General features: G+C 60.2%; 110 protein-coding genes and 1 pseudogene (2 of these 111 only partly in view). 60 read left to right on the top strand and 51 right to left on the bottom strand.

Features of this window, described 5'->3' with window-relative positions:
* The 10 genes from ccoO to KIO74_RS28105 form a co-directional block, all read right to left on the bottom strand.
* Window positions 1–554: the 5' portion of a cytochrome-c oxidase, cbb3-type subunit II gene (gene ccoO, locus KIO74_RS28150; protein WP_213338580.1), read on the bottom strand. 178 nt of this gene lie to the left of the window's left edge; 554 of the gene's 732 nt are visible here — the first part of the coding sequence; it begins with the start codon at window positions 552–554; the stop codon falls past the left edge of the window.
* A gap of 4 nt (window positions 555–558) precedes the next feature.
* On the bottom strand, window positions 559–2,208 hold the full coding sequence (gene ccoN, locus KIO74_RS28145) for a cytochrome-c oxidase, cbb3-type subunit I (RefSeq protein WP_213338577.1): 1,650 nt from the start codon (window positions 2,206–2,208) through the stop codon (window positions 559–561).
* Window positions 2,209–2,230: 22 nt separating this feature from the next.
* Entirely contained in the window at window positions 2,231–2,677 is a 447-nt protein-coding gene (locus KIO74_RS28140; protein WP_213338575.1) for an RrF2 family transcriptional regulator, read from the bottom strand.
* Window positions 2,668–3,195 carry a DUF4149 domain-containing protein gene (locus KIO74_RS28135; RefSeq protein ID WP_213338574.1) on the bottom strand — a complete coding sequence of 176 codons (528 nt, stop codon included), beginning with the start codon at window positions 3,193–3,195 and terminating at the stop codon, window positions 2,668–2,670. Before KIO74_RS28135 ends, KIO74_RS28140 begins: the two co-directional genes overlap by 10 nt.
* A gap of 365 nt (window positions 3,196–3,560) precedes the next feature.
* On the bottom strand, window positions 3,561–4,274 hold the full coding sequence (locus tag KIO74_RS28130; RefSeq protein WP_213338572.1) for a carboxymuconolactone decarboxylase family protein: 714 nt from the start codon (window positions 4,272–4,274) through the stop codon (window positions 3,561–3,563).
* 4 nt (window positions 4,275–4,278) lie between these two features.
* The gene (locus KIO74_RS28125) at window positions 4,279–5,124 is read right to left on the bottom strand and encodes an ABC transporter permease (protein ID WP_213338570.1); all 846 of its coding nucleotides are present in this window, start codon (window positions 5,122–5,124) and stop codon (window positions 4,279–4,281) included.
* Window positions 5,121–5,906, bottom strand: a complete 786-nt coding sequence (locus tag KIO74_RS28120; protein ID WP_213338568.1) for an ABC transporter ATP-binding protein — start codon at window positions 5,904–5,906, stop codon at window positions 5,121–5,123. Before KIO74_RS28120 ends, KIO74_RS28125 begins: the two co-directional genes overlap by 4 nt.
* Window positions 5,906–6,976, bottom strand: coding sequence for an ABC transporter substrate-binding protein (locus KIO74_RS28115; RefSeq protein ID WP_213338566.1), 1,071 nt, complete (start codon window positions 6,974–6,976; stop codon window positions 5,906–5,908). The genes KIO74_RS28120 and KIO74_RS28115 overlap by 1 nt, the downstream gene beginning before the upstream one ends.
* Before the next feature lie 62 nt (window positions 6,977–7,038).
* Window positions 7,039–7,500: a heme-binding protein gene (locus KIO74_RS28110; protein WP_213338564.1), complete on the bottom strand. Its 462-nt coding sequence runs from the start codon at window positions 7,498–7,500 to the stop codon at window positions 7,039–7,041.
* A gap of 9 nt (window positions 7,501–7,509) precedes the next feature.
* Window positions 7,510–8,256, bottom strand: a complete 747-nt coding sequence (locus KIO74_RS28105; protein ID WP_213338563.1) for an SDR family NAD(P)-dependent oxidoreductase — start codon at window positions 8,254–8,256, stop codon at window positions 7,510–7,512.
* A gap of 134 nt (window positions 8,257–8,390) precedes the next feature.
* On the opposite strand from KIO74_RS28105, the gene KIO74_RS28100 reads away from it, so the two are divergent.
* On the top strand, window positions 8,391–10,004 hold the full coding sequence (locus tag KIO74_RS28100; RefSeq protein WP_291978343.1) for a GMC family oxidoreductase: 1,614 nt from the start codon (window positions 8,391–8,393) through the stop codon (window positions 10,002–10,004).
* A gap of 32 nt (window positions 10,005–10,036) precedes the next feature.
* On the opposite strand, the gene KIO74_RS28095 is transcribed toward KIO74_RS28100, so the two are convergent.
* Window positions 10,037–10,744, bottom strand: coding sequence for a carboxymuconolactone decarboxylase family protein (locus tag KIO74_RS28095; RefSeq protein WP_213338559.1), 708 nt, complete (start codon window positions 10,742–10,744; stop codon window positions 10,037–10,039).
* A 41-nt stretch (window positions 10,745–10,785) separates the two neighbouring features.
* Here KIO74_RS28095 and KIO74_RS28090 point away from each other — a divergent pair, with 41 nt between their 5' ends.
* The 4 genes from KIO74_RS28090 to KIO74_RS28075 all read left to right on the top strand — a co-directional run bounded on the left by KIO74_RS28090 (window position 10,786) and on the right by KIO74_RS28075 (window position 16,409).
* Complete coding sequence (locus tag KIO74_RS28090) at window positions 10,786–11,550, top strand: SDR family NAD(P)-dependent oxidoreductase (protein WP_213338557.1); 765 nt, start codon at window positions 10,786–10,788, stop codon at window positions 11,548–11,550.
* 93 nt (window positions 11,551–11,643) lie between these two features.
* Window positions 11,644–12,450: a GntR family transcriptional regulator gene (locus KIO74_RS28085; protein ID WP_213338555.1), complete on the top strand. Its 807-nt coding sequence runs from the start codon at window positions 11,644–11,646 to the stop codon at window positions 12,448–12,450.
* Window positions 12,451–12,684: 234 nt separating this feature from the next.
* Window positions 12,685–14,421 (top strand): ABC transporter ATP-binding protein, encoded by a 1,737-nt coding sequence (locus KIO74_RS28080; RefSeq protein WP_213338554.1) that lies wholly within the window; start codon window positions 12,685–12,687, stop codon window positions 14,419–14,421.
* 239 nt (window positions 14,422–14,660) lie between these two features.
* The gene (locus KIO74_RS28075) at window positions 14,661–16,409 is read left to right on the top strand and encodes a cation:proton antiporter domain-containing protein (protein WP_213338551.1); all 1,749 of its coding nucleotides are present in this window, start codon (window positions 14,661–14,663) and stop codon (window positions 16,407–16,409) included.
* 95 nt (window positions 16,410–16,504) lie between these two features.
* Here the strand turns inward: KIO74_RS28075 and KIO74_RS28070 are convergent, their stop codons facing one another.
* Both KIO74_RS28070 and KIO74_RS28065 read right to left on the bottom strand, forming a co-directional pair.
* Window positions 16,505–17,113 carry an NAD(P)-dependent oxidoreductase gene (locus KIO74_RS28070; RefSeq protein ID WP_213338546.1) on the bottom strand — a complete coding sequence of 203 codons (609 nt, stop codon included), beginning with the start codon at window positions 17,111–17,113 and terminating at the stop codon, window positions 16,505–16,507.
* 34 nt (window positions 17,114–17,147) lie between these two features.
* Window positions 17,148–17,831, bottom strand: a complete 684-nt coding sequence (locus KIO74_RS28065; RefSeq protein WP_249731510.1) for a DsbA family protein — start codon at window positions 17,829–17,831, stop codon at window positions 17,148–17,150.
* Between the two features lie 200 nt (window positions 17,832–18,031).
* Between KIO74_RS28065 and KIO74_RS28060 the strand changes: the two genes are divergently transcribed.
* Together KIO74_RS28060 and blaOXA are read left to right on the top strand one after the other, a co-directional pair.
* Entirely contained in the window at window positions 18,032–18,406 is a 375-nt protein-coding gene (locus KIO74_RS28060) for a winged helix-turn-helix transcriptional regulator (RefSeq protein WP_213339314.1), read from the top strand.
* A gap of 124 nt (window positions 18,407–18,530) precedes the next feature.
* Complete coding sequence (blaOXA, locus tag KIO74_RS28055; protein WP_213338545.1) at window positions 18,531–19,391, top strand: class D beta-lactamase; 861 nt, start codon at window positions 18,531–18,533, stop codon at window positions 19,389–19,391.
* A 79-nt stretch (window positions 19,392–19,470) separates the two neighbouring features.
* On the opposite strand, the gene KIO74_RS28050 is transcribed toward blaOXA, so the two are convergent.
* Genes KIO74_RS28050 through pcaD form a run of 5 tightly spaced genes read right to left on the bottom strand, consistent with a single transcriptional unit; the run spans window position 19,471 to window position 23,142 of the window.
* Window positions 19,471–20,508 carry a 3-carboxy-cis,cis-muconate cycloisomerase gene (locus KIO74_RS28050; RefSeq protein WP_213338544.1) on the bottom strand — a complete coding sequence of 346 codons (1,038 nt, stop codon included), beginning with the start codon at window positions 20,506–20,508 and terminating at the stop codon, window positions 19,471–19,473.
* A 46-nt stretch (window positions 20,509–20,554) separates the two neighbouring features.
* Window positions 20,555–21,175 (bottom strand): protocatechuate 3,4-dioxygenase subunit alpha, encoded by a 621-nt coding sequence (pcaG, locus tag KIO74_RS28045; RefSeq protein ID WP_213338543.1) that lies wholly within the window; start codon window positions 21,173–21,175, stop codon window positions 20,555–20,557.
* Entirely contained in the window at window positions 21,175–21,924 is a 750-nt protein-coding gene (pcaH, locus tag KIO74_RS28040) for a protocatechuate 3,4-dioxygenase subunit beta (RefSeq protein ID WP_291978344.1), read from the bottom strand. The genes pcaG and pcaH overlap by 1 nt, the downstream gene beginning before the upstream one ends.
* A complete protein-coding gene (gene pcaC / locus KIO74_RS28035; RefSeq protein ID WP_213338540.1) occupies window positions 21,921–22,355 on the bottom strand; it encodes a 4-carboxymuconolactone decarboxylase in 435 nt (144 codons plus the stop codon). Before pcaC ends, pcaH begins: the two co-directional genes overlap by 4 nt.
* Complete coding sequence (gene pcaD, locus KIO74_RS28030; protein WP_213338536.1) at window positions 22,348–23,142, bottom strand: 3-oxoadipate enol-lactonase; 795 nt, start codon at window positions 23,140–23,142, stop codon at window positions 22,348–22,350. The genes pcaC and pcaD overlap by 8 nt, the downstream gene beginning before the upstream one ends.
* A 160-nt stretch (window positions 23,143–23,302) precedes the next feature.
* Between pcaD and pcaQ the strand changes: the two genes are divergently transcribed.
* Entirely contained in the window at window positions 23,303–24,217 is a 915-nt protein-coding gene (gene pcaQ, locus KIO74_RS28025) for a pca operon transcription factor PcaQ (RefSeq protein ID WP_213339313.1), read from the top strand.
* Here the strand turns inward: pcaQ and KIO74_RS28020 are convergent.
* Entirely contained in the window at window positions 24,214–25,071 is an 858-nt protein-coding gene (locus KIO74_RS28020) for a helix-turn-helix domain-containing protein (RefSeq protein WP_213338535.1), read from the bottom strand. The genes pcaQ and KIO74_RS28020 overlap by 4 nt on opposite strands.
* Before the next feature lie 86 nt (window positions 25,072–25,157).
* Between KIO74_RS28020 and pobA the strand changes: the two genes are divergently transcribed.
* Window positions 25,158–26,318, top strand: a complete 1,161-nt coding sequence (pobA, locus tag KIO74_RS28015; RefSeq protein WP_213338534.1) for a 4-hydroxybenzoate 3-monooxygenase — start codon at window positions 25,158–25,160, stop codon at window positions 26,316–26,318.
* Window positions 26,319–26,349: 31 nt separating this feature from the next.
* Here the strand turns inward: pobA and KIO74_RS28010 are convergent, their stop codons facing one another.
* The 6 genes from KIO74_RS28010 to KIO74_RS27985 form a co-directional block, all read right to left on the bottom strand.
* Window positions 26,350–27,060: an ABC transporter ATP-binding protein gene (locus KIO74_RS28010; RefSeq protein WP_213338533.1), complete on the bottom strand. Its 711-nt coding sequence runs from the start codon at window positions 27,058–27,060 to the stop codon at window positions 26,350–26,352.
* Window positions 27,041–27,802, bottom strand: a complete 762-nt coding sequence (locus KIO74_RS28005; protein ID WP_213338532.1) for an ABC transporter ATP-binding protein — start codon at window positions 27,800–27,802, stop codon at window positions 27,041–27,043. The genes KIO74_RS28010 and KIO74_RS28005 overlap by 20 nt, the downstream gene beginning before the upstream one ends.
* Window positions 27,799–28,809 (bottom strand): branched-chain amino acid ABC transporter permease, encoded by a 1,011-nt coding sequence (locus KIO74_RS28000; RefSeq protein WP_213338530.1) that lies wholly within the window; start codon window positions 28,807–28,809, stop codon window positions 27,799–27,801. The genes KIO74_RS28005 and KIO74_RS28000 overlap by 4 nt, the downstream gene beginning before the upstream one ends.
* Window positions 28,806–29,669: a branched-chain amino acid ABC transporter permease gene (locus KIO74_RS27995; RefSeq protein WP_213338528.1), complete on the bottom strand. Its 864-nt coding sequence runs from the start codon at window positions 29,667–29,669 to the stop codon at window positions 28,806–28,808. Before KIO74_RS27995 ends, KIO74_RS28000 begins: the two co-directional genes overlap by 4 nt.
* 47 nt (window positions 29,670–29,716) lie before the next feature.
* On the bottom strand, window positions 29,717–30,883 hold the full coding sequence (locus KIO74_RS27990) for an ABC transporter substrate-binding protein (RefSeq protein WP_213338526.1): 1,167 nt from the start codon (window positions 30,881–30,883) through the stop codon (window positions 29,717–29,719).
* Window positions 30,884–31,151: 268 nt separating this feature from the next.
* Entirely contained in the window at window positions 31,152–31,844 is a 693-nt protein-coding gene (locus KIO74_RS27985; RefSeq protein WP_502762130.1) for a GntR family transcriptional regulator, read from the bottom strand.
* Window positions 31,845–32,405: 561 nt separating this feature from the next.
* Here KIO74_RS27985 and aroQ (KIO74_RS27980) point away from each other — a divergent pair.
* Window positions 32,406–32,849 (top strand): type II 3-dehydroquinate dehydratase, encoded by a 444-nt coding sequence (aroQ, locus tag KIO74_RS27980; protein WP_213338522.1) that lies wholly within the window; start codon window positions 32,406–32,408, stop codon window positions 32,847–32,849.
* Window positions 32,850–32,911: 62 nt separating this feature from the next.
* Here aroQ (KIO74_RS27980) and KIO74_RS27975 read toward each other — a convergent pair whose 3' ends face one another.
* On the bottom strand, window positions 32,912–33,586 hold the full coding sequence (locus KIO74_RS27975) for a TetR/AcrR family transcriptional regulator (RefSeq protein ID WP_213338520.1): 675 nt from the start codon (window positions 33,584–33,586) through the stop codon (window positions 32,912–32,914).
* Window positions 33,587–33,790: 204 nt separating this feature from the next.
* On the opposite strand from KIO74_RS27975, the gene KIO74_RS27970 reads away from it, so the two are divergent.
* From KIO74_RS27970 to KIO74_RS27935, 8 genes are all read left to right on the top strand, one after another.
* Complete coding sequence (locus tag KIO74_RS27970) at window positions 33,791–34,459, top strand: amino acid ABC transporter permease (RefSeq protein WP_213338519.1); 669 nt, start codon at window positions 33,791–33,793, stop codon at window positions 34,457–34,459.
* 10 nt (window positions 34,460–34,469) lie between these two features.
* Window positions 34,470–35,111 (top strand): amino acid ABC transporter permease, encoded by a 642-nt coding sequence (locus KIO74_RS27965; protein ID WP_213338517.1) that lies wholly within the window; start codon window positions 34,470–34,472, stop codon window positions 35,109–35,111.
* A gap of 59 nt (window positions 35,112–35,170) precedes the next feature.
* A complete protein-coding gene (locus KIO74_RS27960) occupies window positions 35,171–36,013 on the top strand; it encodes a transporter substrate-binding domain-containing protein (protein WP_249731509.1) in 843 nt (280 codons plus the stop codon).
* Between the two features lie 67 nt (window positions 36,014–36,080).
* The gene (locus tag KIO74_RS27955; RefSeq protein ID WP_213339309.1) at window positions 36,081–36,812 is read left to right on the top strand and encodes an amino acid ABC transporter ATP-binding protein; all 732 of its coding nucleotides are present in this window, start codon (window positions 36,081–36,083) and stop codon (window positions 36,810–36,812) included.
* Window positions 36,813–36,839: 27 nt separating this feature from the next.
* Complete coding sequence (gene aroQ, locus KIO74_RS27950) at window positions 36,840–37,289, top strand: type II 3-dehydroquinate dehydratase (RefSeq protein WP_213338516.1); 450 nt, start codon at window positions 36,840–36,842, stop codon at window positions 37,287–37,289.
* Between the two features lie 28 nt (window positions 37,290–37,317).
* Window positions 37,318–38,352: a Gfo/Idh/MocA family protein gene (locus KIO74_RS27945; RefSeq protein WP_213338515.1), complete on the top strand. Its 1,035-nt coding sequence runs from the start codon at window positions 37,318–37,320 to the stop codon at window positions 38,350–38,352.
* 18 nt (window positions 38,353–38,370) lie between these two features.
* Window positions 38,371–39,219, top strand: a complete 849-nt coding sequence (locus KIO74_RS27940; protein WP_213338513.1) for a shikimate dehydrogenase family protein — start codon at window positions 38,371–38,373, stop codon at window positions 39,217–39,219.
* On the top strand, window positions 39,216–41,123 hold the full coding sequence (locus KIO74_RS27935) for a bifunctional sugar phosphate isomerase/epimerase/4-hydroxyphenylpyruvate dioxygenase family protein (RefSeq protein WP_213338511.1): 1,908 nt from the start codon (window positions 39,216–39,218) through the stop codon (window positions 41,121–41,123). The genes KIO74_RS27940 and KIO74_RS27935 overlap by 4 nt, the downstream gene beginning before the upstream one ends.
* Before the next feature lie 42 nt (window positions 41,124–41,165).
* On the opposite strand, the gene KIO74_RS27930 is transcribed toward KIO74_RS27935, so the two are convergent.
* Window positions 41,166–42,176 carry a zinc-binding alcohol dehydrogenase family protein gene (locus KIO74_RS27930; protein ID WP_213338510.1) on the bottom strand — a complete coding sequence of 337 codons (1,011 nt, stop codon included), beginning with the start codon at window positions 42,174–42,176 and terminating at the stop codon, window positions 41,166–41,168.
* Between the two features lie 217 nt (window positions 42,177–42,393).
* Between KIO74_RS27930 and KIO74_RS27925 the strand changes: the two genes are divergently transcribed.
* The 3 genes from KIO74_RS27925 (at window position 42,394) to KIO74_RS27915 (ending at window position 46,369) form a co-directional block, all read left to right on the top strand.
* Window positions 42,394–43,275 (top strand): GntR family transcriptional regulator, encoded by an 882-nt coding sequence (locus KIO74_RS27925; RefSeq protein WP_213338509.1) that lies wholly within the window; start codon window positions 42,394–42,396, stop codon window positions 43,273–43,275.
* Between the two features lie 290 nt (window positions 43,276–43,565).
* On the top strand, window positions 43,566–44,579 hold the full coding sequence (locus tag KIO74_RS27920; RefSeq protein WP_213338508.1) for an ABC transporter substrate-binding protein: 1,014 nt from the start codon (window positions 43,566–43,568) through the stop codon (window positions 44,577–44,579).
* 149 nt (window positions 44,580–44,728) lie between these two features.
* Window positions 44,729–46,369: an ABC transporter permease gene (locus tag KIO74_RS27915; RefSeq protein ID WP_213338507.1), complete on the top strand. Its 1,641-nt coding sequence runs from the start codon at window positions 44,729–44,731 to the stop codon at window positions 46,367–46,369.
* 389 nt (window positions 46,370–46,758) lie between these two features.
* On the opposite strand, the gene KIO74_RS27910 is transcribed toward KIO74_RS27915, so the two are convergent.
* Window positions 46,759–48,339, bottom strand: a complete 1,581-nt coding sequence (locus tag KIO74_RS27910; protein ID WP_213338505.1) for an ABC transporter permease — start codon at window positions 48,337–48,339, stop codon at window positions 46,759–46,761.
* On the opposite strand from KIO74_RS27910, the gene KIO74_RS27905 reads away from it, so the two are divergent.
* Entirely contained in the window at window positions 48,338–48,493 is a 156-nt protein-coding gene (locus tag KIO74_RS27905; protein WP_213338503.1) for a hypothetical protein, read from the top strand. The two genes, KIO74_RS27910 and KIO74_RS27905, sit on opposite strands and share 2 nt — an antisense overlap.
* Window positions 48,494–48,552: 59 nt before the next feature.
* On the opposite strand, the gene KIO74_RS27900 is transcribed toward KIO74_RS27905, so the two are convergent.
* The 5 genes from KIO74_RS27900 to KIO74_RS27880 form a co-directional block, all read right to left on the bottom strand.
* Window positions 48,553–49,710 carry an ABC transporter ATP-binding protein gene (locus tag KIO74_RS27900; RefSeq protein ID WP_213338501.1) on the bottom strand — a complete coding sequence of 386 codons (1,158 nt, stop codon included), beginning with the start codon at window positions 49,708–49,710 and terminating at the stop codon, window positions 48,553–48,555.
* 10 nt (window positions 49,711–49,720) lie between these two features.
* Entirely contained in the window at window positions 49,721–50,740 is a 1,020-nt protein-coding gene (locus KIO74_RS27895; protein WP_213338499.1) for an ABC transporter substrate-binding protein, read from the bottom strand.
* Window positions 50,741–50,780: 40 nt separating this feature from the next.
* Entirely contained in the window at window positions 50,781–52,118 is a 1,338-nt protein-coding gene (locus KIO74_RS27890; protein ID WP_249731507.1) for an LLM class flavin-dependent oxidoreductase, read from the bottom strand.
* Window positions 52,119–52,451: 333 nt separating this feature from the next.
* Window positions 52,452–53,129 carry a DUF2848 domain-containing protein gene (locus tag KIO74_RS27885; RefSeq protein ID WP_213338495.1) on the bottom strand — a complete coding sequence of 226 codons (678 nt, stop codon included), beginning with the start codon at window positions 53,127–53,129 and terminating at the stop codon, window positions 52,452–52,454.
* Window positions 53,130–53,150: 21 nt separating this feature from the next.
* Window positions 53,151–53,693: a MarR family winged helix-turn-helix transcriptional regulator gene (locus KIO74_RS27880; RefSeq protein WP_249731506.1), complete on the bottom strand. Its 543-nt coding sequence runs from the start codon at window positions 53,691–53,693 to the stop codon at window positions 53,151–53,153.
* Window positions 53,694–53,877: 184 nt separating this feature from the next.
* Here KIO74_RS27880 and KIO74_RS27875 point away from each other — a divergent pair, with 184 nt between their 5' ends.
* The 4 genes from KIO74_RS27875 to yghX all read left to right on the top strand — a co-directional run bounded on the left by KIO74_RS27875 (window position 53,878) and on the right by yghX (window position 57,320).
* Window positions 53,878–54,447 carry a flavin reductase family protein gene (locus KIO74_RS27875; RefSeq protein WP_213338493.1) on the top strand — a complete coding sequence of 190 codons (570 nt, stop codon included), beginning with the start codon at window positions 53,878–53,880 and terminating at the stop codon, window positions 54,445–54,447.
* 27 nt (window positions 54,448–54,474) lie between these two features.
* Entirely contained in the window at window positions 54,475–55,956 is a 1,482-nt protein-coding gene (locus tag KIO74_RS27870) for a 4-hydroxyphenylacetate 3-hydroxylase family protein (RefSeq protein ID WP_213338491.1), read from the top strand.
* Window positions 55,957–56,004: 48 nt separating this feature from the next.
* Window positions 56,005–56,172: an ABC transporter substrate-binding protein gene (locus KIO74_RS32730; protein WP_213339304.1), complete on the top strand. Its 168-nt coding sequence runs from the start codon at window positions 56,005–56,007 to the stop codon at window positions 56,170–56,172.
* 218 nt (window positions 56,173–56,390) lie between these two features.
* A complete protein-coding gene (gene yghX, locus KIO74_RS27860; RefSeq protein WP_249731505.1) occupies window positions 56,391–57,320 on the top strand; it encodes a YghX family hydrolase in 930 nt (309 codons plus the stop codon).
* A gap of 191 nt (window positions 57,321–57,511) precedes the next feature.
* On the opposite strand, the gene KIO74_RS27855 is transcribed toward yghX, so the two are convergent.
* From KIO74_RS27855 to KIO74_RS27835, 5 genes are all read right to left on the bottom strand, one after another.
* Window positions 57,512–59,680 (bottom strand): cation:dicarboxylate symporter family transporter, encoded by a 2,169-nt coding sequence (locus tag KIO74_RS27855; RefSeq protein ID WP_213338489.1) that lies wholly within the window; start codon window positions 59,678–59,680, stop codon window positions 57,512–57,514.
* Between the two features lie 365 nt (window positions 59,681–60,045).
* On the bottom strand, window positions 60,046–60,885 hold the full coding sequence (locus tag KIO74_RS27850; protein ID WP_249731504.1) for an efflux RND transporter periplasmic adaptor subunit: 840 nt from the start codon (window positions 60,883–60,885) through the stop codon (window positions 60,046–60,048).
* A 29-nt stretch (window positions 60,886–60,914) separates the two neighbouring features.
* Window positions 60,915–61,154, bottom strand: coding sequence for a DUF1656 domain-containing protein (locus KIO74_RS27845; protein ID WP_249731503.1), 240 nt, complete (start codon window positions 61,152–61,154; stop codon window positions 60,915–60,917).
* Between the two features lie 3 nt (window positions 61,155–61,157).
* Window positions 61,158–63,293 carry an FUSC family protein gene (locus tag KIO74_RS27840; protein WP_291978345.1) on the bottom strand — a complete coding sequence of 712 codons (2,136 nt, stop codon included), beginning with the start codon at window positions 63,291–63,293 and terminating at the stop codon, window positions 61,158–61,160.
* Between the two features lie 326 nt (window positions 63,294–63,619).
* Window positions 63,620–64,234 carry a TetR/AcrR family transcriptional regulator gene (locus KIO74_RS27835; protein ID WP_213338487.1) on the bottom strand — a complete coding sequence of 205 codons (615 nt, stop codon included), beginning with the start codon at window positions 64,232–64,234 and terminating at the stop codon, window positions 63,620–63,622.
* 88 nt (window positions 64,235–64,322) lie between these two features.
* On the opposite strand from KIO74_RS27835, the gene KIO74_RS27830 reads away from it, so the two are divergent.
* Complete coding sequence (locus tag KIO74_RS27830; protein WP_213338486.1) at window positions 64,323–65,096, top strand: SDR family NAD(P)-dependent oxidoreductase; 774 nt, start codon at window positions 64,323–64,325, stop codon at window positions 65,094–65,096.
* Between the two features lie 184 nt (window positions 65,097–65,280).
* Here the strand turns inward: KIO74_RS27830 and KIO74_RS27825 are convergent, their stop codons facing one another.
* From KIO74_RS27825 to KIO74_RS27805, 5 genes are all read right to left on the bottom strand, one after another.
* Window positions 65,281–66,285, bottom strand: coding sequence for a TerC family protein (locus KIO74_RS27825; protein ID WP_213338485.1), 1,005 nt, complete (start codon window positions 66,283–66,285; stop codon window positions 65,281–65,283).
* Between the two features lie 302 nt (window positions 66,286–66,587).
* Window positions 66,588–68,231, bottom strand: a complete 1,644-nt coding sequence (locus tag KIO74_RS27820) for a GMC family oxidoreductase (protein WP_249731502.1) — start codon at window positions 68,229–68,231, stop codon at window positions 66,588–66,590.
* Window positions 68,232–68,248: 17 nt separating this feature from the next.
* Window positions 68,249–69,085: a carbohydrate ABC transporter permease gene (locus KIO74_RS27815; RefSeq protein WP_213338482.1), complete on the bottom strand. Its 837-nt coding sequence runs from the start codon at window positions 69,083–69,085 to the stop codon at window positions 68,249–68,251.
* Window positions 69,085–69,954 carry a carbohydrate ABC transporter permease gene (locus KIO74_RS27810; RefSeq protein WP_213338480.1) on the bottom strand — a complete coding sequence of 290 codons (870 nt, stop codon included), beginning with the start codon at window positions 69,952–69,954 and terminating at the stop codon, window positions 69,085–69,087. Before KIO74_RS27810 ends, KIO74_RS27815 begins: the two co-directional genes overlap by 1 nt.
* A gap of 53 nt (window positions 69,955–70,007) precedes the next feature.
* Window positions 70,008–71,444, bottom strand: a complete 1,437-nt coding sequence (locus KIO74_RS27805) for an NAD-dependent succinate-semialdehyde dehydrogenase (protein WP_213338477.1) — start codon at window positions 71,442–71,444, stop codon at window positions 70,008–70,010.
* Between the two features lie 94 nt (window positions 71,445–71,538).
* On the opposite strand from KIO74_RS27805, the gene KIO74_RS27800 reads away from it, so the two are divergent.
* Window positions 71,539–72,930 carry an FAD-dependent oxidoreductase gene (locus KIO74_RS27800; RefSeq protein WP_213338475.1) on the top strand — a complete coding sequence of 464 codons (1,392 nt, stop codon included), beginning with the start codon at window positions 71,539–71,541 and terminating at the stop codon, window positions 72,928–72,930.
* A 30-nt stretch (window positions 72,931–72,960) separates the two neighbouring features.
* Here KIO74_RS27800 and KIO74_RS32570 read toward each other — a convergent pair whose 3' ends face one another.
* Entirely contained in the window at window positions 72,961–73,638 is a 678-nt protein-coding gene (locus KIO74_RS32570) for a GntR family transcriptional regulator (protein ID WP_213338473.1), read from the bottom strand.
* 198 nt (window positions 73,639–73,836) lie between these two features.
* On the opposite strand from KIO74_RS32570, the gene KIO74_RS27790 reads away from it, so the two are divergent.
* A complete protein-coding gene (locus tag KIO74_RS27790) occupies window positions 73,837–75,243 on the top strand; it encodes an extracellular solute-binding protein (protein WP_213338471.1) in 1,407 nt (468 codons plus the stop codon).
* 483 nt (window positions 75,244–75,726) lie between these two features.
* On the opposite strand, the gene KIO74_RS27785 is transcribed toward KIO74_RS27790, so the two are convergent.
* A complete protein-coding gene (locus tag KIO74_RS27785; RefSeq protein WP_213338470.1) occupies window positions 75,727–76,719 on the bottom strand; it encodes a LysR family transcriptional regulator in 993 nt (330 codons plus the stop codon).
* Between the two features lie 140 nt (window positions 76,720–76,859).
* Between KIO74_RS27785 and KIO74_RS27780 the strand changes: the two genes are divergently transcribed.
* The 8 genes from KIO74_RS27780 to KIO74_RS27745 all read left to right on the top strand — a co-directional run bounded on the left by KIO74_RS27780 (window position 76,860) and on the right by KIO74_RS27745 (window position 85,790).
* The gene (locus KIO74_RS27780; RefSeq protein ID WP_213338468.1) at window positions 76,860–78,449 is read left to right on the top strand and encodes an ABC transporter substrate-binding protein; all 1,590 of its coding nucleotides are present in this window, start codon (window positions 76,860–76,862) and stop codon (window positions 78,447–78,449) included.
* 41 nt (window positions 78,450–78,490) lie between these two features.
* Entirely contained in the window at window positions 78,491–79,213 is a 723-nt protein-coding gene (locus KIO74_RS27775) for a maleate cis-trans isomerase family protein (protein ID WP_249731501.1), read from the top strand.
* A 147-nt stretch (window positions 79,214–79,360) separates the two neighbouring features.
* Complete coding sequence (locus tag KIO74_RS27770; protein WP_349629241.1) at window positions 79,361–80,242, top strand: ABC transporter permease; 882 nt, start codon at window positions 79,361–79,363, stop codon at window positions 80,240–80,242.
* Window positions 80,243–80,247: 5 nt separating this feature from the next.
* Window positions 80,248–81,198: an ABC transporter permease gene (locus KIO74_RS27765; protein ID WP_213338467.1), complete on the top strand. Its 951-nt coding sequence runs from the start codon at window positions 80,248–80,250 to the stop codon at window positions 81,196–81,198.
* 77 nt (window positions 81,199–81,275) lie between these two features.
* Window positions 81,276–82,754, top strand: a complete 1,479-nt coding sequence (locus KIO74_RS27760; RefSeq protein ID WP_213338466.1) for an aldehyde dehydrogenase family protein — start codon at window positions 81,276–81,278, stop codon at window positions 82,752–82,754.
* A gap of 39 nt (window positions 82,755–82,793) precedes the next feature.
* On the top strand, window positions 82,794–83,804 hold the full coding sequence (locus KIO74_RS27755) for a dipeptidase (RefSeq protein WP_213338462.1): 1,011 nt from the start codon (window positions 82,794–82,796) through the stop codon (window positions 83,802–83,804).
* 64 nt (window positions 83,805–83,868) lie between these two features.
* Window positions 83,869–85,491: a phytoene desaturase family protein gene (locus KIO74_RS32565; RefSeq protein ID WP_213338461.1), complete on the top strand. Its 1,623-nt coding sequence runs from the start codon at window positions 83,869–83,871 to the stop codon at window positions 85,489–85,491.
* Between the two features lie 2 nt (window positions 85,492–85,493).
* A complete protein-coding gene (locus tag KIO74_RS27745; protein WP_213338460.1) occupies window positions 85,494–85,790 on the top strand; it encodes a muconolactone Delta-isomerase in 297 nt (98 codons plus the stop codon).
* 180 nt (window positions 85,791–85,970) lie between these two features.
* Here the strand turns inward: KIO74_RS27745 and KIO74_RS27740 are convergent, their stop codons facing one another.
* Window positions 85,971–86,171, bottom strand: a complete 201-nt coding sequence (locus KIO74_RS27740; RefSeq protein ID WP_213338458.1) for a hypothetical protein — start codon at window positions 86,169–86,171, stop codon at window positions 85,971–85,973.
* Between the two features lie 86 nt (window positions 86,172–86,257).
* On the opposite strand from KIO74_RS27740, the gene KIO74_RS27735 reads away from it, so the two are divergent.
* Window positions 86,258–87,016, top strand: coding sequence for a carbonic anhydrase family protein (locus KIO74_RS27735; RefSeq protein WP_349629240.1), 759 nt, complete (start codon window positions 86,258–86,260; stop codon window positions 87,014–87,016).
* Window positions 87,017–87,397: 381 nt separating this feature from the next.
* Here the strand turns inward: KIO74_RS27735 and KIO74_RS27730 are convergent, their stop codons facing one another.
* Both KIO74_RS27730 and KIO74_RS27725 read right to left on the bottom strand, forming a co-directional pair.
* The gene (locus KIO74_RS27730) at window positions 87,398–88,189 is read right to left on the bottom strand and encodes an SDR family oxidoreductase (protein ID WP_213338452.1); all 792 of its coding nucleotides are present in this window, start codon (window positions 88,187–88,189) and stop codon (window positions 87,398–87,400) included.
* A gap of 19 nt (window positions 88,190–88,208) precedes the next feature.
* Window positions 88,209–88,952 carry a GntR family transcriptional regulator gene (locus KIO74_RS27725; protein WP_213338451.1) on the bottom strand — a complete coding sequence of 248 codons (744 nt, stop codon included), beginning with the start codon at window positions 88,950–88,952 and terminating at the stop codon, window positions 88,209–88,211.
* A gap of 176 nt (window positions 88,953–89,128) precedes the next feature.
* Between KIO74_RS27725 and KIO74_RS27720 the strand changes: the two genes are divergently transcribed.
* From KIO74_RS27720 to KIO74_RS27680, 9 genes are all read left to right on the top strand, one after another.
* Window positions 89,129–90,070 carry a 3-hydroxyacyl-CoA dehydrogenase gene (locus KIO74_RS27720; protein ID WP_249731622.1) on the top strand — a complete coding sequence of 314 codons (942 nt, stop codon included), beginning with the start codon at window positions 89,129–89,131 and terminating at the stop codon, window positions 90,068–90,070.
* A gap of 14 nt (window positions 90,071–90,084) precedes the next feature.
* Window positions 90,085–91,017 carry a 3,5-dioxohexanoate:acetyl-CoA acetone transferase gene (gene kce, locus KIO74_RS27715; RefSeq protein WP_213338450.1) on the top strand — a complete coding sequence of 311 codons (933 nt, stop codon included), beginning with the start codon at window positions 90,085–90,087 and terminating at the stop codon, window positions 91,015–91,017.
* Window positions 91,018–91,097: 80 nt separating this feature from the next.
* The gene (locus KIO74_RS27710; protein WP_213338449.1) at window positions 91,098–92,354 is read left to right on the top strand and encodes an ABC transporter substrate-binding protein; all 1,257 of its coding nucleotides are present in this window, start codon (window positions 91,098–91,100) and stop codon (window positions 92,352–92,354) included.
* Window positions 92,351–93,232 (top strand): branched-chain amino acid ABC transporter permease, encoded by an 882-nt coding sequence (locus KIO74_RS27705; protein ID WP_213338448.1) that lies wholly within the window; start codon window positions 92,351–92,353, stop codon window positions 93,230–93,232. Before KIO74_RS27710 ends, KIO74_RS27705 begins: the two co-directional genes overlap by 4 nt.
* A 1-nt stretch (window position 93,233) precedes the next feature.
* Window positions 93,234–94,244 carry a branched-chain amino acid ABC transporter permease gene (locus tag KIO74_RS27700; protein WP_213338447.1) on the top strand — a complete coding sequence of 337 codons (1,011 nt, stop codon included), beginning with the start codon at window positions 93,234–93,236 and terminating at the stop codon, window positions 94,242–94,244.
* Window positions 94,241–95,026 (top strand): ABC transporter ATP-binding protein, encoded by a 786-nt coding sequence (locus KIO74_RS27695; RefSeq protein WP_291978346.1) that lies wholly within the window; start codon window positions 94,241–94,243, stop codon window positions 95,024–95,026. The genes KIO74_RS27700 and KIO74_RS27695 overlap by 4 nt, the downstream gene beginning before the upstream one ends.
* Window positions 95,013–95,720 (top strand): ABC transporter ATP-binding protein, encoded by a 708-nt coding sequence (locus KIO74_RS27690; RefSeq protein WP_213338444.1) that lies wholly within the window; start codon window positions 95,013–95,015, stop codon window positions 95,718–95,720. The genes KIO74_RS27695 and KIO74_RS27690 overlap by 14 nt, the downstream gene beginning before the upstream one ends.
* A gap of 25 nt (window positions 95,721–95,745) precedes the next feature.
* Window positions 95,746–96,504, top strand: a complete 759-nt coding sequence (locus tag KIO74_RS27685; protein WP_213338442.1) for an SDR family NAD(P)-dependent oxidoreductase — start codon at window positions 95,746–95,748, stop codon at window positions 96,502–96,504.
* A gap of 9 nt (window positions 96,505–96,513) precedes the next feature.
* Window positions 96,514–97,314, top strand: coding sequence for an alpha/beta fold hydrolase (locus tag KIO74_RS27680; protein WP_213338440.1), 801 nt, complete (start codon window positions 96,514–96,516; stop codon window positions 97,312–97,314).
* A 15-nt stretch (window positions 97,315–97,329) separates the two neighbouring features.
* Here the strand turns inward: KIO74_RS27680 and KIO74_RS27675 are convergent, their stop codons facing one another.
* Window positions 97,330–98,073 carry an SDR family NAD(P)-dependent oxidoreductase gene (locus KIO74_RS27675; RefSeq protein WP_213338438.1) on the bottom strand — a complete coding sequence of 248 codons (744 nt, stop codon included), beginning with the start codon at window positions 98,071–98,073 and terminating at the stop codon, window positions 97,330–97,332.
* Window positions 98,074–98,178: 105 nt separating this feature from the next.
* Between KIO74_RS27675 and KIO74_RS32725 the strand changes: the two are divergent.
* The 7 genes and pseudogenes from KIO74_RS32725 to map all read left to right on the top strand — a co-directional run.
* Window positions 98,179–98,307: pseudogene (locus KIO74_RS32725) on the top strand (helix-turn-helix domain-containing protein); the annotation flags it as partial.
* 150 nt (window positions 98,308–98,457) lie between these two features.
* Window positions 98,458–99,111 carry a LysR family substrate-binding domain-containing protein gene (locus tag KIO74_RS27670; RefSeq protein ID WP_249731499.1) on the top strand — a complete coding sequence of 218 codons (654 nt, stop codon included), beginning with the start codon at window positions 98,458–98,460 and terminating at the stop codon, window positions 99,109–99,111.
* Between the two features lie 137 nt (window positions 99,112–99,248).
* Window positions 99,249–100,451 carry an acyl-CoA dehydrogenase family protein gene (locus KIO74_RS27665; protein ID WP_213338434.1) on the top strand — a complete coding sequence of 401 codons (1,203 nt, stop codon included), beginning with the start codon at window positions 99,249–99,251 and terminating at the stop codon, window positions 100,449–100,451.
* Between the two features lie 2 nt (window positions 100,452–100,453).
* On the top strand, window positions 100,454–101,200 hold the full coding sequence (locus KIO74_RS27660; protein ID WP_213338430.1) for an SDR family NAD(P)-dependent oxidoreductase: 747 nt from the start codon (window positions 100,454–100,456) through the stop codon (window positions 101,198–101,200).
* Between the two features lie 6 nt (window positions 101,201–101,206).
* Complete coding sequence (locus tag KIO74_RS27655) at window positions 101,207–101,971, top strand: glucose 1-dehydrogenase (protein WP_213338429.1); 765 nt, start codon at window positions 101,207–101,209, stop codon at window positions 101,969–101,971.
* A gap of 170 nt (window positions 101,972–102,141) precedes the next feature.
* Window positions 102,142–102,354, top strand: coding sequence for a ParD-like family protein (locus KIO74_RS27650; RefSeq protein WP_213338427.1), 213 nt, complete (start codon window positions 102,142–102,144; stop codon window positions 102,352–102,354).
* Window positions 102,351–103,121, top strand: coding sequence for a type I methionyl aminopeptidase (gene map, locus KIO74_RS27645; RefSeq protein WP_213338426.1), 771 nt, complete (start codon window positions 102,351–102,353; stop codon window positions 103,119–103,121). Before KIO74_RS27650 ends, map begins: the two co-directional genes overlap by 4 nt.
* A gap of 156 nt (window positions 103,122–103,277) precedes the next feature.
* Here map and KIO74_RS27640 read toward each other — a convergent pair whose 3' ends face one another.
* Window positions 103,278–104,210, bottom strand: coding sequence for a LysR family transcriptional regulator (locus tag KIO74_RS27640; protein ID WP_213338423.1), 933 nt, complete (start codon window positions 104,208–104,210; stop codon window positions 103,278–103,280).
* Window positions 104,211–104,410: 200 nt separating this feature from the next.
* On the opposite strand from KIO74_RS27640, the gene KIO74_RS27635 reads away from it, so the two are divergent.
* Genes KIO74_RS27635 through pepT form a run of 6 tightly spaced genes read left to right on the top strand, consistent with a single transcriptional unit; the run spans window position 104,411 to window position 112,059 of the window.
* On the top strand, window positions 104,411–106,003 hold the full coding sequence (locus tag KIO74_RS27635; protein ID WP_213338421.1) for an ABC transporter substrate-binding protein: 1,593 nt from the start codon (window positions 104,411–104,413) through the stop codon (window positions 106,001–106,003).
* Between the two features lie 3 nt (window positions 106,004–106,006).
* Window positions 106,007–106,984 (top strand): ABC transporter permease, encoded by a 978-nt coding sequence (locus KIO74_RS27630; protein WP_213338419.1) that lies wholly within the window; start codon window positions 106,007–106,009, stop codon window positions 106,982–106,984.
* A gap of 14 nt (window positions 106,985–106,998) precedes the next feature.
* On the top strand, window positions 106,999–107,874 hold the full coding sequence (locus KIO74_RS27625) for an ABC transporter permease (protein ID WP_213338417.1): 876 nt from the start codon (window positions 106,999–107,001) through the stop codon (window positions 107,872–107,874).
* Window positions 107,871–109,526, top strand: coding sequence for a dipeptide ABC transporter ATP-binding protein (locus KIO74_RS27620; protein WP_213338416.1), 1,656 nt, complete (start codon window positions 107,871–107,873; stop codon window positions 109,524–109,526). Before KIO74_RS27625 ends, KIO74_RS27620 begins: the two co-directional genes overlap by 4 nt.
* Before the next feature lie 42 nt (window positions 109,527–109,568).
* Window positions 109,569–110,804 (top strand): CapA family protein, encoded by a 1,236-nt coding sequence (locus KIO74_RS27615; RefSeq protein WP_213338415.1) that lies wholly within the window; start codon window positions 109,569–109,571, stop codon window positions 110,802–110,804.
* Window positions 110,805–110,844: 40 nt separating this feature from the next.
* Window positions 110,845–112,059, top strand: coding sequence for a peptidase T (gene pepT / locus KIO74_RS27610; RefSeq protein WP_213338414.1), 1,215 nt, complete (start codon window positions 110,845–110,847; stop codon window positions 112,057–112,059).
* Window positions 112,060–112,081: 22 nt separating this feature from the next.
* Here the strand turns inward: pepT and KIO74_RS27605 are convergent, their stop codons facing one another.
* Window positions 112,082–112,706, bottom strand: the 3' portion of a protein-coding gene (locus KIO74_RS27605; protein WP_213338412.1) for an aspartate/glutamate racemase family protein. 89 nt of this gene lie beyond the right edge of the window; 625 of the gene's 714 nt are visible here — the last part of the coding sequence; its start codon lies off the right edge, out of view — the gene reads right to left on this strand; it ends in the stop codon at window positions 112,082–112,084.

Raw genomic sequence — 112,706 nt, 5'->3', positions numbered from 1 at the left:
TTGGCCTGGCCATAGGCGTCGGCAGGCGCATTGGCGATCATTTCGTCCGTATAGGGAACCCCGACGGTGCGCTGCGCGGCCAGGTGCAGGCCAAGATCGTCCGTCTTGAGCGCGTTGCGTTGCAGCCATGCGTAGCGCGGCATGACGGATTCCGGCACGACGTCACGCGGATTGATCAGATGCGCCACATGCCAGGCATCGGAATACTTGCCGCCGACACGCGCCAGATCAGGGCCAGTACGTTTGGACCCCCACAGCATGGGGTGGTCATACTGAGATTCCACCGCCAGCGAGAACGGCCCATAACGCTCCACTTCATCGCGTAGCGTGCGGATCATCTGGGAGTGGCAGGCGTAGCAGCCCTCCCGGATGTAGATGTTACGCCCGGCGACTTCCAGGGGTGTGTAGACCCGCATGTCCGGCGCCTTCTCGACAGTCTCGTGGATGGTGAAGAGAGGCGCGATCTCGACGAAGCCGCCGATCGCCGACACGCCAACGATTGCCAGGACGAAACCGATGGCGCTGCGCTCCAGTTTTCGATGAAAGTTCGGCATCGTCTTACTCCCCCGGAACGATCGCGACGGCAGCAGGCATGTCGGCGGCGCCTTGCACCGCCGGTTCTGCGCGTCGCGACATGCGGATCGTCATCCAGATATTGTAGGAAGCGACGACGGCCCCGGCGAAGAAGAGCAGTCCGCCGACGGTTCGCGCAATGTAGTAGGGATGCATCGCGACCAGACTATCGATGAAGGAATAGGCCAGCGTGCCGCTGTCGTTATACGTGCGCCACATCAGCCCCTGGATGATGCCGGAGTTCCACATCGCGAAGACGTAGATGATGGTGCCTGTCAGGGCGAGCCAGAAGTGCACTTCGACCAAGGCCGGAGAATACATCCGCTCCTGTTTCCACATCCAGGGAACAAGCGCGTAGAGCGAGCCGAAGGTGATCATCGCCACCCAGCCGAGCGCGCCGGCGTGGACGTGGCCGACGGTCCAATCCGTATAGTGCGACAGCGAATTCACGGCGCGGATCGCCATGAACGAGCCCTCGAAAGTCGAGAGGCCGTAAAAGACGGCCGCGACCATCATGAAGCGCAGCGTTGCGTCATCGCGCACCTTGTGCCAGGCGCCGTTCAGAGTCGCGAGCGCGTTGCCCGCGGAAGCCCAGGAGGGCACCAGCAGCACCACGGAGAAGGTCATGCCAAGTGTCTGCACCCACTGCGGCAGCGCCGTATAGTGCAGATGGTGCGACCCAGCCCACATATACATGAAGGTGATACCCCAGAAGCTGATGATCGACAGCCTGTAGGAGAAGATCGGGCGTCCGGCGCGCTTCGGCAGATAGTAATACATCATGCCAAGGAAGCCCGCCGTCAGAAAGAAGGCGACCGCATTATGCCCATACCACCATTGCGTCATCGCATCCTGTACGCCGGAGAACAGCGAATAGCTCTTGGCATGCCCCAACGATACCGGCACCGCGAGATTGTTGACGATATGGAGGATCGCCACGACCAGAATAAAGGCCATGTAATACCAGTTCGCCACATAAATATGCGGCTCCTTGCGGCGCTGCAGCGTACGGATGTAGATCAGGAAATACACGACCCAGACAATGACGAGCCAAAGGTCTGCATACCATTCAGGCTCCGCATACTCCTTTGATTGCGTCAGCCCCATGAAGTACCCGCTGGCGGCGAGCACGCAGAATAGGTTGTAGCCGATCAGCACGAACCAGGGGCTGAACTGATCAGGCAAACGCGCCCGCGTGGTGCGCTGGAGAACGTGGAATGACGTCGCGATCAGGGCGTTGCCGCCAAAGCCGAAGATGACGCCCGAGGTATGGACGGGCCGGATACGACCGAAACTGGCCCATGCCGCATCAAAGGTCAGATCGGGCCAGGCGAGAAGGGCCGCCACCCAAACCCCGAAGAACATGCCGACAACGGCCCAGACCATCGCCAGAACGATGCCGACTTTGGTCGGCTCATCATAGTAGTGCGACAGGCGCTCTTCCGAAGGCTCCGGGTCGAGATACCGGCTAGCCACGAGGGCGATGATCCCGAGACTGAACGCCAGCACGACGAAGCCGTGCGTTCCAAGGAGATCGTTGCGCCCGACGACGGCCATGGCGAGCCCGCAAACGGCGAGCAGCCCCGACACCACAAGGGCGAGCCTTCGCTCCGAAACCGTTAGTCCTGAGACCATTTATTTGCCCCTTCCCCCAGGTTCAGGCGATTGCTTCGTTGATACCAAGCAACGGCTGCAGAACGGCCCTGTTGCGAACGACGTCGGCGAGTGTGTACTTGTCGAGAACAGCGAGATAGGCGGCGAGCGCCTCAGCGAATACGCCCTTGAGTCTGCAGGCCGGAGAGATCGCACATGACCCGCCCGCGCCCTGCATGCATTCGACGAGGGAGAAATCCTCCTCGGTCGAACGCACCAGGGCGCCGATGTTGATCTCTGTGGGCGCCACGGCAATGCGAATGCCGCCAGAGCGCCCGCGTATCGTCTCGATGAATCCGAGATTGCGAAGAGTGAGCGCGACCTTGAGAAGGTGGTTGCGCGAGAGGCCATACGCCATCGCGATGTCGTTGACCGTGCAAACACCGTCAGGCCGCAGAGCAGCATAGACCAGCATTCTAATCGCATAGTCCGTGTGAAACGTCATCCGCATCGCTGGATCTTCCTCGAACCGGCGAGCGTCCATAACGCCTCTATTGAAAGCCCAAGTAATAAAAGAAATTTTAATGCCTCGGCGCCGATGTAGAGGATGTGATGACTTGTGCCTGACACCGTCATGCCAGCGATGATCTGGCTGACGCGCGCGTCGAGAACTGGCAGCAGCCACAAGGCCTGCACGAGCAGCAGCAGCGCCAGCAGGGCGACGACGCCAAGCCGTACCCTGCGCGATCGCAGCGTGAAGAGCGTTGTGACAAAAAGTATGGCGCAAAAGACCCACTCAGTTTTCGAGAGCAGCGCAAAGGTGACACGACCGACATCGAGCGCCACCGGCAAATCGAGCGATGGCGCTTGAAACTTCACGGGTGTCGCCAGGAACGATACGCCGAACAGCACCCCCAACCAGAGCATGGCGACAAAGACAAATGGAATGTCTCCAAAACTTTGCCGAGCGCCTTGATCGTGATCAAAGCGCGGCAAAATTGGCCGTGGGTCGCTCGCCACTAGCATCATTCGTCCTCACCGAGGGCCACGTCGCCCGTAAAGAGGTATTATAGATTCCACTTTTTTATTCTCAAGAAGCCCCTTTGCTTAAACCGCAGCCATCTCCTGTAAAATGAGCGCATATCGCTGCGACCATTCGAAGCGGGCGTGTCTCAGCGTGTTTCCGCCGACACCCGACCCGGCCTCAGAAGCGCCGTACCTTCAAGACAAGCGCGAAGACCGAGCTGATCCACTTACGATAAATCATCCCTGTAAGGCTTGATGACGAACAGGCGCGTATGGCCGTCCGAGCGCTCAATACGGTGATCGAGCGCCTCTCGTTTCATCCGTGCTGCGGCACGCAGGAGCGATGAATACAACTTCGGGGTGATTCGCTATCCGCGTTCGGGATGTCCGCCCTGGCGCGGGGTTTCCGCCCAGGCTCGGTAGCGCGGCGACGGTGTCACCTCGCCGCGTGCCATCAGGTCGACCCATACGTCGCAAGCATCAAGGAAATGATTCACGCCCACGGGCCACATGATGAGACTCATGGCCTCGACGAGCGCATCCTCGGAAACGCCCCGGCAATAGATTGCCCGGATATGGGCGGCGAGGCCCCATTTATGCCCGAGCGCGGCGTGCATTCCCGCCATGGCGAGGTGGCTGAGCCCGGCCGGCAGAAGGCTTTCATCGACCAAGGCCTCGAAATCCGCGAGATAAGCGCCCTCGCCCGCGAGCTCCGGGAAGGAAGACGCCCAGCTCCGGTCCATGAACGCGAAAGCCTCCGCGCCGAGCGCGAAGGCAGCAAGCCGTGTCAACAAACGCGCCTGATCGTGCGTGCCGCCCTCTTTGAAAAAGAGTTCGACATGGTGGGTTCCGATCGCCTCCTTCGCCGCGATGAGGATGGCGAGCCAGACCACCTCACGCTCGAAGCCCGTGAGGTGCCTGTCGGTCTGCGTCAGCGCCTTGTACATGCCGAAATAGGCATCTTGCAGATCCGGCGCGGCGACCGCCATCGCCCCGTGGTGTGGCAGAAGGAATCCGCGCCCCCGCCGCAGCGTCTCGATGCGCTCCCTCAGCTCGGCCGGCACCTCATTGTCTCGCGACATCGCCTCAGCTCCGCCAGCGAAGGAGCCACCCTTCCGTCACCTTCAAGAGCCCGTTGATGATGGCGCCCACCACGGCCAGAATGATGATGCCGGCGAAAACGGAATTCGTGTCGAACAGGCCTGTCGCCTGGGCGATGATGAAGCCTATGCCGCGGTTGGCCGACATGAACTCGCCGATCACGGTGCCAACCAGCGCGTAGGGGACGGAAACCTTGAGCCCGGTGATGACCCAGGCAGTCGCGGAGGGAATGATGACCGTGCGCATCACGCCCCATTGGGAGGCGCCCATGATCTGCGTGGCGTGGATGTAGATAGGGTTGACCTCGCGTACGCCGGAGAACGTATTGAGGAAGACAACGAAGAACACGATCGACGCCGACACGGCGATCTTTGATTCGATGCCGATGCCGAACCAGATGATGAAAAGAGGTGCCAGCGCGAGCTTCGGGATACTGTAGAGCGCGGTTATATAGGGGTCGAGCACCTCGGCGAGGAAAGCGAACTTGCCGAAGATCAGTCCGAGCGCGAAGCCGATCGCCGAGCCGATCAGAAAGCCGATGGCCGTCGCATAGAGCGTGATCGAAAGATGGCGAACGAGTTCGCCGTTCAGGAGCCATGTGTAAAGTTTGCCGAAGACAGCGCTTGGCGATGACACGAAGAAGGGATCGATCAGGCGGCCCGATGCCCACTGCCAGAATGCGAGGAAAAGGACGCCGAAAGCCAGCTGGCACACGTAGACCAGAACCTTGCGCCGTACGAGCCCGGCCTCGAAGTCCCGCACCGCTTTCGACGGAGCGCCCGTCCCAACCGCGGCCCCTTCATCGATCTGCATGGCGCGTCCTCCGCTCACAGGTCCTCTCCCTTGGCGATTTCCGGCGAGAGCTCGCGCCAGAGGTTATCATAGGCCGCCTCGAACTCGGGCAGGAAACGAACCTTGAAGACATCTCGCGGATAGGGAATGTCGATCTTCTCGATATACTTGATGCGCCCTGGCCGGCCGGAGAACACGACAACGCGCGAGGCGAGCGCGATCGCCTCGGCGAGATCATGGGTGACGAAGACGATCGTCTTCTTCTGCTCCTGCCAGATGCGCAGGAGCTGTTGCTGCATCACGAGCTTGAGCTGGGCATCGAGGGCGCCGAATGGCTCGTCCATCAGCAGCGTATCGGGGCCATAGGCCAGCATCTGGGCGAGCGCGACACGCTTGCGCATGCCGCCGGAGAGCTCCTTCGGAAAGGCCTTTCCGAAACCCTTGAGGTCGACGAGCGCCAGCATCTCCTCGACGCGCTTCTGCCGCTCGGCCGTCGGCATACCGCGATATTCGAGCGGCAGGCCGACGTTGCGCTCCACGGTGCGCCAGGGGAGCACACTGTCGGCCTGGGTGAGATAGCCGACACGCCGGTTGATCGCGGTGACGTTTCGCCCCTCATGCACGATCGTGCCAGAGGTCATCGGGATGATCCCGGCGATCATGTTGAGCAATGTGGACTTGCCGCAACCGGACGGACCGACGAAGGCGACGAATTCGCCTTCGTCGACCGTCAGCGATACATGGTCCAGTGCAACGACCTCGCGGCCTCGCCCGACATAGCGCTTGTCTACCCGCTCGATGCTGATGGCTGCCGCAGTCATTACAGCCCCTTCATCGCTGCGTCCGCTATTGAGGGATCGCTGACGGTTTCGAAGGTGAGAGTTGTCGGGAGCGCGGGAGCGCCCATCTGCTGGTTGACGATATTGATGAAGGCGATGTTTTTCTCGAGCAACGCGCGCTTCGGCGTCGGATCCTCGAAGTAAATCGCGCCATTGTTGGCAAAGGCCAGGTTGAACGTCTCCGGCTCCAGCCCCTCGAACCAGTCCTTCGCCCAGGCCTTGAACTTTTCAGGCTCGTTCCTGATGGAGCGCAGAGCCAAGGCGATACCGCGCGTATAGCGCTCCAGCGCATCACGCTTGCCGGCAATCGTCGCCTCGCCAGCGGACGCGACGATATACTGTACTTCCTTCATCTCCGCGGGCGGGTTGAGCGCCATCTGGAAAAGGTAGCCGCAATCCTGCTTCTGAACCGCCATGTCGGCGGTTGGCGACGAGAGGCAGAAGCCCTCGATCACACCCTGCTGCAAGGCGGCCAGTATCGCGGGCCCGCCACCCTGGATCGGCACCAGCTGGAAGTCCTTGTTCGCATCGAGCCCGACCGTCGAGGCAAGGTAGCGGAACAGCGCGTCCGGCGCCGCGCCCGGCCCGGTCGTGCCCAGCTTGAGTCCCTTCAGTGCTTCGACCTTCTTGTCCTGCGGTGACTTCTCGTCAACACCTCGCTTCGCCAGAATGTCCTTTTTCAGGAGAACATGGCTCGCATAACGGTTGACCGTCGCGATGAATGTACGGATCTGCAGGTTCTGCGTACGGGCGCGCAGGACCTCACCGGGATCCCCCAGCACGATATCCACGCCACCTCCCTGCAGCGCGGCGACATTGGTGCCGCGGTTGGACGCATTGGAATTGACCTTCACGCGGGCTTCCGTGAAGAATCCAGCCGCTGTTGCATAATCTTCAGCAGCCCAAAGCCAAGATTTCGATGTGGACCGGAGTGTTGTCAGCTCAGGCATGGACGCCTGCGCATAGACGTTTTTCGGCAGAAAACTCGCTGCTGCAATGCCGCCAGCGGCCACCATGATCGATCGACGGGAGAAGTCTGCCTTGTTTGCCATGATTACGATCCCCTATGCATTATGAGTTTTATGGCGTTATTTCTAGAAACTGAATATTTCTATCAAGATTCGATCATCCGCCGCACAGCTTCCATGATCAGCGCATGGTCATCCTCATGGGGCAGCCCCGACACGGCAAGTGCACCCACAAGCTGCGTGCCGGCGAAAAGCGGGACACCACCGCCCATGTCGATAACAGCCTTTGGATCTGCCCATGCGACATCCGCAAGCCTACGTCCCGTCGCCCGCAGGTGGTGGAACCACCAGAGCGAGCTATGTCCACAATTGAATACGGTATTGATCTTGAGATCGAGGAAACGTTCGTTGTCGAGACCCGTACCGTCTTTGGCGAGCATCAGGACGGTACGACGTCCCAACACGATTTTCGCGGATAACGGAGCCGGCGCACGCGCCAGCAAATTCCCGCCGAGCTCATGCAGCGTATCCGCGTCAAGCGGAAGCCTCGCCAACAGACGCTCGTCAGCCTCGATCCCGACCTTGGCGGCCACATGGTCCATGGTCATATCGCTCCCTCACGCCGCGAGCACGATGCCGCCCGTGACATTCAAAATTGTACCGGTCATGTAGGCTGAATAGGGCCCGCAGAGAAAGCGGACAGGCCCCGCAACGTCCTCGGCCGTTCCAACGCGCCGTAGAGGGATAGCTTGCGGATCAGGCTTGGAGAAACTGGCCGTCATGTCTGTCGCGATCACGCCAGGCGCCACGGCATTGCAGAGTATTCCATGCGGACCGCCGTTACGGGCAACATGACGAGTCATAGCCGCGACCGCGCCCTTCGACGCGGAATACTCCGTGCCGACAATGACACCGCCCTGATAATAGGCCATCGAACTCACCAGCACGATCCGTCCATAGCCGCACGCAATCATATGCGGCCAGCAGGCGGCGATACAGGCCTGGGTACCGTTTACGTTCACATCGATGACGCGGTCCCACTGCTCCCAGTCGCCAGCCACCGTGCCGGGCGGACAGATCCCCGCGTTGCAGACAAGGATATCGAGACGTTGCTTGGCCGCCACGATCTCGTTAGCAAGGGCGACACAGGCATTCCGATCGGAAACATCAAGCTTGCGCGCATGCGCCAGGCCGCCCGCCTCGGCAATCGCAGCCACGGTTTGCTCACAGGACAACAAGTCCGCGGCATAAACAGTCGCCCCGTCCTGCGCGAGAGCCTGACAGACCGCAGCCCCGATACCACGCGCACCGCCTGTGACAAGCGCGACCTGCCCTGAAAGCGGCCGCCCCGCTGAATGCTGCATCAACGCTCTCCCCCGCGATGAACGCAGGCCGTTTCGCCCTCACATCCCCGCGGCCATTACAAGTTGTTATTCCCGTCAACCTCTGTTATTCTTGTTATAAACAAAGTACAAGTAATTTGTCAAATGGGGCTTCCGTGGGATTCGACTTCATCATTGTCGGCGCCGGCTCGGCCGGCTGCGTCCTCGCCAATCGCCTGTCCGCCGATCCCCACCATCGTGTGCTTCTCCTGGAAGCTGGCGGATCCGACTGGAATCCGCTTTTCCGCGTTCCGCTGATGACCGGCGTTTTGCTCCGCAGCCGCTACGCCAACTGGTTCTACCGCACGGAGCCGGAACCCCATCTCAACGACCGACAACTGTTCTGGCCGCGCGGGCGGGTCCTCGGCGGTTCATCAGCCATCAACGGAATGGTCTACACCCGCGGCACGCGGCTGGACTATGACGGCTGGGCCCAGATGGGCTTGCCGGAATGGTCGTTCGACAAGGTCTTGCCCGCTTTCATGCGCGGCGAGAGTTACCAGCCTGGCGCCAATGCCTTCCATGGCGGAGCCGGGCCGCTGCCCATCTCCCGGCCGAATACCCCCAACCCTCTGTTTGACGCCTTTGTGGCGGCCGGACAGCAAGCCGGCTATCCGTTCAATCTGGATTTCAACGGCGAAACGCAGGAAGGCTTCGGCCGTTACGATTTCACCACGAAGAATGGAGAGCGTTGGAGCGCGGCGCGCGCCTTTCTTGGCCCCGCGCGTCAACGTCCCAATCTCGTCATCCGGACGGATGCGCGCCTTCTGAAGGTTATCGTAGAAAACGGGCGCGCGACCGGGGTCGAGATCCTGACGGGGCGTGAGCGGCAATCGATCCGCGCTGAGCGGGATATCATTCTATCCTGCGGAACGGTGAATTCTCCTGCCGCCCTGATGCATTCCGGTATCGGCGATGCGGATCTGCTTCGCCGCCACGGAATTCCCGTCGTGCGGGATCTCAAAGGCGTGGGCAAGAACCTCCAGGACCATCTTCTGGCCAGGGTGGAGCATGCATGCCTGGAGCCGGTCACGCTGTATAGCACGTTGCGCGGCGATCGCGCGGCGCTTGCCCTCCTTAGGGCGATCTTTCTCAAAAGCGGGCCTGCGGCCTCCTTCCCGCTTGAAGGCGGCGCGTTCTTCAAGTCGGACCCCGCCCTCGACGAGCCGGACCTGCAATCGCATTTCCTCCCCGGTCTTTCGACCGCAGCCCTTAGATTGCCGTTCCTGGCAAAGGCCAGCGGTCGCTACGACGGCCACGGCTTTTTCGCCAATGTCTATCAGTTGCGCCCCCATAGCCGTGGCGAAATCACGATCGGCAGCGCCGATCCGCTCGCCGCGCCGCGCATCAGGCCCAACTACCTCTCCGACCCGGCGGATCTTCATGTCTTGCGTGAGGGCGTGAAGGCCCTCCGTCGCGTCTTCGCTCAGCCGGCTTTTGATCGCTTCCGGGGGCCAGAACTCGCTCCAGGTCCCGATGTCGTCACGGACGCTGACATCGAGCACTGGTTGCGGGGCGTCGCCGACACCGTGTTTCACCCGGTCGGCAGTTGCCGGATGGGCACGGACGATCTGGCCGTTGTTGACCAGCATCTCAAGGTGCATGGCATTCCTGGCCTGCGCGTGGTCGACGCCTCCATCATGCCGCGCATGCCTTCTTCCAACACACATGCGCCGACGATGATGATCGCCGAGCGCGCGAGCGATTTCATCCTCGGAGAGGCGTCGTGAGCAGCACAACGCACGCACGCCGCACCATGTTTTCAGCGCGGCGCGCGGTTGGCTTCGTCGAATCCACCTTGCCCCGACATTTCAGCCCACTCACGAAACGTCGAAGACGCCGGCACCTTCCCCTCGACGATGAGTTCCTGCCAGACGCGGGCGGCTTCGACGAAATGCGGGACACTGCCGGGGAACATGGTCAGCGAGACGGCTTCCGCGAGGTCGAGTTCCGGAACCGCGTCCTCGTAGGCGGCGACGATCTGCAGGGCGACCGCGTCCCAACCCGCCTTGCAGACAAAGACAGCCGCCGCGGCCATATGGACGAGACGCATCGGAACGCTGGCTGCCGCGGAGCGCAGCGCTCGCAAGTAGATCGCCCGCGGATCGCAGGCGGGCAGATGGGTAAGCCAGTTCTTTTCGACAAAGCGGTAGGATTCGAAGCCGAGGGCGAGCGCGGTCACCGTCAGGATGACCTCCACCTCCCCATCGGTGCCGCCAGCTGCCTTGAACTTGGCGATGTGGTGGGTGGCGATCGCCTCATCGGTGGCGATCAGGATCGCGAGCCAGACGAATTCGCGATCGTGATGGCTCAAGACCCGGTCGTCGAGCGCCATGGCGGTATAGGCGGCGTCATAAGCGTCAAGCAACGCCGGCGCGGTAATCGCCATCAGTCCGTGGTGCGGCAGCAGATAGCCGCGCTTCGCACGAATGCCGGACAGGAGCGCTGTCAAATCGAGAGGCGTAGTCATCGGGGACGTCTCCTCGAATCATCATGCAAAAGGTGTCGAATATGACAAGTATTACAAGTTTGGCTGACCGTCGCCTGCTTGTCACCGGTGCTGGCTCAGGCATCGGGCTAGCCTTCCTCCGGTTGGCGCTCGCGGATGGCGCGCGCTGTGTCGCGCTGGTGCGCGATGCCACCGAGGGCGATGCCCTGCGACGCCAGGATGGTCTCGCGGATCTCCCGATGGAGCATATCATCGCTGCCGATCTGACCGAATTCGAGCGCTCCAGCGGATGGGTACAGCTTGCGGTCAACCTTCTTGGCGGCCTTGATGGCCTCGTGTCCTGCGCCGGCATCTTCGATCATCGGCCGGGGCTTGAGACCGGGCTGGCAGACTGGCAGCGCGTGCTCGACATCAATCTCACGGCCGGTTTTACCCTGGCCCGGGACTGCGCGCTTGCGATGGCTTCCGGTGCGCCCAGCGCGATAACCTTCGTATCGAGCCAGATCGGGATGATCGGGCATCCACGCGCCGCCGCCTACGCGGCCTCGAAGGCCGGCCTGAATGGCCTGACCAAGGCCCTCGCGCTCGAACTGGCGCCGCGCGGCGTGCGCGTGAACGCGGTTGCACCCGGCCCCATCACGACACCGATGACGGCGGTGGCGAGAGCCGACACTGCACGCGCCCAGAAACTCGTGAGCAGCATCCCGCTCGGGCGTTTCGGAGAAGCAACCGAGGTGGCGGAGACATTGCGCTTTCTCACCTCCGCGGGCGCCTCCTTCATCACCGGGCAAATATTGTGTGTGGATGGGGGTGTGACGGCTGCTTGAGCGCTATTGCAAAGCAGCTTGATCTCCCGATCGGGTTGCGTAAAGGCTCGCGGTAGGAAAGAGGCGCATCATCGTGGGGGACGAGGAGAAGCGATGACGACCGGCATCACCAGGCGGCCGAAAGACTTGAGGCAGGAGATTGCGGCCCCTCTGCACCATCAGGTCTATGTTGTGCTGCGTCAACAGATTGTCGACGGCGACTACCCGGCGGGCAAAGCTTTGCCTTCCGAGCACAAACTGGAGGATCTGTTCAACGTCTCACGCATTACCGTGAGACGTGCCCTGGATCGCTTGGCGGCGGAAGGCCTGATCGTACGCCGCCATGGAAAGGGCAATTTCGCCCAGCCGGTCATCACGCCGCCGCCTATCGATACCAGCCTGAGGGGCATGCTTGAGAACCTGCTCGCTATGGGGCTCAAGACCCGTGTCGATCTGGTCGAGTTCGACTATATACCGGCATCGCCGGAGATCGCAGCAAGGCTCGAGCTGGAACCAGGCGCCGTCGTACAGCGCGTCGTACGCGTCAGGCGCCATGAGGACACGCCCTTCTCATTTCTCACGACCCACGTGCCCGAGGCTGTGGGACGCAGCTACAGCCAGGGCGAGCTGCTTGAACGACCTTTGCTGAGCCTGTTCGAGAAGGCGGGCATCAAAGTCGCGCGCGCGGACCAGACCATCACGGCGAAGCTTGCCGACACGCGGGTGGCGCCATTGCTCGACGTCGATATCGGAGCGGCCTTGCTCAGCATCCGCCGCCTCGTGCGCGACCAGAAGGGAAAGCCGGTCGAGTTTCTTGAGGCTCTTTATCGGCCCGATATCTATGAATATCAGATGTCGATGACACGTAAGGGCAAGAAATCGGAATTCCTCTGGTCCGACGGTTTGCCCGCCGGCCAGTGAGGCGCCTCTGAAGTTTCCGGTCGCGTCGAGCCGTACATGCTGGTAACCGCCCTGTTCGCCCGGGGTCGTCGGCCGATCGGCGGCTCTTTTGGGCGTATTTCATGAAGCATTCAACAACGCGCCCGCCTGCCGGGATTGTTGAGGTCGATTCTGAGGCTATCACCTTTTTTCATCGGGCCTTTCCCGGTCAACGGGGATAAGGTGCGGCGCCGATTCACTGCCTGACGACCGCGCATGCTCCGAAATTTCTTCTCATATTATAAACCACACAAGGGTTTGTTCGCCCTCGACTTCTCCTGCGCGGTCGCGTCCGGGCTGCTTGAGCTCGGCTTTCCTCTGGCTGTGAAGATCTTCGTGGATAGCCTTCTGCCCAGCGGCGACTGGATGCTGATCATGCTCGCGTCGGCAGGACTCCTCGCGGTTTACCTCGTCAATACCGGTTTGATGGCCGTGGTCGTCTATTTCGGCCACATGCTGGGCATCAACATCGAAACGGAGATGCGCCGGCGCAGCTTCGATCATCTCCAGAAACTATCCTTCGGCTTTTTCGACAATCAGAAGACGGGCCATATCGTCGGCCGGCTCACCAAGGATCTGGAGGAAATCGGTGAAATCGCCCATCACGGTCCGGAGGACCTCTTCATCGCGGTGATGACGCTCATCGGCGCGTTCGTCCTGATGTTCATGGTCAATCCCCAGCTCGCGCTGATCACGGCAGCCATCGTGCCGCTGATCGTCTGGGTAACAACGCGATACGGCGGCCGCATGAGCCGCAACTGGCGGCAACTCTACGAGCGTGTCGGCAGTTTCAATGCCCGCATCGAGGACAATGTCGGCGGTATCCGCGTCGTCCAGGCTTTTGCCAATGAGGACCACGAGCGCAGGCTGTTCGCCTCCGACAACCAGAACTATCGTCGCACCAAGCTGGCCGCCTATCGTCTCATGGCGGTCACCACGTCACTCAGCTATTTCAGCATGCGGCTGACGCAGATGGTCGTCATGATCGCCGGCAGCTATTTCGTGCTCAAGGGTGAATTGACTAATGGTGGTTTCGTTGGCTTTCTGTTGCTCGTCGGGGTGTTCTTCCGGCCCATCGAGAAGATCAACTCGGTCATCGAGACGTACCCCAAGGGCATTGCCGGCTTCCGTCGCTACATGGAATTTCTCGCTGTGGAGCCGGATATCGCGGACAGGCCAGACGCCAAGGCCGTCTCCGGCCTCAAGGGGCATATCCGCTATACCAACGTCGCTTTTGGCTACACCCCGGACAGGCCCGTGTTGCGGGGGATCAACCTGGAAGTTCGCCCCGGTGAAATGGTCGCCTTCGTTGGCCCTTCGGGAGCCGGCAAGACGACCATCTGTTCACTCCTGCCGCGTTTCTACGAAATCGACAGTGGCGAGATCAGCATCGATGCCATCGACATCAGATCCATGACGCTTGCATCCTTGCGTGGACAGATCGGCATCGTGCAGCAGGACGTCTTCCTCTTCGCCGGCACCATTCGCGAGAACATCGCCTACGGCCGCCTCGACGCCAGTGATGCGGAGATAGAGGAAGCCGCGCGCCGCAGCCGGCTCGACCAGGTTATTGCCCGCCTGCCGAATGGCTATGACACCATCATCGGCGAGCGCGGCGTCAAACTGTCCGGCGGCCAGAAGCAGCGTCTGGCCATCGCGCGCGTGTTTCTCAAGGATCCACCGATCCTCATTCTGGACGAGGCGACATCCGCTCTCGACACGGAAACGGAGCGGGCCATTCAGCGCTCCCTGACCGATCTGTCCAAGGGGCGCACGACGTTGGTCGTTGCCCATCGCCTCGCCACCATCCAGCATGCGGACCGTATTATCGTCGTTGATGACCACGGCATCGTCGAGCAGGGCCGTCATGACGAGCTGGTCAAGGCGGGCGGGGCCTACCAGCGGCTTCACGAGGCCCAGTACGGCGCGCTTTTCAAGCGTGCCGGCGAATGATGCGGCCGAAGGGAACACATGGGATGCGCCCGTTTGAACGGATATTCAGGCGGCGTGCTTTTTTCGTGTGTTGCCGTGGTGGCATCCATGTATAAAACAGCGACTTCGAGAGTGATCGCGCCTCGGCCGCCCTTTCGCGGGTGACAGTCCGCCTGGATGTGTGACTGTCGTCCTCGTTGGTCAGCCGTTGCCGAGAGATCCAGGACTGCTGGTCAGGATTAAGTCTGGAGGGTTTGTTCATGCCGCATGAGACCACGCTCATCGCGACTGTTGCAGTGGGTTTCGTGCTGGCCTTCATCTTTGGCTTCCTGGCCGATCGCTTCCGATTGCCCCCCCTGGTCGGCTATCTCGTCGCCGGCATCTTCATTGGGCCCTTCACGCCCGGCTTTGTTGCGGACGCAGGCCTCTCCGGCCAATTGGCCGAAATGGGCGTGATTCTGCTGATGTTCGGCGTGGGCCTTCACTTCTCGATTTCTGATCTGATGGCGGTCAAATGGATCGCCATCCCCGGAGCTGTCGGCCAGATCGTCCTCGCGACACTGATAGGTGTGGGCGTCGGCGAACTCTGGGGGTGGAGCCTTGGCGGCAGCCTGGTGTTCGGCCTTTCTCTTTCGGTCGCAAGTACCGTGGTGCTGCTGAAGGCACTCGAAGAGCGCAACATGCTGCCGACAGCCAACGGCCGCATTGCCGTGGGCTGGCTTATCGTCGAAGATCTCGCGATGGTAGTCGCGCTCGTCCTGCTGCCAGCCTTCGCGGAAACGCTGGGCGGCCACGCGGCCGGTGGCCATGGCGCGGAGGCCGCGGCGGATACCAGCCTGGCCATGGCGTTGGGCCTTACCCTCCTGAAAGTGGCAGGCTTCGTCGTGCTTGCCATCGCACTCGGACCGCGGGTGGTTCCCTGGATTCTCGGGCAGGTTGCTCGCACGGGTTCGCGGGAGCTGTTCACGCTTTCGGTACTCGCGGTGGCGCTCGGTATCGCTTACGGCTCGGCCGCCATATTCGGCGTCTCATTCGCGCTTGGCGCCTTCTTCGCGGGCGTGGTGCTGTCCGAATCCCGCTTCAGCCATCGTGCCGCCCATGAGTCCCTGCCCTTGCAGGACGCCTTCGCCGTGCTGTTCTTCGTCTCGGTGGGGATGCTCTTCGACCCGTCGATCCTCATCCGCGAACCACTGGCGGTGCTCGTCGTACTGGCGATCATCATGGTCGGCAAGTCGCTCGCAGCCATGCTGATCGTTCTCGTGCTCGGCTACCCCCTGGCGACGGCGGTGACCGTTGCCGCGAGCCTCGCGCAAATCGGCGAGTTCTCGTTCATCCTCGGTGGCCTCGGCGTCGCTCTCGGCCTTCTCCCGAAAGAGGGCAGCGACCTCATCCTCGCGGGTGCTCTGCTGTCCATCACGTTGAACCCGCTCGCCTTTGTCGTCGCGCCGAGGCTGATCAGCCGGCTCGGTGTCTGGAAGGCGCTCGCCACCCACGGCGAGCATCGCTACAACGCGTTGGAAGCCGATATCGAGGCGGCTCAGGCGCGCGCCCATGAAAGGGAGCACGCGCACGCTCTCGAGGTGCAGCAAGTGGTGCAGCGCTTCCCGATCTTCGCGGATATCGATCCCGAACAGCGCCAGGAATTCCTGCTTCTGTTTCGGCCGCAAAGCGCCAACCCCGGCGAGCGCATCATCCAGAAAGGCGACAAGCCGGACGGGATGTATTTCATCTCATCCGGCAAGGCTGTGGTTGATACCGATGCCGGCGACATAACCCTTGGTCCAGGAGACTTTTTCGGTGAGATGGCGCTCCTTTCCGGCAGCCGCCGCACAGCAGACGTGACCGCGCTCGACTACTGCGAACTCCTGACGATGAGCCGGCGCGACTTTCTGCAGTTTGTCGCCCGAAATCCAAGCCTGCGCAGGCGTTTCAGCGAAACAGCCACTCACCGCAGCGAGGTGAACCGGCGCAACCTGATCTCCGAACCACCGGCTGCTCCATCGCGCTGATACTGCCGGGAGCTTGCCAGCTCAGAGCTCGCTTCCGCGCCGCGGCTATGCGGGGCGCTCAATCATCCGAACGCCCCGTCACCGTACCGATCCGGTCAATAGCCGACGGTAAAACGCTGGCGGATATGGGCCGGATTCTCCAGTTCATCGACAAGGGCGATGGCGTAGTCCTCGAAGGAGATGCTGCTTCCCTTGTCATTTGTCAGCAGTTCGTCCTTGCCGAGGCGGAACTGGCCTGTACGCTCTCCGGGAACAAAGAGTGCGGACGGTGACAGGAACGTCCAGTCGAGATCGTCAATCCCCCGCAATTTCTTTAGAAAGTCGCCCCCCTTGGTGGCTTCGGCCTTGTAGGCCGGGGGAAAGTCAGGCGTGGTCACCAGGGCCACGCCGGGTGCGACCTCTAGGCTGCCGGCCCCGCCGACGATCAGATAGCGCCTGACGCCCGAAGCACGGACGGCCTCGATCAGGAGATCAGGGTCGCTAGCGAGGAAATGGACGGAGCTGATGACCGCATCATGCTCCTTCAGGAGATCCGCCAGGCCCTTGCCATCGAACACGTCTCCCTTCTTAGGCGCGACATTTTGCTCCGCGGGGATTTTCTCCGGATGGCGGGCAATGGCGGTCACACTGTGCCCCCGGCGCGTGAGTTCCGCGAGAATGCGCGAGCCGGCGTTACCGCTAGCGCCTATAAGAGCGACTTTCATCGTCTTCGTTCCTTTCGGTTGTGAACAGTTGGTGTCAGACAAGGTCGAGCTGGCGAAGCAAGGTCTCGCGATCGCCATAAAGAAGCTGGTTCGGAATGAGACGATCGCCGTGGTTGGTGGACAGAACCACTGTCGGCACGCCACGTGCGCCATGGGCCGTCATGAGGCGCCGGCCAGTAGCGACCTCGTTACGTGCTGCTGCGAGAACATCCGCATCATCAGCCAGAAGTCTGGTCGCGGCCGAGGACAGCCCGATCCCGTCGAGCACCGTGGCGACCTCCCGGCGAATGGAGGTATCGCGCCCATCGACATAGCGCGCATGCTGAATGGCCTTGCAGGCCGCGAAAAGCTGTTCGGGGACCTCCAGGCCGACAGCGACAAGCGCGAGCGTAGCGGCTGCAGAATCGAAGGCTGTGCCGGGTCGCAGCACCTGCTCGCGATAGAGTTGCGAAAACGGCTGTCCTGTCAGGGCGGCGATCCGCCGATCATTCTCCCAGGCATAGGCCGCAAAGCTCGCATCCATGACACGGGCCGCCTCGCCGGCGAAAAGGCCGGTTGGTAAGAAGGTGATCCTGGCCTTCGCCCGCAGAGCTTCTAGGGCCGGCATCGCGCCATAGCACCATCCACACAGCGGATCATAAAGATAGGTCAGCTCTTTCGGCGGCACTGCGGATAGGGGACCCGTTCCGCCGATCAGCCTTTCAACGCCATAGTTCATTATCAGACCAAGTTCGGATATAAGACTTAGTTGCGAATATCGAGCGCTAACATAGGCGGTTCGGGATTCGTGACAAGAAGTCATCGGAATGACCCTTGGTCAGCGTCATCTTACTGTCCGCATCGCTCGGGCCATCCGACGCGCCGGCTGCAGGGATCGGAAACAAAGAGGAATGTCGCGTGGTTGTTAGGCCGGCCGAAATGGGTTTGGACGCTGTGGACGGTGAGTTTTCATTCTCGCCGTGCCCTATCCGGGATGTACTGGACCGCATAGGTGACCAGTGGAGCCTTCTCGTCTTGGAGGCGTTGGAACCGGGAACACTGCGGTTCAACGCGCTGAAACGTCGGATCGGCGATATCTCGCAGCACATGCTCGCGCGAACCTTGAAGCGGCTTGAACAGGACGGGTTCGTGTCGCGGACGCTCTATCCGGTCATACCGCCGCGGGTGGACTACGCCCTCACACCACTGGGTCACTCGCTGCTCATTCCGTTGCGCAGTCTGATCTCCTGGGCGGACAACAACCACGATGCCGTTTGCGCGGCGCGGCGCGTCTATCGCGAGACGATTGTCTGAAAGGCGGCCTGTTGAAAGGGCGGAGAACACGTGCCGGATGGATTTCGTTAACGAGTAGGTCTGAATCCGCCGCCATGCTGGGACCGCTGCCCCAAAGGCCGCTTGTCGCAGGAAATGGTGATCGATGACTGTTCAAACGACTGAAGTCCGCCCTAGGAATTGCTGGCGCCGCTGCATAGTGGCCGGTTTCCTCGTTGTCCTGACGAGTATTTCGGCGGGTAGCTTGGCCGGAACATCTCCGGTGCAAGCCGCAACGCTTTGCACGGTCATTGCGGACGCTGCGACGGGCCAATTGGTGCTTAGAGAAGGAACTTGTGAAACACGCGTCACACCAGCCTCCACTTTCAAGCTCCCCATCAGTCTGATGGGTTTCGATGCTGGATTTCTCAAGGATGAGCACAACCCGTCCCTTCCTTTCAAGAAGGGATATGCCGCCTGGATCCCGGCCTGGAAGCAGGATACGGATCCATCGAGCTGGATGAAGAATTCTGTCGTCTGGTATTCGCGGCTGGTTACCGAAGCGCTGGGCGAGCAACGCTTTCGCGACTATGTCCATCGCTTCGACTATGGCAACCAGGATGTATCCGGCGATCCCGGCAAGAATGACGGGTTGACCAACGCCTGGCTAAGCTCGTCCCTGAAGATATCCCCACTCGAGCAAATCGCGTTTCTAAGAAAGCTTGTGCGCCGCGAGTTGCCGGTGAGCCCGCATGCCTATGTCATGACGAGCAAGATCACCGCGTTGCAGGACGTGGATGGCTGGAGCGTTCACGGCAAGACGGGAGCGGGCCCGGTGCGCAGGGCTGACGGCTCCCGTGAGCCCGACCAGAGCTATGGATGGTTTGTTGGCTGGATGGTCAAGGAAGGCCGGACGCTCGTCTTTGCGCGTCTCGTTCACGACGAAAAGCGTGAGGCGATCAGCCCCGGGATCCGGACGCGTGAAATCTTCCTTCGCGAGCTGCCTTCAGTCGTTGCCCGGTTCTAAGAGCTCGGGCGGGCAGCTGTCGGTCGGCGATATCGTGCGGATCAAAACACGGAGCAGCGATTGGCGAGCGCGCCGACGGTCAGCCAGCGCTGTCAATAACAAGCTGATCCAACAGAGAAATGAGATGGTGCAGGCCAGCGCCTGTCGCGATCGCGATCGCCGGCAGGGTCATCCATTCAAGCGTCCAGGCGGCCCCGGATCTTTCATTCTCATGGATCAGCGCCTGATGAAGAAGTCCGGTCTGGCCGGCGTTGTAACGCGCGAGCGTCACGAGTATCTCGGCCGATATCGGGTTCGATTTATGCGCCATTGCCGATGATCCGCCGCCCCCCGAGAGCCGGACAGCGGACATTTCATTCTGGGTCATCAAAGCGACATCAGCGCCGATCTTGCCCAAAGAACCGCTGATCAGCGATAGCAGCGAACCCAGCTTGGCGATCCGATCGCGCGCGGCGTGCCACGGAGAGGCATTGGCGAGGCTGAGGCGATGTGAGAGGTCGCGGGCTATCGCATCACCAAGCCCCGCGAAGCTCGAACGATCACCAATCGGCCCTCCGAGCTGAATGACCAGGCATGAGACGCGAGCCTCAGCCAACGCCACGAGGTGACGCCCCAGGGGGTCGCTCCAGGTTTTCAGTTTTTCATGCCACGTGAACGGCAGGGCCTGTTGCATGCGCGTGTGAGCCATCAGCGGCTCCGCGCCATGGAGGCGGCTGATGGCGGCAAGCTTATCCAGTATGATCGACAGGCGCGCTTCAAGGACTGGCAAAACCTCCGCGAACTGGAGAATCAGTGCGGTGTCGATGACGTCCTGGCTTGTGGCGCCCTTGTGCAGGGCGTTCTGGAACCGTGAGGGTAGGCCGGCGCGGATCTGCTTGATCAATGCAGGGACGACGACGCCATCACGGGCTACACCTTTCGCCAGATCGTCCCAATCCGGTTGGAAAGCCGATATCGCAGCCGCGACGGCCTCGGCTGCCTCCGACGGAATGAGCCCCGCATCCGCCTCCGCTCCGGCCAGCGCATTTTCGAAACGCAGCATCGCGCGAAGCTGCGCCTCATCAGACAGCAGCCCCTCAATTTCACGATCGCCGACAAGCGAGGCAAGAATTGGCATGGATTATATCGTATCCGCGTTTCTATTCCCGTCCCGACGAATTCCATCACATATCGAAAAATACAGTTTCCTTGTCGCCTTGCAGATGGATGTCGAGCACGTATCGCGGCAAGTCGCCGTCCTCTTTGCGAGCGATCAACGTCGCCCGCCGCCTCGCATCCGGTATGCGGCCTAGGATGAAATCCTTGGCATTGGCCGCCTCTTCATCAGCGAAGTAAAGCCTGGTTTGCAGGCCGATATTAATACCCCGCGCCACGATCCACAGCGCGATATGCGGCGCCATAGGCGCTCCGTCGGGACCAGGAACCGGCCCGGGTTTGATCGTCTCGAACAGGAAGCCGCCTTCGCTGTCGGTCGCCCGCCGGCCCCATCCCGTGAAGGCAGGTCGCGAATTCGAGGTTCGCCCCATCGGCACGATGTAGGAACCGTCCGAGTCAGCCTGCCAGATCTCGATCACCGCGTCGCTGACGGCTGCGCCGGCGCCGTCGATGACCCGCCCGGATACGACAATCCGCTCACCGCGCGTATCGGCCGACACCATCGTCGCTCCGGGGTCTGCGTCATAGACACCCTTGATTTCCGCAAAGTTGGGCGTCAGGCCAATATGAACATAAGGTCCCGCCGTCTGTGACGGCGTTTCCTTCAAGGTTGGGACGGGATGCAGCATCAGTTCCCCTCCAACTTGTTCTCGAACATAGTGGAGCGCCTGCCGCGCAGAACGATGTCGAAGCGATAGGCCAACGCGTCCATCGGCGTTGTGTTGTGGCGATCGAGCTTCGCAATCAGCTGCTCAATTCCCGCCTTGTCCGGCACGCTCCTAACGATCGGGCACTGCCAGATCATCGGATCACCCTCAAAATACATCTGTGTGATCAGCCGTTGAGCGAACGCATTTCCGAATATCGAGAAGTGAATGTGAGCCGGCCTCCAGTCATTCGCGCCGTTGGGCCACGGATAGGCGCCCGGTTTGACAGTACGAAAGGAATAGAAGCCGTTTTCATCCGTTATCGCGCGTCCGCAGCCACCGAAATTCGGATCAAGCGCGGCGGGATAGCCTTCACGCTTGTGGCGATAGCGGCCTCCGGCGTTGGCCTGCCAGAACTCGACCAGAGTGCCGACGACTGGGCGGGCATTCTCGTCGAGCACTTGACCATACACGATGAGCCGCTGGCCGATCGCTTCACCGCCGTCCTGACTGTAGTTGCGGATAAGGTCGTTATCGAGCGGCCCCAGAGACGTTTCGCCGAACGTCGGCCCCGTCAGCTCGGAAGCTGTCGTTGGAAGGGACAGGAGCGCGTGGCGTGGTGCGCGGAAAGTCGTGCTCTTGTAACCCGGCGTATTGGCGTGCGGCTGCCACGCGCGATCTCGCGCATAGAGCGCGCCTCCATCATCGCCCGGCAGTATGATACCGTTCACCTGTCCCCTCCCCGTCCCTCGGCCAATTCCCCGTTGGCCCATTTTTCCTTTGCCAATTCTCCCTTGGCCAATTCTCCTTTGGCGATCTTGAACGCGCGGTTCGCGGCCGGGACGCCAGCGTAGACGGCCACATGCAGAAGCGCCTCCTTGATATCCTCGGGCGTGGCCCCTGTGTTCGCGGTGGCGCGTATATGCATCGCGAGTTCCTCATCATGCCCGAGGGCGGCCAGCAAGGCTACCGTCAGCATGGACCGTTCACGCTTGCTCAGCCCCGGCCGGGACCAGACCGTTCCCCACGCCCCCTCGGTGATGAAACTCTGAAAATCCTCGTCGAAAGGCGTCTTGTGGGCCGTGGCCCCATCGACATGAACATCGCCGAGAACCGATCGGCGCGTCGCCATGCCTTGCTCGAACCGGGACGTGTCAGCCATGGTGGGCCTCATTGAGGAAGGTGCTGATGTGCTCCGCCAGAACGCGCGGCTGCTCGATCGCGGGTATATGGCCGGCGTTCTCAATGACGGAAAAGCGTGCGCCGGGAATGAGCGCGGCCGTGTCACGCACGAGTTCAGCCGGGGTCGAGACATCGTCCGCGCCAACCAGCATCAATGTCGGAACAGCGATCGACCCGACCTGCTCACGCAGGTCAGTATCACGGAGCGTGGCGCATGTTCCCGCGTAGCCCGCCGCCGGCGTCCGGAGGAACATGTTGCGCCAGCCCGCGATCTCGACAGGCCGCTCCTGACGATATCTCTCCGTGAACCAGCGCATCATCACGGCATCACCGAGTGCCTGCATGCCGCCGCTTCGCACCAGCGTTATCCGCTCGTTCCACATGGCTTCCGCGCCGATCCTGGCCGCGGTGTCGCATAAAACGACACCCGTGATCCGATACGGGTGCCGCAGGGCCATGCCCTGGGCGATGAGGCCGCCGACCGAGACCCCGGCCAGCGTAAATCGCTCGACCCCAAGATGGTCAAGCAGTCCGGAGAGATCACCGATATGGTCGTCGAGCGAATAGTCCCTCTCGGGTGCGTCGCTCAGTCCGTGCCCACGCTTGTCGTAGACAATTATCCGGTAGCGATCTTGCAGCCGAGCCGTGACCGCCTCCCAGATACGCGCGTCGGTGCCCAGCGAATTCACCAGAACCAGAACCGGTGCCTTCCGACGCCCGTAGTCTCCATAGTGCACCAGAATGTCGTTGATCTGTGCAAACGCCATGCTCGCCTCTTTGGAGCGATTTAAGATGCGGAGGGGGCGCGAGTAAAATGATTACTTCACGCGCCTCTATAACCTATGGCTTATGGGACGAGGTCTGCGATCGACGCAGCCATCGATCTCCGCCACGATCCATAACCAGAGGTCGAAGATGTCTCGTCCCATGATCGATCCGCGCATCAAGCTTCGCCACATCTCGTGCTTTATGGAGGTGGCGCGCCTCGGCAGCGTCGTCAAAGCGGCCGACGCGCTTAACATCAGCCAGCCCGCAGTCTCAAAGACCATCCAGGAATTGGAGGATCTTGTCGGCGCGACGCTTTTTGATCGCAGCCGACGCATGCTCGCACTGACGCCCCTGGGTGAGGTTTTCTATCGCTACGCCGGGACGAGTCTGGCTGCGTTGCGCCATGGCATCGAGGCGGCGCGGCAAACCAGCGCCGTCACAACCGTCAAAATCGGTGCCCTGCCCACGGTCTCCGCGCGCATCCTTCCGGCGGCCGTCGAAGCGTTCTCATCCCAAGGCCCTGGCGCGCGCGCCCGTATTATAACCGGGCCCAACGGCCATCTCCTGTCTCTCCTGCGGACTGGCGACGTCGATCTTGTCATCGGCAGGATGGCTGAACCGGACGCAATGCTCGGATTTGCCTTCGAGCATCTCTATTCCGAACGGGTCGTCATGGTCGTCAGGCCTGGCCATCCCTTGCTTCTTGAGCGCGAATTCGACCTCGCCATGATCGAGAACTACCAGACCCTCATGCCGACACCTGACTCGGTGATCCGACCCTTCGTAGACCGTATGCTGATGGCCAACGGCATCGCCGATCTCAAGGCCAATGTCGAAACGGTCTCCAACGCCTTCGGCCGCGCCTATACGCGGCAGACCGACGCCATATGGATTATCTCCGAAGGCGTGGTCGCCAATGACATGGCAGAGCGGCTGCTCGTCGCCCTGCCTGTCGATACCATGGAAACCACAGGCCCCGTGGGGCTCACCACCCGCACCGATACAACTCTCTCGCTCTCGGCCATGGCGCTCATGGGGGCTGTGCGTGACGCCGCATCGAAGCTGCGCGACTAAAGCGAGGTTCTTGCGGTCTTGCGGTACTGGCTCGGCGCGACGCCCAGCATACGCGTCAGGAACCGCGTGAAGTAAGCGGGGTCATCGTAGCCCAGTTCAGCGCCGATCTGCTTGATCGTCAGCGATGAGAACAGCAACTGCCGCCGCGCCTCCAGCGCGATACGCCGCTCGATGATCTGCAGCGCGGAAATGCCGAGCACCTGGCGGCTGATGCGGTTGAGATGGGGCTGGCTGATCCCCAACGCCTCCGCATAGTCGCCGATGACACGCGTGGACCTGTAACGCCTGTCGACTAGGGCACGGAAGGCAGTCGCATGCCGCGCCGCCTGGTTGAACCGTGGGTCGGCGTGATCATCGATCCTGCCTGCACGGGCCAAGGCGACGAGCAGCAGCGTAATCAGGGCCGGCATGGCCACGCCATGGCCGATCTCCCGCCGGTCCGCCTCGGTGATCAGATCGGCAATCGCCGCGTGGACGTCATCCATGCCGAACCCGCTGAGAACGCGCGGCTGCGCGCTGATTTCGCCGACGTCTCGTCCAGCATTCTGGACATCCCTTTCCATCAGCGTCAGCACGACACCCACGACATCGCGACTGAATACATAGCCGTGCACTGTCAGCGCTGGTACGACCACGATCGCCGGGCCGGCAAGGTCGTATGTCGCGCCGTCGATCGTCGCCCGCACCCTTCCGCTGGTCACCTCGAGGATCTGGAAGAACTGCTCATGACGATGCGGGGCGATCCGGAAATCATGCCGACTGCTGCGCGAGACTATTGTCTCCCAATGGAGCCATTCATGCTCCCTGTCCGGGACCGCCTCGCCGAAAAGCGCATAGATCGGAATTGTTTCCATGGTCGGATAGTCCAACAGTTTGCGTGCTCCGTCCATTGGCTTCCCGTGGCTTTGCGCGCAGCATTCCTAAAAACGGGGAGGAGCGGATGCGCACGCAAGTCGCTATTGTCGGCGCAGGGCCGGCGGGCTTGATGCTCGGCCGGTTGCTGGAACTTGCCGGCATCGACAGCATTATTCTGGAGCGCAAGAGCGCCGACTATGTCCTTGGCCGAATCCGCGCCGGCGTCCTGGAGCAGGACACTGTCGCGCTGATGGAGCGCGCGCGAGCCGGATCGCGCCTTCACCGCGAAGGGCTTGTTCATCAAGGCATAGAACTCTGCTTCGATGGCGATCGCCACCGCATCGATTTCTCCCGGCTGATCGGCCGTCACGTGGTGGTCTACGGTCAGACCGAAGTCACACGCGACCTCATGGAGGCGCGAGAGGCGCCCACGATCTATGGCGCTGAAGACGTCGCCTTGCACGACTTTGATGCGGTTCGGCCTTGGATCACTTATCGCGTGGATGGTGAGGCCCGCCGTCTCGATTGCGATTTCATCTGCGGCTGCGACGGATACCATGGGGTTTCGCGGCAAAGCATACCAGCGGGTTCGCTCACCAGCTTTCAGCGTGAATATCCGTTCGGATGGCTCGGTATTCTTGTCGACAAGCCACCGGTCGCCCACGAGCTCATCTATGCCCATCACGAACGCGGGTTTGCCCTGTGCTCGCAAAGGTCGCCGACGCGCAGCCGCTACTACATCCAAGTACCGGCAAGCGAACATGCGGAAGCATGGTCTGACGACCAGTTCTGGGAAGAATTGCGGGCCCGCCTGCCCGCGGACATCGCGGCGGCCGTCGAGACCGGCAGCTCCATCGAGAAATCCGTAGCGCCGCTGCGAAGCTTCGTCGCCGAGCCCTTGCAGTTTGGCAGGCTGTTCCTTGCTGGCGACGCTGCCCACATCGTTCCACCCACGGGTGCGAAAGGTCTCAACCTCGCCATGCGCGATGTGGCGTCGCTGGCCGATGCCCTTATCGAATTCTATGCCGGGAAATCATCCAAAGGCATCGAGAGCTATTCGTCCGATGTCCTCCACCATATCTGGCGCGCCGAGCGCTTCAGTTGGTGGATGACAAGCCTGCTGCACACTTTCCCCGAGACTGGACGATTTGGGCGCCGCATTCAGCGCGCGGACTTTGACTATCTCACGCAATCGACCGCCGCGCAGATGAGCCTTGCCGAGAACTATACGGGGTTCCCCGCTTGATCCTCCGCCCTCCTGTCCCGCGCAACGGCCTTCAAGGCCCGACGCCGAGGAGACGCTCCACGAGCCCCGGCTCGGTGGCGAGCGTCCCGGGCGCTCCTTGCCAGACGATACGGCCACGTTCGAGAATAATGACGTCGTCGGCGAAATCGAGCGCCGCCTTGATCCTCTGCTCGACCAGCAGGATTGTCATTGTCCTGGTCGCAGCCAGTGCTGTCAGGGCCGCCATGAGCTCATCACAGATGATGGGCGCCAGCCCTTCCAATGGCTCATCCAGGAGCAGCACTGCTGGCTTCCCGAGGATGGTTCGCGCCGTCGCCAGCATCTGCTGCTCGCCTCCGCTTAGTTGCGAGCCCAAATTGTTCCGCCGCTCCTTAAGGCGGGGAAACATCGCGTAACTTTCCTCTATTGCGGATTTGGGACGTCGTTTGAGGCCGACCTGCAGATTCTCTTCAACCGTCAGGGACGGGAAGATCGACCGGTTCTGCGGCACATAACCGAGACCGCCGATCGCCCGTGCCGCGCCATCCAATGACGTCAGATCGAGCGTATCTATCATGACACGTCCGGCATAGCGCTTTGTCTGCCCTGCGATCGAGGCGAAAAGCGTCGTCTTGCCGACCCCATTGCGACCAAGGACAGCCAAACGTCCTCCCGCGGGAACGTGGAAGGTCACGTTTTCCAGGATGCGCGTCGGCCCGTAACCCGCGCTCAGGCCCTCGACGTCAAGCGACGCTGCGGTCATCAGCATAGCTCCCGAGGTAAGCCTGGCGCACGGCGGCATCGCTGGCCACAGCTTCCGGCGTGCCATCGAAGATGACGCCGCCCGCCGCCATCACGATCACCTTGCGGGCGAAGCGAAAGACAAAATCCATGTCGTGGTCGATCATCAGGACCGCGAGGTCAGCGGGCAGTTGCGCAAGCGCCCGCTCGATCAGGACGATATCCGCGCTGGGAACGCCCGCCGCCGGCTCGTCGAGCAGCAGCACCTTGGGCCGCAACGCCATGACGAGCGCAACTTCAAGCAGCCGCTGCTGCCCATAGGCAATCGCCCCGACCGGAACCCGCGCTATCCCGTTCAAGTTGAAGAGCACCAGGATCTCCTCGGCTTCGCGAACGACATCCGGCATGGTGCGGAAATCGGTGAACAGACGCCCCGATCGTCCAAGTCGCTGGAGCAGGGCGAGCGCCACATGCTCCTCGGGTGTCATCTCCGAGAAGAGGCGCGTCACCTGAAAGCTGCGGACGAGGCCCCCTTTGACACGCCGGGTCGGCGACCAGCGCGTCACGTCCTCGCCATCCAGGAGGACACTCCCGGCGTCGGGGCGGACATGTCCCGTCACAAGGTTGACGAAAGTTGTCTTGCCCGCGCCGTTTGGACCTATCAACGCGACCCGGTCGCCTTTCTCAAGGGTGATCGACACGTCACGCGTGACAGTCAGCCCCCCGAAGCGTTTGCTGAGCTGGCGCACCTTGAGAAGGCTCATCCCTCACCTCCGCGCGCCCGCTTCCAGAGCGCCTCCAATGCGCCCGTCAATCCTTTGGGTTCGAAAAGCACGACAGCGATCAGCATCGCCCCGACGATGGTCAGCCAATGGAAAGGGTTGATCGCCGAAACGAGGTGTTCGAACCAGATGAATACGAACGTACCGAGCAAGGCTCCAAACAGCTTCCCAACGCCGCCAAGGACCAGCATGACAAGGGCCTCGGCGGAGAGCGTGAAGGAGAGGCTGTCCAAGCCCACGACCTTCGTGGCAATGGCCGACAAGGCCCCACCCAACCCGGCGACCGCACCGGCGATCGCGTAGAGCTTGACGAGTGTTCCATAGACCGGCGCTCCCATCGCGCTGACGCGGATCGGATCCTGCTTGATGCCCCGGCACAGCATCCCGAAGGGCGAACGCACGATCACGCGCAGCACGACAAACGCCACCAAGAGGATCGCGACCGCGAGGATGAAAGCGGTTCGTCCCCACAGATCGAACCGGAAAAGGCCGAATACTGGCGCCGGAACGATGCCGGAAAGACCGTCGCTCCCGCCCGTCCACGCCGACAGCTTGTTGGCCGCCTCATGGGCCAGCTGGACGATGGCGATCGAAAGAACCAGCTGGCCAAGGCCACGGCCGCGCAGAATGACAAGGCTCGACACCGTACCGGCCAGCGCTCCCGCAACGGCGCCGATGCCGAGCATGGCGAAGGGGTCTGTCAATCCGAATTTGGAGGCCAGAATGCCAGCCGCATAGGCGCCCGCCCCGAATAAAGCCGCGTGCCCAAGAGTGGCGATGCCAGCGAAACCCGTGACGAGATCCAACGATAGCGCCAGCAGCATGATCGCGATCATACGCGTGAACAACGCAAGACTGCCGGGAAAGAAAAAGTAGAGAAAGGCAGCAGCGGCGACGATAAACAGTACCGCCACCGCATCGACGGCCGCACTGCGGCGCGCCCGCGCGGGACCGGCGACGCTCCGCGCCTTAAGGACAGCGTCCGTCATCCCGCGCGCCCCAGCAAGCCGTGGGGAAAGAGGCAGACAATCGCGATGACGGCGAGATAAAAGAAAAACTCTCCAAACTCCGGCATCAGATAGCGTCCTGTCGTTTCCACAGCCCCCAGCAGCAGGCAGGCCAGCAAGGCTCCGGGAATCGAGCCCGCGCCGCCCACGGACACCACGACAAGAAACGTCACCATGTAGCGCAAGGCATAGTGGGGCTCGATGGGCAGCAATTGAGCCCCGACAACGCCGCCGAGGGCGGCGAGACCCACCGCTGCCGCGAAGCTGACCGCGTAAACGATTTTCGTACGCACCCCGAGCGCCCCTGCCATCGCCGCATTGTCAACGGAAGCGCGCAGTTTCACGCCAAATGCCGTCCGCTCGATCAGAACCCACAGCGCGCCGGCGACGATAAGTCCCGTCGCCACGGCGAAGAGCTTGTGCGCCGCGATCGACCGGAAGCCGATATCGACAGGCCCTTCCAACGCCGCCGGCAGAGGTATCGTCTTGAGCGAAGGTCCCATCACATAGTTGGCGACACCAATGATCACGAAGGTGACGCCGATGGTCATGAGTACCTGGGTGAGTTCAGGCGCACCATAAATGCGGCGATAGAGCCATCGCTCCAGGGGAACGGCGGCCAGCACCGTGCCGGCCACCGCGACAACGATGGCGACGCCATAGGGCACGCCGAGCTGATGGGTCGCGAAGGCCGCTAAATAGCCTCCCATCATCGCGAAAGCGCCATGGGCGAGATTAACGACCTTCATCAACCCCATCGTCACACTGAGACCGATGGAAATGACAAAGAGCACCATACCATAGGCGAAGGCATCAACCGCGATGGAGAGAATTGTTTGCATCGCACCTCAGCTTCCACATATGGACGACGCCTATCAGGCTTCGCTGGTCATGGCGCCTTCCAGCCGGGATCCCCCTGCTTTTCGAAAGTCCGGATTTCCTTATTGATGTATTTACCGTTGTCTTCGGCGACTTCGCGAAGATAGATGTTCTGTGTGATATGACGGTTTTGCGGATTGATCGTCACCGGCCCGCGAGGGCTCGTCCAAGACAGACCCTTCACGGCCTCGACCGCAGCCTTGGCGTCCTGCTTGCCGCCGGTCGCCTCGATCATCTTCGAGATGACATACATACCATCGTAGGCGCCCACGGCGGGGAAGCTCAGGTTTGCCGGATCGCCAATGGCCTTCGAGGCCGCCTCGACGAAGGCTTTATTCTCCTGCGAATCGTGGCTCACCGCATAGTGAAACGTCGTCAAGGTTCCCAAGGCGCTGTCACGCAGCGCAGGCAGATCCGACTCCTGCGTGAGATCCCCCGGCGCCAGCAAGGTGACGCCCGCTTTCCTGAGCCCATTCTCGGCGAAGGACTTCATGAAACCGAGGGTCGCAGGCCCGGAAGGCAGAAAGGCGAAGACGGCCTCCGCCCCCGAATCCTTGATGCGCTGCATGATCGGGCTAAAGTCATTGGTGTTCATCGGCATGCGCACCGAGGCCACGATCTCGCCGCCCGCATCCTTGAAGCCTTTGACAAAGGCCGATTCCGCGTCCACGCCGGGGCCGTAGTCAGTCACCACCGTGATAGCCTTCTTGATGCCGCGCTCACGCGCGACGCTCGCCATCGGCGTTGACGTCTGCCACGTCGTGAAGGACGTACGCACCACATAGGGGCTGGCGTTCATGATCGCCGAGGTGGCCGCATTGAACACGACCATAGGCACATTGCCTTCGACCAGGATCGGAGCTGCGGCCATGGCATCGGGCGTGTAATAGTAACCCGCGAGATATTGCACGCCCTCGCCAACAATGAGATCGCGCGTCACGGCGGCGGACTTGGCCGGATCCGCGGCGGGCAGATCACGGTAGACGATCTCGATGGTATTGTTGCCGATCTTGTTCCCATGGAGCGCGAGCCAGGCATCAATCCCCGCCTGGAAGTTGCGCCCCTGCAGTGCTGCCGGCCCCGAGAAAGGGCCAACCACCCCAATCTTGATGGTATCGGCGACGGCCACGCCACTGCTCATGGCGAGCGCCAGCGTAAGTAAGGCCAGCTTTTTCATCTCAGTCCTCCCCAAAGCTGTCAGAAGCATACCCTCAATCGGACAGCGTTGGGACACCGCTTGGTGCGATTGCCCCGCCTGACATTTTGCAAATCCCCTTGCCGGGAGGAAATGAAAAAGTGGCGATGATCTATAGCTTGGGAGTTATATCTTATCGCGCGATCAGCTGAGGCACGTCGCCCCCAAAAGCGCGCGCGAACCGACCCGCCTGCCAATGGAGCATCGCCATTCACCCGCCTCTGGCGCCGGGACAAGCCGGACATGAGACTCAGGTGATCAATCTGTTCTGAAAAGCGAAATCCAGGCAGCCTTGCACATGCCTTTCGAACACGCGCTGCGCCTCCTCGATGTTACGACTGAGCGCGCAGGTGAGCAGCGCCTTGTGTTCCTCTGTCGCGATGGCGCCGCGAAAGATCACGAAAACCATCTGATAGCGCAGATATCGATCGTATATGCAGGAGTGAATGTCGAGAAGCGCCCTTGAACCGCAAGCCGACACCAGCGCCTGGTGGAACTCCCAATCGTAGCGCTTCCATTGCTCGGTCCCGGATGCGTCACCGGCCAGAAGAGCGGCCTCCATGCGAGCGAGCTTGTGATGAGCGGCAACCACCCTGCCCTCCCATTCCATGTCCCCCGCTTGAAACGACCGCGCCAGTGCATGCTTCTCGATAAGAAGCCGCAATGCTGCAATCTCCTTGAGATCCTCCGCTGAACATGGAGCGACCTGAAAGCCCCGCTGCCCCTCCGCGACGACCAGCCCCTCCGGGGTCAGCCGGCTCAAAATCTCCCGTAAAGTGCTGATCCCGACACCATAGGCGGGTCGCAATTTTTCAAGCGTCAAGCGCTGCGCGGGTTTCAGGCGTCCAAAGACGATATCAGCGCGAATACGGGCATAGGCCTGCTCGCCGGCCGAAGCGACCGCGCCATCCTCGCCCGACATGTCCGATACCATTTCAGCCATGGCTTTGGTCCATCACTCCCGCTCAAGGCGTACCGGTGGCCCCGTGCAAGCCAAGTCCATTTATCATATGCTAATATAAAAAATAACTGACGATTCTACTTATATCTGTTGATATGCGCGAGCCCCCAACCTATGGTCAACGAAGAAACCCACAGCGACTAGTCACACTGCGGCGCGTCTACGCAGTGTCGCGCCTGTCTTGGTTCATCTGATTGACTATTTGGGTGCTCTGTAGAGGGCTGGCGTTTTCGAGCGATGTGGATGCCACTTCGCGTGAAGACGATCTGCCAGCACAATACCTGGAGCATTTCCGGCGAACCGGCGTGCATTGGACATGCTCGGAACCGCCGGAATTGCAGTATAGGGAGGAGGCATTTACGCGCCGATCTTAACCGCCAGCTCAACAATACACAGAAGTTGCGTGCGGAAACGTCCACGCTTGAGCTGCGATTAGCGAAAGTATTCCTCACCCGGCGACACGACCGCGTTAAGAATGGAAGCCCCTGAAGATCGGTCGCCTGTGGTGCCCCACAGACCACACACCATTTGCCGAAGCACGTCATGAACAATGTCGTCTATGTCCTCAATGGACCGAACCTCAACCTGCTGGGCGAACGGGAGCCTGCGATCTATGGCACAGCGACGCTCGCGAATATCCGCGAACGCTGCGAAAAAGCCGCCGCGAAACTCGGCCTTCAGATCGATTTCCGTCAAACCAATTTCGAAGGCGAACTTGTCGAGAGCGTCCAGGAAGCACGCGGAAAAGCTTGTGGGATTGTGATAAATCCCGCTGCTTATACATTCACGTCGATTGCATTGCTCGACGCCCTCAAGACATTTGATAAGCCAAAAATCGAAATACACCTATCAAACATTCATACCCGCGAAAGCATTTACCACAACTCACTCATTTCGCGCACCGCGACTGGTGTCATCATTGGTCTCGGCGCGGCTGGCTACGAACTTGCTCTACAGGCAGTCGCCGGCCTGGTGTCGCGGGGTTAGGCGGCTCTTGGTAAAAGGCCGTGGCCGTGGCGCCTCAGGCTCCTCCGCCTACAGGGCGACAATCACCGGCAGAGCATACGAAGGACTGTGTCGACCGCGCTGTTCCGTCGACGCGCGCGCGCGGCAGGATCCGCCATGTCATGGCCGAAGACTTCCTGGATTGTCGCGCGGTTTGACACATTATAAAAGCTGAGTGCGCTTATGGTCAGGTGAATATCAATAGGATCAAGTCCTTCGCGGAATATGCCACTTGCCAATCCGCGATTGTATATTTCGCGGATCATTTCGATTGCGGACATGTTGAGATCACAGATCTTGGATGAGTTCTTCAGATGCCGGGCATGATGAATATTTTCCACCATGACAAGGCGAACAAAATCCGGATTGTCGGCATGATAGTCGAACGTAAAGCCCGCGAGAGTCGCTATGGCCTCCAGCGGAGGCAAGGCGGCGAGGTCGAGGCTGCGCTCGAATCTGCGAATACGATCGTAGGCCTCCTCGAGCACGGCCTGGTAGAGCCCCTCTTTGTCGCCGAAATAGTAATAGATCATCCTCTTGCTGGTGACAGTCTTGGCTGCGATTTCATCGACACGCGCGCCGCTCAGCCCGTATTCCACGAACTCCTCGCGAGCAACGGCCAGGATACCCTGCCTGACTCCCTCGGGATCCTGCGTCCAGCTCGCGGACTTCTTACCACCCTTGATCCGCGATGGCCGGGACGGAGCAACGCTATTCATGACAACCCTTTCATACCATCATTCAGTCGAAGCGCCCCTCGATTGAACGAGGCGGTTAATTTCACTTGACCAATTGAACCAGATCGTACAATTAATGTCCATGGTCCTGGGAGTGACGCCAAGGCAACTGGACCGCGATAAACGGCGCGACGGTCACGGATTGGATCGACCCAGAAAAAGAAGGTCGGCAACGAGGGGAGATGAATGAACTATCAGCTCGATTTCACCCCCGTCATCGATGGCCTGCCCAACCTGTTGATCGCATGCCTTGGAACGCTTTGGCTGGCTTTCGGGGGAATGGTGCTCGCCATCATCATCGGCATCGGCGGTGTTGTTCTGCGAGACTCACATATCAAGGCCTTCCGCTGGCTGGTGATTTCCTTCGTTGAACTGATCCGCAACACACCATTTCTGGTGCAAATCTACTTTATCTATTTCGCTCTACCTTTGACTGGGCTGCGCCTTGATCCGACCCCCACAGCGATCATCGCCCTTGGAATTAACGGCGGCGCTTATGCAATCGAGATAATCCGGGGCGGCGTGCAGTCCATCAGCCGAGGGCAGATCGAGGCCGGACTGGCGCTCGGCCTGCACAAAGCGCAGGTCTTCAGGCTGATCGTTTTGAAGCCGGCTCTACGGGCGATTTTTCCATCGCTCACCAGCCAGTTCATACTTCTCACTCTCACAACAAGTATTGCATCCGCCATATCGGCCTACGAGCTCACGTCGGTCGCCCAGCAGATCGAGTCCAACAGCTTTCGGAGTTTCGAGGTCTATGGAGTTGTCACTATCTGCTACCTCATCATGTCGTGGTTGTTGATGCGAATGTTCGGCATGATCTCCGCGCACTATTTCAGTTATCCGGTCAAGTGAGAGATTTCGGATGGGGCCGAGCGAATTCATCTTCCTCCTGGTAGGGCTGAAATGGACAGCGCTGCTGTCAGCGGTTGGCTTCGCGGGCGGCGGCGTGACCGGGCTGGGGGTCGCCTTGGCACGAACTTCCGGCCTGCCCTGGCTGGAGCGCGCGACGGCTGGATACATCGCTGTCTTCCAGGGCACGCCTCTTTTGATGCAGCTCTTCGTCGTCTACTACGGCCTCGCTCTCATCGGGTTAAAGCTCGATGCCTGGGTTGCTGTCGCGATTGGCTTCACTCTGCACGCCAGCGCCTATCTCGGCGAGATCTGGCGCGGCTCCATCGACGCCGTGCCCAAGGGCCAGACAGAGGCGGCGAAGGCGCTGAGCCTCAATTACGTGTCGCGCATGAAGGATGTGATCGTGCCGCAGGCTCTTCGTATCTCGCTGCCCGCCACGATCGGCTTTCTGGTTCAGCTGATCAAAGGAACATCTCTGGCCTCGATTGTCGGCTTCCTGGAGCTGACGCGAGCTGGAAACATCATATCCAATCAAATATTCCAGCCAATACTTGTATTCGGCACCGTTGGAATACTTTATTTTCTAATGTGCTGGCCGCTGTCGCTCGCTGGCGCGCGGCTCGAGCGGCAGTTGGCGCTCGCCACGCGTTGAACGCGCCGACAGCATCACGTGAATGGCAAAAAGCCAGGTCAAGAGAGGGAGAAACGGTCATGACAGAGATCAGGAAGTACAGGCTGAATCGCCGCGATGTATTGCTGAGCGGAGCGCTCGCACTGGCGGCACCGGCGTTGATCACGCGTCCCGCCTGGGCCATCACCCCCGAGGACATCAAGAAGCGCGGCAAGCTGATCGTCGGCATACAGGGCGACAATCCACCGTGGGGGTTCGTCAACAGCGCCGGCAAGCAGGAAGGCCTTGATGCCGACATCGCCGAGCTTTTCGGGAAGGAGCTCGGCGTCCAGGTCGAGTTCGTCCCCCTGGAGGTGAACAATCGTATACCCGCGCTCACCACGGGCCGGGTCGATGTCCTCTTCGCGACGATGGCCATGCTGCCAGAGCGAGCCAAGGCGGTGCAGTTCTCGAAGCCTTATGTCGCCAACACCATTGTCCTCGTCGGACCCAAGTCGGCTCAGATCAAGACCAATGCCGACATGGGTAATTTCACCATTGGCGTGGCCAAGGGCGCCGCGCAGGACACCCAGGTCACCAAGAATGCCCCCGCCAACACCGTCATCAGACGCTATGACGGCGACGCGCCCTCGATCCAGGCCCTGGTTTCAGGTCAGGTGCAGGCGCTTGGCGGCAACATCTTCTATCTCCAGCGCATCGAGCAGGCACGGCCCGGCGAGTTCGAAAACAAACTCGAGTTCCAAAACCTCTATAACGGCGCTTGCACGCGGCTTGGTGAGAAGGAGATCAACACCGCCCTCAATACATTCATCGACAAGATCAAAGCCAATGGTGAACTCCAGAAGGTCTATGACAAGTGGATGAAAGTTCCTGTCCACAAGTTCCCGGACAGCCTCGAGGGTATCCCGTTCACCGCCAGCTGAGGCATGATTTTTCATGGCAGCCTTGATGAGTTCCGCGCCAAGCACACCGGTGGATCGGCATGAGACCATGATCAGCATGATCGCGGTCGAAAAGTGGTACGGCTCCTTTCAGGCGTTGCGTGACATCAACCTGACGGTCGGCCAGGGCGAGAGAATCGTCCTGTGTGGACCGTCAGGCTCGGGTAAATCGACTTTGATCCGCTGCATCAATCGCCTGGAAGCCTACCAGAAGGGTGAGATCCGCGTAGGCGGCATCGTTCTGACGGATGTAGCCAAGACGACTGATGCCGTCCGGCGAGAAGTCGGCATGGTATTTCAGCACTTCAATCTGTTCCCACACTTGACCGTCATGCAAAACTGCATGCTCGCGCCCATGCGATCTCTTGGCGTCGGGAGGGAGCAGGCTCAATCGACCGCGCGACAGCTTCTTGGGCGCGTCAAAATTCTGGAACAGGCGGAGAAATATCCGGCACAGCTCTCTGGCGGGCAACAGCAGCGCGTCGCGATTGCCCGCGCGCTTTGCATGAGGCCGAAGGTGATGCTGTTCGACGAGCCGACATCGGCGCTCGATCCGGAGATGGTCAAGGAGGTCCTCGACACGATGATTGGTCTTGCGGAGGAAGGCATGACGATGATCTGCGTCACCCATGAGATGGGCTTTGCCCGGCAAGTCGCTGATCGCGTCATCTTCATGTCCGAAGGAGCAATCGTCGAGGAAGCGCCACCCGCTGAATTCTTTACGGCACCACATCATGCGCGCACGCGGAAGTTTCTCGGTGAAATTCTCAACATGCATTGAGACTCATTAAAGTGATGGGAGCCTGCCATGAGCCGTCTCGTCTATGTGATTAACGGCCCTAATCTTAATCTTCTCGGAAAACGGCAACCTCACATCTATGGTCATGAGACGCTGGCCGATGTGGAGGTCGCGTGCCGGACATTGAGCGAGCAATTGAACCTCCGGCTTAGCTTCCACCAGTCCAATCGTGAATATGAAATCATCGAACGGATCCATGAAGCCCGCGAGGAGGCAACCGGCATTGTTATTAATCCGGGAGCGTTCACACATACCTCGGTCGCGATCCTTGATGCCCTGAATGCTTTTGATGGAACGGTTATTGAGTGTCATATCTCGAACGTTCATAAGCGCGAGTCTTTCCGTCATCATTCCTTCGTATCGTTGCGCGCCGATGGTGTGATCGCCGGCTTCGGCACGCAGGGCTATGAACTCGCCCTGCGACGCATCGCGCGCATCGCCGAGACGACGCCGGATTGACGCTCAGCTGCGGTGTGAGGAGCGCATCATGGAGCCAGTCAAACTTGCAATCATGGGCGCTGGCTTGATCGGCAGCCGCCACGCGCAGTATATCGCCGCTGATCCGGGAGCTATTCTATCGGCGATCATCGATCCCGCCCCGGCGGGCGAGGCACTAGCAAACTCCCTGGGCACCGCTTGGTATAAAAACCTCGAGTCATGCCTGAAGACGGACCGGCCCGACGGCGTCATCATCGCAACCCCGAACCAGCTTCACGTCGTCAACGGGCTGGAGGCGGTGGCCGCTGCGATTCCAGCGCTTGTCGAAAAACCCATAGCGGATGATGTTGCCGCCGCCACCAGGCTCGTCGAAGCCGCGGAAGATGCGGGAGTTCCGTTGCTCGTGGGGCATCACCGGCGTTTCAATCCGATGATCCGCAAGGCAAAGGACATCATCGATTCCGGGCAGCTCGGCCAGGTGCTGACGCTCGCTGGCCAATTCTGGCTGATGAAGCCCGATGACTATTTCGACACGGCCTGGCGACGCGCGCCGGGCGGGGGTCCTGTCTTTATCAATCTGATCCATGACATCGACCTGTTTCGTTACTTATGCGGCGAGATCGCAATCGTCCAAGCGCAGGAATCGAACGCGTTTCGCGGCCATTCGGTCGAGGAAACTGCCGTGGTCATTCTGCTCTTCGAGAACGGAATACTGGCGACGATCAGCGCTTCCGATGCCGTCGTCGCTCCCTGGAGCTGGGAGCTGACAACCGGCGAGAATCCCGCCTACCCCCGTCAAGGGGAAAGCTGTTACCAGATCGGCGGGTCGCACGGGGCTTTGACCATCCCGCAACTGGAACTCTGGTCCAACCCCGGCGAGCGCAGTTGGCGGGAGCCCTTGCGGCGCGAGCGTATTCCTTTCCTGCCTGACGATCCACTCAAGCTGCAGATCCGCCATTTCTGCGACGTCATCCGTGGACGTGCCGCGCCAATCGTTTCAGGGCGTGAGGGCCTGAACACGCTCAAAGTCATAGAGGCTGTCAAACATGCAGCCCGCACCGGTATGGCGATCAAAATCGCTTGAATGGAAAGAAAGCCCGCCATGATCAGTGGCACGACCAAGCTCATCGCGCATCTCGGTCACCCAACCGAAAGCTTCAGGGCGCCGATGATCTACAATCCCTACTTCACGCGGCGGGGCATCGATGCGGTCGTGGTGCCGATGGGCGTGAAAGCGCCAGATTTTCCCACGTTCCTCAAGGTGTTCGCCCGGCTCTCCAATGCCCACGGTGCACTGATCACCATGCCACACAAGGTCACGGCGATCGGTCTTGTCGACGAGGTTATGACCACAGCAGCCATAGCCGGGGCCTGCAATGCCGTGAGGGTCGAGAGCGACGGACGTCTCGTCGCAGAGATGTTCGACGGGGAAGGCTTCGTCCGAGGGGTGTTGAAAAAGGGACGCGCGATCGTCGGCGCGCGGGCGCTGATCATTGGCGCAGGTGGTGTCGGTTCGGCGATCGCCGCTTCGCTCGCGAAAGCGGGAGTGAGCGAGGTCGCGCTGTCCGACACGCAGTTGCCGACGGCTATAGCCTTGGGCGAGCGGCTGCGCCGCCACTATCCCGCGCTGGTGGTGTCGATCGGCGGCAATGATCCGGAGGGCTTTGACATTATCATCAATGCGACGCCGCTCGGGATGAGGGCCGGCGACCCTCTGCCTGTCGACGTCGCGCGTATCGCGCCATCAGCCTTCGTCGGCGAGGTTGTCATGAAGCAGGACATCACGCCATTTCTTGAGGCCGTTCGCGCGCGCGGCTGCGCTTATCAGGTCGGAATCGACATGCTCTTCGAGCAGATCCCCGCCTATCTCGAATTTTTTGGCTTCCCAACAACAACATCAGATGACCTACGTGCGGTTGCCCACCTTGCACGGGAGGAGGCTTCATCATGATACCCTCTATAGCAACGGTCTGTGTATCCGGAACGCTTCAGGAGAAACTTGAGGCTATTGCGGCGGCGGGTTTTCGCGCTGTGGAAATATTCGAGAATGATCTCATCGCCTTTCCCGGCTCGCCGACGGAGGTGCGTCGGATATGCGCGGACCTCGGCCTCGCCATCGCGACCTGTCAGCCATTTCGCGATTTTGAGGGTATGCCGGACGCACGGCGCACCCGCACCTTCGATCGCGCGGAACGCAAGTTCGATCTCCTTCAGGAACTCGGCACAGATCTTCTCTTCGTCTGCTCCAGCGTCTCTCCCGAATCCCTTGGCGGGATAGACCGGCTCGCGCAGGATTTCGCCGAACTCGGGGAGCGGGCGTCCCGGCGCAATTTGCGGATCGGCTTTGAAGCCTTGGCATGGGGGCGGCACGTCTGGGACTACCGGGACGCCTGGGAGATCGTCCGCCGCGCCAACCGCGACAATATCGGCGTCGTTCTGGACAGCTTCCACATTCTGTCACGCGGTCTTGACCTCACGGCCATGACAACCATACCGCCGGACAAGATCGCGATGGTGCAGATGGCGGACGCGCCAAGGCTGCAGATGGACCATCTGTCGTGGAGCAGGCACTGGCGCTGCCTGCCGGGTCAGGGCGACCTTGACCTTGCCGGATTCATGAATGCGCTCGCCACAACGGGCTACGATGGCATTCTCTCGCTGGAGATTTTTAATGACCGGTTCCGCGCAGGATCAGCACGATCAGTGGCGTTGGATGGGCATCGCTCCCTCATATGGCTGCTGGATGATACATCGCGAAAGCTGGACCACGCTGTTCCTGGCGCGGTGCCGATGCCACCTCCCTTATCCGTGGAGGCGGTTGAATTCATTGAATTCGCAGTCGCCGAGGCACTGCGACCGACTTTTGAAGGACTGCTCACGGCGCTTGGATTCGTTCACGCCGGTGCCCACCGTTCCAAGGACGTCGGCCTGTGGCGGCAGGGTGATATCCGCATCGTGCTCAACAGCGACGTCGAGGGTTTTGCCCATAGCTACCAGATCACCCACGGTACGTCGGTATGCGCCATCGCTCTCAGAGTAGCGGACGCGCAAGCGACCATTCAGCGGGCGACGGCCCTGCTCGATACGCCGCACGCCGGCGCGGCGGGGCCTGGCGAGCTTGACATTCCAGCTGTGCGCGGCCTTGGCGGAAGTCTGCTCTATTTCCTCGACAACGCGTCCGCATTAGGGCGCTGGGCGGATGTGGACTTCGCGCCGACTGGCGAGACCGGAGCGGAGGTCGGGTTGATTGCCGTCGATCACATCTCGCAGAGTATGCACTATGAGGAAATGCTGACGTGGGTGTTGTTCTATTCTTCGCTCTTCGACACGACGAAAGCGCCGAGCCAAGCCGTGATTGATCCCGGCGGCGTGGTCCAGAGCCAGGTGATCGAAAGCGGCTTGAACGGCAGCGTGGGACGCGGCTTGCGTCTCATCCTCAATGGATCGCAAAGTCACAGGACATTGTCGGCGCGCTTCATCACGGACTTCTTCGGCTCTGGTGTGCAGCACATTGCTTTCGCAACGGCGGACATTCAGGCAACGGTTGCGGCTCTTATCGCCAACGGTGTCGCCATGCTGCCAATTCCCGAAAACTACTATGACGACCTTGAAGCACGATTCGAGCTCACAGCGGACGAGCTCAGCTGGCTGAAGGCGCTCAACATTCTTTATGATCGCGATGACGCGGGAGCATTCTATCAGGCCTACACGACAACCCTCGATGGCGGCTTGTTCTTCGAGGTCGTACAACGCGACGGATATGGCGGATACGGCGCCGCTAACGCCGGCATTCGCTTGACCGCGCAGGCACGCCTCGCACGCCCGGCGACCATTCCCGCACCAACGCGGCCCTAAATCCCAATGATCGATGGCGGCGCATGACGCCGCCATGCCTGTTCAGATCCTGACCAGGGCCTTGATCAGTCCTTCCCTCTCGCGGGCCCATCGCGGCAGATCCGTCGCCGCTGTGTCGAGCGTCGTCTCATGCGTCGCGAGGGCGTCCAAAGGCACGGCTCCCCTGCCGATCGACGCAATGACATGCTCGAAATCAACTGCGGTGGCATTCCGACTGCCGATCAACGCCATCTCGCGCTTATGGAATTCCGGGTCTGAAAAGGTGATGTCGTCCTTAACGACACTGACAAGAACGTAGGTTCCGCCATGAGCGACGAAGGCAAAGCCGGCCATGATCGACGTGGCATTTCCGGTCGCATCGAAAACGACATCGAAACCGCCCGCCTCGAGAGCTTTCACGCGCGCCAGGGCATCGGCGTCGCCGACGACAACCGAACGCACCTCCCCGAGAACCGCTTGCGCCTGCGCGAGCCGCCCCACGTCGACATCGGCGACCGTCACGTCCAACCCGGCGATGCGCGCGAAGATCGCGACGCCGAGGCCGATCGGTCCCGCGCCGACGACGAGTGCCGCCCCCTTCGTCTCTCCGGCTCGACGCACCGCATGGGCACCTATCGCCAGGAACTCGACCATGGCCGCATCGCGCGGAGAAAGGCTGCCAGCATGGTAGAGATTGATGGAAGGAACCGCGATCTGCTCGCACATGCCGCCATCGCGATGCACGCCAAGAACCTCGATGCGCTCGCAACAGTTGGGCTTCCCCTTACGACAGGCGCCGCAAACCCCGCAGGACAAATAGGGATTAACCACCACAGTTTCCCCGGCGACGAAACCGGAAGATGGATGAGCCCTGGAAACCACGCCCGAAATCTCGTGGCCAATCACTCGCGGGTACTCCAGAAAAGGGTGCTTCCCTTCATAGATGTGGTAGTCCGTGCCGCAAATGCCGACGTAACTGACGTCAAGGAGGACCCAACCTTCCGCGAGGTCCCCCGGAGCTGATCTCTCCTCCTGGGCGATATCATGGGGCGCGCGACATACAATTGATTTCATCGCAAGGTCCTGCACGGTCAGTGGCTACATCTGGCACGCCTGCGACGCGACGGACGGCGGCATGCGGGCATCTCAGGGACAGGTGGCTGCGGCGTGCCGCCATATCTGTCTCTTATCGGTAAAACACACTTGAGCCGCTAGCGAGCCGATGTCAAAATGTTTTTTACCGATAATTTTTCAGATATGAACAGTTCGCGAGGCAGACAGAGACGCAGCCGTGAAAGACAATTCCGTTTACAAGCGGGCCTACAATGCCTGCCTCGACACCGTGAGAGAGGTTTCTGTCGGCGCGCTCCTGGGGTCCGAGCCGACGCTCGCGAAACGACTGGGCGTAAGCCGCACCACAGTCAGAGCGATACTCGCCGCGCTGAACGCCGCGGGCATCCTCAGTGTGCACGGGCGCGAAAAGCGGGTCTTGCGGCATCCTCGCGGCGCCGCGTATTTCCCCGAGGCGGAGACGGAGACGAGCTCTGAACTCATCGAGCGCCGCGTGAAGGAATGGCTGCTCGCGGGCGATCTTCGGCCTGGAGACGCGATCAGCAGCCTTGAACTCTCCCGGCTTTTCAATGTCTCGACATCCGGGATCCGCGAATACCTGAACCGGTTCAGTCGCTATGGACTGATCGAGCGTCGTCCGAACGCGAGCTGGGTGTTTCAAGGCTTCACGCGAGATTTCGCGCTGGAGCTTTGCGACATTCGAGAAATGTTCGAGATGCGATCCATCCACCATTTCACGCGGGCTCTGCGCGACGAACACGGCCGCCGCAAGCTGGAAGAGCTGGAGAAGGAGCATCGTGATCTATTGCGGAGAATAGAGACCGATTTTCACCAGTTCTCCGGCCTGGACGAGACCTTTCATCGTGCCATCAACGATGCCTCGAACAACCGTTTCATCACGGAATTCTACGAAGTGATATCATTGATTTTCCATTATCATCTGCAATGGGCCAAGCACGACGAGCGGGAGCGCAACGAGGTCGCTCTCCATGAACATCTTGCAATCATCAGCGCGTTGAAAGCAGATGATGGCGAAGGTCTGGACAAGGCAGTGCGAACACATATGCGATCCGCACGCGAAACGCTTCTCCGTTCGATATGACTTAGCGGGGGATGCGCGCTTGTCGTACCGGGCGTGATGCGCCAGAAGTCCTTGAGCCTGCGATCAGCCAGCAGCTTGTGACGAGGTTGGCGGATGGCGAGCCGAGCCTTGGCCTGGGTAAGGCTTCGACCTGGAGCACTGGCCAAATTTTTAATTGCGTTATTATATTTGTCATTTAACTTTCCATAAAAGCAATCTCAACACGTCATGCAGGGTGCCCGACCAGCCGTTTTGTCACCTAAATCGACCACAAGAGCTCCAAGAGGAGCCTTCCAGATGAGGACAATGAAATGAAGGGTCTCAATTTCCGGCAGCGAATGATCCGAGCCATCGCTTGCATCGCGATAATCGCCTCCTGTACCTCGATGGTCGAAGCCAAGTCGAGCGATGAACTCGCCTCGGCCGCGAAGGCTGAAGGAAAGTTGACGTTCTATGCGTCGAACCATCCCGATTTGACTGCAAGGTTGGTCAAAGCCTTCAATGCTACCTATCCGGGAATATCCGTTGAAGTTGTGCGACTGGCTACGGGCCCACTCGGCAAGCGCTATGCAGCCGAAGCGGAGGCAGGCAATGTCACCGCGGATCTGCTTCAACTCGCCGATCCATTGCTGATCCGTGACGTCGCTGCAAAAGGATATCTCAGCCCTGTCGACAATCTAACAGGATTTGCCGCATGGCCCGCCGATTACAAAAATGAATTTTATGTCGTCGGCGCCATCTCACTGATGACCATCAGCTACAATACGGATCTCGTCCAGGGCGAGGAGATACCGAAAGCTTGGACCGATCTGCTGCATCCACGCTTCAAGGGGCAGATTTTGATGGCCGACATACGGCACAGTCCCGCTACGCTCGACTGGTTGGTGCTCATGGAGAAGACGTACGGTCCGGAGTTCGTCGATAAGCTCGCCGCACAAGACATTCGTTTTGTCGCGAGCACGGTACCTGGAACACAGTTGATGTCAGCCGGTGAAGCTGAGATTCTCGCTCCCAATCAGCGACAGGTCACCTTTCCAGTTATCGACAAGGGGGGACCTGTTGGAGACGTTCTGGCTGAGCCCACGGTCGCTCACGAATCCTTTGTCGCAATTTCCAAGGGCGCCAAGAATCCGAACGCCGCCAAGCTCTTCCTTGAGTTCATGATGACCATGGAGGGACAGGAAGCGCTGAACATGCATGTCAATTCATCCGCCCTCCCCGACGTGCCGAACACCGACAAGCTGCCTCAATCGTTTCGGCGTGCTGATCTCGAAAACAGCATCAAGGAGCGCGCACGGTTGGCCGCCAAGTTTGGACTGAACTGAGAAGCGCGGATTACTTCCCGGTGTGGATGAGCTATCCGCACCGGGGCATCTCTCGTTTTCAGCGCGTGGCCAAAGGCGGAAAAACTATGCGACTGACGTACAGCGCTCATCGTCATTCTTTGAATTGGTTTGGTATTTTAACGCTGGCGGTGGTTGCTCTCAGCACGTTCTTCGTCGTTTATCCGCTTATCATCATCATCAAGCGCGCGTTCTTCGGCGAGTCCGGTCTGGACGTCGAGGGCATTGTCCAACTCATCACCGACCCCGCCGTTGCCGAAGTTATCCTGAATACCATATCCGTAGTAGGTGTGAGCGGCGTGTTCGCGTTGTTGGTCGGCGCTCTCTTCGCCTGGCTGAACGAACGTACTGACGCGGACGCAGGGTGGATATCCGAGCTACTTCCGCTCATTCCGCTGCTTATTCCCACCATCGCCTGCGTCATTGGCTGGGTAACGCTGTTATCCCCTCAAGCCGGGTTGCTCAATGCACTTCTGAGAGACCTCTTCTCGCTGGTGGGTATCAACATTCGTCGAGGCCCTGTCAATATATTCACATACACGGGTTTCGTCTTCGTGATGTTCCTGTACTTGCTCCCATTCTCATATCTCATCATATCGGCGGCGCTGCGCAACCTGGATCCGGCGCTGGAGGAAGCGGCACGGATAACCGGCGCGTCTCCGCTACGCACGTTCTGGAAAGTCACATTGCCGTCGATCAGGCCCGCACTCGCCGCATCGGCCCTTGTCCTGATCATTCAAGGCGTTGCCAATTTCTCCGTACCGATCGTGCTTGGCACAGGCGCGGGCATCGACGTCCTCTCGGTCAGGATCTACCAGCTTCTCTATGCTTATCCGCCAAAGGTCGATCTCGCGATCATCATGAGCCTGTTCATGATGATCACAGCACAGACCGCGTTGATCTTACAGCGCTGGATCTCCTCGTCAGGTCGCTTCGCGACGATCGGCGGCAAAGGCTCAGCGGCCTCACGGATTCGCCTCGGACGGTGGCGGCTTCCCGTGCGCTCGGCGATGATCGGTTATCTCCTCGCAACCTCCTTCGTGCCTGTCGTCGGCTTGCTCATCGTATCGCTCCAGCCTCTGTGGACCGCGCGCATCGTTTGGGGGCGCCTCAGCCTGTCGAACTACACCCATATTCTGTTTGAGCGACAGATGACATCCGACGCGCTCCAGAACAGCCTCATGCTCGGCATGGCCGGCGCAACGATCGGAATGCTGATCGCGGCGTTGATCGCGCTGACCGTGCGCAACAGCCCCACGTGGTTACAGGGACCAATCGATGGCATGACCGTGCTTCCGGCAGCGGTTCCCCATAGTGTCATGGGGGTTGGCTTCCTCTTTGCCTTTGGACAGGGTTGGCTCAATCTTCACGGCACGCTTGCGATCCTGCTAATCGTCTATCTGGTGATGTATCTGCCGCAGGCGGTGCGCTCAGCATCGGCAGCTTCTGCCCAGGTCGGAAGGGAGCTAGTCGAAGCGGCTGCCATTTCACGCGCCTCGCCATTGACAGTTTTCCGACGGGTGCAGTTGCCATTGATGATGCCGGGCCTCGTCGCCGGCTGGGTTATCCTGTTCGTCCATTGCGCCGGAGAGCTGACAGCGTCAGCACTGCTTTCCGCCAGCAATAACCCTGTCGTGGGACTTGTTCTCCTCGATCTCTGGGAGAATGGCTCCTTCCCGCAGGTGGCGGCCATGTCGATCGTGGTGACGATGACATTCACGATTATTGTTTTGGTCATGCTGCGCTACTGCAGGGGTGGACTGAGGCGTTAATCGATCGCCTGCCCGCGCAGCCCGCTTTTCCGTCGATACATCTGCCGCAAAGCATCGGCCCCGCGCGGACGACCTGCGAACTCGACGCCTCTTAACGCGCCATCGAACGCCTTACTCCCTTGAAAGCGCGCGTTACTTCAAGGCTGCGAGCGGGTGTCGGATGGAGCAGGCCAAGTATCGGCCTCGGGTCCATCCGATCATCTTCTGCTCTACGCCGGAGATCTGCTTCCCTGTTTTCGGCATGACCAGGAGCGCGCTCGTTGCGGCCCACGCCCTGAGAAAACTGAAACTGGATGGACTTGATTCAACGAACAAGCAAAGCGTACTCAGAACAGCCGTCATTCAACGCGAGCGGCTATTCCTTCACGCAGAACGGACAGGGAATGAACTCAGGATATCGCACTTCGCAACTTGGAAAACCGAAGAATGCCGCCAACCACCACCATATCCAGAATTGTCATGATGACGGCGATCGCCGCGAGCTGAGGAAACGAGCCATTCTCCCAAAGATCCAGGAGGACTATGCCGACAACCGGATTGCCCGTTCCGGCAAGAAGAGCGGATGCGGTGAGCTCTCCGCTGGTATAGATGAAAAGAATAACCCATCCCGCGACAAGCCCGGGACGCATTAGCGGAAACATGATGCGACGGAATATGCGAAACTGCGACGCGTGCGCCATCTTGGCTGCTTCAACGAGGTCTTGACCGACCTGAGACACCGCCGCGCGTGCCGACCGCATCGATTGCGGCAGGGAAATCAGGAGGTAAGCGAGAAGCAATATCGCGAGCGTACCATGAAGATTTATGATCCCACCGGAAAACGTCACCACGATCGCGACACCGGTCACTGTCTGCGGGATGGTCGCCGGGAGTGCCGTCAGCGCTTCGATCATTGCCTGGGCGCGTGTACCGACGCTACGAGCGTATGTTACGAATATCGCTGAAAGAAGCATACCGAGAGTGGCCGCCACGATGCCAAGCCCAATGCTGTTCACCAGGGCGCGTATGCTCAAATTATTTTCAAACAGAACAAACACGAAGTTTTGCAGATTCAGGTTATCTATCGATATCGTGGGAACCCAGAATGGCTGCAGTGACACAATAACCAGCGCGATCAATGGCAACACAGCTGTGAGCAACAGGTAAATAATTACCGAAGTCATCGCAACGCCGCGCCAGCGCCCCAGTTCAACGCGCGACGCGGCCTGGCCCTTGCCCGCGATCTCGGCGTGGGTCCGGCTGCGTATCGCCAGCACCTGCGCCGCCACGGCTGCCTGCACGACGACCATCATGATGAAGCTCAGGGCGATAGCCTGCTCCATGCGGGGCGGATAGTTGTACAGCAGCCGATAGATGCGGACCGATAAAAGGTCTATCCCGGCGCCGGTCCCGATGACAATCGGCACCGAGAAGAGCGATATGCCGAAGATGAACACGATAATAGCGGCGTTCATGATCGCCGGCTTGATCGCTGGCAATGTGACACGCCGCAGCGTCTTGAACGGCGAAGCACCACTGATACGAGCCGCCTCTTCCAGACTTGGATTGAGCTGCTGGAGGGCGCTTGAGATGATGAGATAGCCATAGGGCACGAGATAAAGCGTCATCACACAGATGAGGCCGGCGTAACTGAAAATATTGATTGGCCCCGTGTCAAACTCGAAGCCAAAAGCCGCGAGGACGTTTCGTAATGCGGCGTTGAGAAATCCCGCCTGTGGTGAAAGCAACGTGACCCAGCCGGTCACTCCCGCTATCTGTGGCACGAGCAACGGAACCAGAGGCAGGATATCTGCCGCGAAACCGAGGTTCGCGTCCGTTCGCTCATTGATCCATGCGAACGTGGCGCCGATGCACAGCGCGAGCGTCGTACTCGCGATCACCACGATGAAAGTATCGAGCAGAACCTTCAGAATCGCAGGGCTCGCGATGGCATCCGCCATGCGCGAGACAGCAGCGCCGTCCCCGGCCATGAAGCTGCTCGCCAGCATGACGCCGATCGGCACGATGACAAGTGCCAGCATCGCGACGAGAAGGACGACGGCCAAGGCATTGAACAAGCGCGTTGACGACGCGGCAGCGCTGCCGGTGGAGGCCGATACAAGAGACATCGATACCCCTAATTAAGCCCAACCGCCCGGACGGCGTGGTTCCTCGTGCTCACCTGCCAAGCTCTCGTGTATACATCATGTCACGTCAGGAAAGACGAGTACATGCGCCGGGTCGATACTGACCGCGACGGCTTCGTTCTCCGAAAAGACGTCATGCCCCATGGAGCGCAAGATAAAGCGCTGCCCGGCGATTAGAACCGCATACTCCGTGCTTGTACCCAAAAACATGGCAGTCTCCACGGTCGCGGGGAAGCGGTTTTGCCCCGGACCGGCGGTGCCATGTTCAATCCTGAGATGCTCGGGCCGGAACATCAAACGCACCAGTTCCGACGGCAGTTCATGCTGCGGAGCTTTCGCATGCACCTCGCCGATCGTGGTCGCTATCGAGAGCAAGCCGTCCGTGTGCTCTTTCCTTGAGCCTGGCAACGTATTGCTCGACCCTACAAACTCCGCGACATAAGCGCTTACTGGCTTTTGATAGATCTCCCGTGGGGATCCGATCTGCGCGAGCCGTCCGCTGTTGAAAACTGCGATGCGGTCCGCAACGGCCGTGGCCTCGACCTGATCATGAGTGACGTAGAGAGCGGAGAAACCAAAACGCCGTTGCAGCGCAACGAGTTCGACCCTGAGCTGCTCACGTACTTTGGCGTCGACATTCGACAGGGGCTCATCGAACAGAATGACGCTGTCGTTGGCAACGATGGCCCGCGCCAAGGCGACACGCTGTTGTTGGCCCCCGCTAAGCTGCGCCGGATAGCGAGCCTGCAAGCCGGAACACGCCACCATCGTCAGAGCCGCGTCAACGCGTGTCGCGATCTCAGCCCTGCCAATTCCCCGGTTTTCAAGTGGAAAAGCCACGTTATCGGCAATAGTCATATGTGGCCATAGCGCATAGGATTGGAACATCATACTGATGTCCCGCTTTTCGGGCGGCACGAAAACGGCTTGACTGGACGAGAACACCGGCATCCCGTCAAAGAGGATTTCCCCTTCGTCCGGCCGCTCGAGACCAGCAATGCATCGTAGAAGTGTAGTCTTCCCACATCCGCTGGGACCGAGCAGAACGACGCGTTCATTGCCGTTGATATCAAGAGAAACATTGTCAAGCGCCATCACTGATCCGCGCTTTGTCGTGAAGCGCTTCGTGACATTGCGCACGACAATCCGCGGTCTGGACTGCGCCTGCGAGATGTCCCGCCGTGCCCCACCCCTATCGGCTTCGACGACCTGCATCAGCGTCCCTTTACTCAAGGCCCATCGCTTTGAGAACCTCAGGCGCCCGGCGCATAGCCACCCGGATATCCGCGAGGTGAAAATCGGCGGCCAGAGGAAGAGCGCCTGGCACATCCGGCAGCGGTGACGCTGCGACGCCCTTACTCAGAACCTCCTGTCCTTCTCTCGACAGGATGAAGCTCGTAAACAGCCTTGCCGCATTTGGACTAGGGGCCTTGGCGCTGATTCCAAGGGATGCGCCCCATCCGGTGGCCGGCGTTGGCGTGACGTCGTCCAGCGGCGCGCCCTTTTCAATCAGCGACGCCGATACCATGCGCAGGTTCGGGAGCAGCAAGAAGCCCTCGCCAGCGGCCAGCATCTGCGAGCCCGGCACCGTACTGGAAACGATCTTGGGATTCTGCTCCCGCAGACGTGACAGGTAGTTTGCGCCAAACGTATCCTGCATCAGGGCGGCCCAGGATATCAGCTGCGGTACATTGCGAAGATCCGCCATCAGGATGCGGTTCTTCCACTTCGGATCAAGCACATCCTCCCAGGATTTCGGAACATCACCAGGTTTTACCTTGCTGGTGTTGTACGTAATCGTATCCGGGAAGATAGATACCGTCGCCGAGTACGCTGTCTTGAAGGCCGCAGGCCAAGCCGCGACGGCCGGTAGCCCGGAGATATCCGCGAACCAGCCTTTAGCAAAGCCATCCTCGAGAACGATGGGATCTCCCATCTGCAGGATATCGGCGATGACTGTTCCCGCCTGCATTTCCGCAGCATAACGCTGGGACAGGGGCCCGGTCGCCAGACGCACGATATCGACCGTGATACCGGGAAAGGCGGCGTTGAACCTGTCGACAAGCTGCTTGGATAAGACGGGATTTGTCGAGGAATAATAGGTGAGCTTTCCCTCGCGTTTCGCGGCTTCGACCATGTCGGCTGGACTGCTCTGCGCCAAGGCGGTGCGCGTGGCGAGGAGGCCACTGCTCGCCAAGGTGACTGCAGAGAGCGTGGATTGAAGGAACGTCCGTCTCAGCATCATTAAACAGTTCCCCGGAAGCGCCGATTTTTCGGCAATTATCTTAGTGGCTTTGCTTATCGAACTGGCTTTTTGGTAACGACAAGCCGAAGTGCTCCCGCAAGGTCTTACCCTCATACTCCTTGCGGAAAAGCCCTCTCCTCTGGAGCTCTGGTACGACAAGGTCGAAGAAATCGGTCACCCCGCGCGGGTAATACGGGAACACGACGCAGTAACCATCGCATGCCTCGCGGACGAACCAGTCTTCCATGACATCGGCAATTTTCTGGGGTGTTCCCCAAACAAGGTGATGCGAGCGGGATTCAGCGTAACGTCGACCCAATTGCCGAATGCTGAGATTCTCGCGACGCGCCATCTCAATAAGGCGCCGTTGCCGCGCTTGAGCGCCATTCGTGATGGGCAGGTCTGGCAGGGGACCATCAAGCGGATACTTTGTCAGGTCGACACCGGCAAGAATCCGGTGCATCGAACGCAGCGCCTGCTCGTCCGTGATGAGGGACTGCAGCTCAAGATAGTGCTCCTCGGCCTCCTGCTCGGTGCGGCCGACAATGGGAAGAAGACCAGGCATGATTTTTATGTCATCGGCTGCGCGGCCCTGCGTTACGACCTGTGCCCGCAGATCATCATAGAATGTCTTCGCCTCGCCAAATTCCGACTGGGCGGTGAAAACCACATCTGCGCTGCGGGCCGCGAGCTCCATTCCCGGTCCGGAAGAGCCGGCTTGCGAGATGATCGGGCGCCCCTGCGGTGACCTTGCCTCATTGAGTGGCCCGCGCACCTTGAAGAACTTACCTTTGTGATTGAGGAGCCGCACCTTGTCAGCGTCGAAGAACATCGCCGCTTCTTTGTCCTCAATGCCCGCGTCGGCGGTCCAGCTATCCCAAAGACCCGTGACAACATCATAGAATTCGCTGGCGCGTTCATAACGTTGCGCATGTGGCATATGCGCCTCGAAGCCGAAATTGAGCGCTTCCGCTTCGAACTGCGAAGTCACCAAATTCCATCCGGCGCGCCCCTTACTGATCTGATCGATAGCCGCGAAGCGTCGCGCGAGAGTGTAGGGCTCATTGTACGTTGTCGTACCGGTCGCGACGAGGCCAATACGCGACGTAAGCGTCGCCAATGCCGGCAGAAGTGTCATCGGCTCAATCGAGCGCGCGTGAGCATAAAGCCCCGCCTTCGGGTCACCTTTCTCCAGGAGATCAACGGAAGTGACAACGGCTACGTCAGCAAAGAACAATGCATCCATTTTCGCGCGTTCGGCGCGTTGGGCCACATCGACATAGTGCTCAAATGTCGTCTCAGTTCCCTGTATAGCATTCGGCATCCGCCAGCCAGCCCAGTGGGAGCCCGGCGGGTGCCACATTGCCAGCAGATGCATCTGCTTCGCAGATCTTGTCACGTCACGACCTCCGAAATGCTCTTGATTTACCAGGGCAATGCATCATCAGCGAATTATAGACTTCGCACTCTTGAGCCGGGAACGAGCCGCACCCCGTCAAGAGTGACAATCGATCGCGCATCAGATGCTGGTCAAACGCACACCAAACCCCTCTTGATCCGAACTCGCTTCTATCGCTGCAGGATCGACGTCTTGCAGGGAATTTAACTTTAGAACGAAGCTCCGATCAATAGCTTTGTAAAAATATCTTTCTTTAGAAGCTATCTCGCCTATTCCGAACAGCAGAGTGCGCTCCGGAAAGAACGGGCGGCGCTATGATACGACAGGCAGGCGTTCGATAGCATAGCTGTGCCGGATTGCCCGCCCAAGCCGATGATCGACCAACTCGATGGAGAATGCATCGCTCGGACGAATACCGCCGATAGCAGCGAGGGTCCCGCAGAGCATTGCCATTTTCGGCGGAAGCCTGGGATACCCACCCGTGAATTTCGAAGCGAGGTCGCCGAAACTGCGCAGACTGGCGATTTTTCCCTGCTGATAAAGCGTACGCTCGCCCCCATTGACGGCATAGCTCAGAAGCTCAAGCTCGTCCCAATGGCCTTCCACATCGTCGAGCCGCCATACAAGGGGCGCAAGGGGCTTTGGACAAGCCTGCTTCGACACAGGCACCGAGTAGGCCTCGATGACGCGATCCGTATGATCGGAGGCAACGCCCACCCAATGCACACCGTCCGCATCACTCAGAACGATGACTTCCGCCTCGCCCGAGCTGTCTGCCCCAAGAACCTGAATGGTCTCGGATGTCGACAGGGTCTCCCGGCCGACCCTGTAGAAACAAGGAACATTTGAGGGGCGAGCAACACCAAGCGCCTCAAGTTCCTGTATGTGATGCTCCACCGCGCTTTCATCGCGGCCAGCCCAGCCCGCGATGATTAAGCAATCAATAGCGATGTCGAGTGCCAGGCCTTCTGGCGTCATCAATGAGGGCATGAGTGTCTCTCGCGAAGCGCTTCAGGATGAAGCTGCGACGTCCATCGTTTGGGAAAGATAATCTAATAAAACAAGTGACTTATCCGCGGATTCGACAAGAGCGGCCATCTGGCCGACCAAACGCTCGAAATCCTTTGCGCTGAGGCTTTCAAACAGCACATCATTTGTCGGCCTCTGCACCACGATCAGCTTCTTAAGGCGAGCGCGCGCGTCATCCGTGAGGCTGAGCACGACCCGACGACGATCGTCCGGATTGATCTCCTTTCGCACGAGGCCAAGACTAACCAGCTTGTTGACTTCGATTGTCGTGAATGCGCCGCTTAGATGCAGATGCTCCGCGATCTGGTTGACCCCGATCTCTTCGCTTTGCCGCTGTCGAATTGCGATCAGAATGAGATATTGCGTTCCAGTTAACCCAATAACCTTACCGAATCGGCTGCTAATCTGCTCGATACGACTGGCGAACGCCAGTGTGTCATGAATAAACTGCCGAAAAACGCTATCCGAGCCGTTTCGTAGAAGTTCAGGCCGAGAAACGGTCAACTCGTTATTTCTCCCACTCAAGAGCACCTCCCAGGCAATGCTTCGATGCGCCAATTATAAAGCTTTTTACAAAAGCTGCGAGCAGCGATCGGAGTATCACCACGGCGACACATGAGGCATGTGGTAGCTTCACTGCAACCTTGACCGCTAATTTATATAGCTTTATGAGTTAGTCAATTAAATAGAAATGGGGATCTAGATCAACATGGTCACCGCGGGCCGCCCGGCGTTCTCTGCCCCGACATCAGCTGATACGCCGTTCGACCAGCGTGATTTTCGCCGAGCGCTCGGACGGTTCGGGACGGGCGTTGCGGTTGTGACTACGATCTGCGCACAAGGCACTCGCGTTGGAATGACGGTGACATCGTTCAATACGGTATCACTGCACCCGCCACTCGTTCTATTCAGCGTCGATAGGCGGGCGCGAAGTCTGCCGCATTTCCTGAGCGCGGAGGCCTACGCGGTAAACGTGTTGGCTGACCATCAAGAATATCTCTCAAACCGCTTCGCCAAGGCATCGAGCGACAAATGGCAAGGTGTTTCACACGGCCAAGGACGCGCCAACATACCCTTGCTTCTCGATGCGGTCGCACATTTCGAGTGTGTGCCTTATGCTCACTATGAGGGAGGCGATCATCTCATCATGGTTGGCGAGGTTCAACGTTACGCATACCAGGCAGACCGCCCTCCCCTGATTTTTCTCGACGGGAGTTATCGGAGCCTCGCTGAGAATGGGGCTTCAGCGGTGGAGTGGCCACTGTCGCTTCACTACTAAGAGCCCCTGCAGAAATGGGTCACGCCGATGATCAAGAATGGACAACAACACGTTGAATCACTGCGCGATGGACGAACCGTCTTTCTCAATGGGAGGCGTATTGATGATGTGACGACTGCCCCTGCCTTCAGGAATGTAGTCGGCTCCATCGGAAAACTCTTCGACTTCCAAAGTGAGGCAGCGAACCGATCCTTGATGACCTTCGAGACTGACAGCGGCACACGCGCTTGTCGTGTCTGGCAACTGCCTGCGTCCTACGGCGAGTTGAAGGAGCGCAGAGCGGCAATCGAGGCATGGAGCGAGTTGCATGGCGGCTTCATGGGAAGGGCGCCAGACCATGTCGCCTCGTGCATTGCCGGAATGTACATGGGCCTCGACGTCTTCGAAGCCTACAACCCAGACCGCGCCGCGGCTCTCGCTGATTATTTTCGCTATGCACGCGATAACGACCTCTATCTCACTTATGTAATCATCAATCCGCAAGCTGACCGCTCCAAGAGCGCGAGTCAGCAGAGGGATGAATTTCTCACGACAGGTATCGTCGATCGCGATGCAGAGGGTATTACACTCCGGGGAGCCAAGATGTTGGCGACCGGGGGGATCATGGCGAACGAGGTTTTCGTCACTTGTATTCAGCCATTGCGTCCTGGCGATGAGAAATATGCAATCTCTTGCGCGATCCCAATGAACGCGAAGGGCTTGAAAATACTGTCCCGGAAGTCCTACGAGCTCGCGGCGCCTTCGATGTTTGACAATCCGCTCGCGCATCGCTTCGACGAGAATGACGCCGTCCTTTACTTCGAGGACGTCAAGGTGCCGTGGGATCGCGTTTTTGTGCATGACAGCATAGAAATGTGCCAGAAGCAGTTTCACGCAACGCCGGCCCACGTTTACCAGAACTACCAAGCGATGATTCGTTTATCAGTGAAGATACGCCTTCTTCTCGGTGTAGCTCGGCGTATAGTGGAGATAAATGGCATTTCAACATTTCCCCAGGTGCAGGAGATGCTTGGGCAGTTGGCGGCGGAGGCCGGTATGGTAGATGCTTTTGTTGCCGCGATGGAGGCGAAGGGCACTCAACGCGGGCCATATTTCGTACCCGACAAGCATACGCTCTATGCCGCCCAGACCCTCACGCAGCAGCTTTATCCAAAGGTCCTGCAAACACTGCGCGAACTCGCGGGTGGTGGCATGATCATGCTTCCCTCGTCAATCGACGATTTCCGAAACCCGGAGATCGCCGACATTATCGCCAAGACCCAGCAATCTCCCGCCGCGAATGCAGAGGAAAAGGTAAAATTCTACAAATTCGCTTGGGACGCGGTCGGCTCTGAATTTGCGTCCCGGCATACTCAGTACGAGATGTTCTACGCCGGAGCGACATTCGTGACCAAAGGCCACTCTTACAGGACCTATGATTGGTCGCGAGCCTCAGACTTGCTTGAGAGCCTGATGAGTAATTACTCGCTTTCGGATGAGTTGTCTGAAGCGGCGCATTCTGCGGCCTAAAATGAGTAGCCGTCGCCGCGGTCTCCGGGTTCAGGTTCACCGGAGGGCCTGACACGTTGGACCAAGGACAAGCTGGAGGTCGAGCCGTCCCTCGCGATATCCTGGGGGACCAATGCGGATGCCAAGGTCTGGACCTTCAATCTGGGCGAAGGCGTCAAGTGGCACGATGGCACGCCGCTCACCGCCGATGACGTGAACGATCGATCTCATTCTTAATAAGAGTGTTCGCGCGGCGCCCCCCTCGGGCAAGTCGCGACATTGACCTCGGTAGAGGTCGTGTCGCCGACGCAGGTGAGGATGACGTTTAGCGGCCCAATTCCTCGCTGCCAGTGATGCTGACCTATTCCCAGTGCCACCTGCAGCTCACTCTCACAGATTTGATCGGAAGGATAACCCGCATCAAATAACATGGCCGGATCTGTGGGAGCGAACACATGAACGAAACGATGAGTGGTCAGAACGTGCTGCAAGAAGGAACGGGGCGGCTGACGGCAAAGGATTTTCCGCCGGAGATCCTCGAACTCTACGACTTCTACGTACACGGTAAGATCAGCAAGCGCGAGTTCCTCGACAAGGCGGCGACCTTCGCCGTCGGCGGTATGACCGCTGCAGCCTTGCTCGCGACCCTTAGCCCGAATTATGCGTTGGCGCAGCAGGTGTCCTTCACCGACCCGGATATTGTCGCTACCTACATCATCTATCCTTCGCCGAACGGCCATGAGGAGGTGCGCGGCTATTTCGTGCGTCCGGCTCAAGCGGAGGGGAAGCTGCCCGCCATCGTGGTGGTTCACGAAAATCGAGGCCTCAACCCCTATATCGAGGACGTGGCGCGCCGTCTGGCCAAAGCCGGCTTTATTGCGCTGGCGCCCGACGGCCTCACGTCAGTGGGCGGCTATCCCGGCAATGACGAGAAGGGCCGGGAGCTCCAGCAGAAGGTCGATCCGACCAAGCTGATGAATGATTTCTTCGCGGCGGTGGAATATCTGAACGGCCACGAGGCGTCGACGGGCAAGGTCGGGATTATCGGGTTCTGCTACGGCGGGGGCGTGTCGAACGCCGCGGCGGTCGCCTATCCCGAGCTCGCGGCGGCGGTTCCGTTTTATGGTCGGCAAGTCCCGGCGAACCAGGTCGCGAATATCAAAGCGCCGCTGCTGCTGCACTACGCCGAAAATGATACCAACGTCAACGCCGGCTGGCCGGCCTACGAGGCGGCCTTGAAGGAACACGGCAAGACCTACGAGGCGCACATCTACCCCGGGACCAATCACGGTTTCCACAACGACTCCACACCGCGTTACGACGAGGCCGCGGCCAAGCTGGCATGGGAGCGAACCATCACCTGGTTCAAGCGACATCTCGCCTGAGCGGAAGCTGAACAGCGCGCGGGCCAGAACCTGTCTGGTCGAGCTCGGGGTCTAAGCCGGTATATCGAGGCGGGCCTCGAGCTCGGAGCGAAACGGATCCTGGCGCTCACGAAAGTGCCAGCATACGGTCGATGAACACCTGCATGACTGCGGTGAGCTCGAACTCCGCTGGCAGGAATATCGCATAGGGATCATTGGCCGAGAGCAGGCATGACGACGTCGTCCAAGATGTTCCAGCGTCTGATTCGGTCTGCGCGTTCAGCCCCATTCATCCAATAATCCCGCGCGTGTTCTCGAATGCCGCTGGCTTGTTCGAGCCGCAGCCATAAGTCGATATAACGCTGCAGGTCATCGGATCTGGGAGGCATGAGATAGGTGAATGGCAACGGCGCGCCCATATTGGCGGGCACGACTGCCGTATAGCCTGAGCGCGCCTTCGTCCAGGCGGCTGCCTGATCGCGCGTCCAGATCGCCGCATCAATATCCGGTTTCCCTGGGAGCTCATTATAGGACCCCAGTACCACGATCTCGGCTTTTGGAAACAGCCCTTTGACGAGGGGTTCAAGCACAGGATCTTGGAACACTCCGATTTTCAGGCCGGAGCGCGCCGACACCGCATCATAGGATCGGAACTGACTGGCATGGTCCGCCTTGACGATCAACGCCACCGGATTGACCAAATAAAACTCGGACACGCTCAGCTGACGCAGACGATCAGGTGTCGCGTAAGCGCCTGCCATCACGATGTCGAACATGCCCGCAGCGAGATCCGCCTCCAGCCTTGCCCAGTCGATCGGCACGAAGTCGATGCCGACATGCAGATCTCGCGCGAAGCGGTATGCGGCTGCGACATCATAGCCGACGAGATGCCCCGCGCCATTGAAGTAGCTAAAGGGAATGATATCGGTGCCATAGCCGACGCGGATCCGGCCGCGGGACCTGATGGCATCGAAAGTCCCGGCGCCTGGCAGCGACGCGAGATCCGCCGGTCGCGCACGATGGACAATGGCATCGACGGCCGCCACCACTGACGGATCGAGTGTGCGAGCCATAATCGCTTCATCGGTCGGTGGCGGAAACAGCCTGTCCGAGAAGTGGCGCCCGACAAGGGCTACCCCGCCGAACAGGACGCCCACCGCGCAGAAGGCCGCCACGATGGGTTGCACGCGCAGGCGCGCCCGGCCGAAATAGATCATTGTCACGGCCAGGGTGACGAAAGCGAAGCCCATCACAGACACCGCCACCTGGCCATAACGCGTGACCGTCATCGTCTCCACATAAAGATTGATCGTCGTCGCTGGCAATTTGAGCCAGGCGGCGAGAAAGGCCACGGCGTCGACGGACGCGCTTGGCGAGCCAATGCCCGACAGCAGCGTCATGAAGGGCAGGATCAGCCAATCCGACAGGGTGAGCGCTATCCGATTGAAATAGCCAGCGTAGATAAGGAAAAGGGCGATGAAATAATTGCCGAGCTGGCTCAGCACATATGCAATGGACAGTGTGGCACGAACAACGTCATTCGCCTCTTCCCCGTCAATCCCTTCACGCCGGCATATGTCTTCAGCCGCTTTCTGGATGAACGGCAGGGCAGCAACCGAGAGGGTCGTGACCAGCGCGAGCGTGAGTGCCGGGCGCAGCGCACTCAGGATCTCGCCATAGCGCAGCGGCACAAGACGACTGAGCAATATCGGCAGCACAACGAAGCCCAGGAAAAAGGTGCCGGCGAGAAAAAGTACGGAATAGACCACCAAGCCGCTGGCCGCCGCACCATCGACCGTACCGGCAGTGCTGGCGAACAGTGCAAAGACGCCGATTGGTGCGAAATAAACGATCCACATCCAAAGGGTGACGCTAGCCTTGCGCAGCACCTCCATGCTTTCAAGGAGGGTCACCTTCTGCGGGATAGTCTGTATGGCAATACTATACAGGATTGCGAACACGACGATCGCCGGTACAAAGTTACGGTCGAGCGCAACCGCGATATTGGCGGGGATCAACAGGTCCAGGATGTCAGTCGCGATACGTGCTGTATCGGGCGTGAGCACGCTCGGCGGCGGCGCGGGCGGGACGAACGCGCCAAGAAGCAGGATGGTCAAAAAGGTCAGCCCCCAGCCGACCGCGTAGACGCCCCAGCTCGCGCGAAACAAACGGCCGGCACGCTCTCGCGCCAGTCCGCCGAGACCAACCAGTAGCGAGCACACCAGATACGGAAAAACCGCTATCTCCAGCATCTTGGCATAGGCGATGCCAAGGGGTTCGAGAACCGCCGCGCGCTCGCCGATGCCGAGCCCGACCATGAGGCCGAGGGCCGCGCCTATCAAGATGAACGACGGAAGCCTGGACCCCGACGCGTCTGCCACGCTCAAGCCTCTCGTTTCGCTCAGCAATTGCGCTTATTCGCGTACAATAATACCGCGATCCACGCAATGTCGAGATCGCTCCGCCTCAGGCTGCCTCGAACTCCCGGTTGTGTGGATCGCTCTTAAAAAAGTGTGTCTTACGACTCCTTTTCGGGCCTTATCGCTGACGGCACCAACTGGCTTGCAGGTTGAGAGCTATATCATGGAAAGCATTGGCAATGGATGCGGACGGATCGGGGATTGGCTGATCGCGAGACATGCTTATCCCCAACACAGTGAAATACATCGGCTCCGCTCCGGAGAAATTGGATGCGAGCCAGATAAGCTGCTCGGCATCTGCAGAGCACTTCACCCCAATGCCGTAGTTACTTGTTCGGTGTTACCACCACCGTCGCCGACATGCCGGAGGCAAGTTCGAGGTCGGGGGGCAGTTGCCCAAGCTTGATGCGGACGGGGATGCGCTGGGCAAGCCGGATCCAGTCAAACTCGGGATCGACCCTGGCCAGAAGACCGCTCTGGTCGGTTGTGTTGGCGATGGCTCGGCTCACGCCGGCGATTGTTCCATCGATGACCACCCCTCCCGCCATGAGTTCGATCCGGGCAGCGTCGCCTACGCGGATCGCCGGCAGTTTGGTCTCGACGAAATAGGCATAGACATAGAACGAGTCGCGATCGACGAGCGCCATCGCGGCCTGCCCGGTCGTCACGTAGTTGCCGGTAAACACGTTGAGATTGGTGATCCACCCATCAACTGGCGAGCGCACCTCCGCCCGAGCGAGATTGATTTCCGCCGTCGCGAGGGCCGCCTGCGCCACCTCGAGTTCAGCCTGCGCCTCGGCGGCGGAGATCGCCGTGCGTTCCATCATCTGCGGCGAAATGGCCCCGCTGTCGCTGCGCGCGAGGTTGGCGTCACGGTTTGCTGTATCCTGCGCATATTTCAGCGCTTGCACTTTCGCCGCAACCTCTGCCTTTGCCTGCTCCACCGCGACCCTGAAACGTTCCCGGTCGATGACGAACAGCAAGTCACCCTTTTTGATCAATTGGTTATCGACGACATTGACGGACGATACGAGGCCGGACACGTCCGGAGCGATCTCGACGACATTGGCGAGCACGCGAGCGTCGCGGGTCCACGGCGCCAGCGTATAATACGCCCAAAGCCGCCAGCCGACGACGAGCGCCCCGACGACAACAAGGCACGTCATTCCGACCCTTACAACCGGCAATCCCAGTCTCATCCCTCTCCTCCCGCAACGGCCGGCAAGCCCAGGATGATCATGCCGAGCATGATGACGTAAAGAGCTGCGTCAAAAAGTGGCCTGTGCCAAATCAGGCGGTAGAAACCAGCCACGCCGAGCAACCAGCGCAGGGCGAGAAAAGGCAACAGCGCGAAGACCGCCCATATCATGAATGGCGGAAGGTAGAAGCCGAAGGCCTCGGGCGTGTAGAAGGCTGCGGTCGACATGGAGAGCATGGCTCACGCTTCCACAGGAGGATGGGCGAGAAAGGTGCGGTCTATGTCGAACCGATCCGCGATGAACCGCAGCGAGGCACCCGCGCGGATCACCAGAGCCGCCGATGGACCCGGTTCCAGCGGGAGCGCACCGAGAGCGGCGCGGGCAGATCGCGTCATACATTCGGCGTCCGTAAGTCGTGCAGCCTGCTTTTCGCCGGCTCGCGGCGTTGCCTCCAGCGCTGTGGCGAAATTGTCCAGGAAGTCGCGGAGAATGGCCGCGGCCTCCGGCGCCAGGTCTGACGACTGCTTCACGCGATTGAGGCGGCCGAGCTCCAGGCTCATGGAGGCCGCGCCGAGTGCGCCGCGAAGAAAATCCTCATCCCCCGGCCTGTCGAGGGACAGGCGCGGCAGCAGCTCCGCCAACATGCCGATCATCGCAGTGAGAGTCTTGCGCTCATGGCGCGTGCCGCGCGCCGCATCCGGAAGCATGCGGCCGACCGTCTGTCTCCAGAAGCGCGCGCGGTTCGCCATTGAGGTCACGGGAAGCAGCGCTATCAGGCCGAGACAGGCCGAAACGCCCAGGACAAAGGCCATGTTGGAATTGAAGAAAGTCAGGTCGTTGGGCTGGAACCTGTTACCGGTCCCAAGCTGCGCGCCGATGAAGCCCGCGAACATGACGCCTGACCACATGGTCTGTGGTGTGCCCGCCATGAGCCCGCCCGGTATCAGGAGGGCGATTAGAAAGAGAGCCAGCGCCTCGAATCCCTCGATCCGCGGTAGAACGAAGACCATGGCACAGTAGGAGACGACAATGGCGAGAACGGTCCATAGCATGACCCGCAGGCCAAGCTTGCCAGGCCGGTCCTGGTTGACCGCGAAGAACAGAGCGAGCCCCATGCCGGTCATGGCGGTGAAGCCGTATTTCCATCCAGTCGCGGCCCAGACGACGCAGCCGAGAATGATCGCCAGTGCGGCGCGAGCTCCGATCAGCGCCGCCTCGACATGTGAAGAGGAGGCGAAGGCTTCGAGAGGCCGCCGTGTGCTTGGCGCGTGCCGCCGGCGCAAGCTTGCCGCCTCGCTCACCATGACCATTGAGAGGCCATGCAGCAGGTCACCGGTGCGATGCAGGATCAGCACGCCGTCGGTCAGGGTCTCGAAGGGAACGCGACCCGCAAGCGTTTCCAGCCCCGTCGCGGCGGTGCCGAGGCCGGCCAGTGTCTTCAGCAATGCGGCGCGCACCCGGTGCGGATCGGCAAACGCCTTCGGGTCTTCGGCGATAAGCTGAAGGGTCTTCGCCGTTTCATCGAGGGCAGGCTGCATATGCGCAACGACGGGCGCTGAAGCTTCGCCCTTGAAGTCATCGATACGCGTGTAGAGCCCTCTCGCCACGGCGAGAACACCGAGGAACTCGCGGACCGCCCGACGCATCAGCACGTCATCGGCTCGCATCTCCGGTGCTTCGAACATTGCGTAGGAGCGAAGGGCATCAAAGCCAACGATCTTTTCCACCATGGCGCGTCGAAGCGTAGCAAAAGTTTCCGGTGGCGTTCCACGACGCAGGGCTACCGCGCCATAGTGGCTAAGATCACAAAAAAGGCGCGCCATCTGTTCACGGAGCAGGACGCCTGCATAGCGCGGCATCACCAACACTGTTGCCGCTGTGGCGCAGGCGATACCGATGATGATTTCGCCCGTACGATCGACAGCGATCGACCAAGCCTGCAGCGGATTCGCCGCGCCTTCCAACGCAATGAGAAGTGCCGTGTAGCCCGCAAGCATCCAGCCGTAGGACGCATAGTTGCGCAGCCGGGCGGCAACATAGAATGACGCGCCCAGCCAGAGCGCTACAGCGCCCACCAGTGGGATGGGGGCCTGCGCGTAGAGGGCGAGAATGACGAGCCCCACACAGGCACCGGCAATGGTGCCGACGATCCGATAGGTGCTCTTGGCGAGCGCCCCGCCGGACGTAGGCTGCGCCAGCAGATAGACCGTCAGAATCGACCACTGTGGATCCTGCATCTCCAGCCAGTAGGCGATCGCGAGCGCAACCACGCCGGCAACTGCCGTGCGTAATGCAAACACCCAGTTGCGCCAGCTGAGGTCCACGGGGAAGGACGGCCAGAGGCTGGAACTCCTTGGGACTTCGGCTACACTCACGGAGCCTCCGCAGTGATCGGCTGGTGACAACATCGAGCGTAACACAGCCTTGTCATTAACACCGCGTCCCATGGGCCAGCACTATGATCGTCCGGATGACTATCCAAGGGTAGCCCCGCTGGATCGCTTAGCTAATAGACGGCGGTTTGACGACTTCGATGACAGCCCGGCGTTGGAGCCATCTCTGAGCTCGTTGCCCATATCGATAGAGCGCGCTTCAGCTCCGATTTGAGGAGCGTCCTTGTCCAGCACCGATGCGGCGGATCAACGCGCATCCGGGATAGGCGCATCCCGTGGGGGCCTCCTCTCGCAGGGGGCACTTCAAATTATGCCGTATGTCCCGGCCAAGCCGACAGGGCGATATCAACCAATCGTTTCAGTCTTTCCGTGCACGCGCCGTCGCAGGCCTGCGCCGACATTCCCTGAATGATCGCCCCGTAAAAGCGTGCGAGAATATCGGCGTCGGTCCCCGCCGGGAGTTCCCCTTCGTCGATAGCGCGGTCGAAACGCGCCTTGAGGACCTGGATTGAAGCTTCCCGCAGCGCGGCAGTCGTTCGGGCGACAGACGCATTTTCCTCGGAATGCTGGAGAACGGCGGTGGAGACAATACAGCCGCGTGGTTTGGTCGGATCAGTATGTCCCTCCGCGATGTCGTAGAGATAGAAGGTCAGCGCTTCGTACACAGGCATCTGTGCGTACAGCATTTCGGAGCGGCGCTTGCTCTCACGCTCGATGGCGTGGTCAAGCGCCTGCCGAAAGAGATCTTCCTTTGAGCCAAAGGTCGCGTACAGGGAAGGCGGCGTGATGCCCATCGCATGAGTGAGGTCGGCGATCGAGGTTCCCTCATACCCGCGCTCCCAAAAAAGTCGCGCCGCGATCTCCAGCCCGACATCGCGATCCAGGATCCTCGGTCTACCGCGTTTGCGAGCCGGCTCGTTCATTTTTATATCGATCGCTATAATAAACGTTGACACGTCGTTCTCGATTCTTATTATATCGATCGCTATGAAAATCGCAATGGAGCGATCGATGCCTGGAAGATTGTCAAACAAGGTGGCCCTCGTAACGGGAGGCTCGCGCGGTATCGGCCGAGCGACAGCGCTTGCGTTCGCCAGGGAAGGGGCAACCCTTATCGGCGTGCACTACGCCAACAACATTGATGCTGCCAAGGCCACCATCCGAGAGATCGAAACCCTTGGGTCAAAAGCTGTCGCCATCGGTGCGGATTTGCGAAAAGGCAAGGAAGCGACGGACAGCATCAAGGAACAGTTCAAGGCGGCGGCGATTGCAGCGACCGGGGCCCCCTCGCTGGACATTCTCGTCAACAACGCTGGTATAGCTCCGGCCACATCACTGGCGCAGACCACGGAAGCCGCCTTCGACGAGCTGATGACGATCAATCTGAAGGCCCCCTTCTTCCTGATCCAGGCGCTCGCCGAACTCATCCGCGACAATGGGCGTATCATCAACATCTCGACGGGCTTTACGCGCGTCGCGGCGCCGACCCATCCCGCCTACGCCGCCTCGAAGGGCGCGCTCGAAACGCTGACTTTGGCGCTTGCCCCCGAATTCGGTGCGCGCGGGATCACGGTGAACGCGATTTTGCCGGGTGTCACCGAAACGGACATGAATGCGGCCTGGCTGGCAGATCCGCAGGCGCGCGCCGGCGCCGAAGCCATGTCGGTGTTCTCGCGCGTGGGCACTCCCGAGGATGTGGCCGACATCATCGCCCTCATCGCGTCGAATGAGGCGCGCTGGACGACGGGACTGTCGATTGACGCAACGGGTGGAACTCGGCTCTAGCTCAGGCTTTGCCGGCCGGTACGTTCGCTTAGAACAGCGGGCGAGTCTCACTCACCCGCCGTGAACCTCGAATTCCAGCGCGCTGAACTGCGAGGACATTCCAACATATCCTCGCCAGCCATGCGCCGCGGTCAGGTGATACGGCGACCAGCGATCACGTGCATCCAGCCGCCAGGACCTCGCTTTACCCCGGCCTTACGTCCCCGGGGCCTACGCTGTTGACGACGCCGCGCGTCTTCCAGAGCGAGTAGCCGATGCCTGCGGAAATAAGGACAAGCGTGACGCCAAGGCTGATGGCAGGCGGGAACTTGCCACCGTCGATAACAAAGTCCGCCACGAAAATCTTCGCCCCAATAAAAATCAGCACGGCTGCAAGGGCATACTTCAGGTAGTGGAAGCGATGAACCATGGCCGCCAATGCGAAATACAAGGCGCGAAGGCCGAGGATCGCCATGATGTTCGACGTATAGACGATAAACGTATCTGTCGTGATCGCGAAAATCGCGGGCACGCTGTCGATGGCGAAAACAAGATCGGCGATGTTGATGACGACGAGCGCCAGGAACAGCGGGGTTGCAGCCCTCACCAGTTTGCCCGTCTTTGGGTCCGCCACTTTGACGAAGAACTGCTGCCCGTGATGCTCGCGCGTCACCCGCATCCGGTTGGCGATAAACTTGATCGCCGCATTGTTCGCGATGTCTATAGGCTCGTCACCCGCGAAGAACATTTTCACGCCGGTGAAAACGAGGAAGGCCGCGAAGATATAGAGAACCCAATAGGCCTCCTGGACGAGCGCCGCACCACCCGCGATCATGATGCCGCGGAGCACGATGACCGCGATGATGCCCCATAGAAGGGCCCGGTACTGGTACTTCGCGGGGATGGCGAAGTAGGAGAAGATCAAGCTAATCACGAAGACGTTATCGATTGACAGCGCCTTCTCGATAAAAAAGCCCGTGAAATACTGCAGTCCGGGTTCGGGGCCGCGCGCGTACCAAAGCCAGAGGCCGAAAACCATCGCAACGCCGATGTAGAACGCCGAGAGCTTCAGGCTCTCGCCGATGCCCATCTCCCGGTCCTCCTTGTTCAGGAAGCCGAGATCGAAGGCCGTGAGCGCGACCACGAGCATAATGAACGTCAGCCAGAACCAGGCGGGCGTGCCGAGCCAGTCAGTAAAAAGGAAATCCAAGGAAACGCTCCTCTCGATACATCAATCGATCGGAACGAACGAAGCTTGGCTGGCTGGACAACAGACCATCGCGGCATCGGATCATTCCGATGCGGCCGACATCACGGGGCATAATGCTCCGCCAGAGGGGCCCGGTCCGCTAACTTCTTCATAACGCGTGGTGCGTGACATTGCAATGACGCCCGACAGCGGATGCGGCTGCTCGCCGGCGCTTGCTGCACGCACGCAGGCAACTCCTTTGCAGTCTCATCGAGGCGCCGCCGCTGACAAGCCCCGCTCTCGCAACCTCTTTTAGAAAGAAGTCACGGGCGGGTTCCTTTAGATTTAGCAGCATCTTCGCGGATGAGCGCGGCGGCACGCTCACCGATCATGATGGCGGCGGCATTGGTGTTGCCCGAGATCAGGCGCGGCATGATCGAGCAATCCGCGATCCTGACACCAGACAGGCCATGCACGCGGAGGCGGGCGTCGACCACGTCGCCGCGTGTGGGATCCGGTCCCATGCGACACGTGCCGCTGGGGTGATAAATCGAACTGCCGGTCATGCGGATGTAGTCGAGGATCTCCTCGTCGCTCTGAACGGCTGCCCCTGGCCGGTGCTCGTCGGCGACGAGTTCGGCCAATGCCGGCGCGGCGGCGATTCGGCGCGCATAGCGAAAGCCCTCGACCATTGTGCGCCGGTCGAGATCGCTCGCGAGATAGTTCGCCCTGATTTCCGGCCGCGCTGACGGGTCAGGCGATGTGATGAAGATCGTTCCCTCGCTCTCGGGCCGCAGCTGGCAAGCCGAGATCGTTGCGCCAGGGAATGCGTGCAGGCCGCCATCGTAGCTGTCGAGGCTGAGCGGCTGAAAATGGAACTGGATGTCGGGCCGGTCGGAGGCAAGCGGCGAACGGGCGAACCCGCCGGCCAGGGACGCGCCGAAACTGAGCACGCCTTGGCGGCGCAGCAGGTAACTCATGCCAATCAAAATCTTGCGCCATGGTCCGCGCGTCAGGTTGTTGAGGCTGATAGGCAGGTTGAGCTGCAACATCAGCCGCGACTGAAGATGATCCTGAAGATGTAGCCCGACGCCATAAAGCGCGTGGACCGGCGCTACACCCGCTGCAGCGAGGCGCTCCGGATCGCCGACGCCGGACAGTTGCAGGATCTGCGGCGAGCCGATGGCTCCGGCAGTCAGCACGATCTCTCGGTGACAACGCAGGTGAAGCGCCTCACCGGCACGTCGGCCGAAAATGCCGCGCACCCGCCGGCCTTCAAGTTCAAGCTTATGCACCTCGACGCCGGTCAGAACGCGCAGGTTGGGACGGCGCGCCGCGGGGCCGAGGAAAGCCCGCGCGCTGGAGGAGCGACGCCCGCACCGGGTCGTGAGCTGGAAACGACCGACACCCTCCTGCGTGGCGCCGTTGAAATCCGGGTTGAACGGCATTCCCGCCTGCTGTCCGGCTTTTACAAAGCGGGAGACGAGCTCGAGATCGACCGCCGGATCCTCAACACCGAGGCCGCCATCCGCGCCGTGGTATTCACTCTCGCCACGCGCCTGCGCCTCGACGGCCTTGAACGCGGGCAACACGTCGGACCAGCTCCAGCCTGGATTGCCGCGTTGGGCCCAGTCGTTGAAATCGTCGGCCTGCCCCCGAATATAGATCAGCCCGTTGATAGCGCTCGATCCCCCGAGAACGCGGCCACGTGGCCACGCGACGCGGCGCCCCTTCAACCCGGGCTCAGGCTCGGTCTGATAGCGCCAGTCGTAGCGCGGATTGTTGATCGTCTTGAAGAAGCCGGATGGCACATGCAGCCAGGGATTGCGGTCGGCCGGCCCTGCTTCCAGCAGCAGAACCGAGACGCTGAGGTCCTCGCTCAGCCGTGACGCAAGCACGCAGCCGGCTGAGCCGCCACCCACCACGATATAGTCGTATGTCTCGGTTTCACGCATCGTCTTCGCCATTGCCGGCCCCATTCCATTCAGCCCTTGACCGCACCAGCGGTCAGCCCGGCGATCAGGTAACGGCGCGCCAGCGTAACCAGCAGCACCACGGGGATGAGTTGCACGGTCACGCCGGCGAACAGGACGCCCCATTCGGTGCCGTCGACGGCGCCCATCAATTCACTCAGGATCAGCGGCGCGGTCTTGGCCTGGTTGGTGGTGAAGATCATGGCGAACAGATACTCATTCCATGCATAGACGAAAACGAAGATCGACCCCGCGGCCATGCCCTGAAGCGTCAGCCGCGAAAGAATGCGCGTGACGAACTGCCATTCCGACGCACCGTCGACGTAAGCGGCTTCGTCCAGCTCGTACGGGATCTGGTCGAAGAAGTTCTTCATGATCATGGTGTTGAGCGAAACCCAGAACGCGGCATAGAGCAGGATCAGCAGGAGATGCGTATCGCTGAGGCCGAGCGCGTCAGCCACGGGGAACAGGGGCAGCGTCACCACGATGGGCGGCAGCACCCGCACCGCGATCATGTAGACGGCCGTCCATGCGGTGAGCCGGCTGCGATAGCGCGAATAGGCATAACCGCCGAAGAAGCTGATGAAACCGGCCAGAACGGTCGCCCCGAGCGCCACGATCACGCTGTTACCGATCGCGTGGAAATAGCCCTGCCATTGGGTCACCAGTTGAAAGTAATTGTCGATGGTCGGGTTGAAGATCAACCTTGGCGGATAGACAAAAATATCCACCTGCCTTTTGAACGACGACGTGACGATGAAGAGGATCGGCGTGACCGACCATACCAACATGAAGGCCAGAAGCAGGCCACGCATGAGGCGCTCGAGAGGGGAGAATGTGTGGTGCATTATTCACCCTTCATTCCGCGCTGCATCGCAAACAGAAAAACAGACGCCATCAGCAGCGAGCCGATGACCATCAGCCACCCTGTCGCCGCGGCAATGCCGAAATCGCCGTAGCGGAAACCATGCTGATACAGGTAAACGGCCAAAACCTCAGACATGCGGACCGGCCCGCCTTTGGTCAACAGCCAAACCTCGGAGAACATCCGGAATGCGAAGATCAGCCTGAAGATCAGTGTGATCAGCAATGTCGGTACCAGGAGTGGCAGCGTGATCCGCAGGAACCGCTGCCAGCGCGTCGCGCCGTCGATATGCGCGGCCTCATAGAGGGAGCCGTCAATCGCTAGCAAGCCCGCATAGATCATGAGGAACGTGAACGGTAGATGGGTCCAGATATTGATGACGCCGACCAGGACCAGTCCCGTCGTCGGCGAGGCGCTCCAGTTGACGCGCCCAAGGCCCATCTCCTCGATGGTGCGGGCGATGGCTCCGATGTTCGGGTCCATCATCATCTTCCAGACGAGAACCGCCACCACTTCCGAAATCGCGTAGGGCATGAGAATGCAGGCGAACATGACGCCGCGAAACGGGACACCTGTCACAAACAGCATCGCGACAGCGAGTCCGATCAGAAGTTCGACAAGGACAACGCAGCTGACGACAAGGAACGTGTTGACGGATGCGCGCCAGAAATAGGGGTCGGTGAAGACCGCGTGGTAGTTCTGGAACCCGACCCAAGAGAGGCCGGTGCCATAACTCGACTGGTTCAGGCTCAGCCAGAGCACGTAGATTGATGGAATAGTCAGAATGGCAAGCAGCAAGAAGTGAAGAGGCGATAGATAAAGCCAGGTAGTCAGGCGCGGCTGACAGTGCATGTCGCTTCCATTTCGTCGTTAGTCGTCTGTTCGGCAAACCTGGGGCGGCCGTGTCACATGCCTATCAGCAGGTATTGCTGCTCACAGTATTCAAGAATGCCCGCATGTCCGCCCTCCCGCCCGAGGCCGGACTGCTTGACACCGCCGATGGGAGCCATCTCCAGACCAAGATGGATCGCATTGATGCCGACCATGCCGAGATCGAGAGATTCGGCGGTTCGCAATACGCTTGAGATATCGCGTCCGAAGACATATCCCGCGAGCCCGTAGGACGATGCGTTGACTGACGCCTTCACCCCCTCGAGGTCCGTGAAGCGCGTGATCGCCGCGAGCGGCCCGAAGGTCTCCTCGCATGCGACGAGCATGTCGTTGCCGACATCCTCCAGAACCGTTGCTTCGTACCATGCGCGCCCCACGGCGGCGCGCCGTCCACCGCGCGTCAGTCGCGCGCCCTTGGCGACAGCATCCGTGACGTGGCGCTCGACCTTGGCCAGTGCCGCCTCGTCGATCAGCGGCGCGAGCGTACTGGAGGGATCGCGCCCGTCTCCCGGAACGAGGGCATCGACCTGTACGAGAAAACGGGAGAGGAAGTCATCATAGACCACATCATGGACAAAGAAGCGGTTTGGACAGACGCAGGTCTGGCCGGCATTGCGGAACTTGGCCGCCGCGGCAAGAGCTGCTGCCTTCTCGAGGTCAGCATCCGGTAGAACAATGAAGGGAGCGTGCCCGCCGAGTTCGAGGCCCAACTTCTTGATGGTGCCAGCGCATTGGCCGTAGAGAATCCGCCCCGTCGCGGTAGAACCGGTGAAACTCAGGAAGGCGATGCGCGGATCCTGCGTCAGCACTGAACCAATTGTCACCGCGTCGCCGCTGACAACCTCCAGAGCGCCCGCGGGCAGGCCCGCCTCCCGGCACAGATAGGCCAGCGCCAAGGCGCAGAGCGGGGTCTGCGGCGCCGGCTTGAGCACAACAGTGCAGCCAGCCGCCAGTGCTGGCGCGAGTTTGCGCGCGACCATCGAGATCGGGAAATTCCAAGGGGTGATCGCCGCGACAACGCCGATCGGCTTATGATGCACGAGGATGCGACTGTCGGCGCGCGGGGAGGCAATGATCTCGCCATTCAGACGCTGGGCCTCTCCGGCGAAAAAGCTGAAATATCCAGCAGCGGATGCGACCTCGGCGCGGGACTCGACGAGCGGCTTACCTTGTTCCGCGGTCAGCAGGGTTGCGAGATCCTCGCTGTGATCCAGAAGGAGTTGCGACATTCGGCTGAGGATCGCGCCCCGGGCCTGACGTGTCTCACCTGACCAGGCTGGAAAGGCCGCATGAGCCGATGCGACGGCGGCTCGCGTATCGTCTGCCGAGAACGCGCGCACTTGCCCGACCGCCTCGCCGGTCGCCGGATCATCCACGCCCAACCAGCCTACTGGCACGCCTTCGCTTGCCGGCGCGGCCGCGCCGGCAAGGCTGAGCCTCCCCCACTGCATTCGGATCTCCTCGTCACAAATTGCATCTCGCATATTGCATCATGGATCCAAAAAGGCAATAACGGTTTCAACGCTGAAGCGAGGGAGATCGGTTGTGAACAGCCAGGACTACGATGTGATCGTATTGGGCGGCGGCAGCGCGGGCATCGCCGCGGCTGTCGCGGCAGCGCGCAACGGCGCGCGAACAGCCTTGGTTGAGGCTGGCCCCATGCTGGGCGGCGAACTGCTCACCGGTATGACCATCGATGGCGCGATCAATGGCCGTGGCGAGGATACCGTCGGCGGGGTCCTCACCGATCTGCTCCAGCTATGCCGCGACATGGGAGGCTTCGTCGCAAAGCTCAATGACTGGCGGCTCATCCGCTACATTGCCTATGATCCGGAGATCATGAAGATCGCCATCCCGCGTCTCGTTTTCGATGCGGGCGTGACCGTCCACCTCCAGACATTCGCGGAGGAAACAGTGCGTGACGGCGGCCGGATCACCGGTCTCGTCGTGCTTGGCAAGGGCGGGCGGCAATTGCTGACCGCGCGCGCCTTCGTTGATGCCTCGGGAGACGGCGACCTCTGCGCGATGGCGGGAAGCGACATGCTGAGCGTTGAAAGCGGCGAGAAACCCCAGCCGATGTCGATGATGTTCCGCATGGCTGGCGTCGATACAGGAGCGTTGCTCTCCTATGTGCGCGAGCATCCCGAATGCGTCGCTGTCGGTGAGAGCGACGCCATCCGTGACGGCCGCACGGACCGAGAGATCACCGAGGAAATCTTCCGACAGGGACAACCCTGCGTTTTCTTCAAAGGCGACGGCCCGCTTCTCGGCGGCGCCATCCAGCGCGGCGATATGTTCGCTACCGCGCTGGTGATGATACAGCCGACGTCCGAGAAAAGACGGGAGGTCTGCATCAACGCGACGCGCATCACGCTCGATGAGCCGACCCGGTCGGACAACATGGCAACCGCGATGAGGGTGCTACCCGCGCAAGTGTTCCAATGTGCTGAATTTCTGCGCAAGTCAGTGCCGGGCTTCAGCGAGGCGAGTATCTCCGGCATGTCCCCCCGCATCGGGATTCGCGAAACGCGCCGGGTCCTTGGCGATTACGTTCTCACCGAGGAGGATGTGCTCCAGGCGAAAAAGCGCGGCGACGGCGTCGCCAAGGGCTGCCATCATGTTGATATCCACCAGGATGGCACGGGGCAGATCCGCATCCCGGTTTCCGACGGCGGATCGTACGATATTCCTATAGCGAGCCTTTTGCCCAGAGGCCTCGAGAATGTCGTGATCGCAGGACGGTGTCTGTCGGCGAGCCGCGAGGCACAGGGCTCGGCGCGTGTCATGGGAAGCTGTATGGCTATGGGGCAGGCCGCCGGCAGCCTCACCGCAATGGCCATCACGCAGAGCAATCACGCGCGGCTGCGCGACATCCCCGTCGCCCGCTTGCGCCAGGTCCTAAGGGAACAAGGCGCGGTGCTTGACGGCACCCGCTGATGCCGGGAGAAAAAAAATCCTGGCTCGCCTTCAGACTTTCACGGTTGCGGGGGCCGACGTGGAGAGCAGGGCTCGCACCTGCTCCTGCGTTCCGCGGTTATGCGCTTTCAGGCGCTGGCTCAGAAGTTCGAGATGGCCGGCGCGCAGCGCGGCCATCATCCCCGCATGCTCGTCGCTCGACTGATTTTGCCGGTGCGAAGTGGTCAATGCCGTTCTTTGATAGCGCTCTGAGAGATCAAATAGCGTCGTGATGGTGCGCAGGAGATGACGATTGCCGCAATCCCGATAGAAGGCGAGGTGAAACGCACGATTCTCGTGCATGTATCGCTCGAGATCCGCTTCCGGATCCTGCGCGGTCAGGCGTTTGTAGATGGCCGCCACATCATCAAGCCCCCCGGCGGTCAGGCTGGACCAGCTCGCGCGCAGGGCCATGTCCTCCAGGCTTTCGCGCAATGAATAGAGTTCGACCAGATCAGCGATCGAATGCGCCGAAACCACCGCGCTGCGATGCGGGCTCAGGAGCACGAAGCCGCGCTCGGCGAGGCGCTCGATCGCTTGCCGGATGGGATGTCGGCTGACGTCGAGTTGCTCGGCCAGTCGCACCTGGTCAAGCCGCTCACCCGCGGCAAGCTCGCCGGCCAGGATCATGCGCTGGATCTCAGAGGTGGCGTAATCCGCTGTACTCTTGAATCGAATAGCCCGTTCCACGAAAGATCTCCGGTTTTGGCCGCCGACTTAACGGTCATCCGGCTTATGGATCCAAAAACCTAGGTGTCGAGCCGCCTTTTGTCCAGAAGCGCTGTGCGGTTATCCCGCACCGGCCACTCTTATCCGGATTGGTCTCATTAGGCGTCCGATGATCCCTTTTCGCCTGGTCCCTGAGGCTGAAGTACTAAATAAATCAATATGTTCGCCGAGTTGCAGCAGAGTTTATCAGCCCAGAAGAGCCCAGGTTGCGCGCGGCAGTTGACCTTATCGCATTTTCCTGATTGGATCCAATGCACTGGATCCAATTATAACGAGTGGGGAGAGAAAACCATGGATTTCATGAAACGGACCGCGCTCGCAGCCGGGGTGGCCGTCAGCCTTTGCGCGGTGTTACCGGCTGTCGCGCAGACGCCCGTGACAATCCTGTCGCATAAGGTGCACGAGAACGTTGCCCGCGGGCTCGTCGCCGGGACGACCGGGGGAGACGTCGCCGGCGAGTGGGCGGGGGCTAACAAGGCGACGCTGAACTGGATCACCGGCAACATCGATCCGATTCATGACCGCCTTGGCCGCGAACTGTCGCTGCGCGAAAGCTCGATCGATCTCGCTTTCGTCATCAACAAGTTTCACACGCCACGCATCGCGGCACTGCTCGAGCCGCTGGATGACCACATGAAGGCCGCGCCGATCGAGATCATCGATGTTATCCCCGCGCAATTGAAGAAAGCGCTCACGTACGACGGCAAGCTGACGGCGATCCCGTTCCGCCACGCGACGACCGGCCTGCACTGGAACAAGGCGCTGTTCGCCGAACGCGGATTGGACCGCGCTCCGCAGACGCTGGACGAATTGCTCCAATACGCGAGGAAGATGAGCTATACGCGCCCGGACGGTACGCGTGTCGCAGGACTTGTTATGAATTCAGGCGACGAGCATGTCGCGGTGCTGACCCTGCTGTCCGCATTCGGCGCTCGCCTATTCGACGACAAGGGTAAAGTCACGGCCAATACTCCCGAAATGATCAAGGGCCTGACGACCATGGCAGAGCTCTACAAGGAAGGGGTGCTCTCGCAAAACTACGCGACGATGACCATTGATGACGTGATCACCGCCGTTCAGAACGGACAGGCGGCAATGGCGATCGACCCCTTCGCACGTTATGCCGTCTACAATAACCCCAAGAGTTCCAAATTCCCCGGCCAGATAGACGTTGTTGTGACACCGTCAGCAGTCAATCCTGAGGGGACCGCGATCACGGAGATCTGGTCGATGGCTATACCTCGCAACGCAAAGAACAAGGATCTTTCCTACTCGCTCATGCGCGCGCTGTCCGGGAAAGAAGCGACTATTCGGATCGCGCTCAATGGTAACGGCCCGGTCGATCCGACCGCTTACTCCGATATACGCCTGCAGGAGAAACTACCTTATACAAAAGCGGAAGCTGAGGCCTTGAAGATCGCGCAAATCGTTCCTTCCAACTTCGACCGTTCGATCGAGGTCGCAGCGATTTTCCGCGAAGAATCGCAGGCGGCGGTGCTCGGTTTGAAATCGCCGAAGGATGCGGCCGCTTCCATGCAGTCACGGATCGAGCGGCTGGTCAACTGACCCGAGTGCGCGCCTGGTGCTACTGCAGGCCTATCGACGCGCTGGTTGGACAGACGCGGATGAACCGGATTGTGTCCGCGTCTCGCCACCGATCATGCGGACCGTAGCGGGAACCACCACAGCCTGCGTCGGCGCAGGATGGCGCGCGAGAGTGATCCTGTGCCGAACCGCACAGGCATGGAGCGTATTAGACGCGTCGGCGTATCCTGCCGGGAATCGTTCCGCGCGCGCCAGCGCTGAACACATCCACCAAGATTGCGCATCGGCCGACAACGAATTTACCCCCTTAGTATTACACAAATCATTCTGCAAATCGGAATGATTTGGAAAATCGATTCATAAAACTAATGTGAAATTTCTAGATTTTCATAAAATAATCCCCCCGATAATATAATATGTATTTATTCTATATCAATCTTGATAGAAATTCCGCATCGTGGGCACTTTCCGCAACCAAAAGCCCGATCCGATAGAAATTTGCAATCACCGGTCGACAGGCGACAGGACCTCTACAAGGGGGGTAGTGGCACTGATGGCCGAGATCCGATCGCGTACGCGCGCAATGAGATCGTGAATCGGCGGCGACAGCGATCTTCCACGCCGCGTGACGACATACACCGTACGCCAAACAATTGGATCCTTGATCTGTCTGAAGACAAGATTTCCGCCCGCGCCGCCGAAGACGGCGAGGGCAGGAACCGTCGTGACACCGATCCCGGCTTCCAGCAACGCCCATAGCGTCGAGTTCATCGACACTTGGAAGCGTGGTGATGACATCAATGTGGTCGGCGCCGGCAGTTGAGTGAGGAGCGAGGCCGTCGCGGTATCCTGTGTCAACCCGATGAAGTCCGTCCCCTCGACATCGTTCCATCGCAAGGGCGGCCGGACTTTCGCGATTGCATGGTCCCTTCGTAGAAGAAGGCCCATCTGGTCTCGGAAAAGAGGCTTGAAATCGAGTTCCGGATCATCCTCGCCCTTGCTGCAGAAGCCCACATCGACCTCGTTGCGCCTCACGCGGCGGCGCACTTCGGATGAATTCCCGTCACGGAGATGCAGGCGAATGCGTGGATGATCAACAGTAAAGAAACGCAACACATCCGGAATAACCTTGGTCGCAACGGCATGAACGAGCGCAACGCCAATTCTTCCACTGCGTCGCGTCGCAGCGGCCTGTATATCCTGAATGGCCATGTCGAAGTCATAGACAAGACGCTCCGCCGTCGGCATGAAATCGCTGCCCTCAGGGGTCAAGGCTATCGTCCGGGTGGTGCGCTCAAAGAGGCTAGCACCCACGATATCCTCAAGCTGCCGGATGATCATGGTCAAGGTGGGCTGCGACAGATGCAGTTCGATCCCGGCACGCGTGAAGCTTCTATTGCGTGCCACGCTCAGAAAGGCGCGCAGATGTTTGATCGTCGCATTGAGAGACGGTGACTGCTGGCTCTTCTGAGCCATGGCATGCGGCTGCTGAGACACGGTCGCCAGTCCTATTAATTGGGTTTCCTGATCAATAGGGCAATTAAAAAAATTTGCATAGGAAAACGTGCTGTCCCACAGTCCAGCACCGCACAAGAAGCTCGCTTAGAAACGGGCGCCGAGGGGAATGGAGAACTGAAATGGGATATGGCTGGCACTGCGTGATCGGCGCAGGATTGCTGGGGCTGCTGGAAATCACGGCGCCAATGCCCGCGGCGGCCCAGGCACCATCCACGGTGGTGATTGGATCCGAGGGGGCGATCCCGCCGCTGGATCCCCAGCGCACGACTGGCACCGTTGGATTGCGCGTGATCGACGCCATTTTCGATCCACTCATTCGCGAGGATCTGAGCAAGGAGACCGATACCGCGCCGTCTTTGAAGCCAGCATTGGCGGAAGCCTGGAGCGTGTCGCCGGACGGTCTCACCTATACTTTCAACCTGCGCCGCGGTGTAAATTTCCATGACGGCCAGCCGTTTGACGCCGCAGCCGTCCAGCTCAATTTCGCTCGGATGATGGACAAGGACTCGCCGGTCTTCGACAGCCGCGCCAGCGGAAACATGACCTTCCTGACGCGTTGGATCCAAAGCACGTCGGCGAAAGATCCGAACACTTTTGAAATCAAGCTCAAGGAGGCGTTCTCAGGCTTTCCGAGACTTCTGAGCGATCGTCGCGTAGGCATGATCAGTCCTGGCGCCCTCAATGAATTCAAGGGTGACCAGCTCGGTCAGCGCCCCGTCGGCACGGGTCCTTTCACATTGCCGTCGTTCCAGCAGGGCCAGCAAATTACGCTATCGCGCTTTGATGGCTACTGGGGCGACAAGCCAAAGGTCGCGCGTCTGATTTTCAGGCCGATCACCGATCCGACGGCGTTGGCCATTGCCGCCCAGACCGGCCAGGTTGATATCATTCCGAGTGCCAGCCCACAGCAGATCGCTCAGCTCAAGGCGGTTCCCGGGATCACCGTACAGTATCCAGAGCCGGCCAATCAATATTTCGTCCGCCTCAATACACGGGCTGCCGGCACCAACGAAGCGAAGGTCCGCGAGGCGCTGAACTATGCCGTCAACCGCGAGGGCGTGACCGCGTTGTTCGACGGCCAGACCCGCGCCGCCGTGGGTCCGGTGCCGGTCGGCAACGAACTGCCCCCCGCGGCACCCGGGCAGGGCTATCGTTTCGACCAGGCCAAGGCCCGCCAGCTGCTTGAAGAAGCCGGCGTGAAGACACCTTTGACGATCAAGCTTCTGGCGCCGAACAGCGGCCCGGGTTTCGCGCTGGCTCCGCAGGTCCTCGCTCTGCTGCAACAGGACTTGAAGGCGGTCGGCATAGATCTCCAGGTACAGTTTCTCGAATTCGCCACGCTTATTACGACCGAGGGACCAGGCTACAAGGACGACGTGCAGGGATCGTTCAATGGCTGGGCAACGGGCGCGGACAGCGCTTACTGGCTGGAGCGCATGTTCAGCGGTGCTCAGCAGCCCCCTCAAGGTGTCAACCGTGGCTGGTATCGCAACCCGGAAGTCGACAAACTTTTCGATGAGGCTCGCGGCGAAACCGAAGAGGCAAAGCGCAATGCGCTCTACCGCCAGGCAGCCGACCTGATCGCCAGGGATGCACCTTGGATCTTTCTCTACCAGGATCGCCTGCCGCGCATTATTCGCAGCCGCGTGACAGGCGTCGTGCCGGCACGCTCTGTCTTTCTGGACTACCCCAGCCTCGCCGTACGTTGAGACCCGTTTTTTTTGAAGCCTCGTTATGATGGAGAGTGGCCATGATGTTAGGTTGGCGCGCACGTATCGGCCAGATGCGCCCCGCAACTGCGATTGAGGGCGCCGAGGAGTGGCGCACGGTGGCTCCCGTCGGCGTCGCCTTCGCCGATGCCCGGACAATCGTTCCGCAGGTGAACGAGGAAGGCCTCAAGGTGATGATGAGCCAGGTGCTGGAGGCTGCGCGTCAGCTCGCCACGGCCAAGGTCGATCTCATCGTCCAATGCGGTGCTCCGGGAACCTTTCTGCGTGGCAAGGGCCATGACGAGGAGGTTTGCGCCCAGATCAAGGAGGCAACCGGAATTCCCGCCATCACGATGATGGCAGCGCAAATGGACGCACTGAAAGCCCTTGGCGCGAAGAATATCGCCGTCGCGACCGTGTATTCGGACGAGGTGAATGCCAAGATGGCCACTTACATGGAGGCATGCGGCTTCAGTGTTGCCTCGATGAAGGGCTTGCAAATTCTCGATCCCTTCGACGCCAGTGTGCATGACGCTGACAGTGCTTACCGCTTGGGTCGGGATGCCTTCCGTGCGGCGGACACGGCTGACGCCATCCTCATTTCATGCGGCACCTATCGGACCTTCGAGATCCTGCCCTATCTGGAGATGGATACCGGCGTTCCCGTCGTTAGCAGCAACCAGGCGACGCTGTGGCGGGCGCTGCGGACCCTCGGCCTGCCGGATGTCATTCCAAACCTCGGGAAGCTCTGGTCCGTCGCCTAGGATCGCCCTCCCCGGAATTCGCGCGAAGTAAAATCGCCGCGCGGACACATATCCAACGGGACGATCAAGCGGGACGCCTGTCACCGAAAAGAGATCACACCCATCCTTTCGGACAAGTTCCATTACCCGAACGGCGTGAAGACGATAATGATTACCATGGCCTCGCCAGATTCTTCCAAACGAAGCATGAACCCAGTGCTTCGGCGCGCAATGAAGAACGTTGCGCTCATGACCGGCTTGTCCATTGTTCTCTGCATCGTCGTCATGGCCCTGTTCGCGCAATGGATCGCTCCGTTTGATCCGCTGTTTGCCAATCCACTGCAGCGCTACTTACCGCCCCTGTCCGGTCCGCATCTGCTAGGCACCGATGAACTGGGGCGGGATATTCTCAGCCGCCTGATCTACGGCGCTCGATATGCGCTGCTCGTGGCGCTCGTGCCGACCATCCTTGCCCTCTGCCTTGGTGCCGTGATCGGGCTATTCTCGGGTTACTTCGGCGGTTTCTTCGACGCGGTCGCCATGCGTGTTTTCGACGTCATGTTCGCGTTTCCGGGTGTTCTCCTCGCGCTCGGCATCAGCGCGGCCCTCGGGCCGGGGCTGAATTCAATGATCATAGCGATGATTGTCGTGACGATCCCGGCATTTGGTCGCCTCGTGCGCGGCGTGGTGCTCGGCGTCAAGCAGGAACTCTTCGTCGATGCCGCCCGTTCGCTCGGCTTCCGCGATGTTCGCATTGTCTTTCGCCACATCCTGCCAAATGTGCTCGGACCGGCGATTGTCTATGGAACCTTGCAAACCGGCCGCAACGTCATCCTCTCCGCGAGCCTGAGCTTCCTCGGCCTCGGACCACAGCCTCCTGCGCCCGAGTGGGGGCAGATGTTGTCGAGTGGACGCACGGCCATCGCGACCGCCGCCCATGTGGCGACGATCCCTGGCCTTGCCATCGTCGTGCTGGCGATCGGCTTCAATCTTATCGGCGACGCGGCACGGGACATCTTCGATCCACGCTCAAAACGTCGGGGTGAGTGACGCCAATGCTCAACTTCGTCATCAACCGCGTGCTTCAGCTCATCCCGGTCATCATCGGCGTCACTCTGGCAACTTTCCTTCTGGCGCAGATCATCCCCGGCGATCCGGCCGATGTGCTGCTGGGCAGCGGCGCGTCAGAGGAAGCGCGGCAGCAGCTGCGGCTGGCGCTCGGGCTCGACCGTCCGATCTGGATTCAATACGCCCAGTATCTGGGCGATCTGCTGCAAGGCAATCTCGGGCAATCGTTTACGTTTGCGCAGCCGGTCAGCGAAGTCATCGCCGAGCGGCTGGTCAACACAGCCATACTGTCGTTCGCGGCGATTATCCTGGCCACGGCAGTCGGAATCCTCGCGGGAACGTGGGTGGCGCTCAAACCCGGTGCCGTGAGGGACCAGAGCCTTTCAGTGGTGGTGCTCTTCTTCAACAGCATGCCGTCCTTCTGGCTCGGGCTGGTACTGATCATCATCTTCGGGCTCGATCTGCAACTCCTGCCCGTCGGCGGCATGTCGGACCCCACAGGCGACGGCGGCGTGCTCGACATCGCCGCGCATATGGTCCTGCCGACCATCACTTTGGCCGCCTGGTCACTCGCGGTCATCGCGCGGATGACACGAGCTTCCATGCTCGATGTCCTCAACAGCGACTTCATCCGGACGGCACGCAGCCGTGGCGTCGGCGAAACACGGATCGTCCTGCGCCATGCGCTGCCAAACGCGCTGCCCGCCGTGATCACCGTCATCGGCCTGCAGATGGGGTTCCTGCTAAGTGGCGCCGTCCTGACCGAAACAGTTTTCTCATGGCCTGGGCTCGGACTTGCCATGTATCAGGCCATATCCACGCGCGATATTCCGTTAATACAGGGTGGCATTCTTGTTCTTGCTATATCTTTCGTTCTTATAAACTTCCTGGTTGATGTTCTATACGCCTATTTCAACCCCAAGATCGATCTTTCTTGAAACAGGCACGATACGAAGCCCCACTCTTTGCGTGAGCCGCGATCTTGCATCGTGCGTCACCGGATGAAGCTGTGACTATGGCAGATAACCTCAGAAATCTATTCACGTCTTTCGTCGGGGGCGTCGCGCTCGAACCCACGGGCAATCGCCAATCGCTGATCGACCCGGCAACCGGGCGGGCGTGGGGCGTAGTATGCCTCGATGCTGCCGCTGTGCCTCAGGCTGTAGCGTCCGCCAAGGCGGCGTTTATGGCGCCATCCTGGTCGTCGCTGACGGGCTCGGAGCGTGGTGATCTTCTGAGACGCCTGGGCGAGCTCGTGTTTGCGAACGCGCCCGAGCTCGGGCGTCTGGAAAGTCTGGCCAATGGCAAGAGCCATGTGGCGACGACAGCGGAAATCCGCGCGACGGCGCAGTGGTACGGTTACTACGCTAACGCGATGGACGTGCACGACGACATCCACCGCTCGGTCTCGCGGACCGTCGATGCCAAGATTCTGCGCGAGCCGCTCGGCGTAGTGCTCGCGATCACGCCGTTCAATGGCGCGCTGTCGCTGGGTTCCTGGAAGCTTGCCCCGGCGCTTGCCATGGGCAACGCGGTGATCCTGAAGCCGCCGGCCGAAGCGCCCGGCTCCAGTATCCGGCTGGCCGAGCTCGCCATCGAGGCCGGCTTTCCCGCCGGTGTCGTCAATGTCGTCATCGGCGATGCCGTGCTCGGAGAGCAGCTGGCAACGCATCCGGATGTCGCCATGGTCTCATTTACCGGCAGCACCGCGACCGCGCGAATTCTCGGCGCCAAGGTGACAGGGGCACTGAAACGCTTCGTTTGCGAGGCAGGTGGCAAGTCGGCGCATATCGTCTTCGACGACGGGGACCTCGACTCAGCGGCGATAGCTGCCACCCAAGGCGCCTTTTCGGGGGCCGGGCAGACCTGTGTCGCGGGCTCGCGGGTGCTCGTTCAGGCCTCCGTCTACGACGCGTTTCTTGAAAAATATATCGCGTCTGCGCGTCGAATCCGTGTTGGTCCGCCGACATCGGCGAAGAGCCACATCGGACCGCTGGCATCGCGTCGGCAGTATGAGCGCGTACGTGGCTTCATCGACGAGACCATATCCGCCGGCGGCAAGATCGTGCTCGGCGGTGGCAGACCCGACGTCGAGGCGGATTTCGCGGACGGCTATTGGCTTTCACCCACCATTATCACCGACGTGAGCAGCGACATGCGCATCTGCCGGGAGGAGGTGTTCGGCCCGGTGGTCACTGTTCAGTCCTTCGCAAACGAGGACGAAGCCATCGCTCTGGCCAATGGGGTAGAATACGGCCTGGCAGCCGGCTTCTGGACCCGCGATGCCGCACGCATGCGGCGTGTCTCACGCCAGCTGCAAGCCGGGACGATCTGGATCAACACCTACCGCGCGATCAATCTGCGTGTCCCCTTTGGTGGTTACAAGCAATCGGGGCTTGGGCGTGAGAACGGCATCGAGGCCCTGGAAGAATTCTCGCAGATCAAAGCTGTCGTGACAGACTACGGCCCGGCAGCCGATCCGTTCGCAAACTAGCTCAAGCACACCAAGCGGCTCAATTCGGAGGTATTCGACATGACCATGACTGGCGCGGTTGCCCGCGGCTCTCTCATCATCGACGCACTGCAGTACAATAAACCCGAGCGGGCACGTTTCGAGGAATGGCGTGCGGGTGGTGTTGGTTGCATTCACGTAACGGTCGCCATCTGGGAATCGGCGCGGGAAACTCTATCGGCACTCGGAGAGTGGAATCGTCTGCTCGAGAAAAATGCCGATCTGATAGCCTTGGCGACCTCCGCTGATGACATCGAGCGGATCGCGGCGTCGGGTCGCACGGCGATCGTTTATGGCTTCCAGGATACGTCGCCTTTCGAGGACGATATCGAGCTCGTTGAGACGTTCTATAAGCTCGGCGTCCGCATCGCGCAGCTCACCTACAATGTCCAGAACCGCGTGGCATCAGGATGCTGGGAACCCGATGAGAATGGCGTATCGAAATTCTTCGGGCGGAATGTCATCGCCGAGATGAATCGACTTGGAATGCTGGTCGATGTTTCTCATTGCACCGAGCGGACCTGCTTCGATGCCATCGAATATTCGTCGCGTCCCATCGCCGTCACGCATGCCAATCCCCAGGAGTTTGTCGGCACGAACATCGAGCTGAACCGCCGCAACAAATCGACGGCGCTCATCCGTCGCCTTGCTGAGCGTGGCGGCGTCATCGGCCTCAGCATGTATCCGAAGATCATGAAGGACGGCTCGAATTGCACGCTCGACACCTTCCTCGATATGGTTGCCTGGACAGTCGATCTCATCGGCATCGACAGCGTCGGCTTCGGGACCGATTACTACGATGGCTGGCCGGAAAGCGAGATCATGTGGTGGCGGGCGGGCCGCTGGTCACGCGAGAGCGCCGTTCCGATCAAGGGCTTCTCTGATTGGCCGTCCTGGTTCAAGTCTTCCGCGGATTTCCCCAACATTCTCGAAGGGCTTGAGCGTCGAGGCTTCCAGCTCGAGGAAATCCGCAAGATTGCCGGTGGAAATTGGCTGCGGCTTTTCCGCGAGAGCTTCGTCCCTCTGTCGTAATCACGCGTCGGGGCGCGCCGCACGCGCGCCCTCTTCCCATCTTTAATCCGGCGAGAGCGTTCACGTGACCGACCGCGCAGATACATTCGATGTCGTCGTTGTCGGCGGCGGCCATAACGGACTCGTCGCTGCCGCCTATCTTGGGCGCGCCGGCCTGAAGGTCGCCGTTCTGGAGGCCCGCGGCTCGCTCGGGGGCCCTTGCGGTACCTATGAGTTCATGCCCGGGTACCGGACCGCCTTTACCAATTCGGCGGGCAGTTTCGAGCCCCGGTTCGTCGATGAACTGAACCTCGCGAGCTTCGGGCTGCGCTTCTTGCCGACGAACCCAACGGTTGTTCATCCTTTCCCACGGGGAACATTCATTGGGTGGCGGGACAGAGCCCGCATAGCAGGGCAACTCAACGCTTTCGCGCGCGGTGAGGCCGACCGTTACTTTCAGCTGCTGGCGCGTCTCGAAGAACTGGGCCGTCACCTTGGCGCTTCGGTATTCGCCCCCTCCCCCAGCCTGTCAACAATCGCGCGAGCCGTTCCCGCGGAGCTGCAACGATTGTTCGAGCGGGTCTTCTTCGGAAGCCTGCGCCAATTGCTCGACGAGGAACTTGTCTCCGAGGAAGCCAAGGCTTTGCTGGCTATCGTCGCCCTCAATGCGACGCTCGCGCCACCCTCCGCGCCAGGGACGGCAATCGGGCTGATGATGCGCCCGCTCTCACTTGCCTCGACACCAGCCCTTTCGCCGGACGACCCGCGCCGGGTGCCCCTGCGTGGCTCGAGCGGCCTGCCTCTGGGCGGGATGGGGGCTGTGATCGATGCACTGGCCGGGTGCTGCCGCAGCCTCGGGGTCACCATGCTGACCAATGCTCCCGTGCTACGCGTCCTGCATGAGGGAGGGCGCGTATCCGGTGTCGTGACGCGAGCGGGTGACGAATATCGGGCCGCACGCGTCATTTCAGCCATAAACCCGAAGACTCTGTTTGCCGATCTGCTCGACGACGCGGCCGTCGGCGCTGCACTGCGTCAGGACATTGCGGCCGTTCCCATGCGCGGCTCAGCCTTCAAGATCGTGTTGGCGATCGATGGTCTGCCGCGCTACGCGGGCCTGCCGGACGTCGGCGCGGCCGATGTTGCCGGCGTTCAATTCCGCGTCGCCCCCTCGCTCGATGCCATCGAACGATCCGTCAGCGAAGGGCTGAGCGGTGTTCCCTCCCACGAGCCGATCATGTGGGGGCTCATTCCCACAGTGACGTCTCCAGAGCTCGCGCCACCAGGACGGCATCTGCTCAGCATCAACGCCTGGCATGCGCCTTATGCGTTGGCGCATGGTAACTGGTCCGATATGCGCGACGTTTTCGGATGGCGGTGTGTCGATGTGCTGTCCCGTCTCATGCCGGATCTCAAAGATCGCATCGTCGCGCATCGCTTCATGGCGCCGAACGACATCGAGGAGGAACTCGGCCTCGTCGCCTCTAACATCACCCACGGAGATATGCTGCCTGCCAACCTCTTCGGTGCGCGCCCTCATGCCGCCGTTCATGCCTACAAAACCCCCCTCGACGGGCTTTTCCTCTCGGGCTCGGGCGTTTGGCCGGGGGGGTACGTCACCGGCATTCCCGGCTTCAACGCCAGCACCGCCGTTCTCGCCGACATTCAGGGAACCGTCCCCGCTTCCGCCTATACATACAAGGATTAGCCATGGAATTTCTGGTCAACATCAAGCTTCGCTGGTCCGACAACATGGATCCGGAGTTGCGCGACAGGATTACGCGTGAAGAGCGTGCTCACGCGGCAGAACTCGCACGCCAAGGACATCTTGTACGCATGTGGCGGGTGCCTTGCCGCTTTGAAAACTGGGGTATCTGGCGCGCGAAGGACGCCACGGAGCTGCATGAAATCATAACCAGTCTGCCCGCGCACCCCTGGATGTACGACATCAACGTCCATCCTCTGGCCAAGCACGCGGTCGATCCCGTTGCGGCAGCAGCAGCCTGATACAGGACGTTAGCGCCAGGCGCGATCACGACCTGTGGTCGTGCTTGGCGCTAACAAAAGGGGCCCCCGATGCCTGTGGCCCCTGGATATGTAACTGGCCACGCCAACGAGGCGCCTGATGGAACCCGAAGATGGAAACCGATCGGACCCTCCGGCTTGTCATTGCGGCTTCATTGACGATCAGCGCCACCGGCCACAATCAAGCATCCCTACCCCCGCGCGCTGATCTCGCCGTTTGCGCAAGGCGATGACGGCGATGACGGCAAAGTCAGGGAAGCCATCATCCTGTTGATCATGGGCGGCCTCGGCCGGCTCATCACTTCCGGTGGAAAGGCTTTCCTCGGCAAATAATCCTATCTCAATAAACCCGTGTGCCGGCATCCCATTTGCCCTTTTACAAAACGCCCCCTCCTCGATAAGTAACGCTTGCGCGCTGATTAATATCGACGCATTCTAATACCGCTCCGATGGGGGGAACTCAGATGAATACTCAATATTCAACCGGCCATGCCGGATGCAGCTGCGGCCGGCGAGGGTTCCTGCGTGGCGCCGCGGCTCTAGGCTTTACCTCGCTCATGGCGGGAGGCGCGGTGGCTGATACATGTGTGGTTTTTGACCAGGCCCGCCAAGCCGCGACCACGCCAGATGACGCCATCGCGCGCCTCAAGGCCGGCAACGCGCGTCTTCTCGCCGGGGAGACCGTGAACTGCGATATTCTCGGACAGATTCGCGCGACCGCGACCGGGCAAGCGCCGTTTGCGGCTATTGTCGGATGCATCGATTCGCGCGTACCACCTGAGTTGGTCTTCGATCAGCGTATCGGGTCCGTTTTCGCTGCGCGCATAGCGGGTAACTTCGTCAACACGGACATCATCGGCAGCTTGGAGTTCGCGACCAAAATCACTGGCGCCAGAGCGATCGTGGTGCTCGGCCACACGGAATGTGGAGCGATAAGAGGTGCCATCAGCAATGCGCAACTGGGTAATCTGACCGCGACGCTATCCAACATCGAGCCTGCCGTGGTTGCGATGCGCGGTTTCGAAGGAAAGCGCACCGCGGATAATGGAGCTTTCGTTCAGGCGGTTGCCGACATGAATGCCAAACTCGCAGCAAAGATGATCCTCGATCGCAGCGTCATCATCCGCGATCTTGTCGAAGCAGGAGATGTCAAGGTCGTCGCAGCCATGCATGATGTGGCGACAGGCCGTGTAGACTTTCTTAACTGAGTCCAGGGGTTCACCGGTCGGATAAAAAGAAACCGCCCATTGCCCCTGTCCTTCGGACTGGGGCGGTTTGCCATTAACCGGTTCACACCGGCGAACCCGACCGTGCCTTTCAAGTCGCTCAACAAATCCTTCCGGCGTTAAGTACGCCTCACTCCAGACCGCGTGAGATAAGCGATCATATCTACAGTCTGCTCTTCGCTCAAAACGCGGCGCGGCAGACGCTTGAGGAGGTGTCGGCGCCGATCGCTCCCGCGACATATGCCGGACGCATCCGCGCCCGCGCCTTGTGCCCCAGGTTCAATCGACATTCAGCATTCTCAGTTGTCATGGCCGGGCTCGTCCCGGCCATCCGATGGATCGAGGCGCCTTTCCGGCCGGGTGCTAGGCGCCGAGAACAAGCGGCGCGCGATAACTCTCAAAATTTCCGCAGACGCTGATGGATTGTCCGCTGATATGCGGGGCGAGGTCGGATCCCAGGAAGGCGGCCATGTCCGCGATCTCATCCATCTGAATTTTCGTATGCATGGAAATGTTATGCAAGAACAGTTTTTCGTACTTCGCAATATCCATACCGCGTGCCTCAGCCTGCTCCGCTAGCACGCGTTGTCCGCGCGGGCCGTCTACGAGACCCGGGAGAAGCGCGTTGACCCTCACACCGATTTCGCCAAGTTCGATGGCGAGCACGTCTGTCAATCCGCGCACCGCATATTTCGAGACCGAATACGGGGTACGCAGGGGCATTCCGAGGCGCCCAGCGACTGACGACATGTTGATGACAGCGCCTGAATGCTGCGCTCGGAAGAGCGGTACGGCGGCACGTATCATGTAGAACATACCGGTAATGTTGACGTCGAGGGTCGATTGCCATTCGCTGTCCGTGATTTCATCGACAGCTTTGGTCGGACCAGATACGCCGGCATTGTTCACGAGAATATCCAGGCGGTCAAAGCGCTTCTGGAAGGCCTCGAAGAGCCTCTCCACATCGGATGCATGGGATACGTCAGCGCGAACAATCAGCGCGTCAGGTAGTTCGGAAGCCACGGCCGCGAGTGCTTCCTCCGCAATATCGCAAATACAGACTGAAGCGCCGTATTTGGCGAACCGTCTTGCAATAGCGAGGCCAATCCCTCCCGCTCCGGCGGTAATGATTGCGGTCTTTCCAGAAAGATCCATCGCTTGCCGTCCTCGTTTATTATACTTTCAACTGACGTGCCGTCTCGGCGCGGCGACGTTTCTCCCGCTCAATCTGCCCGGGATCGTTAATTCTGGCGACATCCAAGCGAAAGTTCCGGGCAGAATGCCAGATGTCGCAAGCCAACGCGCGGGCGGCGCGCCTGGGTTCCCGTGCTACGCAGCTGTCGATGACACGTGTATGGAACTTCACCCCGGAGGCAAAAAACGCTCTTGGATTCTCCAAGCTCTTGTGGGCGTTCATCAAATAAGGGCCCGCCCGTAGCCACAACCCGTTGATGATATCCAAAAGCTGCGGCATTTCCGTCATCTCGTACAGCGCGAAGTGGAATTCGCGGTTAGCGGTCATGACCTCTGCCGGCGCATAGACATCGAGGGCGCCCGCCATCTTCTCATTGAGCTCCGATAACCGCGTCAGTTGCGCGGGTGTTGCGCGCCGCGCCGCCTCGCCCGCGGCGAACCCCTCGATCGTCATGCGTACACGAACAAGCTCGCGGAACATCTCGGGAGAAAATGGAGTGACCCGAAATGTGCGATTCGGCATCTGCACCAGGACATGCTCGGCGACCAGTCGCTGCAAGGCTTCACGCACCGGCATCGGGCTCGTGCCGAGAATATCAGCGAGCCTGCGTATAGTCAGCGCCTCTCCAGGCGCAAACATGCCGGTAAACAAGGCTTCTCTAAGTCGCCGGTAGACTTGGACCTGAATCGTTGCCGATTCGATCTGTCCAAGATTGACATCCATCTACTCTCGCTCCCGACGCCGGTATGCGGCCAGTGAGATGCGGCATAGCACGAAAGACGCGCCCTGCAAATTGTGATCACAGATCAGAGATATTGACAAGCGTGGTTTTGCCGGAGATGCTTCAGCCAAGATCGACGCGGTGCCCGACACCTCGTCACAAAGATTGGGAGGAGCTTTTGGCTTCGGCTGTCGCCATCATTGGATCCGGCTTCATTGGCCGCGGCTGGGCGATTGCCTACGCGCGATGTGGCTACGAGGTGAGGATGTGGGACCCGCGGGAAGACGCGTTGGCCACCGCCAAGGACTATATCGCATCGATCCTGCCTGATCTCGCCAACGCGGATCTACTCAATGGTCACGACGCCGCCGAGATATCCCGGCGCATCGCCTCGATGCCCACTTTGGAAGAAGCGTTGGACGGCGTTTGCCACGTGCAGGAAAACGCGCCGGAAATCCTTGATCTGAAGATTGCGCTCTTCACGAACCTGGACAGGCACACTCCCCCCGATGCCGTAATCGCCTCATCGACCTCGTCTTTGCTTCCTTCCGCGTTTACGGAAGCCCTGAAAGGGAGGGCGCGCTGCGTCGTCGCTCATCCGGTGAACCCGCCACATCTGATCAGGCTGGTGGAGATCGTTCCGGCGTCGTGGACGTCGGAAGAAACGGTCAGGAGGACGGTAGATCTGATGCAGTCGCTTGGACAGCAACCGGTGCTGGTCAAGCGAGAGATCGACGGCTTTCTTTTGAACCGGCTGCAGGCAGCAGTGCTTGACGAGTGCTTCCGGCTTGTCGACGGCGGATATGCAAGTGCCGCGGATGTGGATGCGTGTATACGCGATGGTCTCGCATCCCGCTGGATATTCATGGGGCCCTTCGAGACCATCGACCTCAACGCCCCCGGCGGGGTACGCGACTATGTCGAACGTTATCAAGCCATGTTCCGCCGAATGACGGACACGATGCGCAAGTCCGCTGATTGGACCGGCGCGGTTCTGGAGACGATCGAAGCCGAACGACGCGGAGCCTTGCCTTTTACAGATCTCAACAATCGCCACATCTGGCGAGACCGCAATCTGATCGAGGTCGCAAAGTTCCGCAGGGATATGCTGGACGAATAGGATGCCAAGCTGACATGACTGAAAGATCTCCTGTCATCATCACCTGCGCGGTGACCGGCGGTATACATACGCCAACCATGTCGCCTTTCCTGCCGATCACGCCGGAAGAGATCATCACGGATTCTCTGGGGGCCGTGGAGGCCGGCGCATCGATCCTGCATTTGCACGCGCGAAATCCTCAGGACGGGCGGCCTGACCAGACAATCGAAGCGTTCATGCGCTTTCTGCCGCGGCTTAAGCAATCGACCGACGCCGTCATCAACATCACTTCGGGCGGAAGCCCCCATATGAAGCTGGAGGAGCGCGTTCTCCCTGCCGCCAGACTGAAGCCGGAAGTCGCGTCGCTCAACATGGGATCGATGAACTTCGGCCTATTCCCGCTCCTCGAGAAATATCCTGAGTTCAAGTTTGAGTGGGAGCGCCAGCATCTCGAGGCGACACGCGATGTTGTTTTTCGGAATACATTCAAGGACATCGAATACATACTCGATACTTGCGGCGATAATGGCACACGTTTCGAGTTTGAGTGCTACGATATCTCCCATCTTTACAATCTTTCCCATTTCGCGGAGCGCGGTCTCGTAAAGCCGCCGTTCTTCGTCCAGTCTGTCTTCGGCATCCTGGGCGGGATCGGGACCCATCCGGAAGACGTGGCCCATATGAAGCGCACCGCGGACCGATTGTTCGGCGCCGACTATCGATGGTCCGTACTCGGCGCCGGCGCCAGCCAGCTGCGTATCGCGGCCCAGGCCGCCGCGATGGGGGCGAATGTGCGCGTCGGCCTGGAGGACTCGCTATGGGCCGGCCCCGGGCGCAAGGCGGAATCAAGCGCCGAGCAGGTGAGGCTAGCGCGCATGATCATCGAGGGGCTTGGCCTGCGCATCGCGACGCCTGAAGAGGCGCGTCAGATCCTTCACCTCAAGGGAGGCGCGGACGTCGCGTTCTGATCTTTGCCAGCGTCGGTCTGTGGGCATAAAAATGCGCGTCGGACCTAACGAGAAGTTAGGCCGTGTTTGGAGGGAAAGAAATGAAAAGAAGAACTTTGCTCAAGGGTCTAGCCGCCAGCGCGAGTCTGTCACTCGGCATGAGATCCACTTATCTGCGCGCGCAGTCAGGACCGCTGAGAATAGGTGTGTCCTACGCGCTGAGCGGCGTCGGCGCCCCAGTCGGAACCCAATTCATGAAGGGGACCGAAATCGCCGCGATGCAAGTGAACCGCGACGGCGGTCTTCTCGGTCGCCAGATCGAACTGGTGGTGCGTGATGACAAGTACAATAGCGCGGAATCCGTAGCGGTTGCACGTGAACTTGCGGGTGCTGGCATCAATCTGTTGATCGGCGGCTCTCAAACAGTGACCGCGCTGGGCCTCGCCCCGCTTGCCCCCGAGCTCAACGCGGTGGTCATCATTGCCGGCGCGGCCGGCATGCCGGTGACCCACGAACTCTTCAACCGCAATATCTTCCGGACAGTTGCCAACAACTATACGCAGTACAGCTCTTTCGGGCGGTCACTGATCGAGACACACCCCCAGGTCAAAACCTGGATATCGATTGCTCCGGACGGCGATTTCGGCCGCGATTCCGCACTGTTCTTCGGCAATGCCGTCAAGAAATATGCTCCTGGAAAGGACGCAACTGTTCTCGATACCATCTTCACCCAGGGCACGGCGACGGATTTCCGCACCCAGATCAACGCCCTGATGAGTTCAAGAGCCGAAGGGCTGTATATCGGCGTCGCGGGCGCTGCCCAGATCAGCTTCTTCCAGCAAGCTCGCGGTGTCGGTCTCTACGACAAGTTCAGGGTCATCGGTGAAGTCGGCAACGGTGAGGTCACAGGCAAGGCGATGGGCCGCAACACCTATCCCAACCTGTGGTCGATTTCATACTGGAACAACGACCTTGAGCCTTTCAAGAGTAATCCGCTCAGCCAACAGCTTTACAAAGACTATGTCGAGTCGACGGGGAACAAATTCCCGCCTGCGCTTGTCATGGCGGGACAACGCAGCGCTATGGCACTGTTCGAAGGTGTCCGGAAAGCGAAATCGAGCCAAACCGACGCCGTCATCGCGGCCATGGAGGAGCTCACCTTCGACACGCCGGGTGGTCCATGCAGCTTCCGCAAGGAAGACCACCAGATGATCGCGACAAGCTATTATTCGCAGATGGGGCCGTCGGACACAGACCCGTTCTACAAAATCCTCCAGATGGCGCAGATCGATACGTCGCAGATGATCGAACCCGCAACCCCCGGCGTGAAGTTCGACATCAAAGATCTTCCACAATGATCAATCAGTTCGTTTTTGTATTGTTCAACGGTCTGGCGTCGGGAATGGCATTTTTCCTGGTAGCCGCCGGTCTGACTTGGGTGTTCGGGATCCTCAAGATCCTGAACCTCGCCCACGGCGCCTTTTTCATGCTGGGCGCCTATATCGCCTATACGATCGGCGGCGCTTCTCCCAGCTCCCTTTGGACATTCATTGGTGTTGCGCTTCTCGCGGCCATCGCCATCGGAATAATGGGGCTGGTTACCGATAAATTCGTGCTCGGCCGGTTACGGAACGTCGATTACCATTATGTTCTCATCGCCACCTTCGGTCTGATGCTCTTCTGCGAAGGGGTGGCCAAAGCCATCTGGGGCTCGGACTATTATTCCGTCATGCCGCCGCCGGAGGTTGATACGGCGGTCAAGATTGGATCGTCCTACATCTCTCTCTACACGATCCTCGTGATTGTCATTGGTCTGGCGGCCTTTGCTGTTCTGGAACTGATCATGAATCGCATGTGGGCCGGAAAGATCATGCGCGCCGTCGCCAATGATCCCTGGATGGCTGGGACGATCGGCATCAACGTACCCATGGTGCTGATGCTCAGCGTTGTTGCGAGCTTCGCTCTAGCCGGCTTTGCCGGGGGAATTCTTGTTCCCAACCAGACACTCTCCGTCCATGTCGGTAGTTCTTTCATCCTCTATGCATTTCTGGCTGTGGTGATCGGAGGGCTTGGAAGTATCCGTGGGACATTCGTCGCTTGTATACTTCTCGGCTTGGTCGAAAGCGCCAACGCGACGTTCCTGCCCGAATATGGTGGCATCGCCGTCTATGTTCTCCTGGCGGTCTTCCTGATCGCGCGTCCGCAAGGCCTGTTCCCTCCGCAAGGAGCATTGTGACATGACCGACGCATCTTGGACCAGGTCTGGCCAGACGGCATCTTTTACCGATCAGTATCTGCTCTCTGCCTTCGGCGCCGTGCTCGTCGTTTTGCTGTTCTTCGCGCCGGAACTCGTGAATCCGGGGCTTCTGTTCATCATCGGCATGACGCTCATCCAGTCGGTTTTTGCCCTCTCCTGGAACCTGCTGTTCGGTTACACCGGTCTCGCCTCGTTCGGTCATGCGGGCTTCTATGCGATCGGCGCCTACTTTACCGGCGCGTCACTGCGATACGGATTTCCGCTGCCCTTCGTCGTCACTCTGCTCGTCGCAGGCATCCTTGGGGCGCTTGTCGCCTATGGAATCGGCATCGTCGCGCTGAAGCGATTGACAGGAATATTCCTCGCCGTCCTGACAGTGGCGCTGACGGAAGCACTCGGCAAGATCATCGGCTTTACTCCGGCACTCGGCGAACAGGATGGATTGGGAAACATTCCAAGACCGATAATAAACCTCGGCGTCACATGCCTCGATCTCACCCATAGCAACGCCTATTATCGGTTCCTCCTGATCGCATGCCTGCTGATTATCGGGGGACTGTGGTGGGTCATTCACTCCCGCCTCGGCCGGACGTTTCGGGCTATTCGCGAGGATGCGGACCGTGCCAGGTTCATCGGGATCGATGTCGCGCGCTATCGGGTCATATCCTTCATGATTTCCGGGGGAACCGCCGCTCTTGCAGGCGCCCTGTCAGCGCCCTGGACCCGCATCGTGACGCTCGATCAGGTCAACTGGCTTGCCTCGACCCAGCCCATGCTGAACTCGCTGCTCGGCGGCTTCACATCGTTCTGGGGGCCTGTCGTGGGATCTGTCGTCTTCACGTCGATCAACTACTGGACGCGTAACTATCCCGGCTTGTCGGAGATGCTGGTCGGCGGCGTTCTCGTCGTCATCATCCTCGTCGCACCGACGGGTGTCCTCGGAATTCTCGGCAAGCTTCGCGCTCGCCTTTTGAAGGGAGGCCGGGCGTGAACGCACAAAGCCTGTTGCTCCAAGCGGCAGATCTGCGCGTCAACTACGGCGCGTTCGAAGTCATCAAGGGCGTGAGCCTGTCGGTCGGGGACGGAGAGGCGCTCGCGATCATTGGCCCGAACGGAGCGGGTAAGACGACGTTGTTCAAGGCATTGACGGGGGAAGTCAACTGCCGCTCGGGCAATGTGAATTTCGCGGGCAAGGACGTCACCAGGATGCCGGCGCACGAGCGCACGATCGAGGGAATGGGCCGCACTTTCCAAGTGTCTCGTGTTTTCCTCGAGCTCACTGCGTTGGAAAACGTCGTCGTCGCCCTTGAATCCCGTCGCCGCAGCCGGGGTGAACACACGGGCGCGTGGTGGCATACGGCGCCCCCACCCGACCTGCTGGCGGAAGCTGTTGGTTTGCTCGATCAACTCGGCATAGCGTCCTTGCGGGGTGAAACCGCCGCGACGTTATCTCATGGCGACAAGAAGCGGCTGGAGCTTGCGCTCGCGCTGGCTCTCGAGCCGAAAATCCTGATGCTGGACGAACCCACCGCGGGAATGGCACCCGCCGACCGGATGCGGATCGTCGAAGTGATCCTTCGGATCCGGCGTGAGAAGGGCGTTGCCGTTGTGATGACCGAGCACGATATGGACGTAATCTTCTCCCTGGCCGACTCCGTGATGGTCATGAACTACGGAGAGGTCATCGCAGCAGGCAGCGTGGAAGAAGTCCGCAACGATCCCACAGTGCGCGAGGTCTATCTCGGCAAGGACATGTATCATGCTGCGGGTTGAGAACCTCAACGCCTATTACGGGCAAAGCCATATCCTGCAGGATATCAACCTGAACGTCCCCGCTGGCCAGCGAACGACTGTGCTCGGCCGAAATGGCGCCGGCAAGTCGACGCTGCTGAAATCGATCGCGAATTCCGGTCCGCGCGTGGAAGGGCAGATTAAATTCGAAGGCCGGGCACTCGGAAAGCAAGCCTGGTTTCGGCGTGCGAAAGGTGGCCTCGCCTTCGTGCCGGAAGATCGGCGGATATTCACCCACATCACCGTGGAGGAAAACATCGAACTCGGCCGCTTCGGCGCCTCCGCCGATCGCCCGGCCATTCCACCAGAACAGATCTACGAATGGTTCCCGATGCTCGGCCCCCTGCGCGCGCGCCTGGGCGGACAGCTGAGCGGAGGCCAGCAGCAAATGCTAAGTGTCGCCCGCGCCGTCGCCTCGCGTCCGAAGATCTTGCTCCTCGACGAACCAACCGAAGGCCTGGCCCCGGTGATCGTCGAGGATCTTGCCAGAATAGTTGGCAAGATTTGCACCGACCTCGACATCACCATGCTGCTGGTGGAGCAAAATATCTGGTTCGGCCGACAGACCACGTCAAACGTCTATGTGCTCGGAACCGGGGCAGTCGTCTTTTCGGGAACTTGGGAAGATTTCGATCAGGACGAATCCATTCGCAACCGTCATTTGGCGATTGCTTGACAGTCCATTTTGGGAAGGATCTCACATGACCGACCGTTTCTCGGGAAGGGTCGCACTCGTCACCGGTGGCGCGAACGGCATCGGGCGCGCAAGCGCCATCAAATTCGCCGAGCAGGGTGCAAAGGTCGCTATTCTCGACATTGAGGATGGCCCGCTTGGCGAGACTGCGGAACAGATCAGGGCAGCCGGCGGCACGGTGTTGCCGATCGTCACGAACATGCGCGATCGGGAGGCGGTCAAGGTCGCCATAGACAAGACCGTGGCCGATCTGGGGCCTATCGATATCCTACTCAACAATGTGGGGCAGACCGCGCGCAAGAACGCGTCGGAGTTCCTCGCCTCCGTCCCCGAAACCTGGGATTTCGTCGTCGATCTCAACCTCATGGTGACGATGTATGTCACTTGGCTCGTCGCTCCGGGGATGCGCGACAGGAAGTTCGGCAAGATCGTCAGCCTCTCGTCGGACTCGACGCTGATCGGCGACAAGAACATTGTGGACTACGCCGCGGCCAAAAACGGTGTGACCGGCTTTACGCGCGGCCTCGCCCGGGAGTTGGCGCCATTCGGCATCAACGTCAATGCTATTGCTCCGGGCGTCACCAACACCCGTGGCCCAAAGCAACTCCCCAAGGAGACTTATGAGCAGGCGCTCAGGGAAATACCGATCGGCCATTTCGCGGAGCCTGAGGACATCGCCAACGCGATCACTTTTCTGGCGAGCCAGGAAGCCCGTTGCATCACTGGTCAACTGCTGGTCGTCAACGGCGGCCGCATCTTCTACTAGGAGGCACAATTGCTTCACAACACAGGCCAGTCCCTGATCAACTACGATCTCATCGGCCCACCTGATGCACCGGTTGTCTGCATGACCCATTCGCTCACATCCGACTACGGGATGTGGGCCGAGCAAGTTCCATCGATCCTCGCCGAGGGCTTCCAGGTCCTGCGCGTCGATATGCGCGGTCACGGCGGAAGCACGCCGACCAAAGGTGAGTACACGATCGAAGGACTAGCTACAGATGTCGTATCCGTGCTGGACGCATTGGGCTTCAGCAGTGGCGTGCATCTGATCGGACTGTCCATGGGCGGCATGATAGGCCAGGTGATCGCCGCCGATTATCCCGGACGTCTCGCCTCGCTCATGGCGTGCTGCACGGCGGCAAAATGGGATGGCGATACTGAACTCATGCTCGGCCGTATCGCAGCCGTCAAGGCGTCGGGGACGCTGGAAAGCATCGTATCCGCGAATATGGAGCGCCGCTACGGTGCGGGCTATCGAGACCGGCGCCCGAAGAGGTGGGCAGCCCTGCGGGAAACGTTTCTCGGCACATCGCTTGACGGTTATTTCGGCTGCATGCACGCCTGCCTGACCCACAATGTCGAAGATCGACTGCACACCATCGACATCCCGACTTTGGTCATCGCGGGCTCGGCCGATCTGTCGACGCCCCCCAGCGATAACAAGCTGATTGCCGCGAAGATCAAGGGCGCTCACTATATCGAGATCAAGGACGGCTATCACTTTCCGAATGTGGAGTTCGACGAGGAGTTCAACCGCATCATGGTGGACTGGTTGCGGAAAGTGCGCGGCTAGGCCGCGCATTTCGCTCTAATGGTAAGTGCGGCCATTATCGACGGCCAGAGCGATACCTGTAACGGCCGACGCCTCGTTCGACATGAGATAGAGGATGCCGTTCGCGATGTCTTCGGGGACGCAGAGCCGCTTCATGGCATAGGCGTCCGCGAGCTTCTGGCGGCGAACGGTGTCCTCCGGTGGAATTTCGCTGTCGGTCATGGGCGTTGCAGTGGCACCGGGGCAGATCGTATTCGCCCGGATATTCGGGGCGAGTTCCATCGCCAGGCATTTGGTGAACATCATCACACCCGCTTTCGAGGCGGCATAGGCTGATCCGGTCAGCGATGGCAGCAGGGCCTGACCCGACGCGATGTTGACGATGGCAGCGCCCGGGGCCTTGAGAAGGTAGGGCAGTGCCGCCTGGCAGACGAGGAATGTCCCGGTGAGATTGACGTCGAGCACCTTGCGCCAATGCTCCGGATCGATCGATCCAAATGACTTGGAAGAGAGTATGCCCGCCGAGTTGAGCAGACCGTCGATACCTCTCATGGACTCGGCCGCGCGCTCCAGAGCCTTTTCCACATCCGCCGCGTCCGTGACATCGACTGGCACGACGATCCCTCCGGTTTCCAAGGCGGTTGCTTGGGCAGCGGCCTCATTCTGGTCAAGAAGCGCGACCTTTGCGCCCTCGCGCGCGAAGGCTTGCGCCGAGGCGCGTCCTATGCCGGACCCAGCGCCGGTGATCACGATCCTCCTGCCTGACAATCGCCCAGCCATGTTTCCTCCTGTCGATGCAACTATCGATTGGACATTTATCGCTCGATCGAGACATGGCGCGCGAATACCTTTATCGAGGACTCACGATGCTTCTTGGGTATTGTGATGCTGCAAACTCGCCAGATGCGCTATTTCGTCGCCGTCGCGGAGGAACTCAACTTCCACCGGGCGAGCCACAGGCTCCATATATCCCAGCCGGCGCTCTGGCGGCAGATACGCGATCTCGAGAGTGACGTCGGCACGCCGCTGCTGGACCGTCACGCGCGGGGCATTGGCTTGACCGAGGCGGGCCGGTCCTTCCTGGAGGATTGCCGGGATATCCTGGAGCGAATGGAAGCGGCTCGTCTCCGTACACAGCGCGTCGCCCTCGGCCAGGTTGGAACGTTGCATATCGGCTTCAATGAAATCGCCGGCCGCAGGCGCGAATTTCCTCGCTTCCTCAAGGCGGTTCGCGAGACATATCCAAGCATTAACCTGCAGCTCCACGTCATGATGTCGCAGCGCCAAATCGAGGCTCTGCGCAACTCCGAGATCGACGCCGGCTTTCTTTTCCGCCACGCGGGCGAACGCAGTGATTTCGAGTCACTGATCGTGGGCCAGGATAATTTCGTGCTGGTGTTACCCAGAGATCATGCATTGGCACGCAAGCCGTCGCTTACGTTGGCTGATCTTGCGGACCAGCCACTCATCATGCCCAATCCCCGGAACAACGGGATCACGCATGAGAAGCTGGTGACCGCCATGAGGGGAGCAGCGATTACGCCTTTGGTTGCGCAATTCGCCGACAATGAGAACACTCTTATCAACCTCGTCGCGGCTGGGATGGGGCTCGCCTTTGTGAACTCGTCGTGCCGGATTCCTAATACGCAAAGCGTCACTTTACGGGCGATCGCCGATTTATCCTTGCCTGTCGGCCTGGAATTGACATGGGCGCGGTCCAACTTGAACCCGGCTCTTCCCCGCTTTGTCGAACTGGTCGATCAGTTGTCAGGCGATGCGGACCAGATCGAACACCTCCTTGAAACGGGTATGGGATAGCCGATACCTGCAAGGTATTGGCGCCGCGCAGAGACAGCATTGGCAGCGAGGAAAGCGGCCTCATATGCTACGGCCACGGTAGAGGATATAGCGGCGCGCCAACTGCGAGAACCGCAATTGCCGACTAGGGAAGAACGATGAACGTACAAAACCCGGCCTGGACGGTTGCAACCGATACGATCCCCGACAGGGCCAAAAAAATCGCGCCCCTGGTACGTGCGGAGGCGGGCGAGTCTGAGCGCATCGGAACCATGACGCCCAAAGTGCTGGCTGCCATGAAGGACGCGGGCCTGTTCTGGATGCTCGTTCCTCGGGACCTCGGCGGCGCCCAGGCCAGGATGGTTGAATGCATGGAGGCTTGGGAGGAGATTTCCGCGGCCGATGCATCGGCCGGTTGGTCGCTGATGGCGAATTCCACAGGCACGGCCGCCGCAACGGCTTTCTGTAGCGACGAGGCTGTCGCGCAAATGTACAGCGGTCCTGAATTGCCGATCATGGCAGGTATGCTCGGGCCCGGCGGAACGAGTGTCGAGACGCCAGACGGCTTGAAAGGAACGGGAAAGTACCGGTTCGGAAGCGGGTCCCTGCATGCGACCTGGCTAGGTTCGGGGATGCTCGTCATGGACGACAAGCTGATCCGCAAGCTGCCGGACGGCAACCCGCAGGTGCGCGTCTGCTGGCTGCCACGCGAGAAGGCGCAATTTGACGAAAACTGGGATGTCATGGGGCTGCAGGGCACTGGCAGCGTTGATTATAGTTTGACGGACGTCACCGTGCCGAACGGCTTCCATCACGAACGCACGATCAGCCGTGGCCTGCGCGACTGGCGCCTCTACGATATAGGTATACCTGGGCTCGCATGTGCGGGACACACCGGCGTCGCGCTGGGTTTGATGAAGCGTGCGCTTGAAGAAATTACACGCATTGCATTTGAGAAGAAGCGTCCGGCGTACCAGACCGTACTCGGAGAGCAGCCGGTATTCCGGCATGACTTCGCCTATCACGAGGCAAGCTATCGCGCGGCCCGAGCCTTCACCATGGAGCTCTACGACGAAACGGAACGGTACATCGAATCCGGAAACGAACTCACACGCGCGATGTCGGCGAGATTCCGACAGAATGTCATCTATGTGCACAAGGTGGCGGCTGATGTTGTACGGTTCTGTTACACGATGGGTGGCTCCGAATCATTACGGAATCCAAGCGATCTCGGCCGGTGCATGCGCGACATGTCTGCTGCCACACAGCACATCTTCGTCGATACGATCGCGATGCAGGACGTCGCGGTACCTCTCCTTGACGACTGGAAGCAAGTCGTCGCAGCGAACAGGCAGGCTTGACGATGGGCGCACGGCTTGAAGGACGGCGGATCGTCGTAACCGGAGCGGCTTCGGGGATCGGAGCAGCAGTGGCCCGGCTGGCCGCCGTGGAAGGCGCAAGAGTAGCCTGCTTGGATCGGGATGGGGCAGGAGTTGCAGCTCTGGCCGCCAGCCTGCCTTTGTCGGGCTATTCGGCGCAGGTCGATGTGACCGATCCGGATGCCGTAAAGCGCGCGATAAACGCGGCCGCCAAGTCGCTTGGTGCGATCGATGGTCTCGTGAACTCGGCCGGCATCGTTGCGCTCGGCCCGGTCGACGAGATGACCATTGATACGTGGCGCAAGGTTATCGACGTCAATCTCACGGGCACATTCATCGTCAGCCAGGCGACGATACCGCATATGCGCACCACGCTTGATGCCGCTATCGTCAACATTGCCTCCGCCCAAGCATTGATGCCGATTGCGGGTGCTTCTGCCTACGCGGCGTCGAAGGGCGGAGTACAAAGCCTGAGCAAGGCGCTCGCCGCCGAACTGGCGCCCGCCATCCGCGTGAATTGCATCTGCCCGGGACTGATCGACACGCCGATGAACGCCGGGTTGAAGAAGGCGCCGGAAGACGGGCCGCCGGTCCCGCTGGATCGCTATGCGCTGCGCCGCTGGGGCAAGCCCGAGGAGATCGCCGCGTCAATCGTGTACCTTCTGTCCAAGGACGCCTCCTACGTCACTGGCGCCACGCTTGCCATCGATGGCGGGCGAACATTTCACTGAGGCCTCATGTCCCATCTGTTCAGCCTTGCCGGCAAGACGGCCGTCGTGACCGGCGCGGGACGCGGCCTGGGTGCTGCGATCGCAAATGCGCTTTCAGAGGCCGGGGCACGGGTTGTCCTGATCGGACGTACGCGCGCAACGCTGGAAGAGGCTCGCGTCGCGATCGCGGATGCCGGCGGTAAGGCGTCAGTTGAGATCTGTGATGTGACGGACGCGACGGCGGTTGCGTCGACGATGGAGAGGATCTGTCGCCGCCAAGGACGCATCGACGTACTGGTGAATAATGCCGGCATTTCGCACAGGGCAGAATTCTCCAATGTGAGCGAAGCGGCCTGGGACGAGCTCATGGCCGTGAACCTCAAGGGTCCATTCCTGGCAACGCGCGCCGTGCTGCCCGCGATGATCGAGCGCCGTGCCGGAAAGATCATCAACATCGTGTCGGTGGTCGGCGAACTGGGCCGCCCCTTCATCGTGCCCTATTCCACCTCCAAAGGCGGCTTGCGCATGATGACGCGCGCGCTGGCGACGGAGGTCGCTGAGCACAACGTACAGGTGAACGGGATCGGCCCCGGATACTTCGTGACCGATATGAACCGTCCCATCATGGCAGATGGACCGCTCTATCAAAACCGTGTCGCGCGAGTGCCCGCGAAACGATGGGGCGACCCGGGCGAACTTGGCGGCACTGCTGTTTTTCTCGCCTCCCAGGCTTCAGACTACGTCAACGGACAAGTCATCTACGTTGACGGCGGCTTGAGTTGCTCTTTTTAAAACCGTGGTTTTGGTGCTGACCGCGGAAACGACGGCTAAGATGCGACGGCCAGATAGGGATGAACCAGCACCTGATATGGCCCATCAAAGGCCGCGCCGCGCTCGCTCTTGCGATGAACCCGCATTCGATTATATGATTTATATACGAATCGTATATAAAGGGATGCGCAATGGGTATCGTCAACATCGAGGATGAGTTGCACGAGCAGCTACGGCGGGCGAGCAAGGCGTGCTGTCGGTCGATCAACGCCCAGGCCGCATTCTGGATTAAGGTTGGCATGCTCTGCGAACTGAACCCTGGTCTCACCTTCCAGGAACTTGTGGCGCGCGAGCTTAAAACCGCAGGCGTCGATGCGGTGGATCTTGCGGCCGCGGCCACATGACGAAAACGCCGGCCGAGGTTGAGTTGCTCGCGAAGTCCGGAGCGCTGCTCGCGTCGGTATTCACGTATCTAGACGCGCAGTCGCTCGTGGGCTTGAGCACCTTGCAGGTTAACGCCCTTGTCGAGACCTTCATCGTCGATCAGCTCGGCGCGCGGCCCGCGAGCAAGGGCCAGTACGGCTATGGCTTCGTGCTGAATAGCTCGAGGAACGAAGTCGTCTGCCATGGTGTGCCGTCGTCCGAGGATATTCTGAAGGATGGGGATATCGTTAATTTCGATATCACTCTTGAGAAGGAGGGCTTCATCGCGGATTCCAGCAAGACATTTCTCGTCGGCAATGTGGCCCCCTCCGCCCGGCGGCTCGTTCACACCGCCTACGAGGCCATGTGGCAGGGCATCCGCGCCGTGCGTCCCGGCGCGAGGCTTGGCGACATAGGCTACGCCATCGAGCGGCACGCGAAGCGGAACGGATACTCAATTGTCCGGGAATACTGCGGCCATGGCATCGGACGCGCGATGCATGAAGCGCCGCAAGTGTTGCATTTCGGAAAGCCGGGGACAGGCCTTACCTTGCGTGAAGGCATGGTCTTTACCATAGAACCCATGCTCAACCAGGGCCGCAGGACGGTTCGCGCCGAGGAAGACGGATGGACCGTTGTCACGGCGGACGGGAAGCTCTCAGCGCAATTCGAGCATACGGTCGCGGTCACTCGTAATGGTGTTAGCGTATTGACGTTGCGTCCAGACGAAACGCGGCCTGCCAAGTGATGATGCCAAGTCACCCTCCGATCAACGAATAGGATAGTTTTTCCGCGGAAGTTCCCTCAGCAGCGCGTCGTTGTCCGATCTCGATCGAGGACCTCGTGAAGTCAGGGTAATCGATGACGGATCCAACAGCGAGACCAGCCTTCTTTGCCGCGGCGACTAATCCTGTGCCGGGTCTGACGCGTGGCTCTTGGCGAACTCGACGATGGTCTCGATCAAGGCGGACTGCCGCATCACCTTGTCGCTGCCGCGGCGCCAGAACACCACATGTTCATACGTGATAGCGGGGTGGAGCGGAACGATCTTGAGATCGAACATGCCGCATTGCCTCGCGATAAACTCGTTCATCAAGGTGATGCCGGAGCCGTGGGCGGCGAACGCGGCGGCAAAGCCGATGGCATCCGTGCGCACCCTGACGTTCGGATAGCGCCCCTTGTGGGTAAAGGCGTTCAATCCCAGCAGATTGGATGAGAACTCACGATCGAGAGTGATCAGGCTTTCCGCGGAGACGTCCTCGGCTGTGATCAGCTCCTTGCTCGCGAGGGGATGCCCGGCCCGCATCAGGCAGATGGTCTTGCTGATGGATATGGTCCTCCATTCGAAGAACCGCTCGTCGAGCGGCAACCGGGAAATGCCAATATCCGCCTCGCCCGTCAGTACATGCTGGGCAATCTGATCATAGCTTTGGGCCCTGATATAGAACTCCAGCGAGGGTCGGGTCCGTTCCAGCTCGGCTACAAGCTTGGGGAGCATGGAAAGGCAGACGAAATGCGGCGCCGAGATGCTCAGACTATTTTGTGCGGAACTGAAAGAGCCCAGGATCTCCCGCTCGATATGGCCGAGCGTATCGAAGTAACGATCTATCCTGTTGTAAATTTCGATGGCGCGGGTCGTGGGAATCAGACCCCGCCGATCTCTTACGAAGAGTTTTTCTCCAACCAGTTCCTCGAATAATTTCAACTGCTGACTGACAGCGGATTGGGTGATCTTGAGCGCTTTGGATGCGCGCCGGGTCGAACCCGAACGTACGATTTCTCGGAAAATCTCGGCGCGTCTGAGCCCGATGCCGCTATCGTCCCTCAGCTTTTCCATGCGTCGTTTCCCTCAACCGGCATGCGCCCGTAGCTCCCTGGATCCAGATATTAGTCAAGCTAATAGGGCAGCGAAAAAACTTAATAAATTGACGGATAGCCCGGAATTTTTGAATTGTTGAGATCAGGATTTCTGACTTTCAAAGAAGCGGCTCGGGTCCGAATTCCATGTGATCCGAAGCGATAAATAGGGGAACAGGAATGAACTTCACGACGCGTGTTCGCGCCGGCAGTCTGTCGGTTGCTTCGGTATTAATTGCACTGTTCACTGCGGGTTTCACAACCGCCGCGGCTCAGGACCTGCGCATCGCGACGTCATACAAGCTGATGACGCTCGATCCGCATTTTTCCACCCTCAACGAAAACTCGTCGCTGCTGTCTCACATCTTCGAGCGCCTCGTCTATCAGGATGAAAAACTGGCGCTGCAGCCTGGGCTTGCCACCTCCTGGAAGCGCGTTTCCGATACGCGCTGGGAATTCAAGCTCCGTGAAAATGTCCGCTTTCACGATGGCTCGCCCTTCACCGCCGATGATGTCGTCTACACGATCGAACGCATACGCAACTTCCTGAAACCACCAAGCGGCGGATTTCAGGCCTATACGAAGGGCATAGCTTCCGTCTCCGCCACGGACCCGACAACCGTGGTCATAGAGACGGTCGGCAGTCAGCCGACACTGCCGCTCGCGCTCTCGGCGATCTTCATCCTGCCGCGCGGGACAGATGGCTTCGCGACAACCGAGAAGCTCAACGCGGGCACCTCCCTCGTCGGTACGGGCCCCTACAAGTTCAAGGCCTGGCGTTCCGGCGAGACCCTGGACCTCACGCGCAACGACGACTATTGGGGCCAGCGCCCCGCCTGGTCGAATGTGTCCTTCCGGATCGTCGAAAGCCCCGCGGCCCGCGTCGCCGCGCTTTCCGCCGGCGACGTCGACATCGCTGATTTCGTGCCCGCGCGGGATGTCGAGACACTGAAACAGAGAGGGGCGAAGGTCGAAAGCGTACCCGCCGCGCGATTGAACTTCTTCCAGTTCGAGCTCGGCAAGGAAGCCGTGCCGGGGGTCACCGACAAATCGGACAAGGCCATCGCGAACCCCTTCCTCGACGCGCGGGTTCGCAAGGCGCTCGCCATGGCCGTGGACCGCAACGTCATCGTCGACAAGATTCTTTCCGGCTACGGCACCGCCGCTGCGCAATTCTTTCCCAACGGCCTGGCAGGCACGTCGCCAAACCTTGCTCCGCAACCGGCACGCTACGAGGAAGCCAAGGCACTGCTTGCGGAAGCGGGGTTCCCGAATGGCTTCAAGGTGGTGCTCAACGGGCCGGCGGGCCGCTATCCCGGTGACGGCGAGTCGCTGCAAGCCGTCGCCCAGAGCTGGGCGCGGATCGGCGTAGCCGCGCGGCCCGTCGGTGTTCCTTTCTCCGTGTTCAATACGAAGCGGGCCGCCGGCGAATACAGCATCTGGTATGGAGGATGCTCCGGTGAGGCAGTGGATGTCTGCCTGGAGGCCGTACTGAAGTCGCCCGACAACGCGACCGGCGCGGGCGCGCTCAATTTCGGGCAATATCGCAACCCGGCCTATGACGAGATGCTCGACAAGGCCCGGACGGTGGACGCCGGTCTGGAGCGTGACAAGGCTCTGGCTGAACTGACGGATTTCGTGATGGGCGACGAGCCGATCATCCCGCTCTACCATTTTCACCATATTTCCGGTTACGGCCCACGCGTGACCGGCTATCTCATGCATCCGCGCGGCTGGACGACAGCCATGCAGGCGAAGCCGGCTGCGAACTGAATCATGGGGTTGTTCAAGGTCATCGCGGGGAGGCTCTACCAGGCCTTCCTTCTGCTTGCCGTGATGTCTCTGGTGGGGTTCGTCGGCATACACAGTGTCGGCAATCCGGTCTACAACATTGTCAATATCGACACGGCCACACCGGAGGACATCAGGCGAGCGACGGAACTACTGGGTTTGGACCAGCCACTGTGGCGCCAGTATTTCGTCTTCATCCAAAACCTTGCCACCGGCAGCTTCGGCATTTCCTACATCTATCATCAGCCTGCCTTCGATCTCGTTCTCAGCAAGCTGTCCGCCACTTTCGAACTCGCCGCCTTTGCGATGATTGTCGCGACGTTGACCGGCACCGGGCTTGGATTGCTCGCGGGAACCCGGCCGGGAACCCGCATCGACCGCATCATCGTGGCGGCAACCGTCTATGCCTTGAGTGTTCCTTCGTTCTGGCTCAGCATGATGCTCATTCTCCTTGGCGCGGTCACGACCGGCTGGTTTCCTTCGGGCGGCCGGGGCAGCACCGTCGAAATCCTCGGATGGGACTGGAGTTTCCTGACCATCGACGGACTGAGACATCTGGTCCTGCCCGCCCTTGCCCTCGCCATTCCCAACATCGCGCTGATCGCCCGGCTCGCGCGCGCCGGCACGGTCGAGGTGCAGAGGGCGGACTTCGTGCGCTTCTGCCTCGCCAAGGGCATTTCTGACAGGCGCATCTTGTTCAGGCACACGCTACCCAACATCAGCCTGCCGATCATCACCATCGTCGGGTTGCAGTTCGGGGGAATGCTGGCTTTTGCGGTGGTGGTGGAAAGCATTTTCGCCTGGCCGGGAGTTGGCAAGCTGCTGATCGATTCGATCCAGCTTCTCGACCGGCCCGTCGTGGTGGCAACGCTCACCCTGGTCGCGCTCACCTTTGTCGTCCTCAACGCGACTGTCGACCTGCTTTACGCGGTGCTCGATCCGCGCGTCCGCATCTCAGCCTGATGAGGAGAGCGGATATGGAAATCATCAACGCCATGACACACGCGCCTCGCCGGTTTCGGCGGGCATTGACCGTGCCCAATGCGATCCTCGCATTGTTCGTGATGGCCGCGCTTGCAGCGCCGCTGTTGGCGCCGCAGAACCCTTATGACCTCCTCCAGATCCTTGGCTGGGAAGCCTCCTCCCCACCCGGCACGATGAGTGGTAACGGCTATCGCTATTGGCTTGGCACGGACGGTCTTGGGCGCGATATCGCGAGTTGCATCCTCTTCGGGCTGCGCATCAGCCTCATGGTCTCGGTCATCAGCGCCGCGATCGCGGCAGCCCTTGGCCTGACGCTTGGCGTTGCCGCCGCCTATTTCGGCGGCTGGGTCGACGCGGTGATCATGCGGATCGTCGATCTGCAGCTCAGCCTGCCGACCATGCTTGTAGCGCTGATAGCAATCGTGACCTTGGGTCCGGGCGTTGACCGGATCATCCTGGCACTGATCATCGTGCAATGGGCAACCTATGCGCGGGTTGTCCGCAGCGTGGCGCTGAGCGAGGCGGGAAAACCCTATATTGATGCCGCGCGCACCATGCCGTTGTCGCGTGGGCGGATCATCCTGCGCCATCTCCTGCCGAACAGCATCGCACCGGCCATCACCCTGCTGCCGATCGAGATCGGGCACGCGGTGGCACTGGAGGCTACATTGTCCTTCCTCGGCCTCGGCGTGCCGATGGATCAGCCTTCGCTCGGCTCCACGGTGGCGAATGGCTTCCAATACCTGCTGACCGGCCAGTATTGGATCAGCCTGTTTCCGGGAATTGCTCTGTTCACGCTGATCGCCGCCATCAATTTTTCCGGCGAAGACATCCGCCGGCTTTGGGACCCACGGAGCAGAACGCTATGACGGCGGACAACGACAAGGCGCCTTTGCTCGAAGTGAGCAACCTAACGCTTGTCTACCGGGGAACATCTTGCTCCACGCCGATTGTCCGCGACGTGAGCTTCACTCTGAAACGCGGCGAGGTGCTCGGCGTCATCGGGGAATCTGGGGCCGGCAAATCCTCGATCGGAAATTCCGTGATTGGCCTCCTGGCGCCAGGCATCGAGCAGACCAACGGCGCCATCCGGCTACACGGAGCCGCACTAGAGGCCATTGATGGCAAGGAAAGACGCGCGCTGAGAGGCCGGGCGATCGCCAGCATCTTCCAGGATCCTTCATCCTCCCTTGACCCTCTCATGACGGTCGGGGCTCAACTTGATGAAACGATATCGGCGCTTTCGCCCTCACTCTCCCGTCCGGAGGTGCGAAAGCGCGCTATCCAACTTCTCGAAAGGGTCGGCATCCCGGACGCTTCACGACGCTACCATAGCTATCCCCACCAATTGTCGGGTGGACAACGTCAGCGCATCGTCATCGCGACGGCGCTGGCCGGCTCCCCCTCCCTCATCGTGGCTGATGAGCCCACATCGGCGCTTGATGCCACTGTTCAGAAGCAGATTCTGCAAGTCCTGAAAGGGCTTGTCGCGGAGAACGGTCTTTCCATCCTTCTCATAACCCACGACATGGGCGTCATCGCGGAGATCGCCGACCGGGTGGTAGTCATGAAGGACGGCGAGGTCATCGAGCAGGGCGCGACTGTTTCGCTGCTGAAGAGCCCGCGGGATCCCTACACGCGGAAGCTACTGGCGGCGGTGCCCAAGCTGCGCACCACACCTGTCGCTGCAGCGACCAAAGACGCGATCGTCCGCGAGCCTATACTTGTCGTCGAAAACCTGTCGAAGACTTTCGGCGGCGGGAGCATCCTCGATGTTTTCGGTGCTGAGAGACCGCGCTTTGCGCTGCGGGATATCGGCTTCCGGTTGTCCCGCGCTGGTGTCCTCGGCATCGTGGGCGAAAGCGGCAGCGGCAAATCGACGATCGGCCGCATACTGGCTGGCCTTGAAACCGGCGAGGCGGACAGCATCCAGCTTGATGGAAAGGCGTACGACATCAGCCATCGCGGCCGAGGCGGGAGCCTGCTCGGCCGCGTCCAGATGATCTTTCAAGATCCTGCGTCCGCGCTGAACCCCCGTCTCACCGTGGCCCAGGCGTTGACCGAATGCGTGCGGGCGACCGCGCAGGCGGGATACGATACCAGCCACGCGCAGGTCCGTGCCCGCGTCGTCGAGACGATCGAAAGGCTGGGCCTGCAGCCAATCCATCTCGACCGCTACCCCCATCAGCTATCCGGCGGCCAGAAGCAGCGCGTCTGCATTGCCCGCGCGCTGCTTGCCCAGCCGAAGATCGTGATCGCGGACGAACCAACCTCCGCCCTCGACGTATCCGTGCAGGCGGAAATCCTGTCATTGCTGAAGGAGACGGTATCCGAGAACCGCCTCTCGATGATCTTCATTTCCCACGATCTCGCCGTCGTCCAGGACATTTGCGATGAGGTCTGCGTGATGCGGAATGGCAAGATCGAGGATTACGGCTCATCCGATTTCATCTTCGGCCAATCCGAAAACCCCTACACCCGGCACCTGATCGAGGCGCGCCCGAAAATCTTCGCTCAGTAGTTGCTCCTCCCATCAACGACCTATCATAAAGAAAGTAGTCGAATGAACGACCATTTTACCTTGGCCGTTACAGGCCAGTCCTTGATCAAGCATGACACGAGAGCCGTAAAAAGCCCGGAATTCGACCGTATCAAGGCGCTTGTGCGTAGCGCGGATCTCGCCTTTACGAATTTCGAGGGAACCATTTACGGCACGCATGGCGGCTGGCTCATGAAAGGTTTCTATTTCGGCAGCAGCAAGCCCGAAGTTCTCGACGCGCTGGACGAGATTGGCTTCAAGGCGCTCTCATTATCCAACAACCACTCCTTCGACCTTGGACCGCCTGGCATTCTCTCAACATTGGACGAAGTTGGCCGGCGCGGGTTCCTGCATGCCGGCATCGGACGCAGCAAGAGCGAGGCGCGAGGCCCGACAAGCGCCTCATTCGAAGGTAAACCTGTCGCCATGGTCGCGATGGACGGCGGACCAGGGCCCGATTTCATGTATGCGGCTGACGCTATCGGTGAACGAAGTGAGAGACCCGGCGTCAACCGCATCCGCATGTCACGCATTCTCGAGCTTGAAAGCGAGACCTTCCAACAGCTGCAGATGATCCTCGACAAGGCGGGATATTCCGCCCTGAACCTGCTGATGGACAATCAGCCGGATGACGAACCACCGCTCGAGCCGGAAGAACTCGGGATCGGGCGGGCGATCTTCCGCAATTCAGACCGTTTCAAGCGAACCGTCAGGATCGACAAGGATGATCTCGAGGCCAATTTGAGAGCCATCCGAACCGCGGCGGACGCGGGAGAACTGGTCATCGCCTATCTGCATCACCATCACTGGTCGAGCGACTGGCTGCAATCTCCAGACTGGATGAGCGCATTCGCGCGGCAATTCATCGACGCGGGCGCGGCGGTTTTCGTGAGCCACGGCGTTCCCGTCCTTCTACCGATCGAAGTCTATCGCGGACGCCCGATCTTCCACAGTCTCGGCAATTTCATCTTTCACACAAAATCGGAGGTCTCGCTATGGAAGCATAGGGAGGTCTGGGAGAGTGTCGTTGCGAACTGCACGTTCGGCGCGGACAACCGGCTTACGTCGCTGACGCTGCATCCGCTGATTGTCGGCGGCGAAGAGGGGCTTCAAGACGACCAGATCGAGAACCGGCTCGTGCCGCATCCAGCAACTGGTGCTTCGGCGGAACGCATTCTCAGCCGGGTCGCAAGCTCATCCGCAGAATATGGCTCCCGCATCAAAACTGTCGATGGGCTCGGACAGTTCGATTTGGGATGATATCAGTCGACCGTCGTCAGTAACGCAACAGGGTTGCCCGATGGATATCCGCGATGAACTGAAACAACGCTTCTTTCGCTACCTCGCGATCGAAAGCCAGAGTGATGCCCGTTCCACCAGCCTGCCCTCCACACAAGGGCAGCAACGTCTCGCGGCTTTGCTGGCGAGCGAACTGCAGGAGCTTGGACTGGACGACATCGTTCTCGACGATCATGCGACCGTTACGGCGGTGAGGCGGGGGAGACGTCCGAGTTCGCCGAAAATCGGGTTCATCGCCCATCTCGACACGGTCGATGTCGGGCTGTCTCCGACCATTCGGCCGCAGGTCCTGCACTTCCAGGGCGTGGATCTCTGCCTGAACGCGGGTGAAGATATCTGGTTGCGCACCGCTGAGCACCCCGAGATCATGCAATGGAGCGGGCATGACATCATCGTCAGCGATGGTACGAGCGTGCTCGGCGCTGACAACAAGGCCGCGATCGCAGTGATCATGACGCTGCTGGCCCGGCTTCCGCCTGATCGCGACCACAGCGACATTCATGTCGCCTTCGTGCCAGACGAGGAGATCGGCCTGCGCGGCGCTAAGGCGCTTGATCTGGAGCGCTTCGCTTGTGACTTCGCCTATACGATCGATTGCTGCGAGTTGGGCGAGGTCGTTCTCGAGACCTTCAACGCGGCCTCGGCAGAAATCGTCTTCACGGGCGTCAGCGCCCACCCGATGTCCGCGAACGGCGTTCTGGTCAATCCTCTGCTGATGGCCACCGATTTGATCGCGGGCTTCGACCGGAATGATATGCCGGAGCGAACGCACGGCCGACAAGGCTTTTTTTGGTTCAAGAATCTGATTTCCAGCGATCAGGAGGCACGTCTTACGGTCCTGCTCCGGGATTTTGACGAAGATGGGTTGATGAAACGCAAGCAAAAGCTCGAGGAGGCCGTGAGCCTCACGGCAGCGCAATATCCGTCCGCAAAGGCAAGTTGCGCCATAACAGATACTTACTCCAACATCGCGCAATCTATAAAAGCTGATGGGCGCCCGGTCGAATTGATTTATGCTGCGTTGGAAACTCTGAATATAGCTCCAAAGATCGTGCCGATGCGCGGCGGAACAGACGGCTCAGCGCTCTCGGCAAAGGGTATCCCAACGCCGAATTTTTTCACCGGTGCACATAATTTCCACTCGAGATTCGAGTTTCTTCCATTGTACGCATTCGAGAAATCATACCAAACAGCAAGACTACTTTGTATATCCTAGGATCACAGGACCTTGAGCATTCTCATGTCGCGGTAATCTCGTCCTCCTGTCCGAGCGGACAAAGGTTTGCGAACGCCTCCGCCATTTTTACCGCCGCGAGTACGCCGTCGATGATGGGTACATCGGTCTCGTCTTGAAGAAGGTCCGTCCATCCGGTGAGCCCTCCGGAGCCGAGCAGGATGGCTTCCGCGCCATCCTCATGCACGGCAAGGTAGATCGATCGAAGCAGGCATTGGCGCGCGGCGTATCCGCGGTCGGCCGCTTCCGTCACCCCGATACCGGCGGCCCTCACGCTCGCCATGTCGGCCGCGCCATGGCGGCGCAGTTGCTCCCTTATCCCCGGCAGGGCCGCTTCCACCGTGGTCACGACCGCGAAGCGCCGCGCCATCGTCCGCGCCGCCGCAATGCCAGCTTCAACCGCTCCCACCACCGGGGCACGCGTCAAGGCCCGGGCTCGCGATAAACCAATGTCATCGAAAGCTGACAACACGTAGGCGTCATGACGCGTCGCGTGGCTGCCGCGCACTAGGTCCACCACATGCGGCTCGGCCGCCTCCCGGTGCTGCTCGTTTTCGATCGCGAACGGACCCGCACTTGGATTGAGCACGAGCGCGCGCGTCGCCGGACCGATGATCCGTTGGACCGCG

The sequence above is a fragment of the Chelatococcus sp. HY11 genome (genome assembly GCF_018398335.1).
Classification (GTDB): Bacteria; Pseudomonadota; Alphaproteobacteria; order Rhizobiales; family Beijerinckiaceae; genus Chelatococcus.
This window is presented reverse-complemented; position numbering and strand designations above follow the sequence as displayed.

Excerpts from the sequence above, each read along its gene's own strand:
- KIO74_RS28080 (WP_213338554.1), top strand. The coding sequence starts at position 12,685 with ATGCTCCGAAATTTCTTCTCATATTATAAACCACACAAGGGTTTGTTC.
- KIO74_RS27930 (WP_213338510.1), bottom strand. The coding sequence starts at position 42,176 with ATGAAATCAATTGTATGTCGCGCGCCCCATGATATCGCCCAGGAGGAG.
- KIO74_RS27970 (WP_213338519.1), top strand. The coding sequence starts at position 33,791 with ATGAACTATCAGCTCGATTTCACCCCCGTCATCGATGGCCTGCCCAAC.
- KIO74_RS27905 (WP_213338503.1), top strand. The coding sequence starts at position 48,338 with ATGAAGCTGCTCGCCAGCATGACGCCGATCGGCACGATGACAAGTGCC.
- KIO74_RS27725 (WP_213338451.1), bottom strand. The coding sequence starts at position 88,952 with ATGGATGTCAATCTTGGACAGATCGAATCGGCAACGATTCAGGTCCAA.
- KIO74_RS27635 (WP_213338421.1), top strand. The coding sequence starts at position 104,411 with ATGAACTTCACGACGCGTGTTCGCGCCGGCAGTCTGTCGGTTGCTTCG.
- KIO74_RS27870 (WP_213338491.1), top strand. The coding sequence starts at position 54,475 with ATGATCAAGAATGGACAACAACACGTTGAATCACTGCGCGATGGACGA.
- KIO74_RS27835 (WP_213338487.1), bottom strand. The coding sequence starts at position 64,234 with ATGAACGAGCCGGCTCGCAAACGCGGTAGACCGAGGATCCTGGATCGC.
- KIO74_RS27910 (WP_213338505.1), bottom strand. The coding sequence starts at position 48,339 with ATGGCCGGGGACGGCGCTGCTGTCTCGCGCATGGCGGATGCCATCGCG.
- KIO74_RS28050 (WP_213338544.1), bottom strand. The coding sequence starts at position 20,508 with ATGCCAATTCTTGCCTCGCTTGTCGGCGATCGTGAAATTGAGGGGCTG.
- KIO74_RS27850 (WP_249731504.1), bottom strand. The coding sequence starts at position 60,885 with ATGACGTGCCTTGTTGTCGTCGGGGCGCTCGTCGTCGGCTGGCGGCTT.
- KIO74_RS27885 (WP_213338495.1), bottom strand. The coding sequence starts at position 53,129 with ATGCCCTCATTGATGACGCCAGAAGGCCTGGCACTCGACATCGCTATT.
- KIO74_RS27830 (WP_213338486.1), top strand. The coding sequence starts at position 64,323 with ATGCCTGGAAGATTGTCAAACAAGGTGGCCCTCGTAACGGGAGGCTCG.
- KIO74_RS28105 (WP_213338563.1), bottom strand. The coding sequence starts at position 8,256 with ATGCAGCATTCAGCGGGGCGGCCGCTTTCAGGGCAGGTCGCGCTTGTC.
- KIO74_RS27630 (WP_213338419.1), top strand. The coding sequence starts at position 106,007 with ATGGGGTTGTTCAAGGTCATCGCGGGGAGGCTCTACCAGGCCTTCCTT.
- KIO74_RS27660 (WP_213338430.1), top strand. The coding sequence starts at position 100,454 with ATGGGCGCACGGCTTGAAGGACGGCGGATCGTCGTAACCGGAGCGGCT.
- KIO74_RS28130 (WP_213338572.1), bottom strand. The coding sequence starts at position 4,274 with ATGTCGCGAGACAATGAGGTGCCGGCCGAGCTGAGGGAGCGCATCGAG.
- KIO74_RS28075 (WP_213338551.1), top strand. The coding sequence starts at position 14,661 with ATGCCGCATGAGACCACGCTCATCGCGACTGTTGCAGTGGGTTTCGTG.
- KIO74_RS28000 (WP_213338530.1), bottom strand. The coding sequence starts at position 28,809 with ATGACGGACGCTGTCCTTAAGGCGCGGAGCGTCGCCGGTCCCGCGCGG.
- aroQ (WP_213338516.1), top strand. The coding sequence starts at position 36,840 with ATGAGCCGTCTCGTCTATGTGATTAACGGCCCTAATCTTAATCTTCTC.
- KIO74_RS27655 (WP_213338429.1), top strand. The coding sequence starts at position 101,207 with ATGTCCCATCTGTTCAGCCTTGCCGGCAAGACGGCCGTCGTGACCGGC.
- KIO74_RS27775 (WP_249731501.1), top strand. The coding sequence starts at position 78,491 with ATGATGTTAGGTTGGCGCGCACGTATCGGCCAGATGCGCCCCGCAACT.
- KIO74_RS27920 (WP_213338508.1), top strand. The coding sequence starts at position 43,566 with ATGAAGGGTCTCAATTTCCGGCAGCGAATGATCCGAGCCATCGCTTGC.
- KIO74_RS27810 (WP_213338480.1), bottom strand. The coding sequence starts at position 69,954 with ATGCACTGTCAGCCGCGCCTGACTACCTGGCTTTATCTATCGCCTCTT.
- KIO74_RS27815 (WP_213338482.1), bottom strand. The coding sequence starts at position 69,085 with ATGCACCACACATTCTCCCCTCTCGAGCGCCTCATGCGTGGCCTGCTT.
- yghX (WP_249731505.1), top strand. The coding sequence starts at position 56,391 with ATGAACGAAACGATGAGTGGTCAGAACGTGCTGCAAGAAGGAACGGGG.
- KIO74_RS27900 (WP_213338501.1), bottom strand. The coding sequence starts at position 49,710 with ATGCAGGTCGTCGAAGCCGATAGGGGTGGGGCACGGCGGGACATCTCG.
- KIO74_RS27730 (WP_213338452.1), bottom strand. The coding sequence starts at position 88,189 with ATGGATCTTTCTGGAAAGACCGCAATCATTACCGCCGGAGCGGGAGGG.
- KIO74_RS27940 (WP_213338513.1), top strand. The coding sequence starts at position 38,371 with ATGATCAGTGGCACGACCAAGCTCATCGCGCATCTCGGTCACCCAACC.
- KIO74_RS27820 (WP_249731502.1), bottom strand. The coding sequence starts at position 68,231 with ATGGCGAAGACGATGCGTGAAACCGAGACATACGACTATATCGTGGTG.
- pcaD (WP_213338536.1), bottom strand. The coding sequence starts at position 23,142 with ATGGCGTTTGCACAGATCAACGACATTCTGGTGCACTATGGAGACTAC.
- KIO74_RS28135 (WP_213338574.1), bottom strand. The coding sequence starts at position 3,195 with ATGATGCTAGTGGCGAGCGACCCACGGCCAATTTTGCCGCGCTTTGAT.
- KIO74_RS27705 (WP_213338448.1), top strand. The coding sequence starts at position 92,351 with ATGATCAATCAGTTCGTTTTTGTATTGTTCAACGGTCTGGCGTCGGGA.
- KIO74_RS28020 (WP_213338535.1), bottom strand. The coding sequence starts at position 25,071 with ATGGAAACAATTCCGATCTATGCGCTTTTCGGCGAGGCGGTCCCGGAC.
- KIO74_RS27700 (WP_213338447.1), top strand. The coding sequence starts at position 93,234 with ATGACCGACGCATCTTGGACCAGGTCTGGCCAGACGGCATCTTTTACC.
- KIO74_RS27945 (WP_213338515.1), top strand. The coding sequence starts at position 37,318 with ATGGAGCCAGTCAAACTTGCAATCATGGGCGCTGGCTTGATCGGCAGC.
- KIO74_RS27745 (WP_213338460.1), top strand. The coding sequence starts at position 85,494 with ATGGAATTTCTGGTCAACATCAAGCTTCGCTGGTCCGACAACATGGAT.
- KIO74_RS27805 (WP_213338477.1), bottom strand. The coding sequence starts at position 71,444 with ATGCAGTGGGGGAGGCTCAGCCTTGCCGGCGCGGCCGCGCCGGCAAGC.
- KIO74_RS27690 (WP_213338444.1), top strand. The coding sequence starts at position 95,013 with ATGCTGCGGGTTGAGAACCTCAACGCCTATTACGGGCAAAGCCATATC.
- KIO74_RS27685 (WP_213338442.1), top strand. The coding sequence starts at position 95,746 with ATGACCGACCGTTTCTCGGGAAGGGTCGCACTCGTCACCGGTGGCGCG.
- KIO74_RS27995 (WP_213338528.1), bottom strand. The coding sequence starts at position 29,669 with ATGCAAACAATTCTCTCCATCGCGGTTGATGCCTTCGCCTATGGTATG.
- KIO74_RS27615 (WP_213338415.1), top strand. The coding sequence starts at position 109,569 with ATGAACGACCATTTTACCTTGGCCGTTACAGGCCAGTCCTTGATCAAG.
- KIO74_RS27620 (WP_213338416.1), top strand. The coding sequence starts at position 107,871 with ATGACGGCGGACAACGACAAGGCGCCTTTGCTCGAAGTGAGCAACCTA.
- KIO74_RS27955 (WP_213339309.1), top strand. The coding sequence starts at position 36,081 with ATGATCAGCATGATCGCGGTCGAAAAGTGGTACGGCTCCTTTCAGGCG.
- KIO74_RS28120 (WP_213338568.1), bottom strand. The coding sequence starts at position 5,906 with ATGACTGCGGCAGCCATCAGCATCGAGCGGGTAGACAAGCGCTATGTC.
- KIO74_RS28115 (WP_213338566.1), bottom strand. The coding sequence starts at position 6,976 with ATGGCAAACAAGGCAGACTTCTCCCGTCGATCGATCATGGTGGCCGCT.
- KIO74_RS28085 (WP_213338555.1), top strand. The coding sequence starts at position 11,644 with ATGACGACCGGCATCACCAGGCGGCCGAAAGACTTGAGGCAGGAGATT.
- KIO74_RS27675 (WP_213338438.1), bottom strand. The coding sequence starts at position 98,073 with ATGGCTGGGCGATTGTCAGGCAGGAGGATCGTGATCACCGGCGCTGGG.
- pcaC (WP_213338540.1), bottom strand. The coding sequence starts at position 22,355 with ATGGCTGACACGTCCCGGTTCGAGCAAGGCATGGCGACGCGCCGATCG.
- KIO74_RS27895 (WP_213338499.1), bottom strand. The coding sequence starts at position 50,740 with ATGATGCTGAGACGGACGTTCCTTCAATCCACGCTCTCTGCAGTCACC.
- KIO74_RS27650 (WP_213338427.1), top strand. The coding sequence starts at position 102,142 with ATGGGTATCGTCAACATCGAGGATGAGTTGCACGAGCAGCTACGGCGG.
- KIO74_RS27625 (WP_213338417.1), top strand. The coding sequence starts at position 106,999 with ATGGAAATCATCAACGCCATGACACACGCGCCTCGCCGGTTTCGGCGG.
- KIO74_RS28140 (WP_213338575.1), bottom strand. The coding sequence starts at position 2,677 with ATGCGGATGACGTTTCACACGGACTATGCGATTAGAATGCTGGTCTAT.
- pcaQ (WP_213339313.1), top strand. The coding sequence starts at position 23,303 with ATGATCGATCCGCGCATCAAGCTTCGCCACATCTCGTGCTTTATGGAG.
- KIO74_RS27790 (WP_213338471.1), top strand. The coding sequence starts at position 73,837 with ATGTTCGCCGAGTTGCAGCAGAGTTTATCAGCCCAGAAGAGCCCAGGT.
- KIO74_RS27960 (WP_249731509.1), top strand. The coding sequence starts at position 35,171 with ATGACAGAGATCAGGAAGTACAGGCTGAATCGCCGCGATGTATTGCTG.
- KIO74_RS27765 (WP_213338467.1), top strand. The coding sequence starts at position 80,248 with ATGCTCAACTTCGTCATCAACCGCGTGCTTCAGCTCATCCCGGTCATC.
- KIO74_RS28095 (WP_213338559.1), bottom strand. The coding sequence starts at position 10,744 with ATGACTACGCCTCTCGATTTGACAGCGCTCCTGTCCGGCATTCGTGCG.
- KIO74_RS27845 (WP_249731503.1), bottom strand. The coding sequence starts at position 61,154 with ATGCTCTCCATGTCGACCGCAGCCTTCTACACGCCCGAGGCCTTCGGC.
- map (WP_213338426.1), top strand. The coding sequence starts at position 102,351 with ATGACGAAAACGCCGGCCGAGGTTGAGTTGCTCGCGAAGTCCGGAGCG.
- KIO74_RS27770 (WP_349629241.1), top strand. The coding sequence starts at position 79,361 with ATGATTACCATGGCCTCGCCAGATTCTTCCAAACGAAGCATGAACCCA.
- kce (WP_213338450.1), top strand. The coding sequence starts at position 90,085 with ATGACTGAAAGATCTCCTGTCATCATCACCTGCGCGGTGACCGGCGGT.
- KIO74_RS28110 (WP_213338564.1), bottom strand. The coding sequence starts at position 7,500 with ATGACCATGGACCATGTGGCCGCCAAGGTCGGGATCGAGGCTGACGAG.
- KIO74_RS27755 (WP_213338462.1), top strand. The coding sequence starts at position 82,794 with ATGACCATGACTGGCGCGGTTGCCCGCGGCTCTCTCATCATCGACGCA.
- KIO74_RS27990 (WP_213338526.1), bottom strand. The coding sequence starts at position 30,883 with ATGAAAAAGCTGGCCTTACTTACGCTGGCGCTCGCCATGAGCAGTGGC.
- pcaG (WP_213338543.1), bottom strand. The coding sequence starts at position 21,175 with ATGCTGCATCCCGTCCCAACCTTGAAGGAAACGCCGTCACAGACGGCG.
- KIO74_RS27665 (WP_213338434.1), top strand. The coding sequence starts at position 99,249 with ATGAACGTACAAAACCCGGCCTGGACGGTTGCAACCGATACGATCCCC.
- KIO74_RS27740 (WP_213338458.1), bottom strand. The coding sequence starts at position 86,171 with ATGCCGGCACACGGGTTTATTGAGATAGGATTATTTGCCGAGGAAAGC.
- KIO74_RS27985 (WP_502762130.1), bottom strand. The coding sequence starts at position 31,844 with ATGGCTGAAATGGTATCGGACATGTCGGGCGAGGATGGCGCGGTCGCT.
- KIO74_RS27890 (WP_249731507.1), bottom strand. The coding sequence starts at position 52,118 with ATGCATCTGCTGGCAATGTGGCACCCGCCGGGCTCCCACTGGGCTGGC.
- KIO74_RS27710 (WP_213338449.1), top strand. The coding sequence starts at position 91,098 with ATGAAAAGAAGAACTTTGCTCAAGGGTCTAGCCGCCAGCGCGAGTCTG.
- KIO74_RS27640 (WP_213338423.1), bottom strand. The coding sequence starts at position 104,210 with ATGGAAAAGCTGAGGGACGATAGCGGCATCGGGCTCAGACGCGCCGAG.
- KIO74_RS28005 (WP_213338532.1), bottom strand. The coding sequence starts at position 27,802 with ATGAGCCTTCTCAAGGTGCGCCAGCTCAGCAAACGCTTCGGGGGGCTG.
- KIO74_RS28060 (WP_213339314.1), top strand. The coding sequence starts at position 18,032 with ATGGGTTTGGACGCTGTGGACGGTGAGTTTTCATTCTCGCCGTGCCCT.
- KIO74_RS27965 (WP_213338517.1), top strand. The coding sequence starts at position 34,470 with ATGGGGCCGAGCGAATTCATCTTCCTCCTGGTAGGGCTGAAATGGACA.
- blaOXA (WP_213338545.1), top strand. The coding sequence starts at position 18,531 with ATGACTGTTCAAACGACTGAAGTCCGCCCTAGGAATTGCTGGCGCCGC.
- KIO74_RS28090 (WP_213338557.1), top strand. The coding sequence starts at position 10,786 with ATGACAAGTATTACAAGTTTGGCTGACCGTCGCCTGCTTGTCACCGGT.
- KIO74_RS28065 (WP_249731510.1), bottom strand. The coding sequence starts at position 17,831 with ATGAACTATGGCGTTGAAAGGCTGATCGGCGGAACGGGTCCCCTATCC.
- KIO74_RS27760 (WP_213338466.1), top strand. The coding sequence starts at position 81,276 with ATGGCAGATAACCTCAGAAATCTATTCACGTCTTTCGTCGGGGGCGTC.
- KIO74_RS27975 (WP_213338520.1), bottom strand. The coding sequence starts at position 33,586 with ATGAATAGCGTTGCTCCGTCCCGGCCATCGCGGATCAAGGGTGGTAAG.
- KIO74_RS28010 (WP_213338533.1), bottom strand. The coding sequence starts at position 27,060 with ATGACCGCAGCGTCGCTTGACGTCGAGGGCCTGAGCGCGGGTTACGGG.
- pepT (WP_213338414.1), top strand. The coding sequence starts at position 110,845 with ATGGATATCCGCGATGAACTGAAACAACGCTTCTTTCGCTACCTCGCG.
- KIO74_RS27780 (WP_213338468.1), top strand. The coding sequence starts at position 76,860 with ATGGGATATGGCTGGCACTGCGTGATCGGCGCAGGATTGCTGGGGCTG.
- ccoN (WP_213338577.1), bottom strand. The coding sequence starts at position 2,208 with ATGGTCTCAGGACTAACGGTTTCGGAGCGAAGGCTCGCCCTTGTGGTG.
- KIO74_RS27875 (WP_213338493.1), top strand. The coding sequence starts at position 53,878 with ATGGTCACCGCGGGCCGCCCGGCGTTCTCTGCCCCGACATCAGCTGAT.
- pobA (WP_213338534.1), top strand. The coding sequence starts at position 25,158 with ATGCGCACGCAAGTCGCTATTGTCGGCGCAGGGCCGGCGGGCTTGATG.
- KIO74_RS27735 (WP_349629240.1), top strand. The coding sequence starts at position 86,258 with ATGGGGGGAACTCAGATGAATACTCAATATTCAACCGGCCATGCCGGA.
- KIO74_RS27935 (WP_213338511.1), top strand. The coding sequence starts at position 39,216 with ATGATACCCTCTATAGCAACGGTCTGTGTATCCGGAACGCTTCAGGAG.
- KIO74_RS28070 (WP_213338546.1), bottom strand. The coding sequence starts at position 17,113 with ATGAAAGTCGCTCTTATAGGCGCTAGCGGTAACGCCGGCTCGCGCATT.
- aroQ (WP_213338522.1), top strand. The coding sequence starts at position 32,406 with ATGAACAATGTCGTCTATGTCCTCAATGGACCGAACCTCAACCTGCTG.